Source organism: Pseudomonas oplopanacis (assembly GCF_057128725.1).
The window spans coordinates 1-115,343 of record NZ_JBSKHV010000002.1 but is presented as its reverse complement, the minus strand read 5'-3'; the positions used below and the strand labels follow the sequence as shown (position 1 = coordinate 115,343).

Sequence of the window (115,343 nt, the reverse complement as noted above, 5' to 3'; positions counted from 1 at the left end):
GGCTACCAAGTCGCCTGGAGAGCGCTTCCCGACCGCACGGAAAGGCTTTCGATTGAACCCGAAATGCAGAAGAAGCCAAAACTCAAAACAGGGATATGAAGCGATGACTTTGATTTTTGGATGCGGCCTCGCCAGATCAATTGCTCGCTCAAAGCACAAATGCGTATCGCGATCCAAGGCACAAAACACCTTGTCGAATCCTTTCTGACGGGCGATAGCCGTTTTTACAATGCCACTTGGGTGCGTGATGCCACAGTGGGCAATTTCCACTTGAGCATTTGCGCGAAAATGAAATGCGGCCTCTTCCAAGTATCGTTTTCCTGACTTGCTGTCTTCACAGAGAATCAGCACTTTGGGTTGAGGCTTGAACCGGGGTGCCTTTCGATCAAACAGCCGTATCGAACGCGCCATGATCAACCCCGCCTTATCAACGGTAATCCGCGATAACGGCCTTCAAAGTAGCGCTTCTCGACATCCTCCCCTTCTCGTCCTGCAAAATCGTGAACCGAATAAAGACGGGTTGCACCGTTGGCGTCGCGCTCGGTGATCCAGAACTGATCGCGCCGAAGTGTTCTGGCGTTCATTAGATGAGTGTCATGGGTAGTAAAGATCAGTTGAGTATCCAGCCCACTGTCCAAGTGTTTCTCAATCAGGTCATCAACGATTGAAGGGTGAAGGCTGCTGTCCAACTCATCGACAGAAAGAATCCCGCTCCCATCGGCGTGATTGATCATGAACCAGGGCAGCCAGAACCCGATCAAGTTTTTTGTACCCCCGGACTCCTCTGAAAAATCGAATTCGGCTTTTCCTAAAAGGCTCGTATGCGTCAGGGTGACTTTGTCTTTTTGGGCCGCCGCAAAGAACTCTTTCAGCGTGAGTTTTTTTGCAGGAACAGACTCTGCGTCTTCGATGTTGAGGTGGATAGCGGACACAGGGATATCCACGTCCTTTAGAAAATCTCGCAAATTGCCGGTGTGATCCGACGCAATCTTCAGAAATCTTATGGACGCGGCTGACAGCCCTATGAAGTTGTTCTGCTCGATCACGAGCAAACCGGTTTGAAACCAGCTAAACGGCCCCCGCAACTGGGTCAGCTCTTCGCTACTGTTCGCTATCGCCTGCGAAATAAACAATGTTTTGGGGCTCGTCAGACGCCGCCACGCATTGTGGACTTCTTTACCACCCTCAAGGTGCGCTCCAAAAACATACTGCTCACCCTCCTCCGCAAAACGACGCTGATACAGCAGCACTTCCTTGCCTTTGGGGTATGAAACCAGTTGTTCCTCGATAATCCGCTGAGCAGTCAGGCGCAGAACAAACCGATATCGGAGCCCGCGTTGAATGAAGTTGTACTCAAAACAACTGGGTTCATGTTGGAGTTGCGGGTCAAAGCGAAAGGGCGAAACCGGTAGCGGTTCATCATTTGATGACGGTAATGCTGTGAGCAACTGTCCGATGATCCCCATCGCCCGAATGAGCGAAGATTTACCAGACGCATTCGGCCCATAGATCGCTGCCACCTTCAATAAATCCGGCAGTTTTTCTCCACTTACCGGCGGCGCGAACAGGTTGCGCTTTTTGCTCAAGCGCGGCGTCGCAGCCATGGACAGGGTTTGCTTGTCGCGGAAGGAGCGATAGTTGGAAACAGAGAATTCGATCAACATGTAGCAAACCTGCAGTTCATGGCTGAAAGCAGAAAACCTATAGGAAAAACCATGGGTTCGGAGCTGCCTCACTGCACTTCATGCAAAAACAGGAAAGTCCTACAGATCGAGCCTTCCGACCAAGACACCAATTCCTACAGCGCGCGTCGCCAGAGCGGGCTTGGCGCAGCCAGCGCCTGAAAGATAGGCTTCTTCCCGGCTGCGTAATCAGCAGCCCGGTGTCGAAGCCGGAACAAAATCAATACGGCGCAACCGCGCTCACCTGAGTGGCGGCTCCCTTTTCAACTTGGAGTCGAAAAATGCATCCGTCCGAAATCCATCCTCATTTCACCCCAACTGTCTTCACCCGTCACAACCGCTTTCTTCACTCTTTCATGCACGCCAATCAAGCCTGGTTCTGCGTTCAAGACCTCGGTCGCCTGATGGGCCGCCCTCTGGATCAACGCCTCACCCTGAAGCTCGATCCCGATCAGCGCCAACAGGTCTTGTTGCTGAGGAACGGCAAAACCATCGAATCGTTAATGGTTAGCGAATCTGGAATGTATGCCCTGCTGGTGCATCATTTCGTCCCGGAAAACAGAAACCTGCGCCAATGGCTAAGTAACGAAGTCATACCTACGTTGCGCGAGTCGGAAGCGACTGTGGATAACATTCCAAGCCTGAGTTCATTGCAGTGGGCAGGTATCTCGGTGCCGCTACTGCATTGGCAGCATCAAGCCTGGATCAAATGGCGGGACATGCCTGACCTGATGCAAGTACAACGACCTTTCAAGATCATTGGCACTTGCAGTTGAAGGCAGGGTAAAAAATAAAAAAAGGGGCGGACTTCAGAGTCCGCCCTTTTGGTTGGAGTAGACCTATGAGCAACCCGCAGCCATGAGCAGCCAAATCGTCATCGAAGTGATTCCAAGTGATAGCGCCTTTGCAGAAGACTATCTGCAACGAACCCTCGAGAAAAGAAACGTCGTGGCTCGCCGCCAAGCAATCCACGAAGGCATTATCGACGCCAATGCAGGCAAGCTGACCAGTTTGGTCACCGTAAAAACCAAATGGCTTTCACGGTAACCATCTCCGCTCAAAACCGCGAAACAGTCCGCATCGCATCCACCAGATACCGCATCGCAATCCGGTCGCTCTCCGACAGCTCTCGATACCGTTCCAGTAACTTCATTTCATCCGGGCTGAGCCGGCGCCTTCGACGGCCGCTTGCCAGGCAAGGAAGGATTCCTAACATTTCGGTGATGCCTTGTACTTTTGTCATCGACGATGTCCTTTTATACGTTCGAGAAAACTTCAAAAACCGCATAGCCCTCTCCTTTTTGTTTGTCGCCGGCCTTAAGGGCTGAAGCCGGTCATAAGCACAGAATAGGAACATTCCCGGCGCTGAAAAGCGGTTTTTAGAGTAATTAGTCAAAAAAAGCAGAAATGCCCTATAAATCAGAAGGCGCTGTCAGAAAAATGAACCGAAATGTCTTGTTTCATTGCCGCGCAGCCAATGTGCTACCAATCAATTTTTGTCTGCAACCGAACGGTTTAAGCTATTTGGCATCTGTTTAAGGTCCGTTGCGTTTGGTCGAAGGCATGTCCGAACCGTAATTTTTGATCCAGTACGTGCCAGGAACGGCGCGGGATTGCTCACGACAGGTTGTACTTATGCATCGCAGGAATTTGCTCAAAGCGTCCATGGCCATCGCGGCCTACACCGGTTTGTCGGCCACCGGCCTGCTGGCCAGCCGTGCCTGGGCGGGTAACGGTACGGCGGATGGCGAGGCTCAGGCGTTCGATTTTGAAGCGCTGAAGATTCAGGCCAAGCAGCTCGCCGGCAATCGTTATCAGGACACCAAACAGGTGCTGCCACCGACGCTGGCGACCATGACGCCGCAGAACTTCAATGCGATCCGCTACGACGCGAATCACTCGCTGTGGAAGGATTTGAACGGTCAACTGGACGTGCAGTTTTTCCACGTCGGCATGGGGTTCAAGCAGCCGGTGCGCATGTACAGCGTCGATCCCAAGACGCGTCAGGCGCGAGAGGTGCATTTCCGCCCTTCCCTTTTCAACTATGAAAAAACCACGGTCGACACCAAACAGCTCACGGGCGACCTGGGGTTTTCCGGGTTCAAGCTGTTCAAGGCCCCGGAGCTGGACCGCCATGACGTGTTGTCTTTCCTCGGCGCGAGTTACTTCCGTGCGGTAGACGCGACCGGCCAGTACGGTCTGTCGGCGCGCGGGCTGGCGATTGATACGTATGCCAAGAAGCGCGAGGAGTTTCCGGACTTCACCAAGTTCTGGTTCGAAACGCCGGACAAGGACAGCACCCGTTTCGTGGTCTACGCCCTGCTGGATTCGCCGAGCGCGACCGGGGCTTACCGTTTCGACATCGATTGCCAGGCCAGTCAGGTGGTCATGGCCGTCGATGCCCACGTCAACGCGCGTACCGCCATTGAGCAACTGGGCATTGCGCCGATGACCAGCATGTTCAGCTGCGGCACCCATGAGCGGCGCATGTGCGACACCATTCACCCGCAAATCCACGACTCGGATCGTCTGGCGATGTGGCGCGGCAATGGCGAGTGGATCTGCCGCCCGCTGAACAACCCCGCGACCCTGCAATTCAATGCCTTCGCCGACACCGATCCGAAAGGTTTCGGCCTGGTGCAGACCGACCATGAGTTCGCCAGTTATCAGGACACCGTCGATTGGTACAGCAAGCGTCCGAGCCTGTGGGTCGAACCGACAACGGCGTGGGGCGAAGGCTCTATCGATCTGCTGGAAATTCCTACAACCGGCGAGACGCTGGATAACATCGTTGCGTTCTGGACCCCGAAAAAACCGGTCGCGGCCGGTGACTCCCTGAATTACGGCTACAAGCTCTACTGGAGCGCACTGCCACCGGTCGGCACGCCGCTGGCGCGGGTCAATGCGACCCGTTCGGGCATGGGCGGCTTCACCGAAGGCTGGGCGCCAGGCGAGCATTACCCGGAAGTCTGGGCGCGACGCTTTGCGGTGGACTTCACCGGTGGAGGTCTGGATCGCTTGCCGGAAGGCGCAGGGATCGAGCCTGTGGTGACGTGTTCGAACGGTCAGGTGAAGGATTTCAATGTGTTGGTGCTGGACGACATCAAGGGTTATCGCATTACCTTTGACTGGTACCCGACCAATGACAGCGTGGCGCCGGTGGAGCTTCGGTTGTTCATCCGGACCAATGACCGGACGTTGAGTGAGACCTGGTTGTATCAGTACTTTCCGCCGGCGCCGGATAAGCGTAAGTACACCTGAGAGTAATAGGTTGTCTGGGCTGGCCCATTCGCGAGCAGGCTCGCTCCCACACTTGATTTTGTGTACGACGCAAAACCAATGTGGGAGCGAGCCTGCTCGCGAAGGCGACCTGACAGATACAAAAATGCCAGCACAGAAACACAAAAGCCCCGATCACACCGATCGGGGCTTTTTGTTTTCCCAGCCTCCCTCAGTCACGCAAATCCGACTCATGTATCGGCTGGTCCCGGTGCGTCGCCCGCTGATATTGCGCAGGCCAAATGGCCTTGCGCCCGCCCAGATCATCATCGGCATGCAGCGGCCAATACGGATCGCGCAACAGCTCTCGTGCCAGGAAGATGATGTCCGCCTGGCACGTGCGCAAGATGTGTTCAGCCTGGGCCGGCTCGGTAATCATGCCGACCGTGCCGGTGGCAATGCCCGACTCCTTGCGCACGCGCTCGGCGAAACGGGTTTGATAACCGGGGCCTGTCGGGATTTCGGCATTGGCTGCCGTCCCGCCTGAAGAAACGTCAATCAGGTCCACGCCCAGCGCTTTGAGGCGTCGCGCCAGTTCCACGGTTTCATCCGGGTTCCAGCCGTCCTCCACCCAATCGGTCGCCGATACCCGCACGAACAGCGGCAGCTCTTCAGGCCATACCGCACGCACCGCTTCCGTGACTTGCAGTACCAGCCGGATGCGGTTCTCAAACGAACCGCCGTATTGATCGCGCCGCTGATTGCTCAGGGGCGACAGAAATTGATGCAACAGGTAACCGTGGGCGGCGTGGATTTCGACCACTTTGAATCCGGCGGTCAATGCACGCTGGGCAGCGGCGACAAAAGCCTGGATGACCTCGGCGATCTCGCTTTCCTCGAGTTGCCTTGGGTGCGTGTGTTGCGGGTCGAAAGCAATGGTCGACGGGCCTACCGGCACCCAGCCGCCGTCTTCGGGTTTGACGCTGCCATGTTTGCCGAGCCACGGCCGATGAGTGCTGGCCTTACGCCCGGCGTGGGCCAACTGGATGCCGGCCACAGCGCCCTGAGCAGCGATGAAGCGAGTAATGCGTTGCAGGGGTTCGATCTGTTCGTCAGTCCACAGGCCAAGGTCCTGAGCGGTGATGCGGCCGTCGGCGGTGACTGCCGTGGCTTCGGTAAACACCAGGCCGGCGCCGCCGACCGCACGACTGCCAAGATGGACAAGGTGCCAGTCATTGGCCAGCCCATCAACGCTGGAGTACTGGCACATCGGGGAGACGGCGATACGGTTGAGCAGGGTCAATTGACGCAGGGTATAGGGTTCAAGCAGCAGACTCATGGGGCACCTCTCGAATCAGTGGGCAGGCTCCAGGGTTCTGTTTGAAAGTCGACGAGTGACAGGAAAAAGGTGAAGCACCCGCCCCCGCGGGCAAAAAATTCGACAAGACGTCACAAGGATAATCAAGCAGTGCTTAGAGCCTAGTCGACATCGGGGGATGAGGGAGGGTTCCTGGGATATTTGGCGTCAGGGATATCGCCTTCGCGAGCAGGCTCGCTCCCACAGGGTCCGCGCAATTTCTGTGGGAGCGAGCCTGCTCGCGAAGGGGTCAACGGGGTTCGATGTGGGCAATCATCAGCTGCACGGTCTCGTTACCGCGAAACTCGTTGAGGTCGAGTTTGTAGGCCAGCTCCACCCACTTGATGGTCGGGTTCGGCCAGATATCACGGTCGATACCGAACGCAATGCCGTCGAGTTTCACCGAACCGCATTCGCTTTTCAGTACCACTTTCAGGTGGCGTTCACCGACGACGCGCTGCTCAACCAGTTGGAACACACCATGGAACAGCGGCTCCGGGAAGTGCTGCCCCCAAGGACCGGCATGGCGCAGGGCGCGGGCCAGTTCGAGGTGAAACTCCTCGACCGCCAGCGTGCCGTCCGACAGAAGACGCCCGGTCAGGTCTTCTTCACGCAATTGCCGGCGCACTTCCGCATCGAAGGCCTCGGCAAACAGCGGAAAATTCGCTTCCGGCAACGTCAGCCCTGCCGCCATGGCGTGGCCGCCGTATTTGCTGATCAGGTTGGGATGTTGCGCCGCCACCACGCTCAATGCATCGCGAATGTGGAAACCCTGAACCGAACGCCCCGAGCCCTTGAGCAAGCCATCGCCGGCATCGGCAAAGGCGATGGTCGGGCGGAAATAGCGCTCTTTCATCCGCGAAGCGAGGATACCGATAACACCCTGGTGCCACTCGGGATCGAACAGGCACAAACCGAACGGCATCGACTCGACCGGCAAATCCTTCAGTTGCGCCAGCGCTTCACGCTGCATGCCCTGTTCGATGGATTTGCGGTCCTGGTTCATGCCGTCGAGTTGCACGGCCATTTCCCGCGCCAGCCCCGCGTCGTCAGTGAGCAGGCATTCGATGCCCAGGCTCATGTCGTCCAGCCGCCCCGCCGCGTTAAGGCGCGGGCCGACAATGAAACCCAGATCGGTAGAGGTGATGCGCGCCGGCTCACGTTTGGCGACTTCGAGAATCGCCTTGATCCCCGGCCGCGCGCGCCCGGCACGAATTCGTTCAAGACCTTGATGGACCAGAATCCGGTTGTTGGCATCCAGCGGCACCACATCGGCAACGCTACCCAGCGCCACCAGGTCCAGCAATTCACCAATGTTTGGTTGCGGCTTGTTCTCGTACCAGCCGAGACTGCGTAGACGCGCACGAAGCGCCATCAATACATAGAAAATAACGCCGACACCGGCCAATGCCTTGCTTGGGAAATCGCACCCTGGCTGGTTCGGATTGACGATGGCGTCGGCCAGCGGCAGTTCATCGCCGGGCAAGTGGTGGTCGGTGACCAACACGTTGAGGCCGGCCTTTTTCGCCGCTGCCACGCCTTCGACACTGGAAATACCGTTGTCCACGGTGATCAGCAATTGCGGCGTACGGGTCAATGCGACTTCGACGATTTCCGGGGTCAGGCCGTAGCCGTACTCAAACCGGTTTGGCACCAGGTAGTCGACGTGAGCCGCGCCCAGCAGGCGCAAGCCCAACACGCCCACGGTACTGGCCGTTGCGCCATCGGCGTCAAAGTCGCCGACGATCAGAATGCGCTGACGCTGTTCCAGCGCCGTCACCAGCAAATCCACGGCGGCATCGATGCCTTTGAGCTGCTGGAACGGAATCAGCCGCGCAAGGCTCTTGTCCAGTTCAGCCTCGCTCAGCACGCCCCGCGCCGCGTACAGGCGGGTCAGCAGTGGCGGCAGATCACCGAGGAATGGCAGGGTGTCGGGCAACAGGCGAGGTTCGATGCGCATGGGGTGACGGAAGCTTCTCTTGAATACGTGGGATTAGTCTGTTGCCAGCGCAGGATTAGCCGCGCTCACCTTGTAGCCATTGCAACTGGACTTCGTGCTGACCACGGTCGTCGGTGACGAAAATCGTCCCTTCGCTGATCATCACGTCCCACTTGATTACCCGTGGCATGTCTTTGGCCAGGGTTTCCAGGATTTCCTGAGGCACGGCAGCGATGTGCACGTTTTTCAGGTTTTTGATGGCCGGGATCACTTTGGTTTCCCAGACGCGCAAGCTGCCGTAGGCCAGCAGGCTGGTGCGTTCAGTGCGACGCGAGCACCAGGTCAGGCGATCGGCGTCTGGCTGGCCGACTTCGATCCAGTGCAGGACGCGGTCGTCCAGACTCTTTTCCCACAGGGCAGGTTCATCCACGTCTGACAGACCACGACCGAATGACAGCTGCTCGTTGTACCAGAAGGCGTAGGCCAACAGCCGCACGGTCATGCGCTCTTCGGTTTCCGAAGGGTGACGGGCGATGGTCTGCTTCACGCTCTCGTAAATGCTGCGGTCGAGGTCGGTGAGGTTCAGTTCAAACTTGTAGGTCGTGGACGGCTGGGCCATGAACGGGCTTCTTGATACGAGGAAAGGCGGCAAGTCTAACCGATGCTGTAGGCAATCATCGAACAGAAGGCGATTCTGCTTGGTCGTCTGACGTTCGGCTATGTTAAAACGCTGTATTCGCTCAACCTTTGTCCTACAGGATCCCGCATGCCACTCACCGGAAAACCGCTCTCAGGCCTGAAAGTCATTGAATTGGGTACGCTGATCGCCGGGCCGTTTGCCTCGCGCATTTGCGGTGAGTTTGGCGCTGAAGTGATCAAGATCGAATCCCCCAACGGTGGCGACCCGTTGCGCAAATGGCGAAAACTGTACGAAGGCACCTCGCTGTGGTGGTTCGTCCAGGCGCGCAACAAAAAGTCGCTGACCCTGAACCTGAAACACCCGGACGGTCTGGCGATTCTGAAAAAACTGCTCGGTGAAGCGGACATCCTGATCGAGAACTTTCGCCCTGGGGTGCTGGAAAAACTCGGCCTGGGCTGGGACGTCCTGCACGCGTTGAACCCGAAACTGGTGATGGTGCGTCTCTCCGGTTTTGGTCAGACCGGGCCGATGAAAGACCAGCCAGGTTTCGGCGCGGTCGGTGAGTCCATGGGCGGCCTGCGCTACATCACCGGTTTCGAGGACCGCCCGCCGGTGCGCACCGGGATTTCCATCGGTGACTCGATTGCCGCGCTCTGGGGTGTCATTGGCGCGCTGATGGCCCTGCGTCATCGTGAAGTGAACGGCGGACTTGGCCAAGTGGTCGACGTGGCACTGTATGAAGCGATCTTCGCCATGATGGAAAGCATGGTGCCGGAGTTCGATGTATTTGGTTTCATTCGCGAACGCACCGGCAACATCATGCCGGGCATCACGCCCTCCTCGATCCACACCAGCGCCGATGGCAAACATGTGCAAATCGGCGCCAATGGTGATGCGATTTTCAAACGGTTCATGCTGATCATCGGCCGCGAAGACCTGGCCAATGACCCGGTGCTGGCCAGTAACGACGGACGTGACAGCCGCCGAGACGAGATCTATGGCGTGATCGATCGCTGGGTCAATTCACTGCCGCTGGACACGGTCATCGAACGGCTGAATCAGGCCGACGTGCCGGCCAGCCGGATCTTCAGTGCCGAAGACATGTTCAGCGATCCGCAATACCTGGCCCGGGAAATGTTCCTGCAGGCCAAGCTGCCGGACGGTAAAGATTTCAAGATGCCGGGCATTGTGCCGAAACTCTCAGAGACACCCGGAAGTTCGGAATGGGTCGGGCCGCAACTTGGCGAGCACAACGCACAGGTACTCCAGGAACTTGGCTATGACGCGTTGCAGATCGCACAACTGCACAAAGACGGAGCCATCTAAGCTGAGGTGGATGCTCGCCTCGCCCGTCACACACAGCCTGCCGTACGGCGTACGGGAACTGTGCGCGTTGCTGGCGACATTCCTGCTGGTCGGTCTGGCGCCATCAGCGATGGCGCAAAACAAGGAAACCCTCCTCTGGTTGATGCGCGACCTTCCGCCCCTGACGATTTTCGAAGGCCCGAAAAAGGGTCAGGGGGTCATCGATCAACTCATGCCCCTGTTGATCACCAGCATGCCGCAATACGAACACACGGTAATGCGGGTCAATCGCGCTCGCGCTCTCCAAATGCTCCACGAGCCTTCCCTCACCTGCGATGCGGCGCTGAACTGGAGCAAGGAGCGCGAAGGCTGGATCGCGTTTTCCATACCGGTTTTTCGAGCCATGAGTAACGGCCTTGCGATACGAAGGATTGACCATGAGGTGCTGGCGCCCTTCATCCAGGACGGTGAAGTGGACCTGGCCGCCCTGCTGGCCAGCGGTCACGAAAAACTGGGGATTGTTGCAGAGCGCAACTACGGCGAGTACCTCGATGCGCTGCTCAAACAGGCGCCAGCCGATGCGCTGACGCTGCATTACGGCAATGATGCCTTGGGCAGCCTGTTGCAAATGCAGCGCCTGGGGCGCTTGCGAGTGCTACTGGGCTACCGTTCGGAAATCCGCTACCAGGCCCAACAGCAAGGGATCGCGGAGGATGAGTTGCAGTTCTATCCGATACGCGGCACCGGCAAATACCTGTCCGGTTATATCGGCTGTACCGACACCCCCAAGGGCCGGCAGGCAATCGTCGAGATCAATCAGCTGTTGCGCAAACTGCCACGCGATCACCTGAGCGAGGCGTATGCCGCCTGGCTCGACCCGGAAAGTCGCGGCGCCTACCTGGAAGACTCCAGGGCATTTTTCGAGCATCAGGCCGAGCACTGAGAAATCGCAGGCAAAAAGAAACCCCGAGAAGTGGGGAGACGACTCGGGGTTAAACGTGGCCTACATAAAGACCAGTAGCAGCAAGCTACAAGCACCGGAGCACAATGCTTGATCCTGCTGTTACAAGGTCTGACTGACCGATGCGCAGGAAGGTTCCCACAACATTCACTTCAATTTCTGCGAGCCAGCATTTTCTCCTGGGCCGCATTGCGCAACGCCGCGATGACACAGGGCTCCAGCCGTCCTTCGGCAATCAGCACGTCGCGGTGCAACCCGTCGACGACATCGGTCAAAAGACGCTTGTCGGTCAACTGAGCCTGATTGAAGGCGTGTTCCACCACGATCGCGCCGGTTGCATTCTTCAGCGTCACCAGGCATTCGCCATGGGCACCCGACGGGGTCAGCGTGACCTGATACGGGCTCAGCGCCTCACCGAGCAATAGACTGATACTTTCCATCTCGATCACCACTCAATAGTCCGAAAACAAAGTGCCTGGGGCGTGCTCACAGTTAATGACCACTGGCCCGAGAAGAAAGTTCTGGATTCCAGGTGCAGGCGCGTCGGCGCCTCTGGTTGATTGAGCATGCACGCCAAAGATGACAGGGAAAAAACAGCCGTATCACTCGCCCCGCCGCCGATCCAGATCCGTCCAGCCTCCGAGTAGACCGCGCAGTTGGCCATCGCCACTGTAGAACGGCACCGTCCACTGATAGATATCCCTGACACCGTTCTTGAACTCCAATTGACGCTCAATGAACCGGGGCTTGCGCGTGCTCAATTGGCTGATGAACTCTGCATGCAAGCGCTCTGCCGTCGCTTTGGGCAAGAGATCGAGTTCGATCAACTGTCGCCCCTGAATCTGGTCGAAACGGGTCGCCAGACTCTCTTCATAACTTTTGTTGCACATGATCAAACGCCCTTGCAGATCACGCACAAACACCGGATCGGGCATGGCCTCCATCAAGGCACGCTGGAAGGCGAGTTGATCGTTGAGGTTTTTCTGGTCGTTCAGGTGTTGCTGGTTCAAGCCGGCGAGGCGTCGGTTCCAGAGCAATGAAAGCAGACCGAAAAGACCGACAACAACCACGCCCCAACACCCCCAATGGGTAAGCCGCTGCCAGAGGGAGGGCGTCTTCATTGATCCGATTCCGCTAAGCCACTTCAAGCGAATGGCCCGCAACTCGGCAGGAGGAAAGGCCTCAAGCGCCTTGTTGAGGATGCTCAGCAATGGCGACTGACCTTTGCGTACCACCAGATGATCGGCCTCCCATTTACCCTCCACGGCACGCCCGACCTTGAGTCGTCCCAGCGGATAAAGTTGCGCGCCGATTTCATTTTCGATGGTGGCAAAGGCTTCACCACTTTCAACCAGCGCCCTGGCTTCGGCATAGGTTTTGACCGAGCGCAGTTCGATCGCCGGGTAGTCGTGGCGAATCGTACCTTCGAGTGCATGCCGGGTCGGCAACACCAGGACTTTTTTCGACAACTGCTCGAGGGACTGCACCAGAGGCTCTTCTGCCCGCCCGACGAACACCCAGCCAGCACCACCGAATGCATGACTGAAATCCAGAAAGACTTTGCGTTCGTCGTTCATCGCCAGTGTCGTGCTCATGTCCGCCGCGGCGCTTTCCAGACGCCCGAGCATCTGATCAGTGGAAAACGATTCTTCGTGAACAAACTTCAAGCCCGTCATGGCACTGATGCGATTGAGCAGATCGTTGTTCAAGCCATTCCATTGGCCGTGCTCATCCTTGAACAGATACAACGGGTACTGCACCGATGCAACGATGACTTGCGGATGCTCGGCAATCCACCGCAACTCCTCTGCGTCGAATTTGATCGCCACATCGACAACCGCCTCTTTCGCCTCGGAATTCACCCATTGCGCTGCCAGCGCCGCTTGGCTAAAGCCCATGACGCTGACTAAAAACATCCAGCACACGGCTGGTCCGAGCCTTATGAAAAACTGCATTACCACTTCCTTCGCGATCAACTCGCCCGTCCTTCATGGGGCGAAAACGCAACAAGTGTGGCACGCAGAAATGAGAAAGCCCGTCAGGAGACGGGCTTCAAAATGTGACAGCTTTTACCGGTTACAACGGCTTGCCACGGTTGCCATGCTGACTGACAAAGGCCTGCACGGCTTTCAGGTCGTTTGGCAACACGGTGCAACGCTCATCTCTCTCAAACAAATCAGAAAGATGTGTAGGGAGTTCAAGCGCTTTTCCTACACCGGCTTTCTGCACGGCATCCGGGAATTTGACCGGATGGGCCGTGCCAAGGATCACCATTGGAATGTCCAGGCTGCGACGGCACTCGCGCGCAGCCTTCACGCCGATGGCCGTGTGCGGGTCCAGCAGCTCGCCGGTTTGCTCGTACACTTCAGCGATGGTTTCGCAGGTTTGTGCGTCATCCACGGCCAGGGAATCGAACAGCTTGCGGGCTTCGGTCCAGCGTTCCTGTTCGACGCTGAAACCGCCACCCTGCTTGAAGCTGTCCATCAGCCCGGCAATCGCTGCGCCGTTGCGACCGTGCAGGTCGAACAGCAGGCGTTCGAAGTTCGACGAGACCATGATGTCCATCGACGGCGACAGCGTGGCGTGCAGGGTTTCCTTGACGTACTGGTTGCCGCTCATGAAGCGGTGCAGGATGTCGTTGCGGTTGGTGGCGACGATCAACTGGTTGATCGGCAGGCCCATGTTGCGCGCCAGGTAACCGGCGAAGATGTCGCCGAAGTTGCCGGTCGGCACCGAGAACGACACCGAGCGCGCCGGGCCACCCAATTGCAGCGAGGCGTGGAAGTAGTAAACGATCTGGGCCATGATCCGCGCCCAGTTGATCGAGTTCACCGCGACCAGGCGCGTGCCCTTGAGGAAGCTCTGGTCGGCGAAGCTCGCCTTGACCATTTCCTGGCAGTCATCGAAGTTGCCTTCGATGGCGATGTTGTGGATGTTCTCGCCGAAGATGGTCGTCATCTGGCGACGCTGCACTTCGGACACACGGTTGTGCGGGTGCAGGATGAAGATGTCGACGTTTTCGCAGTGCTTGCAGCCTTCGATGGCGGCCGAACCGGTGTCGCCGGAAGTAGCGCCGACAATCACCACGCGCTCACCGCGCTTTTCCAGCACGTAGTCGAGCAAACGACCGAGCAGTTGCAGGGCGAAGTCTTTAAACGCCAGGGTCGGGCCATGGAACAGCTCCAGCACCCATTCGTTGCCGTTCAGCTGACGCAACGGTGCCACGGCGTTGTGAGAAAATACACCGTAGGTTTCTTCGAGGATTTTTTTGAAATCGGCGTCAGGAATGCTGCCGGTAACGAACGGGCGCATCACCCGGAAAGCCAGTTCGTGATACGGCAGGCCGGCCCACGAAGCGATTTCTTCCTGGGTGAAACGTGGCAGGTTTTCCGGGACGTACAGACCGCCGTCGGTGGCGAGACCGGCCAGCAGGACGTCTTCGAAATTCAGGGCCGGTGCCTGGCCGCGGGTACTGATATAACGCATGACTGGCTCCAATAGACAGTGTTCGCAAACCCGGGCCCGCACGCAGGCCCGGTGAACGATAACGGCTTAGTTCAGGTGCTCGACGCGGATCCGTACAACCGGACCGACCACACCGGTCAACGCTTCAAGGGCAGCAATCGCGTCGTTCATGTGCTGTTCCAGCACACGGTGCGTCAGCAGGATCATTGGCACCAGACCGTCATGCTCTTCCACTTCTTTCTGCATGATCGATTCGATGTTGATGCCGCGCTCCGACAGGATGCTCGCCACCTGGGCCAACACGCCCGGATGGTCCTTGGCCTGAATGCGCAGGTAGTAGGCGCTTTCGCAGGCTTCGATCGGCAGGATCGGGTGCGCCGACAGCGAATCCGGCTGGAAGGCCAGGTGCGGTACGCGGTTTTCCGGGTCGGAGGTCATGGCGCGAACCACGTCCACCAGGTCGGCGATCACCGACGAAGCGGTTGGCTCCATGCCAGCGCCAGCGCCGTAGAACAGCGTCGAACCGGCCGCATCGCCGTTGACCATGACGGCGTTCATCACGCCGTTGACGTTGGCAATCAGGCGATCGGCCGGAATCAGCGTCGGGTGCACGCGCAACTCGATACCGGCGGCTGTGCTGCGAGCCACGCCGAGGTGCTTGATGCGGTAGCCCAGCGCTTCGGCGTAGTTCACGTCAGCGGTGGTCAGCTTGGTGATGCCTTCGGTGTAAGCCTTGTCGAACTGCAGCGGGATACCGAACGCGATGGACGCCAGGATCGTCAGCTTGTGAGCCGCGTCGATGCCTTCAACGTCGAAGGTCGGATCGGCTTCGGCGTAGCCCAGGGCTTGCGCCTCGGCCAGCACGTCTTCGAAGGTGCGACCTTTCTCACGCATTTCGGTGAGGATGAAGTTGCCGGTGCCGTTGATGATGCCAGCGACCCAGTTGATGCGGTTGGCGGACAGGCCTTCACGGATCGCCTTGATCACCGGAATGCCACCGGCCACAGCCGCTTCGAACGCCACGATCACGCCTTTCTCGCGAGCCTTGGCGAAAATTTCATTACCGTGAACGGCAATCAATGCCTTGTTCGCGGTGACCACATGCTTGCCATTCTCGATGGCCTTGAGTACCAGCTCGCGGGCAACGGTGTAGCCGCCCATCAGCTCTATAACGATGTCGATCTCAGGGTTCGTGGCCACTTCGAAGACATCGTTGGTAATCGCAATACCGGTCGTCTGGAACTGAGGCTTTGGCGTGCGCATGGCAATTTGTGCCACTTCGATTCCACGCCCGGCACGACGAGCAATTTCCTCGGCGTTGCGCTGAAGTACGTTGAAGGTACCGCCACCGACGGTTCCTAACCCACAGATGCCTACTTTGACCGGTTTCACTGTGAACTCCCCATAAAACGGCCGACTCAAGGTCGGCCGTGAAAACAACCGCGTGCTCGCGGTTCTCTATTAATGGCCCGGCGATGACGCTGCCGGACCACGATCGTCAATGGCTGACCGTGACGATGCGAATTTACTTCGCGCCCAGTGCCAGTTTGGCGACTTGTGGCGCAGGCTGGTAGCCCGGAATGACCTGACCGTCGGCCAAAACGATGGCCGGTGTGCCGTTCACGCCGATCGACTGACCGAGGGCAAATTGTTTGGAAACCGGGTTATCGCATTTGGCGGCCTTGATTTCCTTGCCATCGACCATTTTGTCCATGGCCGCTTTCTTGTCTTTGGAGCACCAGACCGCTTGCAGCTGCTCGTCACCCGGCGAGCCCAGGCCCTGGCGCGGGAACGCAACGTAGCGCACTTCGATGCCGCGCTTGTTCAGCTCAGGCACTTCGGCGTGCAGTTTGTGGCAGTACGGGCAGGTGGTGTCGGTGAACACGGTGATGTGCGATTTGGTTTCGCCAATGGCCGGGTAGACCACGGTTTCCGCAACCGGGATCGCGTTGACCAGTTTGGACACGCCCAGGCGTTCGGTCTTCTCGGTCAGGTTGACCGGTTTGCCGTCCTTGAGCTGGAACATGTAGCCCTGAACCACATATTGGCCGTCGGCGCTGGCGTAGAGCACACGGCTGCCTTGCAGTTTGACTTCGTACAGGCCAGGCAGCGGACTGGCGGAGATGCTTTCTACCGGTACTTCGAGCTGGAGGTTTTCCAGGCTTTTACGAATGGCTTTGTCGGCCGCGTCATCGGCGACGGCAAAGGTGCTGACCAACGCAATGGCGGCGGCGGCGAAAATCTGGGTCAGACGCATGAGAACTCCTGAAGGCGGACAAATGGGACGATCAGAACGCCCGTGCCGAAACACCGGGTCATAACCGCCCATCGTACAAACCGGCAAAGCCTACCACATAAGGTCGTTGTGGCCGAATGGAGCTGACACAAGACATTGTGGCGAGGGAGCTTGCTCCCGCTGGGCTACGAAGCGGCCCTAAAATTCTAGGAACGGCGAAGATTTTGTGAGTGCTGCGCACTCAAGCGGGAGCAAGCTCCCTCGCCACAAGTGCCATTCATCCATGAATACTCATCAACCGCGCGGATGGTGTTTGGCGTGCAGGTCTTGCAAGCGCGCCCGGGCGACGTGGGTGTAGATCTGGGTGGTGGACAAATCGCTGTGGCCGAGCAGCATTTGCACCACACGCAGGTCGGCGCCGTGGTTGAGCAGGTGCGTGGCGAAGGCGTGGCGCAAGGTGTGCGGCGACAGCGACTTGCCGATTCCGGCGACCTTCGCCTGGTGCTTGATGCGGTGCCAGAACGTCTGGCGGGTCATCTGCTCGCCGCGCTGACTGGGAAACAACACATCGCTGGGACGACCACTGAGCAGTTCGCCACGGGCATCACGCATGTAGCGTTCAACCCAGACAATCGCCTCCTCTCCCATCGGTACCAGTCGCTCCTTGCTGCCCTTGCCCATCACCCGAAGCACGCCCTGGCGCAGGTTGACTTGCTCCAGCGTCAGGCTGATCAGCTCCGTCACTCGCAAGCCACAGGCGTAAAGCACTTCGAGCATGGCGCGATCACGCTGGCCGATGGCTTCGCTCAAGTCCGGCGCCTTGAGCAAGGCTTCGACGTCGGATTCCGATAGGGATTTAGGCAACGGCCTACCCAACTGAGGCATGTCGACGCGCAAGGTCGGGTCGACGGCAATCAACTTTTCCCGCAGCAAATAGCGATAAAAGCCACGCACGCCCGAGAGAAATCGCGCGGTGGAACGGGGTTTGTAGTTCTGCTCCAGGCGCCAGGCCAGGTGATCGAGGATCAACTCGCGGCCGGCATTGACCAACTCCAGGCCCTTCTCCTGCAGCCAGCCGTTGAACAGGGCCAGGTCACTGCGATAGGCATCGCGGGTGTTGTCGGAAAGACCTTTCTCCAGCCACAGGGCGTCGAGGAACTGGTCTATCAGGGGATGATCGATAGCAGGCATGATCGCTCTAGACACGCAGTCTTGAGACGGCGTGCGAAAAAAGGGTGAACGGAATAAATGGCCGCTAGTCTTTCATAGCCGGCTACTTCAAGGAACAGGAGCTTCAATGAACGAACAGCAGATTCTGTTGGCGATTGGCGGTATCGGCGCAGCGGCGTTGGGTTGTCAGTGGCTGGCGTGGCGCCTGAAATTGCCGGCGATTCTTTTCCTGCTGCTGACCGGCATTCTGGTGGGGCCGATTCTGGGCTGGCTCGACCCGCAAGCCATGTTCGGGCCGCTGCTGATGCCACTGGTATCGCTGGCGGTGGCACTGATCCTGTTTGAAGGCAGCTTGACGCTGCATCTGTCGGAATGGCGCGAGATTGGTAGCGTGGTGCATCGACTGGTCACCATCGGCGCGCTCTCGACCTGGGTGGTCATCGCCGTCGCGACCCATTACCTGCTGGGTTTCGACTGGTTGCTCGCCATCCTCTTCGGCAGCCTGACGCTGGTGACCGGCCCTACTGTGATCGTGCCGATGTTGCGCGTGGTGCGGCCGAAAGCCTCGATCGCCAACATCCTGCGCTGGGAAGGCATCGTCATCGACCCGATTGGCGCCCTGCTCGCCGTGGTGGTCTACAGCTTCATCATCGCCAGTGCGGCGGGTGAAGGCTTGAGCCACAGCCTGCTGACCTTCGGCGGCGTGATTCTGTGCGGCAGCGTGTTCGGGGTTGCCGGCGGCTGGGTGCTCGGCATGATTATTCGGCGCCAGTGGCTGCCGGAGTACCTGCACAACCTGGCCGCGTTGGCTGCGGTTCTGAGCATTTTTATCGCCGCCAACGAAGTAATGCATGAGTCCGGCCTGCTGGCCGTGACCTTGATGGGTATGTGGCTGGCCAACATGAAAGGCGTGGATGTGCGACATATCCTGCACTTCAAGGAAAACCTCAGCGTGCTCCTCATTTCGGGGCTGTTCATCTTGCTGGCGGCGCGCCTCGATCTGAACGCCATGATCGGCCTCGGGCCGCTGGTGCTGATCCTGCTGCTGATCATTCAGTTTATCGCCCGCCCCTTGAACGTGATGCTCTCCACCCTGGGCTCGAATTTGAGCTGGCGCGAACGGGCGCTGCTGTCGTGGATAGCGCCGCGCGGGATCGTTGCAGCGGCCGTGTCAGCGATTTTCGCGATTCGCCTGCACGAGGCCGGTCACCAAAGCGCCTTGCTGCTGGTGCCGCTGACGTTTGCCGTGATCATTGGCACCGTGGTGCTGCAAAGTGCAACGGCTCGGCCCTTGGCGCGGTTGTTGAAAGTGGCTGAGCCGGCGCCCAGCGGTTTCCTGATCGTCGGGGCCAACGCTCCGGCGCGAACCTTGGGCAAAGCCTTGCAGCAACTGGGCAGTCGAGTGCTCCTGACAGACTCGAGTTGGGAAAATATTCGGGCGGCGCGCATGGACGGATTGCCGACGTACTTCGGTAATCCAGCGTCGCAGCATGCAGATGCGCACCTGGACCTGGTCGGGCTGGGGCATTTGCTGACACTGTCGCCGTCCGGCGAACTGAACACACTGGCATCGATGCGCTTTCGTCATGACTTTGGTCATCAACGCTTGTTCGGGCTGGCCAGCGGCCAGGAGAGCCGACGCACCGACAAGCATCGCGCCAGCCATGAGCATCGCGGGCGTTTGCTGGGCAATGAGGAGTTAACTTACGTCAAGCTGGCCAATCAACTGCATCAGGGGGCGCAGTTGTACAGCACGCACCTGACCGATGGATTTGGCTGGGAAGATTATCAGGCGTTGCATGGTGAGCGGGCGACGTTGTTGTTTGCTCGCGATGACAGCGGCTGGGTGCATGTGGTGACGCCGGACAGCGCGGTCAGGCCTTCGGCAGGGTGGACGGTGTTGGCGTTGATTCAGCCTGAAGATAGCGCCGCGGCGTAAATCGCAGACAACAAAAAAGCAGCCCGAAGGCTGCTTTTTTCTGCATCGGAAGCTGGACTTAAGCCAGTTTTTCCTTGATGCGAGCTGCTTTACCGGACAGGTCACGCAGGTAGTACAGCTTGGCTTTACGTACGTCACCGCGACGTTTAACGGCCATGCTGTCGATTTGCGGGCTGTAGGTCTGGAAAGTACGCTCTACGCCAACACCGTTGGAGATTTTACGAACGGTGAATGCACTGTTTACGCCGCGGTTACGCTTGGCGATAACAACACCTTCGAACGCTTGCAGACGCGAACGGTCGCCTTCCTTCACTTTCACCTGAACGACAATAGTGTCGCCCGGGGCAAAGGTAGGGATCTCTTTGGTCATCTGCTCTGCTTCGAGTGCAAGGATGATTTTGTTAGTCATGCTGTGCTCCTAAGGTAAATCGTCGGATTTACCATCGATACGTTGTTAACTATCGTCCCGCTCGCGGATGTATTCCTCGAGCAGCTTCTTCTCTTCTCCAGAAAGCGAGCGGCTTTCCAGAAGATCGGCGCGTCGTTCAAAGGTCCTACCAAGGGACTGCTGTAAACGCCAACGCCGGATATGCGCGTGATTGCCACTTAGCAACACGTCGGGAACACGCTGATCCGCATACACCTCCGGTCGGGTGTAGTGCGGGCAATCCAGCAAACCATCCGTAAAGGAATCTTCCTCGGCGGAGTCCGCATGCCCTAAAGCTCCAGGCAGCAGTCGTGTAACCGCATCGATCAGGACCATCGCCGGCAGCTCGCCGCCAGACAGTACATAGTCGCCAATCGACCACTCTTCATCGACATAAGCTTCAATAAATCGCTCGTCAATGCCTTCATAGCGGCCGGCAATCAGGATCAATGCATCCAGATTCGCCAACTCGCGCACCGCCGACTGAGTCAGTTGACGGCCTTGGGGGGACAGGTAAATTACCTTCGCCGCCTCCCCGGCTGCTGCCTTGGCCTGAACCAGAGCATCTTCCAGGGGCTTGATCTTCATCACCATGCCCGGACCACCGCCAAATGGGCGATCATCCACAGTGTGATGTCGATCCGTCGTGTAGTCTCGCGGGTTCCAACAGGTGAGCTGCAAGAGCCCCTGTTTCACCGCCCGACTGGTGATGCCGTACTCGCTGATGGCGGAGAACATCTCGGGAAACAAACTGATCACTTCTACGCGCAAGTTAGCCACGCTTAGAAGTCCGCATCCCATTCCACCTTCATCTCGCCTGCGGCAAGGTCGACGGCCAACACGCATTGCTCCGTATAGGGCAACAGGCGTTCGCGATCATCCAGGCTGCCAGCGCAAGGCTTGACCACCATTACATCATTGGCGCCGGTTTCCAGAAGATGATCGATTTTCCCGAGCAATTGCCCGAGTTGATCAATAACCTTCAGACCTTCCAGCTGGTACCAGTAGTACTCGCCGTCGGTCAATTCAGGGAACAGATTGCGCGGCACACAGATCTCGTAACCGGCCAGAAGACGAGCTTCTTCACGATCATCAAGACCCTTGAGCTTCGCGACCAGGAACTTGTCGTTCCCACGTCCGCTGACCAGCTCGACCTGTTTCACATTGCCTTCGCGCTTGAGCGTCCAGGTTTTGTACTGCAACAGGTTTTCTGTCGGATCAGTAAAGGAATACACCTTCACTTCGCCGCGAACGCCATGGACCGAATAAATTTTGCCAATAACGATCAAATCATCAGCAACAGCTGGCGTCGCGTTCATATTGCTCAGGCCGCAGCCTTAGCCGAGTCCTTCAACAACTGAGCAACACGCTCAGAAGGTTGTGCACCAACGCTCAGCCAGTAGGCTACGCGCTCTTGGTTCACGGACAGACGGACTTCTTGACCACGAGCAACAGGGTTGAAGAAACCAACCTGTTCCTTGTGCGAACCGTCGCGCGGGTTGCGGCTGTCGGTTACGGTCAAGTGGTAAAACGGGCGCTTTTTGGAGCCGCCAAGGGCAAGACGGATTGTTAGCATGTGAACATCGTTCCTGTAGTCGGTGCTGCAAATCTAAAGGCACAGCGGGCATAGGTGCCCGAAAGGCCGCATATTCTAAGGAATATCCGGACTTTTGCAAATGTCTTTTTCCGGCGGCCTATCGGACGCCATCCAGATTTGCTATAGAGCCGTCGTTAAAAACGGCCAGTCAGCTCCCGCCAAGTGCGGGTTTGCTGGAGATCCCACTTCCGTGTGGGGTTGCGCAAGAGCAAGCCCTTGCGCGAATTCTTTACATTTTAGGCATGCCGCCGCCGGGCAACATACCGCCCATGCCGCGCATCATTTTGGCCATTCCGCCTTTCGCGGAAAATTTCTTCATCATCTTCTGCATCTGCTTGTGTTGCTTGATCAAGCGACCAATGTCCTGCACTTGAGTGCCGGAACCCATGGCAATCCGGCGCTTGCGCGAACCGCTGATCATCTCAGGGTCGCGGCGCTCGGCCGGGGTCATGGAGTTGATGATGGCTTCCATCTGCTTGAATTGCTTTTCTGCCGCGCCCTGGGCATTGCCCATCTGCGCCAGGTTCACGCCGCCGATGTTCGGCAGTTTGTCCATGAGGCCGCCGAGGCCGCCCATGTTCTTCATTTGTTGCAACTGATCGCGGAAGTCTTCGAGGTCGAACCCCTTGCCCTTCTTCAGTTTCTTGGCCAGTTTGTCGGCCTTGTCCTTGTCCAGGGTCGCTTCGGCCTGTTCGATCAGGCTGAGCACGTCGCCCATGCCGAGGATGCGCGAAGCGATACGCTCAGGGTGGAACGGATCGAGCGCGTCGCTCTTCTCGCCCATACCGATGAACTTGATCGGTTTGCCGGTGATGGCGCGAACCGACAGCGCGGCACCGCCCCGGGCATCGCCGTCGACCTTGGTCAGGATCACGCCGGTCAGCGGCAATGCATCACCAAACGCCTTGGCGGTGTTGGCAGCATCCTGGCCGGTCATGGCGTCAACCACGAACAGGGTTTCGACCGGGTTGATCGCGGCGTGCAGCGCCTTGATCTCGCCCATCATCTCTTCGTCGATGTGCAGACGACCGGCGGTGTCGACGATGACCACGTCGATGAATTTCAGTTTTGCTTCTTTAATAGCCGCTTGCGCGATGTCGACCGGTTTCTGGCTCAGGTCGGACGGGAAGAAGGTCACACCGACTTCACCGGCAAGCATTTCCAGCTGTTTGATCGCCGCTGGACGGTAAACGTCCGCGGACACGACCATGACCGACTTCTTCTTGCGCTCTTTAAGGAAGCGCGCCAGCTTGCCGGCGGTGGTGGTTTTACCCGCGCCCTGCAAACCGGCCATCAGGATCACGGCAGGTGGAACGGCGCTCAGGTTCAGGTCTTCGTTGGCCGCGCCCATCAGGCTTTCGAGCTCGGCCTGGACGATCTTCACAAAGGCCTGGCCCGGCGTCAGGCTGCGCGACACCTCGGTGCCGACAGCGCGTTCCTTGACCGAATTGACGAAGTCTTTGACCACTGGCAAGGCGACGTCGGCTTCGAGCAACGCCATGCGCACTTCGCGCAGGGTGTCTTTGATGTTGTCCTCGGTCAGCTTGGCCTTGCCGGTGACATGGCGCAGCGTCTGCGAGAGACGGTCGGTTAAGTTTTCAAACATTGCGCGATCCTTTCAGGCCCTGTGTAGACCGGGATAATGGCGGCCCAGACCGGAATAAACATGTGCTCGGCGAGCCTGCGGCGTGGGCAGGTCGCGGATTATAGCGAAGACTGCGTCTGGCGGACACCTCACACTTTCGTGCGGCGGGGGTTCTATGCCAAACTCAGCGCCTTTCGGGCTTGCCTAACAGGATTTATGCTCCCCTTGTCACCCAGTTTGCTTACCACCCTCGCCGCCGCCTGCTTATATGCCGCTGCGACTCTTTATCAGGGCTCTCGTCTGGCCACCGGCGCCAAGGCGAACAAGCGCCTGCTGGTCACGCTCGGCGTGCTGGCCGTACTGGCCCACAGCGCCAGCCTGCTCACCCACCTTCTGACGCCGATCGGCCTGGGCCTGGACTTTTTCAGCGCCGCCAGCCTGATTGCCGCGGCGGTCATCGCATTGACCCTGCTGGCCTGCTCGCGGATCCCGGTGGAAAACCTGCTCGTATTGCTGTTCCCGCTGGGGGCCGCGACCGTGTTGCTGGCGCAGTTCGCGCCGGCCGGCACTGTGCAGGTCATCGACGAAGAACCGGGCATCCTCGCCCATATACTCTTGTCGATCCTCGCTTACGGCATGTTCACCATCGCGGTGTTCCAGGCGTTGCTGCTGCTGGTTCAAGACCACCAGCTCAAGCACAAGCATCCGTCAGGACTGATCAAGAACTTCCCGCCGCTGCAAACCATGGAAAGCCTGTTGTTCGGTTTCCTGTGGGCCGGCTGGACCCTGCTATCGTTGTCATTGATCTCCGGCTGGCTGTTTGTCGACAACCTGTTCGCCCAGCATCTGGTGCATAAAACCTTGCTGGCGTGCCTGGCCTGGATTGTCTTCAGCGTGCTGCTATGGGGCCGTAACCGCCTCGGCTGGCGTGGACACAAGGCGATTCGCTGGACCCTCGCCGGTTTCTGCCTGCTGATGTTGGCGTATTTCGGCAGCAAGCTGGTTCGTGAATACATCCTGCATATCTGACGAGCGGCATTAATGGACGACTTGCCCATAGGGCCGATGCTCGCGGTATTGGCCCTGCTGATTTTATGGTCGGGGCTGTTTACCGCCATCGAAGTGGCACAACAGCATTTGCTGGCCCAGCGCACCGCCTCGCGTTCGAGCGACAAACCGGTGGCGAAGCTGAGCTTTCCGCTCAACAGCCTGATCTTCTGCAATACCCTGTGTCGCGCGCTGGTCATGGTGATCAGCACCTTGCTGGCGATTTTCACTTGGTCGGCCAATGGTCCGTGGGCTGCCTGCATTGGCGCTGGCGCCGCACTGCTGATATTCGCCGACTACCTGCCGCGCACCTTCGCCACTCGCTACCCTGACGCCGTGCTGAACCTGGGCAACACGTTGCTCGGTGTTCCTCTGAAAATCATCTACCCGGCCGCCTGGCTGCTCAACGCCATCAGCCAGTTGCTGATGCGACCGTTCGCCCGCAAAGTCAAAGTGGTACAGCAGAGCGAAGACGAGCTCCCAGGGGATCGGCACGACGATCACGACCACGGTGCCTGCCGCCCGCACCCGCTGTCCGGCATCCACGCGCTGGACAACATCACGGTTAACGACATTCTGGTGCCGCGCAGTGACGTCGACGGCATCAACCTCGACGATCCAATTGAAGAAATCATCGAGCAACTGCGCCACAACAAACGCACGCGCCTGCCGGTCTTCCACAGCGACATCAACCAGGTCGAAGCGGTGCTCAATACCCGGCACATCCGTCATTTGCTGCCCGATGCCAGCCTGACCATGGAAGCGCTGATGGCGGCCAGCCACGACCCTTATTTCGTCCCGGAAAGCACTCCGCTGCAGCTACAGCTGCTGAATTTCCACAAGCAGCAACGGCGCTTGGGCATGGTGGTCGACGAATACGGCGAAGTGCTTGGCATCGTCACCCTGGAAGACATTCTGGAAGAAATCGTCGGCGAGTTCGAAAGCCAGCACAACCTGCACAACCCACACATCCATCCCCAGGCCGACGGGCGTCTGGTGATCGATGGTGCGGCGTCGATTCGCGATCTGAACAAGAGCCTGGGCTGGCATCTCCCTAGCGACGGTCCGAAAACCCTTAACGGGTTGGTGACCGAGGCCCTGGAGACCATTCCGGACAGCGCGGTATGCCTGAAGATCGGTCGCTACCGGCTGGAGATTCTGGAAACCGAAGATAACCGCGTCACGCGGGTGCTGATCTGGCATACCAGCTCGGTGCCAGCCGTCATCTAAAGCCGACACATTACCCTGTGGCGAGCCCCTTGTTGAATCGTCAGGCGCCTTCCTATAATCGGGGCGCTTACCCAAGCCACGCCCCACCCCAGTGCTACCCGCACGCCGCATCAAAACCCACATCCCTGGGTGTTCGACCATAATAATTCGCTCCACTGGGGCACATGACTGTCAGGGATAACCGCATGACGACCAGCACGACTTATACCGAAACCACGCCTGCGCAACCGACGAACTCTGCCACCCGGGTGGCCACCGCGAGCTTCATCGGCACCGCCATCGAGTTTTACGACTTCTACGTCTATGCCACTGCGGCTGCGCTGGTGATCGGGCCGGTGTTCTTTCCGCAGACCTCCGGCACCGCGCAAATGCTGTCGGCGTTCCTCACCTTCGGCATCGCCTTTCTTGCGCGACCACTGGGTTCAGCGCTATTCGGCCATTTCGGTGACCGTATCGGGCGCAAATCTACCCTTGTGGCCTCGCTGCTGCTGATGGGCGTCTGCACCACGTTGATCGGTGTGTTGCCGGGTTACGACAGCATTGGCGCCTGGGCGCCGATCCTGCTGTGTGTGCTGCGCTTTGGCCAGGGCCTGGGACTGGGCGGTGAATGGGGCGGTGCGGCGTTGCTGGCGACCGAGAATGCGCCCAAGGGCAAACGTGCCTGGTTCGGCATGTTCCCGCAGCTTGGCCCTTCGATTGGTTTTCTGGCAGCAAACGGGCTGTTCCTGACCCTGGCCATGACCCTGAATGACGAACAATTCCGCTCGTGGGGCTGGCGGATCCCCTTCCTGCTCAGCGCCGTTCTGGTGATGGTCGGGTTGTACGTGCGCCTCAAGCTCCACGAAACCCCGGTGTTCGCCAATGCCATGGCCCGTCAGGAGCGGGTGAAAATCCCGCTGGTCGAGCTGTTCAGCCAATACTGGGCACCGATGCTGCTGGGCGCCGGGTCGATGGTGGTGTGCTACGCACTGTTCTACATCTCGACGGTGTTTTCGCTGAGTTATGGGGTGTCGACCCTCGGCTATACCCGTGAAACCTTCCTCGCCCTGTTGTGCTTCGCCGTGCTGTTCATGGCCGCAGCAACGCCGCTGTCGGCATGGGCCAGCGACCGTTACGGGCGCAAACCGGTGCTGATCATCGGTGGCGTGCTGGCGATTCTGTCCGGATTCTTGATGGAACCGCTGCTGACTCACGGCTCAACTTGGGGTGTGGCGCTGTTTCTGTGCATCGAACTGTTTCTGATGGGCGTGACGTTTGCGCCGATGGGCGCGTTGCTGCCGGAGCTGTTCCCGACTCACGTTCGCTATACCGGTGCGTCGGCGGCCTACAACCTCGGTGGGATCGTCGGTGCCTCGGCGGCGCCGTTCTTTGCGCAGAAACTGGTGGCGATGGGTGGTTTGAGTTATGTCGGAGGGTATGTGTCGGGGGCGGCGGTGCTGAGCTTGATTGCGGTGCTGTGCTTGAAGGAGACACGGCATAACGATTTGAATCGAGTCGCCTGAAGAAAAAGCTTCGCGAGCAGGCTCGCTCCCACATGGATCACACCGAACCTGTGGGAGCGAGCCTGCTCGCGAATGCCGCGCCTCGGTTTACAGCTCGACGACAACAGCCTGCGCAGCGCGGGTCGCTTTAGCCCGAGCCAATTCAATCGACTCATCCCGCGCCAACGCCACACCCATCCGGCGCTGGCCATTCACTTCAGGCTTGCCGAACAGACGCAACGCCGTGTCCGGCTCACTCAATGCCGCACCCAGGTTAGCGAAAGCAGTCTGGGTCGACTGCCCTTCCACCAGAATCACCGCCGAAGCCGAAGGCCCGAACTGACGGATCAACGGGATCGGCAGGCCCAGAATCGCCCGCGCGTGCAGCGCGAATTGCGACAGGTCCTGGGAAATCAGGGTCACCAGGCCGGTGTCATGCGGACGCGGCGAAACTTCGCTGAACCACACCTGATCCCCTTTGATGAACAACTCGACGCCAAACAGACCACGACCACCCAAGGCTTCGGTCACGGCTTTGGCCACGCGCTCGGACTCAGCCAGGGCAACCGGGCTCATGGCTTGCGGCTGCCACGATTCCTGATAGTCGCCCTTCTCCTGACGGTGACCGACCGGCGCGCAGAATGTGGTGCCACCGACGTGACGCACGGTCAGCAGGGTGATTTCGTAGTCAAAGTCGATGAACCCTTCGACGATCACGCGACCTTTGCCGGCGCGACCGCCTTCTTGCGCGTAGTCCCACGCGGTCTTGACGTCATCGGCGCTGCGCAACAGGCTCTGGCCCTTGCCCGACGAACTCATCACGGGCTTGACCACGCACGGGAAGCCGAGGTCTTCAACGGCTTTGCTGTAGTCCTCGAAGGTATCGGCGAAGTGGTACGGCGACGTCGGCAGGTCCAGCTCTTCGGCGGCCAGGCGACGGATGCCTTCGCGGTTCATGGTCAGCTGTGCAGCACGTGCGGTCGGGATCACGGTGAAGCCTTCGGCTTCCAGTTCGACCAGCGTGGCGGTGGCAATGGCTTCGATTTCCGGCACGATGAAGTGCGGCTTCTCGGCTTCGATCACTGCACGCAGGGCGGCGCCGTCGAGCATGTTGATCACGTGGCTGCGATGGGCAACTTGCATGGCCGGCGCGTTGGCGTAACGGTCGACGGCAATCACTTCAACGCCCAGGCGTTGCAGCTCGATCACCACTTCCTTGCCCAACTCACCACAGCCACACAGCAATACGCGGGTCGCGGTTGGCGACAATGGAGTTCCGATACGGGTCATCTCAGGTCCTCAAGAAGCGGATCATCGAGGGATGCAACGCCTGGCGCGCTTCCCATGGGGAGAAAGCGCGGCATTTTACATGAACCGCAGGGTTTGGCTTCAGCTGACGACGGCCTGTTTGCGCAAGCGCCAGGCCATGATCAGCCACACGGCGGTCACGCCAGCGAACTTCGAGCCCATGGCGGTGAGGATCACGCCTGGGGTGAAGGCGTCGATCATGCCGAAGAAGATGAAGGTATCGAGGGGAATGCTCAGCGCCGAACTTATCCACAGGCGATCGTGCAGCGGACGCTTGGTGATGCTGAACACCAGCCAGTCGATGCATTCGGACACCGCGAACGCTGTGGCGCTGGCCAACGCTATGGACGGATCGGAAGTGACGTAGGACAGCACCAGCGCGGCCAGCATCGCGGCGATGGCGCCGTGGCCGAAGCGGGTTTGCACCATGTCGCGGAGCACGAACACCAACCCGCCCCAGGCCGACCAGATAATGTCAAGGTGTGGGGCGGTGGAAAAGGCGTAGTTGATCAGCACGACGCTGCTGATGTAAGCGATCAGGAAGAGCATGGGGCGTGGGGATACCTGTCAATTTGGCGCACAGGTTACTTCAGGAGACAGGATGGACCAAGCGCGGAGGTGGCAGCGAAGGCCTCTTCGCGAGCAGGCTCGCTCCCACAGGGGACCGCGTTCTAACAGAAAGAATGCGACTCAATGTGGGAGCGAGCCTGCTCGCGAAGGCCGCACCTCATTTATCCGATTTTGTTCCAATCATCCAGAGCAACCCGCTGGATTTCGCTCGTTCATGACACAACCCCAACACCGCGCGGCGCTCGTCGTTGGTCATCCGGCTCCAGCGGGTGATCTCTTCCACCGTGCGCTGACATCCGGTGCAAATATCATCGTCATCCAGTGCGCAAATATTCACGCAGGGCGAGAGCACTGGCCGTTCTGTGGCGCTCATTCTTCCTGCTCGACCAGATCGCGGGCGTAGCGCTGCGAGTTATGCACATAGTGAGCGGCGCTGGCTTCGAGCATCTTTTTTTGCGGTTCGGTCAATTCCCGCACCACTTTGCCCGGCGAACCCATGACCAGCGAACCGTCGGGAATTTCCTTGCCTTCGCCGATCAGCGAATTGGCGCCGATGATGCAGTTCTTGCCGATCTTCGCGCCGTTCAAAATCACTGCATTAATACCGATCAAGCTGTAGTCGCCCACGGTGCAGCCATGCAGCATGGCGTTGTGGCCGATGGTCACGCCGGTGCCGATGGTCAGCGGGAAGCCCATGTCGGTGTGCATCACCGTGCCGTCCTGAACGTTGCTGTTCTTGCCGATCAGGATCAGTTCGTTGTCGCCGCGCAGCACGGCGTTGAACCAGACGTTGGCGCCCTCTTCCAGTTTGACCTTGCCCACCAGCACGGCATTGGGTGCGACCCAGCTCTGCGGATGGGTTTCGACGCGGGCGTCGCCCAGGCGATATTTCATCTTGTTGTCCTCAAGGCCAGGCAGGCTCGGTTCACGCCATACGAACGATGGCTTCAGGTGTTGATAAAACTCTTGGGCGGTTGATGCAGGCTGATTTTGGCGTCATAGAGCAGGTTGATCAACTCGACGATCATAATCGCCGTCAGGCCCCAGATCTTGTATTCGCCATAACGATAGCTCGGCACGTACCAGCTACGGCCCTGGTAATCGATACGATGGGTGTGTTCGCGGGGGTCTTTGCGGAAGAATTCGAGCGGCACGCTGAAGACCGCTGCGATCTCGGCATCGTTGGCCCGGTACTCGACGAAGTCCGGGATCACGCCGACATAGGGCGTGACCTTGATGCCGTGCAGGGAGATCAGCGGGCTGAGCGGGCCGATGACTTCGACCAGCCCCGGCGGCAGGCCGATTTCTTCTTCGGCTTCACGTAGCGCAGTGAAAATCAGGTCGGGGTCTTCGGGGTCTCGGCGACCGCCGGGGAAGGCGACTTCACCGCCATGGGTCGAGAGCCCGCTGGCGCGCAGGGTCAGCACCAGTTCCGGTTCATCGCTGCGAGTGATGGGGACCAGGACCGCGGCTTCGGGGAAACGTTTATCGGTTTCCAGCGTTGTCGGCGTGTGGTTGCTTACCCGATGAAGTAGCTCGTCCAGCATGAGTGCTCTCGATCTGTGCCTTACCCTGCATCATGCACCAATCGAACGGACCGCCCAACCCCATAAACACGGCATGTCGCTAAACGACAACTTGCCGACTGACACCGCCGCACGCCAAGATAGGCGCAGCATTCAGGAACCCAAGCATGAAATTTTGCAGTCAGTGCGGCAACCCGGTGATCCAGCGCATTCCCGAAGGCGATTCGCGCCTGCGGTTTGTCTGTGACAGCTGCGATACGATTCATTACCAGAACCCCAATATCGTCGCCGGCTGTGTCGCGACCTGGGGTTCGAAAGTGTTGCTGTGTCGACGCGCCATCGAGCCACGGCGCGGTTACTGGACCTTGCCGGCCGGTTTCATGGAAAACGGTGAAACCATCGAGCAGGCGGCCATTCGCGAGACTGCCGAAGAAGCCTGCGCCCGGGTACGCAACCTGAGCATCTATACGCTGATCGACGTACCGCACATCAGTCAGGTGCATGTGTTCTTTCGCGCGGAGCTTGCGGACCTGGACTTTTCAGCCGGCCCAGAGAGCCTGGAAGTGCAGCTTTTCGAAGAAGCCGACATCCCTTGGTCCGACCTGGCTTTCCGCACCGTGGGCCGTACCTTAGAATGCTTCTTCGCTGACCGGCGGGCCGAGGATTACCCTGTGCGGTCCGAGTCGATCCCGCCGCTTGCTCAGCCTGCCATCACTTAAAACATCTATAACTAAAATAGCCGACACCTCTAGGGATATCGTTTCAATGCGCTGGTTGCTTGCCGTGTTCTGCTTGTCGTTCGTCGCAATGTCGCAGGCTTCCGTCGTGGAAACCGTGAACGGCAAAGCCATCGAAAAAGTCCTGATTCTCAAGTCCGCCCATCAATTGCAATTGATCAATGACGGCAAGCCGCTCAAGACTTATCGCATCTCCCTGGGCAAACACCCCAAGGGGCCGAAGCTGATGGAGGGCGATAAACGCACGCCTGAAGGTTTCTATTGGGTGGACTGGCGCAAGGTCAGCGATCGCTTCAACCTGGCCATGCACATCTCCTACCCGAACATCAGCGACTCCGCCCGTTCGCGGCGTGAAGGTGTCGATCCCGGTGGCATGATCATGATCCACGGCACTCCGGACACGGAAGACACCCCTGAAGACCTGTTCCACACCCTGGACTGGACCGACGGCTGCATCGCCATGCGCAACATGGACATGCGCGAAGTCTGGAACCTGGTGCCGGACGGCACGATGATCGAAATCCGCCCGTAACGTCCACCCCCTCGCCACAAACGGCGACCTTCGGTCGCCAGCAAAAAAATAATTTCAAAAGATCGCAGCCTGTGACAACGCCTGCCGGGGTGATACCAATTCCCCGCGCAAGCGTCACCACGGACTGCGATCTTTGCGTTCAAAACCGCCATCGTTAATACCACTTCAACCCACCCGCCTATAAGTCCGCCAATCAGGACAGGCTTTCCTACGCCCACAACAAAGCACTGGCATTGACATGGTATTTAAGTGGTATTAGTTTTCATCGCACAACCGGGCGACAACAATCCTACATCCGCATCGGACCAAACCTACATGAATGACCTCCGGGCCTTACGCCCCGACGACACCCAACCCACGCCGTTGTACCTGCAACTGGCGCGCAATCTGGAAGCGGCCATCCATGCCGGCCAGTGGAAAGCCGAACAGGCCATGCCGTCGGAACGCAGCCTCAGCGAAATGCTCGGCATTTCCCGCGTCACCGCACGCAAGGCGCTGGAAGTGCTGTTCGAGCAAGGTCTGATCCGCCGCAATCAAGGTTCCGGCACCTTCATTACCCCACGCCTGGAACAACCGCTGTCGCGGCTCTCGGGTTTCAGCGAAATGCTCCGGCTCAAGGGCTTCGTTCCCGGTTCGCAATGGCTGGAACGGGAAATCACCCCGCCGACCCACGAAGAACTGATTCGCCTGAGCCTCTCGCCCAACGACAAGGTCGCGCGGCTCAAACGCCTGCGTAAAGCCGACGACACCGTGATGGCGATCGAGATGAGCACCCTGCCTGCCTCGATCATTCCAAAGCCGCAAGCCGTGGGCGACTCCCTCTACGAATTCCTCGACGGTATCGGCAAACCGGTCGTGCGCGCGCTGCAACACATCCAGGCGATCAACGCCTCGGATGAATTTGCCGCCCTGGTCGGCATCGCCCCCGGCACCGCCATGTTGCTGATGACCCGGGTCGGTTATCTGGAAGACAACACGCCCATCGAAGTCACCGACACCTATTGCCGCAACGACTACTACGACTTTGTTGCAGAGCTTCGCCGCTAAGCGCCAGGAAAACGATCATGACCGAAGACAACATCCTCACCGCCCACGGCTGGATTCGCGGCCGGCTGATTCACGAACACGGCAAAGTCGTGTCGATCGAAGGCGTGCCATGCGATCCGGCGGACAATGACTTGCCTTATCTGCTTCCGGGTTTCATCGACCTGCACGTCCACGGCGGCGGCGGCAAAGACATCATGGAAGGCGCAACAGCCTTCGAGACCATCACCCGAACCCACGTGCGCTTCGGCACCACGTCGCTGCTGGCGACCACCATGACCGCGCCGAGCGAAGAGATTTCCAGCGTACTCAAAGCGATCGGCGAGTTCTGCGAGACGCGCCCGACAGGCAGCGCCCGGGTACTCGGCGTGCACCTAGAAGGCCCGTACATCAACCCTGGCAAACTCGGCGCACAACCGAACTTCGCCCACACCGCGTTGATGGCCGAAGTCGAAGAGTATCTGGCGCTGGCGCCGATCCGCGTGATCACCATCGCCCCGGAAATCGCCGGCCATGACGCTTTGATCCGCGCCCTCAGCGCTCGCGGCGTACGCATGCAGATCGGCCATACGCTCGGCAGCTACGAGGAAGGCGTCGCAGCGCTGGCGGCGGGTGCGAGCAGTTTCACTCACCTCTACAACGCCATGAGCCCGCTGCATCATCGCGAGCCGGGCATCGTCGGCGCAGCACTGGCCCACGCCAAATATGCCGAGCTGATTCCGGACCTGTTGCACGTACACCCCGGCGCCATCCGCGTGGCCCTGCGCTCGATTCCGTGCCTGTATTGCGTGACCGACTCCACCGCCGCCGCCGGCATGCCCGACGGTGAATACAAGCTCGGCAGCCACACCGTGACCAAATGCCTGGGCGGCGTGCGCCTGCCCGACGGCACCCTCGCCGGCAGCACCCTGACCATGGACCAGGCGTTGCGCAATCTGGTGAAGATCGGTTTGCCGATTGCCGAGGCCTCGCAACGTCTTTCGCAATTCCCCGCCGATTACCTCGGCCTTGAAGAACGCGGCCGCCTCACACCGGGCAGCTGGGCCGACTGCGTGCGGCTGGATCGCTCACTCACACTGACCGCCGTCATGGTCGAAGGAGAAGACATTGACTTCAAAAATGCTTGAAGAGGCGCTGTCCTCGTTCGAGGCCGTGCAGGCCCAATTGCAACAGCTCGACCCGCAGATGCTCGAGATTGCCGGACGCCTGCGTCGTCAACCACCGCAAGTGGCGATGACCGTCGCCCGTGGCAGCTCCGACCACGCCGCCAGTTACTTCGCCTACCTGACCATGCAACTGCTGGGCATTCCGGTGGCGTCGTTGCCGATGTCGGTGGTGACCATGCAGCAAGCGCCGTTAAAAGTCAGCGGTCAGGTGGCGTTTGCCTTCTCGCAGTCCGGGCAAAGTCCTGATCTGGTGAACAGCCTGCGCCTGTTGCGCAAGCGTGGTGCCCTGAGCATTTCCATGGTCAATGCCGAAGGCTCGCCACTGGAGGCAGCGTGTGAATTCAGCCTGCCCTTGTTGGCCGGCACCGAAAGCAGCGTCGCCGCGACCAAGAGTTTTATCGCCACGCTCAGCGCCAGCGCTCGTCTGATCGCGCACTGGAAAGACGATGTAGAAATGCTCGAAGCCGGCAACGCCCTGCCGGACGGTCTGCGTGACGCCGCGCAGCAGGATTGGAGCGTGGCCATCGACGCCCTGCGCGATTGCCAACGCCTGATGGTGATCGGTCGCGGCGCCGGGTTCGCCATCGCCCAGGAAGCGGCGCTGAAATTCAAGGAGACCTCGGCGATTCAGGCGGAAGCGTTCAGCAGCGCCGAAGTCCGCCACGGCCCGATGGCCTTGATCGACGAACACTATCCGCTGCTGATCTTCGCCCCACGCGGTGCCGAACAGGCCGGTTTGTTGAGCCTCGCCGCCGACATGCGCCAACGTGGCGCCCGCGTATTGCTGGCCGCGCCCGATGACATCGCCGAACGCGACCTCACCCTGACCCGCGCCGAACACCCGGCCCTTGATCCGATCCTGGCGATCCAGAGTTTCTACGTCATGGCCGCCGGTTTGGCGGTTGCCCGCGGCATGGACCCGGACCAGCCGCGTCATTTGAGCAAAGTCACCCGAACCCATTGATCCAAACCGTCGTTTTATTCATGAGACCGAGCCATGCATAACAACAATAAAGAGCTGACCCTCAGCGCCCCGCTCAGCGGCCCGGTGCTCACGCTCGCCAAGGTCCCGGACCCGGTGTTCGCCAGCGGCGCAATGGGCGACGGGATCGCCATCGATCCCCTGAACGACACCCTTCATGCCCCTTGCGCCGGCGTCGTCGTGCACGTCGCCCGAACCGGGCATGCGATTACCTTGCGTGCCGATAACGGCGCCGAACTGTTGCTGCACCTGGGCCTCGACACGGTCGAGTTGCAGGGCGAAGGCTTCTCGATGCTGGTCAAGGAAGGCGCGCGGGTCAGCAATGGCCAGCCGCTGTTGCGCTATGACCTGGACAAGGTTGCGCAGCAGTGCAAAAGCCTGGTCAGCCTGATGATCCTGACCAACAGCCAGGAATTTCAGGCACGGCCAATCACCCTCAAATCGGTGAAGGTCGGCGAGCCGTTGTTGCACATTATTCGCCGGCAGTCCTGCGGTGCGATGGTCGAAACCGACGCCTCGGGCATCGAAGTGAACGGGCATGTCCAGGTCGCCTTTCGCGGCGGTTTACATGCGCGCCCTGCGGCGCTGATTCGTCAGACCGCGCAAGGTTTCAAGAGCAAATCGCAGCTGCATTTCGGCGGTAAATCGGCGACCTGTGACAGCTTGATCGGGCTGATGGGCCTGGCGATCGGCGAGCAGGATGAAGTGCAAGTCAGTTGCCAGGGCGCAGATGCCGAAGCGGCGTTGCAAGCCTTGTTGACCGCGCTGGCCACCGCCCTGGCCGAAGACAACCACGCCGCCGCGCCAACGCCGATCGCCCAACGCAATCGTCCCGCCGAAGCCGGTGTGCTACACGGTGTTTGCGCCGCGCCCGGTCTGGTCGGTGGGCCACTGTTTCGATTGAGCGTCATCAGCCTGCCGGTTGATGCAGGTAATCATGATCCCGAGCAACAACGGCATGCGCTCGATACCGCGCTGACCCTCGTGCGTAGCGAAATCGAGCACACCCTGGCCCAGGCCAAAAAGCACAAGCACACCGACGAAGAAGCGATTTTTGCAGCGCACCTCGCGCTGCTTGAAGATCCGGCACTGCTGGACGCGGCGAATACCTCCATCGACCAAGGCATCGCCGCGACCCACGCCTGGAGCCAGTCAATCGACGCCCAGTGCGAAGTTCTGCAGCAACTCGGCAGCCCGTTGCTGGCCGAGCGCGCCAATGATCTGCGCGACCTCAAACAACGCGTGTTGCGCGCCTTGCTCGGTGAGGCCTGGCATTACGACGTGCCGGCGGGTGCCATTGTCGCGGCGCACGAACTGACCCCGTCCGACCTGTTGCAACTCAGCCAGCAAGGCGTCGCCGGGTTGTGCATGGCCGAGGGTGGTGCGACCTCCCACGTGGCGATTCTTGCGCGCGGCAAAGGCTTGCCTTGCATGGTTGCACTGGGCTCGGCGCTGCTGAATCTGGAGCAAGGCCAATCGGTGGTGCTGGACGCTGACGGGGGTCGTCTCGAACTGGTACCGACCACTGAACGCTTGGCCGATGTGCATCAGGCGCAACTCGATCATCAGCAGCGCCGCGCGCTTCAACAGTCTCAAGCGCACACCCGCGCACTGACGCTCGACGGTGTGCATATCGAGGTGGCAGCCAATGTCGCGTCCAGCGCCGAAGCGGCCGATGCGCTGGCCAATGGCGCCGACGGTGTCGGCCTGCTGCGTACCGAGTTTCTGTTCGTGGATCGCAATACCGCGCCGGATGAACAGGAACAGCGCCTCGCCTATCAAGCCGTGCTCGATGCGATGGGCGACAAATCGGTGATCATCCGCACCATCGACGTCGGCGGCGACAAGCAACTCGACTACTTGCCCCTGCCGGTCGAGGCCAATCCGGTGCTTGGCTTGCGCGGCATTCGTCTGGCTCAAGTGCGTCCGGAATTGCTCGATCAGCAACTGCGCGCACTGCTGCATGTTCACCCGATATCGCGCTGCCGAATTCTGTTGCCAATGGTCACCGAGGTCGACGAGCTGCTGCACATTCGCAAGCGCCTTGAGGCGTTGTGTTCTGAACTCGGCGTGAGTGAACGCCCGGAGCTTGGGGTGATGATCGAAGTCCCGGCCGCAGCATTAATGGCCGAGCACTTGGCCGAACATGCGGATTTCCTGTCCATCGGCACTAACGACTTGTCGCAATACACCTTGGCCATGGACCGCGACCACGCGGGCCTCGCTTCACGCGTCGACGCCCTGCACCCGGCGCTGCTGCGCTTGATCGCACAGACCTGCGCGGGTGCGGCGGTGCATAACCGTTGGGTTGGCGTCTGCGGCGCGCTCGCCTCCGACCCGCTGGCGACGCCGGTGTTGATCGGCCTGGGGGTCAGCGAATTGTCGGTGAGCCCGGTGCAAATCGGCGAAATCAAAGACCGCGTGCGCCACCTCGACGCCGCCGAATGCCGACGCATCAGCCACGACCTGCTCAAACTGAGCAGCGCTGCGGCCGTGCGTCACGCCTGTCACCAGCAATGGCCTCTGAGCTGAAAACAACAACTCTCAAACAATAAGAGCACAGGGAGATTCGCCATGTACCAACACTTCATCGAAGGCCTGCAGCGCCTCGGGCGCGCATTGATGCTGCCGATCGCAATCCTGCCGATTGCCGGATTGCTGCTGCGCCTCGGCGACACTGACCTGCTGAACATCGCGATCATTCACGACGCCGGCCAAGTGATCTTCGCCAACCTGGCAATGATCTTCGCCATCGGCATCGCGGTCGGTTTCGCCAAGGACAACAACGGCACCGCAGGCCTGGCCGGGGTGATTGGTTACCTGGTGATGATCTCCACCCTCAAGGTGCTGGATGCGAGCATCAACATGGGCATGCTCGCCGGGATCGTCAGCGGCTTGATGGCCGGCGCGCTGTACAACCGCTTCAAGGACATCAAGTTGCCGGAGTACCTGGCGTTCTTCGGTGGCCGGCGCTTTGTGCCCATCGTCACCGGGTTTGCCGCCGTCGGCCTGGGCGTGATCTTCGGGTTGATCTGGCCACCGATCCAGCAAGGCATTAACAGCTTCGGCGCCTTGATGATGGAAAGCGGCAGCTTCGGCGCTTTCGTCTTCGGCGTGTTCAACCGTTTGCTGATCGTCACCGGCCTGCATCACATCCTCAATAACATGGCGTGGTTCGTCTTCGGCAACTTCACCGACCCGACTACGGGCACCATGGTCACCGGCGACCTGTCACGCTACTTCGCCGGCGACCCGAAGGGCGGCCAGTTCATGACCGGCATGTTCCCGATGATGATCTTCGGTCTCCCCGCCGCCTGCCTGGCGATGTACCGCAACGCCCTGCCGGAGCGGCGTAAGGTTATGGGCGGGATCTTCCTGTCGATGGCCCTGACGTCGTTTTTGACCGGCGTGACCGAGCCGATCGAATTCGCCTTCATGTTCCTCGCGCCGTTTCTGTATTTGCTGCATGCGCTGTTGACGGGGTTGTCGATGGCAATCACCAATGCGCTGAACATTCACCTTGGGTTCACCTTCTCCGGTGGTTTCATCGACATGATTCTCGGCTGGGGCCGATCCACCAATGGCTGGTTGGTGATTCCGGTGGGGCTGGCGTATGCGGTGATCTACTACGTGGTGTTTGATTTCTGTATCCGCCGTTTCAACCTCAAGACGCCAGGACGCGAAGAGATGCCTGCCGGCGAGAAAGTCGTGGTCGCTGAAAACGAACGGGCCGGGGCATATATCAAGGCCTTGGGCGGTGCGCACAACTTGATCACCGTTGGGGCCTGCACCACGCGGTTGCGGTTGGACATGGTGGATCGCAACAAAGCCAACGATGCCGAGTTGAAAGCGCTGGGGGCGATGGCGGTAGTGCGTCCAGGTAAAGGCGGGAGTTTGCAGGTGGTGGTTGGGCCGATGGCGGACAGCATTGCTGATGAAATTCGCTTGGCGATGCCGGCGTTGGGGCGTGCGATTGTGTCCTCTCCTCCTGCTGTTATCGATGCGCCGGCACCTGCGGCGGTGGCCGCTCCGGAAGCGCAGCAATGGCTGGATGCGTTGGGGGGCGGCGAGAATGTGCTGCAGATGGACTGCATCGCCATGACACGGATTCGGCTGCAACTGGCGGATGGCAAATCGCTGTCGGAGTGTGATTTGAAGGTGCTGGGGTGTCAGGGTGTCAGTCAGCTGGAAGGTGGCGTTTGGCACCTGCTGATTGGTGACAAGGCATCGAGCTTGAGTGATGCGCTGGAGGTGTTGGTGAATCGAAGTGAGGTGAGTGCCAAGGTCTGAATCTCTGGCGCCTGTCAGTCCGTCATCGCGAGCGAGCTTGTTCGCGATGAGGCACTAAATAACACCTTGGACTCAACGCCCGCAGGTCATGACCGGTCCTGCGGGCTTTTTCATTTCAACTACCCCAGCGGATCGGGATGCGACCCCCACGCTGCTCCGCCTCGTAATGCCGAGTCTGGAATGGCATAAGAGCTTGAGCCTTCAGGCCGAGGCCTTCATTCAGCCCCCAGGAAACGGCAAGTACATCACGGCGCCTACGAAGGGGTACGACTGCATAGGGCGCGTCCCCTTGCCTGGCAGTCGAGTACGCAAAAAGCTCAAGAGCATTGAGGGTTTCGGACACGCGGCTATCGGACACGCACGAAAAACGAGTAAACCGTTCGAGTAAATAGCCTGCACGCCGAACTTCTACCTCATCAGTGTGGCAGTTCAGAAAAGCAGTTACTTCACTCTCAAGATTCAAATTGGAGTACCAAACAGCTTTGGCAGCGCTGACCAGCGCAGCGTCATCTGCTTGATTCAAAGGTTTTTTGACCAAGGTGTCCAAGGCGGATGAGAGGACGTGGCCGCTATGGGGCGTCGCCATCTGTAGTCTCCAGGTAATATTGAGTAATTGCGTCCGGCGATTCCATCTTTGAACCTCAAGTGGATTGAAGTGTTTGTGATGGACAAAGGTTGGACGTGGCACTTCCGACGGACAACCTGAAAAAATTGTCGGATATTTCCTCGAGCGATGTAGCCGTTACAGCGCCGCACCGCAGCTCCCACAGGGAATTTTTACACCTGCAAGAGATTGGTCGGCTTTCAGGCCGCCTTCGCTGGCAAGCCAGCTCCTACAGTAGATCGCCGTACAGCCCTTGCTTTTCACCACTCAACAGGCCGAGCGTTAGCTCGCCGGCAGCTCTTGATCTTGATTCACCCGCCCCCTCGGGAGGCTGAGTGGAGGTGTTCATCCGGGGAGTGGCGCGCAGCGCCGTTCGACGCAGTCGAACACGCTGCATGTAGGTCGTAGCGAAGCAGACCGGAGGGCAGTGTCCCCGGATGGATACCGGAGCGAAGGAACGCCGAGCTTTAGCGAGGGGCCGGACGCTCGGGGCGAGCCTTTTTTTGCTTACTTTTTTTTGGCGTTTGAAAAAAAGTGAGTCGCCGTAAGGGCGAAACCCTAAGTGGCCGTTACCGCAGAAATGGATATGTACTCAGTCAACAACAGCATGGTCGGCCCGAAGGCCGTCATCGCAGGCAACAAAAAACCCGCTGAACGCAAATTCAGCGGGTTTCTCATTTCAGCAGTCAGGAAGATCAGAAGTCTTCCAACCGCCACACTTCATAAGCCGGCGTCTCGTAGGGATGGCTCTCTTTCAAAGCCACCACCACCGCGCGAATCAACTCATCGCTGACCACCAGCTCAACCTTCCATTCCTCAACCTGCTCAACCTGCCCCGCCTCACCAATAAACGGCTGACTGCCATCCAACGGGCGAAACTGGCCAAGGCCGAGCACTTGCCACGCGCAATGGTCGTAAGCGCCGATCCGTCCGCCACCGGCGGCAAAAACGGCACTCTTGACCTGTTCCACATGACTGGCCGGAACAAAAAAACTCAGCTTGTACACGACGCTTAGTTCACCCACACGCGAGCGTTACGGAACATACGCATCCAAGGTGCGTCTTCGTTCCAGTCTTCCGAACGCCACGAGTTCTGCACGGCGCGGAACACGCGCTCCGGGTGCGGCATCATGATCGTTACGCGACCGTCGCGGCTGGTCAAACCGGTGATCCCGCGTGGCGAGCCGTTCGGATTGGCCGGGTATTTTTCGGTGACCTTGCCATGGTTGTCGACGAAACGCATCGCCACGCAACCCGACAGATCGGCTTCCAGCAACGCTTCTTCGCTGGCGAACTCGGCATGACCTTCACCGTGAGCGATGGCGATTGGCATGCGCGAACCGGCCATGCCCTGCAGGAAGATCGAGTTCGACTCCTGGACCTGAACCATCGCCACGCGCGCTTCGAACTGCTCGGAGCGGTTGCGTACGAAGTGCGGCCAGAACTCGCTGCCCGGGATCAGCTCGTGCAGGTTGGACATCATCTGGCAACCGTTGCACACGCCGAGGGTGAAGCTGTCGTTACGTTCGAAGAAGCCCTGGAACGCATCGCGAGCGCGGCTGTTGAACAGCGCGGACTTGGCCCAGCCTTCGCCGGCACCGAGCACGTCGCCGTAGGAGAAACCGCCGCAAGCGACCATGCCCTTGAAGTCGTTCAGGTCGACACGGCCGGCCAGAATGTCGCTCATGTGCACGTCGATCGCGTTGAAACCGGCGCGGTCGAACGCGGCCGCCATTTCCACCTGACCGTTGACGCCCTGCTCACGCAGTACGGCAACCTGTGGGCGAATGCCTTTCTTGATGTAAGGCGCGGCGACGTCCTGGTTGACGTCGTAGCTCAGCTTGACGCTCAGGCCCGGGTTGTCTTCTTCCAGCAGCACGTCGAACTCTTGTTCGGCGCAGTCGGCGTTATCACGCAGACGCTGGATCTGGTAGCTGGTTTCAGCCCACTGACGCTGCAGCAGACGACGCTGACCTTCGAACACGGTTTCGCCGTTGAAGGTGATGTTGATCTGGCCGTTGTTCATCGGCTGACCGATCACCGACACGCAGTCACCCAGACCGGCTGCGCTGAACTGCGCGAGGATGTCCGGGGTGGCGTCCTGACGAACCTGGATCACCGCACCCAGTTCTTCGTTGAACAGGATCGCGGCGATGTCAGCGGAGGTTTCCGCCAGGCCGTCGAGGTTCAGGCTCAGACCGCAGTGACCGGCGAAGGCCATTTCCACCACGCTGGTCAGCAGACCACCGTCGGAACGGTCGTGGTACGCCAGCAAGTGACCGTCGGCATTCAGGCCCTGGATCACCGCGAAGAAGGCCTTGAGGTCTTCGGAATCGTCAACGTCCGGCGCTTGCGAGCCGAGCTTGCCGTGCACCTGGGCCAGGATCGAGGCGCCCATGCGGTTCTGGCCACGGCCCAGATCAATCAGGATCAGGTCGGTGGTGCCTTTGTTCATGCGCAGTTCCGGGGTCAGGGTCTGACGGATGTCAGCCACTGGCGCGAAACCGGTCACGATCAGGGACATCGGCGAAGTGACTGTCTTGTCGACGCCATCGTCGCTCCAGCGCGTGGCCATGGACATGGAGTCCTTGCCCACCGGAATGGTGATACCCAGCTCAGGGCACAGTTCCATACCGACCGCTTTCACGGTGTCGTACAGACGCGCGTCTTCACCCGGGTGACCGGCAGCGGACATCCAGTTCGCCGACAGTTTGATGTCGGAGATCTTGTTGATGCGCGAAGCCGCGATGTTGGTCAGGGTTTCGCCGATGGCCATGCGGCCCGACGCCGGAGCGTCCAGCAGTGCCAGCGGAGTACGCTCGCCCATGGCCATGGCTTCACCGGTGTAGACGTCGAAACTGGTGGCGGTGACGGCAACGTCGGCCACCGGAACCTGCCACGGGCCGACCATTTGGTCACGGGCCACGAGGCCGGTGATGGTACGGTCGCCGATGGTGATCAGGAAGCTTTTGCTCGCCACAGCCGGGTGATGCAGCACGCGTTCTACGCAGTCTGCAATCTCCAGCGTCGACGGATCGAAGTCGTCGCCCAGTTCGTTTTCACGAACGGCCGAACGGTGCATGCGCGGGGCTTTGCCCAGCAACACTTCGAGTGGCATGTCCACCGGGCTGTTGCCGAAGTGACTGTCGGTGACGGTCAGTTGCGGCTCGGCAGTGGCTTCGCCGACTACGGCGAACGGGCAGCGCTCGCGCTCGCAGATCGCCTGGAAGCGTTCGAAGTCGGCCGGGCCGACCGCCAGAACGTAGCGTTCCTGGGATTCGTTACTCCAGATTTCGTGCGGGGCCATGCCCGGCTCGTCGTTTGGAATGTTGCGCAATTCGAAGCGGCCACCGCGGTTGCCGTCGTTGACCAGTTCCGGGAAGGCGTTGGACAGACCGCCCGCGCCGACGTCGTGGATGAAGCTGATCGGGTTTTTGTCACCCAACTGCCAGCAACGGTCGATGACTTCCTGGCAGCGACGTTCCATCTCAGGGTTTTCGCGTTGTACGGAAGCGAAGTCCAGGTCAGCCGAGCTGGTACCGGTGGCCATGGAGGAAGCCGCGCCGCCGCCCAGGCCGATCAACATCGCCGGGCCGCCGAGCACGATCAGCTTGGAGCCAACGGTGATCTCGCCTTTCTGTACGTGTTCGGCACGGATGTTACCCATGCCGCCGGCCAGCATGATCGGCTTGTGGTAACCACGAACTTCGTCGCCACGCGGGGTGGTGATCGACTGTTCGAAGGTACGGAAGTAACCGGTCAGGGCCGGACGACCGAATTCGTTGTTGAACGCGGCGCCACCCAGTGGGCCTTCGATCATGATGTCCAGCGCGGTGACGATGCGCTCAGGCTTGCCGTACGGCACTTCCCACGGCTGTTCGAAGCCCGGGATTTGCAGGTTGGACACGGTGAAACCGGTCAGGCCAGCCTTCGGCTTGGCGCCACGGCCGGTCGCGCCTTCGTCACGAATCTCACCGCCACTGCCGGTGGATGCGCCCGGGAACGGGGCAATCGCAGTCGGGTGGTTGTGGGTTTCGACTTTCATCAGGATATGCACCGGTTCCTGCACCGCGCCGTACTGACGGGTTTCAGGGTCCGGGAAGAAACGGCCGGCGACGTTGCCGACGATGACCGAGGCGTTGTCCTTATAAGCCGACAGAACGCCTTCGCTGTGCATCACGTAGGTGTTCTTGATCATGCCGAACAGGCTTTTTTCCTGGCTCTGGCCGTCGATATCCCAACTGGCGTTGAAGATCTTGTGGCGGCAGTGCTCGGAGTTCGCCTGGGCGAACATCATCAGTTCGATGTCGTGCGGGTTGCGCTTCAAGCCGACGAAGGCGTTGACCAGGTAGTCGATTTCGTCTTCGGCCAAGGCCAGGCCCAGCTCGGTGTTGGCTTTTTCCAGCGCGCCGCGGCCGCCACCCAGCACGTCGATCGCGGTCAGCGGCTTCGGTTCGGCGTGGCTGAACAGGCCGGCGGCCTGCTCGAGGTTGGCCAGAACGATTTGCGTCATGCGGTCGTGCAAGGTGTCGCAGATCAGCTGTGCTTCGGCATCGCTGAACTGACCGGCTACATAGAACGCGATGCCGCGTTCCAGGCGCTGGATCTTGCTCAGGCCGCAGTTGCGAGCGATGTCGCTGGCTTTACTGGACCACGGCGAGATGGTGCCGAAACGCGGCAACACCAGGAACAGACGACCGGTCGGCTCTTGTACCGGAACACTAGGGCCGTACTTCAGAAGGCGCGCGAGCACCTGCTGTTCGTCGCCGGTCAGGACGCCGGTAACTTCGGCGAAGTGAGCGAATTCAGCATACAGGCCGCTGACAGCCGGGACCTTCTGGCTCAGTTGCTCAAGAAGTTTGCTGTGGCGAAAGGCAGAAAGGGCAGGAGCGCCGCGCAGGATCAACATCTTCGGGACAGCCTCGGGAGGGGTGTGCTTTGAGGCCGTGCATTCTAGCCTAAACCGCCCGCGACATCACCCGAAACGGTACAGGCGGCAACACCTGCGTGTCGGGCCGGGGATCCGGGCCTGAGAATGGCGCTCAAAAAGGGTTATTTTTTCTGTCACAAAATCCTGTTCGGGCCCATTCCTGCGGGCTCCGGAGCGGTTTTCAATTGCCTAGCAGACAAGCCCTTCTCTGTCGAGATATGGCGGTCGTGGTCCTTTGCGTATACTGCGCAGATGTTTTCCCCAACGGCTTTGCGTCCGCGGTACGCCAAATGGCTGATCGCAACCGGACTCTTCCTGGTGCTCAGTGGCTGTGTTGATAAACCCAACACGCTGGAGCGCGTAAAGGAGGATGGCGTGCTGCGGGTGGTTACCCGAAACAGCCCCGCCACCTACTTTCAGGATCGCAACGGTGAAACCGGCTTCGAATACGAGCTGGTGAAGCGCTTCGCCGATGATCTGGGGGTGGAGCTCAAGATCGAGACCGCGGACAACCTCGACGACCTGTTCAATCAGGTGGGCAAGCCTAACGGCCCGGTGCTGGCGGCTGCCGGCCTGGTCAGCAGCGAGGCACGCAAAAAGCAGGTGCGGTTTTCCCATTCCTACCTGGAAGTCACCCCACAGATCATCTACCGCAACGGCCAGTCACGGCCGACCGACGCGGGCGACCTGGTCGGCAAGAAGATCATGGTGCTCAAGGGCAGCACCCACGCCGAACAGCTCGCGGAGCTGAAAAAGAAATACCCCGGCATTGAATACGAAGAATCCGACGCGGTTGAAGTCGTCGACCTGCTGCGCATGGTCGATGAAGGCCAGATCGACCTGACGCTGGTCGACTCCAACGAAGTCGCGATGAACCAGGTGTACTTCACCAACATCCGGGTCGCCTTTGACCTCGGCGACGCCAGCAACCAGAGTTGGGCCGTGGCCGCCGGCGAAGACAACAGCCTGCTCAACGAAATCAACGCCTACCTCGACAAGGTGCAAAAAAACGGCACCCTGCAGCGCCTCAAGGATCGCTACTACGGGCATGTCGACGTCCTCGGCTACATGGGCGCCACCACGTTCGCCCAGCATTTGCAGCAGCGGCTGCCCAAGTACGAACAGCACTTCAAGGCGTATGCCAAGAAGGAACAGGTCGACTGGCGCCTGCTGGCCGCCATCGGTTATCAGGAGTCATTGTGGCAACCGGCGGTCACGTCCAAGACCGGAGTGCGCGGCCTGATGATGCTGACCCAGAACACCGCGCAAGCCATGGGCGTGTCCAACCGACTTGACCCCAAGCAGAGCATCATGGGCGGCGCCAAGTACCTGGCCTATATGAAGGATCAACTGGATGAGTCGATCCAGGAGCCGGACCGCACCTGGTTTGCCCTGGCGGCTTACAACGTTGGCAGCGGTCACCTGGATGACGCGCGCAAACTGGCGGCGAAGGAAGGGCTGAACCCGGACAAGTGGCTGGACGTGAAGAAAATCCTGCCGCGCCTGTCCGAGAAAAAGTGGTACAGCAAGACGCGCTATGGCTACGCCCGAGGCGGCGAGCCGGTGCACTTCGTGGCGAACATCCGTCGTTACTACGACATCCTGACGTGGGTCACGCAGCCGCAGCTTGAAGGTGACCAGGTGGCCGAAGGCAATCTGCATGTGCCGGGGATCGACAAGACCAAGCCGGCCCAAGAGCCTGCGCCGCTCTAACCCTGACAACACAAATCAAATGTGGGAGTGGGCCTGCTCGCTCCCACATTTTGTTTTGCGTATGGGTTTTAGGCTTTTGCGGCGGCCAGGATCAGCGCTTTCATTTCCGACACCGCTGACTTGAAGCCAACAAACAACGCATGCGCCACCAGTGCGTGACCGATGTTCAGCTCATTGATGCCTTTGATCGCCGCCACGGCTTCTACGTTGTGGTAGTGCAGACCGTGCCCGGCGTTGACGATCAACCCCTGAGCCAGGCCAAACGCCACACCATCGGCCACGCGCTTGAGTTCTTCAGCCACGTCAGTCGGTGTTTCTGCATCGGCGTAACGCCCGGTGTGCAGTTCAATCGCGGGCGCGCCAACGCGACGGGAGGCTTCAATCTGGCGCTCATCAGCGTCGATGAACAGCGACACTTCGCAGCCAATTTTCGATAAGCGATCCACCGCGGCTTTGATCCGTGCTTCCTGCCCCGCTACGTCCAGCCCACCTTCAGTAGTCAGTTCCTGGCGGGTTTCCGGGACCAGGCAGATGTGCGCCGGGCGAATGTGCTCGGCGAACAGCATCATTTCTTCGGTGACGCCCATCTCGAAGTTCATGCGGGTTTGCAGCACGTCCTTCAGCACAAGAACGTCGCGCTCCTGGATATGCCGGCGGTCTTCGCGCAAATGCACGGTGATGCCGTCAGCGCCCGCCTCTTCCGCGTCCAGTGCAGCCTTGACCGGATCCGGATAGCGAGTGCCCCGGGCCTGACGCAGGGTGGCAACGTGGTCGATGTTCACGCCAAGAAGAATGCGATTGCTGGTGGTCACGGAAGCGCTCCTGAATTTAAAGATTCGGCGCACAGCATACGGGGAGACTACGGCTTGCGAAACAGCTCGCGGCTGACTAAAGGACGACCGCCCAGATGTACCGCCAATGCCTGGCGCATCAGACGCTTGGCGGCGGACAGCGCACCGGGCGCGGTCCAGTCGGCATCGGCCATGGCCAACAGTTCGGTGCCATTGAACAAACCGGGTTGCAGCAGATAGACCTGCTCCAGCCCCGCATCCACCTGCAAACGGTAGAGACCGTCCGGGGCGATGGGCTCGCCGTGGATGTCCGTGGTCAGTGCAAAGCCGTAGCCGAGGTCGTCGAGCAAGCGCCATTCGAACGAGCGCAACAACGGCTCCAGCGGACGACCCTCGGCCAGCGCGAGCAGGGTAGCAGCGTAGTGATCGAATACCCCGGGATGAGGGTCTTCGGAAGGCAATAGACGGATCAACAGTTCATTGAGGTAGAGGCCGCTGAACAACGCCTCACCGCTGAGCCAGGTGGAGACGCCGGCACTTTCCATGCGCCCGACGTTCTTCAGCTCGCCACGTCCGCGAAACTCGACTTCCAGCGGCACGAACGGCCGCGCCAACGTCCCCGCCTTGCCCCGCGCACTGCGCAACACCGCCCGCAGCCGACCTTGCGGCGTGAGGAAATCCACCAGCGCACTGTTTTCGCGGTAGGCGCGGGAGTGGAGGACGTAGGCGGGTTGGCCGATGGGTGGGGTTTGGGACATGGAAGTCAGGGTACTCAATGGCAGCGCGCAGTCTTGCAAACAACCCAAAACAATGTGGGAGCGAGCCTGCTCGCGAAAGCGGTGTGACAGTCAACATCAATGCTGAATGTTACATCCTCTTCGCGAGCAGGCTCGCTCCCACAGGGGATCTTCAATGTATCTGGAACCGGGTTTACAGGTCGCCGTAACCCAGCGAACGCAACGCGCGCTCGTCATCGGACCAGCCGCCTTTCACTTTCACCCAGAGGTTGAGCATGATCTTGGAGTCGAACAGCAGCTCCATGTCCTTGCGCGCCTCGGTGCCGATGCGCTTGATGCGTTCGCCCTTGTCGCCAATGATGATTTTCTTCTGGCCATCACGCTCAACGAGGATCAAGGCATGAATGTGCAGGGTTTTGCCCTGCTGCTTGAACTCTTCGATTTCCACGGTGATCTGGTACGGCAGCTCGGCGCCCATCTGGCGCATGATTTTCTCGCGCACCAGTTCGGCGGCGAGGAAGCGGCTGCTGCGGTCAGTGATCTGGTCTTCCGGGAAGAAGTGATCGTTTTCCGGCAGGTAACCGGCGATCACACGCTCCAGCGCTTCGAGGTTGTGCCCGTGCTGGGCCGAGATCGGCATGATCTGTGCGTTCGGCAGCTGCTCCTGCAACCAGCTCAGGTGCGGCATCAGCTCGGCTTTGTCTTCGATGCGGTCAGTCTTGTTCAGTGCCACGATCAGCGGGCCGGTCACGTACTGGACGCGCTCGAGAACCATCTGGTCTTCGTCGGTCCACTTGGTGCGGTCAACCACGAAGATCACCACGTCGACGTCTTTCAACGCCGCCGAAGCAGTCTTGTTCATGTAGCGGTTCAGGGCCTTTTCGCCGCCCTTGTGCATGCCCGGGGTGTCGACGTAGATCGCCTGCACGGCGCCTTCGGTCTTGATGCCCAGCATGTTGTGGCGGGTAGTTTGCGGCTTGCGCGAGGTGATCGCCAGCTTCTGACCCAGGATGTGGTTCAGCAGCGTGGACTTGCCCACGTTGGGACGGCCGACGATGGCAACATAGCCACAGCGAGTTGCGTTTGTATCAGTCATTGCCATTCTCCACACCCAGGGCAATCAGTGCTGCGGCGGCCGCTACCTGTTCGGCAATACGACGACTCACACCCTGACCTCGGCTTTTTTCATTCAGTAAGGTGATTTCACATTCGACGAAGAACGTCCGGCAATGCGGCTCACCCTGGATATCCACCACTTCGTAACGTGGCAGCTCACAACCACGCGATTGCAGGAATTCCTGCAGGCGGGTTTTTGGATCTTTGTTAGTGTCGACCAGCGTCAGGCCTTCGAACTCACCGGCCAGCCAGGCCAATACACGCTCGCGCGCCATGTCCATGCCGGCGTCGAGGTAGATCGCACCAATCAGCGCTTCCAGGGCGTCGGCCAGAATCGACTCGCGACGGAAGCCGCCGCTTTTCAGTTCACCGGAACCCAGGCGCAGGTAGTCGCCCAGATCGAAACCGCGAGCCAGTACGGCCAGCGTCTCACCTTTCACCAAGCGTGCGCGCAAACGCGACAACTGGCCTTCGCGGGCCAGCGGGAAGCGATCGAACAGCGCCTCGCCAGCGACGAAGTTAAGGATGGCATCACCGAGGAATTCCAGGCGTTCGTTGTTACGCCCGGCAAAGCTGCGGTGAGTCAGGGCCAGAACCATCAGTTCCTGGTCCTTGAAGGTGTAGCCGAGCTGACGCTCTAGACGACTTAAGGAGACGCTCACGGTTTACCCACGCTGAGTTCGTGGTTGGATTCCACCGCCATCGCCGTGATACGGCGCAGGCCTGGGACAATTAACGCTGTGTTCAAAAATAACGTCCTGAATATCATTGGCTTCATGCTGCCGGGGCCGATTGTGCCGACTCCAGAAAAGCATTCGGCGCTGTGTTCAACAGCGCCGTGTGTGATTACTTGATCAGGCCAACCCGCGAGAAATTCGGCAGGTGACTGAGTTTGGGTTCCGGCCAGCTCATCCAGACTGCGAAGGCCTTGCCGACGATATTCTTGTCGGGAACCATGCCCAGCAGATCCTTGGGAATGCTTGGATCATCCCAGTAGCGACTGTCGTTGGAGTTGTCGCGGTTGTCGCCCATCATGAAATAGTGCCCGGCGGGCACGGTCCACGAATGGTCCGGCGTGGCGCGATAACGGCTCATTTCCTTGCGGATCAGGTGCTCGGCAACGCCGAGTTTTTCCTTGTAGAGCTCAGCGCTGCCCAGCGTGCCCGGCTCGGAGCCGACCAGTTGCTCGGCAATCGACTCACCGTTGACGAACAGGCGCTTGTCGGCAGTGTAGCGAATCGTGTCGCCCGGCAGGCCCACTACACGCTTGATGTAGTTGACGTTCGGATCGCTCGGGTAACGGAACACCATCACATCGCCGCGCTGCGGATCACCGACTTCGATGACTTTCTTGTCGATCACCGGCAGGCGGATCCCGTAAGAAAATTTGTTCACCAGAATGAAGTCGCCGACGTCCAGGGTCGGTTTCATCGAACCGGACGGAATCTGGAACGGTTCCACCAGGAACGAACGCAGGACCAGCACGATGAACAACACCGGGAAGAACGACTTGCCGTATTCGACCAGCAGCGGCTCTTTGTTCAGCTTCTCGACCACCACCCCGTCAGGCTGGCTGACGCGGCCCTGATAGGAGGCAATGGCAGCACGCCGACGCGGCGCCAGGAAAACCAGATCGAGCAACGCCAACAGGCCGCAGACGAACACGGCGATGACCAGCAACAGCGGGAAATTTAGTGACATAGGACCTAACTATCCAACCTGAGCACTGCAAGGAAGGCTTCTTGTGGAATTTCCACGTTGCCGACTTGCTTCATGCGTTTTTTACCGGCCTTTTGCTTTTCAAGCAGTTTCTTCTTACGGCTAACGTCACCGCCGTAGCATTTGGCCAATACGTTCTTTCTGAGTGCCTTGACGGAGGTTCGCGCAATGATCTGCCCGCCAATGGCGGCCTGGATCGCGACGTCGAACATCTGGCGCGGAATCAGTTCTTTCATCTTCTCGGTCAACTGGCGACCTTTGTAGTGCGCGTTATCCTTGTGCACGATCAGCGCCAGGGCGTCGACCTTGTCACCGTTGATCAGCACATCCAGTTTCACCAGACTAGCCGATTGATAACGATCGAAATGGTAATCCAGCGAAGCATAACCACGGCTGGTCGATTTCAGACGATCGAAGAAGTCCAGGACCACTTCGTTCATCGGCAAATCGTAGGTCACCTGGACCTGGGAGCCGAGGAACAACATGTCGTGTTGCACGCCACGCTTTTCGATGCACAGGGTAATGACGTTGCCCAGGTGCTCTTGCGGCACAAGAATATTGGCCCGCACGATCGGCTCACGCATGTCTTCGATCGAGGACAGGTCCGGAAGCTTCGACGGGTTATCGACGTAAATCGTTTCGCCGGTTTTCAGCAACAGCTCGAAAATTACCGTCGGCGCCGTGGTGATCAGGTCCAGGTCATACTCGCGCTCAAGGCGCTCCTGGATGATTTCCATGTGCAGCATGCCGAGGAACCCGCAACGGAAGCCGAAGCCCAGGGCGTCGGAGCTTTCCGGGGTGTACTGCAGGGACGAGTCGTTGAGCGTGAGCTTTTGCAGGGCTTCACGGAAATCTTCAAAGTCGTCGGAACTGACCGGGAACAGGCCGGCGTAAACCTGCGGCTGAATGCGTTTGAAACCTGGCAGCACGTCGACGTCTGGCGTCGAGTTCAAGGTCAGGGTGTCACCCACTGGCGCACCGTGAATGTCCTTGATGCTGGCAATGATGAAGCCCACTTCACCGGCCTTCAGGTCAGCGGTAGGGGTGTGTTTCGGGTTGAAGACACCAACGCTGTCCACCAGGTGGATCTTGCCGGTGGATTTGACCAGGATCTTGTCGCCCTTCTTCACACGACCCTGACGCACGCGTACCAGGGAAACAACGCCCAGGTAGTTATCGAACCACGAATCGATGATCAACGCTTGCAGCGGATCTTCGTAGTTGCCGGTCGGCGGAGGAATAGTGGCGACCAGGCGCTCGAGCACTTCGTCGACGCCCAGACCGGTCTTGGCCGAGCACTCGACCGCATCGGTGGCATCGATGCCGATGATTTTTTCGATTTCTTCTTTGACGCGGTCCGGATCGGCCTGCGGCAGGTCGATCTTGTTCAGGACCGGCATGACTTCCAGGCCCTGTTCGATCGCCGTGTAGCAGTTGGCAACCGACTGCGCTTCAACGCCCTGGCCGGCATCGACCACCAGCAACGCACCTTCACAGGCCGCCAGCGACCGGCTGACTTCATAGGTGAAGTCAACGTGGCCTGGGGTGTCAATGAAGTTCAACTGGTACTTGATGCCATCGCGAGCGGTGTAATAAAGGGTGACGCTATGGGCCTTGATGGTGATCCCGCGTTCACGCTCCAGGTCCATGGAGTCCAGCACCTGGGCTTCCATTTCGCGCTCGGCAAGGCCGCCGCACATCTGGATGAATCGATCAGCCAGCGTCGACTTGCCATGGTCAATGTGGGCGATGATGGAGAAATTGCGGATATGACTCAAATCACTCACGGATCAACACTCAAAAAGGCTGCAGGCATAGCCCGCCGAAAAATAGCCGGGAATTGTACCTGATCCACGGCGCAAGCGTCACGTTCGCAGGTCAGACGGCACGTACAAAAACGCCCCGGTCTTGCGACAGGGGCGTTTCAGATGGCGACGGGGTCAGGAAAAACCCTCGATCAACCGGCCCGGCGCAACAGCCAGACGCCGGCCAGGGCACAGACACCGGCCGGAATCAGCACCGCAAACAGCGGTGAGAAACCGAACACCAGGCTCGATGGCCCCAGCAGATCCTGGACGATACGGAAGGTGAAGCCCACCAGAACGCCGGTGAACACACGCTGGCCGAGGGTCACCGAACGCAGAGGACCAAAGATGAAGGAAATCGCCATCAGCACCAGCGCCGCCGTCACCAGTGGCTGCAACACCTTGACCCAAAACGCCAGCCAGTAACGGCCATTGCTCAGGCCTTGATCTGCCAGATAGTGGATGTAACCCCACAATCCGCTGATCGACAGCGACTCTGGCGACATCACCACGGTGTCCAGCAACTGCGGGCTCAGGGCAATATCCCAGCGCTCGACGGGGGTGGTGACCACTTCGGTGCTCTTGTCGTGGAACACCGTCGTCGTGACGTCGCTGAGTTGCCAATGATCCTTGTCGAATTCACCACGCTTGGCGAAGCTTGCCGACAACATGTGCCGTTCTTTATCGAAGCGATAACGAGTTACGCCGTACAGAACACCGTTGGGTTGCACGGAGTTGACGTGAATGAACTCGTCACCCTGGCGGTGCCACAAGCCGTGTTTGGCGCTTTGCGCATCACCGCTGCCCTGGGCCAGCGAGCGATTGGCCTGCGCCGTGACTTCGGTGGCCGGCGCAACGTATTCGCCAATCACGACACCCACGACCATCAGGATCAGCATCGGCTTCATGACCGCCCAGACGATCCGGCCGATCGACACGCCCGCGGCGCGCATGATGGTCAGCTCACTGTTGCTGGCCAGACTGCCGAGGCCAATCAGGCATCCAATCAGTGCCGCCATTGGCAACATGTCGTAAAGACGACGCGGGGCCGTCAGCAAGACGTAACTGAAAGCATCCATCAGCGTATAGGTATCGCTGACCTCACCCATCTCGTCGATGAAGGCAAACAGCGTCGCCAGACCGAGAATAATCCCCAGTACCGCGAGGATGGCCATGAACACGCTGCTACCGATGTAGCGATCGAGCTTAACCACGAGCCACCTCCAGCGCGCTGCGGCGACTCGCCATCTTCAAGCGCATCGGCTCCCAGTAAAGCAACCCGAGACCAATGAACAGGAACAACCCGTGAACCCACCACAACCCCAGGGCATGTGGAATCTTGCCCTTGTCCAGAGCGCCGCGGGCGGCAATCAGGATGGTCAGGTAAGCCATATAAAGAAGAATCGCCGGCAGCAGCTTGAGGAAACGTCCTTGGCGCGGGTTGACCCGTGACAACGGCACCGCCATCAGGGTCACGATGAACACCAGCAGCGGCAGGGACAGACGCCATTGCAGCTCGGCGCGTGAACGTGGGTCTTCGTTATCGAGCAAGGAACGGGTGCTCATTGCATCACGGTCGGTCACTTCGTCACTGACGTCCGGCTTTGGCAGCAATACCCCGTACTCGTCGTACTTGATCGCGCGATAGTCGGCCTGCCCCGGATTACCGTCATAGCGATAACCGTTGTCGAGAATCAGGTAGCGGTTGCCGTCCGGGCGGATTTCCTGGCGACCCTTCTCGGCCACCAGCACGGAAATACCGCGATCCTTCTGGTCAGAGTTGGTGTTCTTTTGCGAAATGAACACACCCGCCAAATTGACGCGATCATCAGTCAACTGCTCGGTATAGGTCACCCGGGTCCCGTCACGCAACGCCTGGAAGCGACCCGGCTCGAGGGTATCGAACTCGGTCAGGGCATCCTGTTTGTTCAGCAGCAGCTGGAACTGATTGGCACCTTGTGGCGCCAGGCTCAGGCTCAGCCAGGCCACAACCAGCGCAACCAGCGTGGCCGGAAACAGGGTAATGACAAACAGGCGCTGCTGGCTCATGCCGGTGGCCGACAGCACGGTCATCTCGCTTTCGAGGTACAGGCGACCGTACGCCAGCAGGATCCCGAGAAACAGGCCCAGCGGCAGGATCAGCTGCAGGAAGCCCGGCAGGCGGAAGCCCATGATCAGGAACAGCGAGCCCGGATCCAGCAGGCCCGAGGCCGCCTGGGCGAGGTATTTGATGAAGCGCCCGCTCATGATGATGACCAGCAGCACGGCGCTGACGGCGCTCAAGGTCAACAGGACTTCGCGGGACAGATAACGGAAGACAATCAAACCAGACACTCCAGGGTTGTCAGGCTAAGGCGGCCAAACAAGCAAACGTATCAGACAGCCCGCAGGGCAGAGCCGCCGAAAAAGATGGCGCATTATCCTGTGATTGAGTGCGCCTGTCACTGCGCATGCTCAAGCTGGCGCTCAATGCGTTGAAGATCGTACAACCGAGGGTTGTCAGGCGCAGGGAGCGAGGTTCAAACTGCGGCCTTTGTCGCGGGCCGTGACCTGCGTCTTTTCATCTATATAAGCAAGCGTCTGTGCGTCGCCGTTTTGCCCGCGCACGTTGACCATTATTCAGGGACCCGGACATGGAACTGGTTGTAAAAAGCGTTAGCCCAGAAACGTTGAAGACCGCCACGCTGGTTGTCGCCGTCGGTGAAGGCCGCAAGCTCGGTGCCGTCGCCAAACAGCTGGACGAACTGAGTGGCGGTGCGATCAGCGCTGTTCTCAAGCGCGGCGACCTCGCTGGCAAAGTCGGCCAGAGCCTGTTGCTGCACAGCCTGCCGAACCTCAAGGCTGACCGCGTTCTGCTGGTCGGCGTGGGCAAGGACGAAGAACTGGGCGACCGCCCGTTCCGCAAAATCATTGCCGGCGTCCTCAACACCCTGAAAGGCCTGGGCGGCACTGACGCCGTGCTGGCTCTGGACGAAATCGTGGTCAAGGGCCGCGACAGCTACGGCAAGACCCGCCTGCTGGCTGAAACCCTGGTGGACGGCGAATACACCTTCGACCAGTTCAAGAGCCAGAAAGCCGAACCTCGCGCCCTGAAGAAAGTCACCCTGCTGACCATCAAGGCTGCACAGGCTGAAGTCGAGCGCGCCGTGGCCCACGCCACCGCTATCGCCAACGGCATGGCCTTCACCCGTAACCTGGGCAACCTGCCGCCGAACATCTGCCACCCGACGTTCCTCGGCGAGCAAGCCAAGAACCTCGGCAAAGAATTCAAAACACTGAAAGTTGAAGTCCTTGATGAGAAGAAGATCAAGGAACTGGGAATGGGTTCGTTCTATGCCGTGGGCCAGGGCAGCGCCCAGCCTCCGCGCCTGATCGTCATGCAATACAACGGCGGCAAGAAATCCGAGAAGCCGTACGCCCTGGTCGGCAAAGGCATCACCTTTGACACCGGCGGCATCAGCTTGAAGCCGGGCCTGGGCATGGATGAAATGAAGTACGACATGGGCGGCGCTGCCAGCGTGTTCGGCACCCTGCGTGCCGTGCTTGAGCTGAAACTGCCGATCAACCTGGTGTGCATCCTGGCTTGCGCCGAGAACATGCCGAGCGGCAACGCTTCGCGCCCTGGCGACATCGTCACCACCATGAGCGGCCAGACCGTGGAAATCCTCAACACTGACGCCGAAGGCCGTCTGGTGCTGTGCGATGCCCTGACCTACTCCGAGCGCTTCAAGCCGCAAGCCGTGATCGACATCGCGACCCTGACCGGCGCTTGCGTCGTTGCCTTGGGCGCTCACACCTCGGGCCTGCTGGGTAACAACGACGAACTGATCGGCCAACTGTTGAGCGCCGGCAAGACAGCTGACGACCGCGCCTGGCAATTGCCGCTGTTCGATGAGTACCAGGAGCAGCTGGATAGCCCGTTCGCCGACATCGCCAACATTGGCGGGCCGAAAGCCGGGACCATCACCGCTGCCTGCTTCCTGTCGCGCTTCACCAAGAACCTGAACTGGGCGCACCTGGACATCGCCGGCACCGCATGGACCAGTGGCGGCAAGGACAAGGGCGCCACTGGCCGTCCGGTTCCATTGCTGACCCAATACCTGCTGGACCGCGCCAAAGCCTGAAACCGTTGACCCGGGGCGGCGCTGCTTTCGGGCTGCGCCGTGCCTGGCTCAGGAACTGCAATGACCAAAGTCGACTTCTATATCCTGCCCAGCGCCGATCCTTCGGCACGGCTGGATTTCGCCTGCAAGCTCACCGAAAAAGCCTGGCGCATGGGCCACCGCATTTACCTGCATTGCAGCGATGCCGCTCAGCGTGAGGATCTCGATGCCCGTTTGTGGGCCTTCAAGGGCGAAAGCTTCGTCCCTCATGGTCCTGCTGAAAGTGAACCGGACGGTTTGATTGTGCTGGGGCTCGGTGATGACTGCGGTCAGCACCAGGATCTGCTGGTCAATCTCGACCTGAAAGTGCCGGTATTCGCCAACAAATTCGCCCGCGTGGCGGAAGTGGTGGTGGAAGATCCGACGATTCGAGCGGCTGCGCGGGAGAGTTTCCGTTTCTACCGCGAACAGGGCTATCCTCTGCAAGACCACCGTTTACAGCGACTCTGAGCATTCCGATGGACACTCCGAAACCGCAGCAAAAGTCCGCGCACCTGCTGGACGACCTTGAGTCGATCCGCCAATTGCTCGGCGATGACAACCTGCAACCACCGCTACTGACCGACACGGTCATTGACGGTGATCAGGAACAGATTCCCATGTTGTTCGACTCGGTAGGCGCCACGCCTGAAGCCGTCGAACCGCCCCCCGCCCCCGCCGCCCAACCGGTAGCTGTCGCCAGCAAAGGCCCGGACGCCCTGCTGCATCTGGACAGCGAACTGCGCGCCGCAGCGATGCTGATCATGCAAGACGTGATCGACGACTTCGCCCCGCACATCGAAACCGAGATCAAACGTCGACTGGATGCGCGGATGGAACGGCTTCTCAGCCAATACGAGTAACCCCCCCCGCCCCTGTGTAAGGGCTTCTGTGGCGAGGGAGCTTGCTCCCGCCCGGCTGCGAAGCAGTCGCAATACCTGAAATTGCGGTGTGCCTGACGATATTGGGGCCGCTTCGCGCCCCAGCGGGAGCAAGCTCCCTCGCCACAGACCGCTTCACATTTGTTCTGCACCACGATTGATACAGCGCCCTGTCCGCACCTGCTCGCCCTACGCCCCATGCCCCGCTATACTTGCCGGCTTTTCCTGAATAAATGCCAATAGGGTCCCGCCGCGCATGGATAAGACCTACCAGCCGCACGCCATTGAAGCTTCCTGGTACAACACCTGGGAGTCAGAGAACTACTTCGCCCCGCAAGGCGCGGGCGAGTCCTACACCATCATGATCCCGCCGCCGAACGTCACCGGCAGCCTGCACATGGGTCACGGTTTCAACAACGCGATCATGGACGCCCTGATCCGTTTCCGCCGCATGCAGGGTCGCAACACCCTGTGGCAGCCGGGCACCGACCACGCCGGTATCGCCACGCAGATGCTGGTGGAGCGTCAGCTCGAAGCCAAAGGCCAGAGCCGCCACGACCTGGGCCGTGAGAAGTTTCTCGAGAAAATCTGGGAATGGAAGGATGAGTCCGGCGGCAACATCAGCCGTCAAATCCGTCGCCTCGGCTCGTCCGTAGACTGGAGCCGTGAGCGCTTCACCATGGATGACGGCCTCTCGGAATCGGTGAAAGAAGCCTTTGTGCGCCTGCATGAAGACGGCCTGATCTACCGCGGCAAGCGCCTGGTCAACTGGGACACCAAGCTGCACACGGCGATTTCCGACCTTGAAGTGGAAAACCACGACGAGAAAGGTTTCCTGTGGAACCTGAAATACCCGCTGGCCGACGGCGTCAAAACCGCGGAAGGCAATGACTACCTGATCGTCGCGACCACTCGCCCGGAAACCATGCTCGGCGACTCCGCCGTCGCGGTTAACCCGAACGACGAACGCTACAAAGCCCTGATCGGCAAATTTGTCGAGCTGCCGCTGGTCGGCCGCCGCATCCCGATCATCGCCGACGATTACTGCGACCCTGAATTCGGCACCGGCTGCGTGAAAATCACCCCGGCCCACGATTTCAACGACTACGAAGTCGGCAAGCGCCACAACCTGCCGCTGCTGAACATCTTCGACAAGAATGCGGCCGTACTGCCGGCCTGCCAGGTGTTCAACCTCGACGGCACGCTGAACGAAAGCATCGACGGCAAGATTCCGGCCGAATACGCCGGCCTCGACCGTTTCGAAGCCCGCAAGCAAATCGTTGCTGCATTCGACGCCGCCGGCCTGCTGGTCAGCGTCAACGATCACGCGCTGAAAGTGCCGAAAGGCGACCGTTCCGGCACGATCATCGAGCCGTGGCTGACCGACCAGTGGTACGTGTCGACCAAGCCGTTGGCCGAGCCAGCGATTGCTGCCGTTGAAGATGGCCGCATCCAGTTCGTGCCAAAGCAATACGAAAACATGTACTTCTCGTGGATGCGCGACATCCAGGATTGGTGCATCAGCCGTCAGCTGTGGTGGGGCCACCGGATTCCGGCCTGGTACGACGAGTCGGGCAAAGTCTACGTCGGTCGCGACGAAGCCGAAGTGCGCGCCAAGAACAATCTCGGTCCGGACATTGCGCTGCAACAGGACAACGACGTTCTCGACACCTGGTTCAGTTCGGGCCTGTGGACCTTCTCCACGCTCGGCTGGCCTGAGCAGACCGAATTCCTGAAGAAATTCCATTCCACCGACGTGCTGGTAACCGGTTTCGACATCATTTTCTTCTGGGTTGCCCGGATGATCATGCTCACCATGCATTTGGTGAAGAACGAAGACGGAACGCCGCAGGTTCCGTTCAAGACCGTTTATGTGCACGGCCTGGTGCGTGATGGCCAAGGCCAGAAGATGTCCAAGTCCAAGGGCAACGTCTTGGACCCGCTGGACATCATCGACGGTATCGAGCTGGAAGAGCTGGTGCAGAAACGCACCTCCGGCCTGATGCAGCCAAAACTGGCGAAGAAGATCGAGAAGCAGACCCGCGACGAGTTCGCCGACGGTATCGCCAGTTATGGCACCGACGCCCTGCGTTTCACCTTCTGCTCGCTGGCGTCCACCGGTCGTGACATCAAGTTCGACATGGGCCGCGTTGAAGGCTATCGCAACTTCTGCAACAAGATCTGGAACGCCGCGCGTTACGTTCTGGACAAAGGCGAAGACTGCGGCCAGAACGGCGAAGCCTACGAACTGTCCCTGGCGGATCGCTGGATCATCTCGCAGCTGCAACGCACCGAAGCTGAAGTGACCCGTCAACTCGACCAGTTCCGTTTCGACCTGGCGGCGCAAGCGCTGTACGAGTTCATCTGGAACCAGTACTGCGACTGGTACCTGGAACTGTCCAAGCCTGTGCTGTGGGACGAAAATGCCCCGGTCGAACGTCAGCGCGGCACCCGCCGTACGCTGGTGCGCGTCCTGGAAGTGGCGTTGCGTCTGGCGCATCCGTTCATGCCGTTCATCACTGAAGAAATCTGGCAGCGCATCGCGCCGCTGGCCGGCATTCAGGGCAAGACGATCATGCTGCAACCTTGGCCAGTGGCCAATGAAGAGCGCATCGATCCGGCCGCCGAAGACGATATCGAATGGCTCAAGGAACTGATGCTCGGCACGCGTAACATCCGTGGCGAAATGAATATTGGTCCTGGCAAGCCGCTGCCGATCTACCTGAAGAACGTCAGCGCTGAAGACCAGCGCCGTCTCACCGAGAACGAAGCCCTGCTGAAGAAGCTGGCTCGCCTCGAATCGATCACTGTATTGGCTGCCGGCGAAGAAGCACCGCTGTCTGCCACCGCACTGGTCGGCGAGATGGAAGTGCTGGTGCCGATGGCTGGCCTGATCGACAAGGACGCCGAACTGGCGCGTCTGGACAAGGAAATCCTGCGCTTGCAGGGCGAAGTCCAGCGCGTGGGCGGCAAGCTGTCCAACGCGGGTTTCGTCGACAAGGCTCCGGCTGAAGTCATCGAGAAAGAGCGCGCCAAACTGGCTGAAGCTGAACAGGCTTTGGGCAAGTTGGCTGAGCAACATGCGCGGATTGCCAGTCTGTAACGGCACATCGCAATGAAAAAGGGAGGCCCGCAACGGCCTCCCTTTTTTGTGCTTTCCATATTCTCCCGGCACCCCCCTGTGGGAGCGAGCCTGCTCGCGAAGAGGCCGTGTCAGTCGCATCCATGCTGAATGGCAAACCGCTTTCGCGAGCAGGCTCACTCCTACAGGGGGAATGTGGTGTTTGTCACAATTGGGTTCACAACGGCTGGATGTGGGACAATACCCGCCACTTTTAGCCATACCCGAATCGACAACGCCCATGAACGCCCCCCGCACACCAAGACCTGCGCGTAAAAAGCCTGACACCGCCACCCCGGCCAAAACCGTGGAACCGCGTGAAAAGGCCAGCCTGCACCCGCGCAACCGCCACCAGGGTCGTTACGACTTCCCGGCACTGATCAAAACCACGCCGGAACTGGCGAAGTTCGTGATCATCAACCCGTACGGCAAGGAAAGCATCGACTTCGCCAGCCCCGACGCGGTGCGTGTGTTCAACCGGGCGTTGCTCAAGTCGTTCTACGGCATCGCGCATTGGGACATCCCGGCCGATTACCTTTGCCCACCGGTTCCGGGGCGTGCCGACTACGTGCACTTCCTCGCTGACCTGTTGGCCAGCGTCAATGACGGCGAAATCCCTCGCGGCGCGCCGGTCAAGGTGCTCGACATTGGCATGGGCGCCAACTGCGTCTATCCGCTGATCGGCTACAGCGACTACCGCTGGCACTTCCTCGGTTCGGAAATCGACCCGACGGCCGTCGCCGCCGCCAAAGCCATCGTGCAGTCCAACGGTCTGAACAAAGCCATCCAGTTGCGCCAGCAAAGCAATCCCAAGCACATCCTGCTGGGCTTGCTGGAGCCGGGTGAACGCTTTGACCTGACCATGTGCAACCCGCCGTTCCACGCCTCGATGGACGAAGCGACCAAGAGCAGCGAGCGCAAATGGCGTGCCCTGGGTCGTGCCGACCCTAAACGTAAATTGCCGGTGCTGAACTTCGGAGGTCAATCGGCTGAGCTGTGGTGTGAAGGCGGCGAAGCGCGGTTTGTGACGCAATTGATCGCCGAAAGTGCGAGCTTCCAGCACAAAGTGCTGTGGTTCAGCACCTTGGTCTCGAAGGCCTCGAACTTGCCTGCGATCCAGACTGCGCTGAAAAAAGCCGGTGTGCTGGAAAGCCAGGTGGTGGAAATGTCCCAGGGTCAGAAGCAGAGCCGCTTCGTTGCCTGGACCTTCCAGACCAAATCCGAGCAGCAGGTCTGGCGCGAGCGCTGGGTTAAAAAAAGCTGAGTAACTGACCACCGCAGATCAACTGTGGGAGCGAGCCTGCTCGCGAAGAGGGTGTGTCAGTCGACATAGATTTCGCCTGACACACCGCTTTCGCGAGCAGGCGCGCTCCCACATTGGTTTTGCGGTATTGCCGGCAAATCGCAGACACAAAAAAACCGTGCCCGGATTGCTCCGGAGCACGGTTTTTTTTAACAAGTCTTACTTGTTAACAGCGTCGGTCAGGCCTTTGGCCACAACCAGCTTGATAACTTTCTTGGCAGCGATTTCGATGGCAGCGCCAGTCGAAGGGTTACGGCCAGTACGGGCAGGACGCTCAGTCACTTTCAGTTTGCCGATACCTGGCAGAGTGATTTCGCCGCCGTTTTCCAGCTGATCAGCCACGATTTGGCCCAGTTGGTCCAGAGCGTTACGCGCGGTGGTTTTTGGCGCGTCGATAGCTTCAGCGATGTCGGCGATCAGTTGGTCTTTAGTAAGAGCCATGTAGTGTTCCTTCCCTATCAAATTCATATGGATTGCAGAGTGCAGTGTCAGCCATCGAGCCCGATCTTCTGGATCTGGCACCCTCGGCCAATAACCACTGGATCGGGGTTATAGATACCGAAATCAGGGTTTGGTTCGACCTGACAAATGCTGAATGCACGCTTAACGCAGTGACTTCGCGTAAGACGGGGCAAAACTAGCACAGAGACGGGGAAATATCCGCCTCTTGCTACCCATTTGGTCAGCTTTATTGCTCTAAAACGGGAAAAAAACGCATAAGCGCCGCCGGTCGCCCCGGATTTGCCCTTCATGCCGCGCCAAAACCAGTGGTTGCGGTACACTTGGCACTTTTTCGGGGAGCACGCCCTCCTCTCTTCAATCAGCCGAGAAGCCCATGCCGATCCGTCATTGCATCGTCCACCTGATCGACAAAAAACCCGACGGCACACCTGCAGTTCTTCACGCCCGTGACTCTGAGCTCGCCGAGTCGAGCGCGATCGAGAACATGCTTGCCGACCTCAACGAGAGCTATAACGCCAAACAAGGCAAGGCCTGGGGTTTCTTCCATGCCGAATCCGGCGCGCACCCGTTCAGCGGCTGGCTGAAGGAATACTTCGAGGGTGGCAAGGACTTCACGGCGTTTAGCCGGGTGGCGGTGGAACATCTGCAAAAGCTGATGGAAGAGTCGAACCTCTCGGTGGGCGGCCACGTGCTGTTTGCGCATTACCAGCAGGGTATGACCGATTACCTGGCGATCGCGCTGCTGCACCACAGTGAAGGCGTTGCAGTGACCGATCAGCTGGACGTGACCCCGTCCCGCCATCTGGACCTGGGCCAATTGCACCTGGCCGCGCGGATCAACGTGTCCGAGTGGCAGAACAACAAACAGTCCAAGCAATACATTTCGTTCATCAAAGGCAAGAACGGGAAAAAGGTTTCGGAGTATTTCCGCGACTTCATCGGCTGCCAGGAAGGCGTCGACGGCCCGGGCGAAACCCGCACCCTGCTCAAGGCCTTCAGTGACTTCGTGGAAAGCGAAGATTTGCCGGAAGAGTCCGCCCGTGAAAAGACCAAGACCCTGGTCGATTACGCCAGCAGCCAGGCCAAGCTCGGCGAGCCGATGGGCCTGGAAGAACTCTCGGAGCTGATCGACGAAGAACGCCCGAAAGCGTTCTACGATCACATCCGCAACAAGGATTACGGCCTGTCCCCGGAGATTCCGGCAGACAAACGCACCCTGAATCAATTCCGTCGCTTCACCGGTCGTGCGGAAGGCCTGTCAATCAGCTTTGAAGCGCACCTGTTGGGCTCGAAGATCGAGTACGACGAAGAAGCCGGCACGCTGATCATCAAGGGCTTGCCGACTCAGTTGACCGACCAGCTCAAGCGACGCAACTGATGCTGAATGGCATTCTCAAGAAATTCCTGCTGATCCTGCTGGTGGTTGTGGTTTATCAGAACTGGGGCAAGATCGAACGGGTGTTCAACCCTTCGCAAGTGGTGTCGGAGCAGACGCAGGCCAAGGCCACCGTCGTGCTCTATGCGACCGACTGGTGCGGCTACTGCAAATTGACTCGGCGTTTTCTCGACCAGAAAGGTATTCCATACAAGGAATTCGATATCGAGAAAGATGCCGAGGCGCGTACGGCGTATGAGGCGCTGGGTGGCGGCGGGATTCCGATCATCGACGTGAACGGGACACTGATTCGCGGGTATGACCCGGACGCAATCCTCGCGGCCCTCAAATAACTTGTTCAATCTCTGTGGCGAGGGAGCTTGCTCCCGCTGGACTGCGTAGCAGTCCCAAACTAACGCCAACTTTGTGAGTGCTGCGCACTCAAGCGGGAGCAAGCTCCCTCGCCACAGTTGTAAGCAGAATCCCGGGTTACTTCGCTTCGATCCGAAACCCGAAGCGCGGAAAGTGCACATGCACCACGCCGCCACGTTCGTCTTCACGGCGCAGGATCAATTCTTCGCTGCCTGCAAACAGCAACTCACCCTCCACCGGATCAACGCCGTAATCGATGGCCGCGACCTTAACCAGCTGGCCAGGCTCAAACCCGTTCGGTTCTTCGAACTGCTCATCCGGCAAAGCAGCTGGCGTGGCATTGCGCGCTACTTCCAGCGCCTCCAAAGACGTCATCTCGCTGGACGCACCATGCCCAAAGCCCATCACTCGCCCGAACCAGGCCGACACAGCCGGATAAGCATCAACCAGCGGTGAAGTCACAGGAGTTGCCTTGAGGAACCACAGCGAATGGGCCAGGGCAAAATCGGCAATCGACGGCTCGCCGAACAGAAAGTCGCCCTGCTCGCGCTGCAGCTGTTGCTCCAGTCGCGTCATGATTGTCGGCCATTGATGTTTGGCCTGCTCGGCGGACAACCTGGAAGCGCTGCCACCGCTGAACAACCCGGCGCGGTCGGCGAGGAAGGCCTTGATCGCTTCCGGCGGCAATTTGCCGAAGCGCACCGCTACCGATTCCGGCTGGAAGACCAGGCTGACCGCATGCTGGAACACCACCGAATCAGCCCAGGCCGCAAAGGTCGCGGCAATCATTTCCTGGCCTTCCGGGAAAAACGCCGGCAAGGCTTTTTCCTGCTCCAGGCGGCGAGCGATCAGCGAGGTATCGCAATAGATATCCGCGCCGATCTGCAACACCGGCGTCCGGCGGTAGCCACCGGTCAGCGCAGTCAGATCGGGTTTTGGCATCACCGGCGAGATGTGCACCGAGCGCCAGGACAGCCCCTTGAAGCCCAATAGCAGTCGGGCCTTTTCGGCAAAAGGGGACGTCGGGTAATGATGCAGAATTAACTCGGACATGCTCGGCTCCGCCGCACGGATAAGGAATCCGCAGCTTAGCGCGCAATCGACAAGCGGCCTACAGATCTGCCTGATGGGCACTTATCAGTCAGGTTGATAAGCCCGCAGCGGCACTCGCGACCAGGCACTCCTTGGCGCTTTTCCTGAGTTTTTTGATCAGCCGTTCCTGCCGCAGCGCTTCGCTTTTATCGCGACAGACTTCTGTGTAGACGAGCGCCACGGCCGGGCTGGAGAGAAAAAACCGCGCACCCTTGCCGCTTTGGTGCGTAGCAAAGCGCCGCACGGGGTCGTCGCTGATGCCGCAGTAAAGCGAACCATTGGCCGCGCGAACGAGGTAGACGAACCAGGGTTTGCTGACGGGCAGCACCGGTTCGGCGGCAATGTCGGAAGATTCGCTCAGGGTGCTCACGTGACGATCATGGCTTGTAGGAAACAAGCCGCGATCTTATCAGCGACTGGCCTGGAATGCCTTCAGCCCCTTGAGGGCTTGAGCACGAACGGCGTTTCTGACCAGAGGCGTCCACCCCAGAATCAGCCCTTTGAAACCCAGCGCCTGCCGCGACCAGGCCCACAGGTCGAAACTGTCGTGGTGCTCGCAGATCTTGCCATCGCGAAACACGAAGCGTGCCTGAATGTCGTTGACCACAATGTTACCGGTCTGGCTGAACAGATACGTCGCGACCCAGTGCGCACCGCCCGTGCGCTCGTCAGCGCGCACGTTGTCGAAAGTCAGGGAAAAGTCCTTGGCCCGAGTGGTGAGCATGCGCCACATGTCGCCGGCGTCGCGACCGCGCAATTCGCCGAACGCCGGATCACTGAACACCACGTCGTCGGTGTAACAGGCGCTCATGGCCTCGGCATCCAGACGCTGGAAAGCCTGGTAGAACCGGGTGATCAATGTGCTGTGGACTTCACTCATGGGCAGACTCCCTGTGTTTGCAAATTAGCTTCGTAATATTCCCTGCACGATAGTCTGCAACGACGCGAAACACTATCGGCATTCGTGGGCCGAATACCGACAGTGTGAGGGGGCATCAGACTTTTTCGCTGTCGACCTGGACGTACAGCGAACGTCCGGCGCCGAGGCCGGCAACGATTGCACCCAGGCCAATGACCCCGAAGATCCAGCCCAGCGCCGTCCAGCCGCCGGTCCAGTCATGCACGATACCCACCGCGAACGGCCCCATCGATGCCAGGGTGTAACCGAACCCCTGGGCCATGCTCGACAGGTTGGCCGCGACGTGCGAGTCCCGCGAGCGCAGCACGATCAGGGTCAACGCCAGGCTGAAGGTAGCGCCCTGCCCCAGGCCGAGCAGAATCGCCCAGCCCCACAGGCCTTCGATCGGTGCGTAGAGACAGCCGAACAGACCGCCGAGGGTCATCAGCATTACCACCACAATGGCCAGTCGCTGATCCTTGCCGCGTGTCGCCAGCCAAGGCGCCGCGAGAGAACTGGCCAACTGGACGATCACCGATCCTGACAGCACCAGACCAGCCTGGGTCGGTGTCAGCCCGCGACCGATCAGAATCGACGGCAACCAGCCGAATACGATGTACGCCAGCGACGATTGCAGGCCCATGTACAACGTCACTTGCCAGGCCAGCGGATCGCGCAGCAGTCCGCGAACCCGATACGCAACGTTATGCGCACCATGTTTCTGGCCACCCACCTGCGGCAGCCAGAAGATCGCCGCGACCAGCGCCGGCAGCACCCAGAAGCCCAGGCCCATGGCCCAGCTCTGGTCGAAATGCTCACTCAGCGGCACGGTGGCGCCGGCGGCCATTGCGGCCCCGAGACACAACGCCATGGTGTAGACACCGGTCATGGTCCCGGCCTGTTTCGGGAAGTCGCGCTTGACGATGCCCGGTAACAACACACCGATCACACCGATGCTCGCACCCGCCAGCACGCTGCCGGCAAACAAGCCGATCTCGCCGAATGAACTGCGCAAAATGATCCCGCCCGCCAGTGTCAGCAGAATCCCCAACACCACTCGCTCGGCGCCAAAACGTCGTGCCAGCACGGGTGCCAGTGGCGCGAACAGGCCGAGGCAGAGCACCGGCAATGTCGTCAGCAAACCGGCCTGGGCCGCCGACAAACCAAGAGTCTTCGAAACCTCGCTGAGCATGGGCGCCATGCTCGACAGCGCCGGACGCAGGTTCAACGCCACCAGGATCAGTCCCAGTAACAACAGCCATGGTCGGCGCAGCAGCGGATGGCTCTGCTGGACCTGTTCGTCATCGGCCTCGGCGTCAATCAGCAACTCTTCGAGCTCCGCCGTGCGCTTGGATTGCGTGAGATTACTATCGCTGCTGGACATGGATTTCTCGGTTTCAAGGTTCATTGATCAACTGCCTCGACAGGGCTTTGGCCCGTTCCGGGTCGCGTTGCTCGACGGCAGCCAGCAGTTCGATGTGCAGGTCGAACACTTCCTGGCGCCGCGGGGTGATGTTCAAGGTCTGGCGCAATTGCGCGCCGATGACGCTGGAGAAATAGCGATACAACTCGCTCAGTGTCGGATTGTGCGCGGCGTCCACCAGACGGCGGTGGAACACCAGGTCGCAGGCGATGTAGCTGTCGAGATCGCCGTGGTAGTGGCTGCCGCTGACACCCAACGCTTCGCGCAAGGCCACCAGGTCTTCGTCTGTCCGGCGCAGTGCCGCGAGGCCGATGGCTTCGACTTCAAGGATGTGCCGCGTCTCACGGGCCTGCTCGTGGGAGCAGCGGGACAGCGCTTTCATGGTGTCCAGCGGATCGATCACCGCCCGCAGGAAGCTGCCGTCTCCCTGGCGGATTTCGATCAAGCCTGAAAATGCCAACACGCGCATGGCTTCACGCACGGTATTGCGGCTGATGCCCAGCTCGGTCGCCAGCTCCGGTTCGGTGGGTAGACGTTGGCCGACGACCCAGACGCCTTGCGTGATACGAAGGCGTAGCTGGTCAAGCGCTTGGTCGACCAAGGATCGCTTGGTCAATGGAGAAATGTCTGACATGTAATTCGCCCTTTCATCCAATCATAGGATGAATTTTCTGACATGTTAGTCAGCTTAGCCGAACAAGACAACGGATTCGCCGCAAACCTGTAGGCGCCGGCTTGCTGGCGATCGCGATCGTGCCGACACATTCGGAACTGAACTTTGGCAACGCTTCTCACTATTGCGCACTAGCCTTTTGTTTCTTTCAAAACACAGGAGGGCAATGGAATGCCAGATCTTCCCCATGCCAATCGCTTGCGCGCCGGCCGCTATTCCCAAACCGGCCAAATCTATCTGCTGACGACTGTCACCTGGAATCGCACCCCGTTTTTTACTGACTGGCGGGCAGGACGTCTGGTGGTTGACCACTTTCGTCAGGCGCATACCGAAGAATGGGTCGACTCCCTCGCTTGGGTGGTGATGCCCGACCATTTTCATTGGCTGGTAGAACTGAAGGACAACTCGTTGTCGGCGTTGATGCTGGCAACCAAATCGCGCAGCGCGCGGGCGGTAAACGCGCGGCTGAAGCGCAGAGGGATGGTATGGCAGAGAGGTTTCCACGACCGTGCGATTCGCCGTGAAGAGGATCTGCGAGCGGTCGCCAGATACATCGTTGCCAATCCATTGCGTGCGGGGCTTGTCACACGCGTGCACGATTACCCATTGTGGGATGCCAAATGGCTATAGCCGGAATACTCGGTGGCGGCTGTTATGCCGCCATCGCCAGCAAGCCGGCTCCTACAGGTTTGGCAGTTAGCAGTTGGAGCATTTCATCAGCCAAAAATAAACCCGGAACACGGTCCGGGTTTATTTCACTGCCTGGTTTCGATCAATGCAGAATCTGGCTCAGGAACATCTTGGTCCGTTCATTCTGCGGGTTATCGAAGAAGTCGTTCGGCGCGGCCTGTTCGACGATTTCACCCTTGTCCATGAAGATCACGCGGTTGGCCACGGTACGGGCGAAGCCCATTTCGTGGGTTACGCAGAGCATGGTCATGCCGTCTTCAGCCAGGCCGATCATGGTGTCCAATACCTCTTTCACCATCTCGGGGTCGAGTGCCGAAGTCGGTTCGTCGAACAACATGATTTTCGGTTTCATGCACAGCGCGCGGGCAATCGCCACACGCTGTTGCTGACCACCGGACAGTTGCCCCGGGAATTTATGCGCCTGCTCCGGAATGCGTACGCGCTCCAGGTAATGCATGGCGATTTCCTCGGCCTGGCGCTTGGGCATTTTGCGTACCCACATTGGCGCCAGGGTGCAGTTCTGCAGAATGGTCAGGTGCGGAAACAGATTGAAGTGCTGGAACACCATGCCGACTTCACGGCGCACCGTTTCGATCTGCTTGAGGTCGTTGGTCAGCTCCACGCCATCGACGACGATGCGGCCCTGCTGGTGTTCTTCCAGTCGGTTGAGGCAACGGATGGTGGTCGACTTGCCGGAACCCGACGGGCCGCACAACACGATACGCTCGCCCTGTTTCACGTTCAGGTTGATGTCTTTCAACACGTGAAACTGGCCGTACCACTTGTTCACGCCCTGCATCTGAATAATGCCTTCAGGGCTCACTGTCTTTTTGATTGCTTCGCTCATTACAGAACTTCCCAAATTAGGTAGCGACTTAGCGCTTGTGCCCAGTGTCGAGCTTGCGTTCCAGATGCATGGAATAGCGCGACATACCAAAACAGAAAATCCAGAACACCAGGGCCGCGAACACATAACCTTCAGTGGCCATGCCCAGCCATTTCGGGTCGGCGGCGGCTTGTTTGACGCTGTTGAGCAGGTCGAACAGGCCGATGATGATCACCAGGCTGGTGTCCTTGAACAGCGCAATGAAGGTGTTGACGATGCCGGGGATGACCAGCTTCAGGGCTTGCGGCAGGATCACCAGGCCCATGCTGCGCCAGTAGCCGAGGCCCATCGCGGCAGCCGCTTCGTACTGACCTTTTGGAATCGCTTGCAGACCGCCGCGCACCACTTCGGCGACGTAGGCCGACTGGAACAGGATCACGCCGATCAGTGCCCGCAGCAGCTTGTCGAAGCTCATGCCTTCCGGCAGGAACAACGGCAGCATTACCGACGACATGAACAGCACCGTGATCAACGGCACGCCGCGCCAGAATTCGATGAAGGTCACGCAGACCACACGAATCGCCGGCATGTTCGAACGACGTCCCAGCGCCAGGACGATACCCAGCGGCAAAGCACCAGCGATACCGACGGTAGCGATCACCAGGGTCAGCATCAAGCCGCCCCATTGGCTGGTCGCCACCTGGGTCAGGCCGAAGATGCCACCGTGCAACAGGAAGTAGGCAATGATCGGGTACAGCACCAGGAAGCTCAGGCCATACACCGCTTTACGGTGAAAGCGCGAAATGAACAACGGTGCGATACCGATGACCGCCAGCCACACGGTCAGGTCGACGCGCCAGCGCAGTTCCGGTGGGTAGTAGCCGTACATGAACTGGCCGAAGCGCTGTTGGATGAACACCCAGCAGGCGCCCTCCTTCGTGCAGTCGGCGCGCGTGGTGCCGACCCAGTTGGCGTCCAGGATTGCCCAATGCAGGATCGGCGGCACCACCAGGTAAATCAGATAGAACGCGAACAGGGTCAGCAGGGTATTGAGCCAGCTGGAGAACATGTTCGCGCGCATCCATGCAATCACACCGATGCTACTGCTCGGTGGAGGCATGTCAGGTTTGAAAGTATGAGTACTCATGCGCTATTCCTTACCGCTCGATCAGCGCAATGCGCTTGTTGTACCAGTTCATCAGCAGGGAAATGCTGATACTGATCGCCAGGTACACGCTCATGGTGATCGCAATCACCTCGATCGCCTGTCCGGTCTGGTTCAGCACCGTACCGGCAAACAACGACACCATTTCCGGGTAACCGATACCGGCCGCCAGCGAGGAGTTCTTCGCCAGGTTCAGGTATTGGCTGGTGAGCGGTGGAATGATCACGCGCAGGGCTTGCGGGATGATCACCTTGCGCAGGGTCGGACCGTTGCGCAACCCGAGCGAGTGCGCCGCTTCGGTCTGGCCGTGGCTGACCGACTTGATGCCCGAACGCACGATCTCGGCGATGAACGCCGCGGTGTATACGGTCAGGGCCAGGGTCAATGCCAGCAGTTCCGGGATCAGTACCCAGCCACCGACGAAGTTGAAGCCCTTGAGCTCTGGCAACTCCCAGTGCAGGGGCGCGCCGAAGATCAAGGCGCACAGCGCCGGGATCACCAGGAACAGCGCCAGGCCAACCCAGAACTTGTGGAACGGGACGCCGGTCTCTTCGAAGCGCTTGGTGGCCCAGCGGCTCATCAGCACGATGGCGACAATGGCCACGACAATGCTCGCCACAAACGGCCAGAACCCGTCCGCCGCCAACGCGGCCGGCATGTTCAGGCCACGGCTGCTGACGAAGAAGGTGTCGCCGAAGTTATGGCTGTTGCGCGGCCCCGGCATGGTCAGGAACACCGCGAAGTACCAGAACAGGATTTGCAGCAGCGGCGGAATGTTGCGGAAGACTTCCACATAAACAGTCGCCAGCTTGGCGATGATCCAGTTCTTCGACAGTCGTGACACGCCGACGATGAACCCGAGGATCGTCGCCAGGATCACGCCGATGAACGTCACCAGCAGCGTGTTGAGCAGGCCGATGACAAACACCCGGGCATAACTGTCCGATTCGGTGTAGTCGATCAGGTGTTGAGCGATGCCGAAACCGGCACTGCGCTCCAGGAAACTGAAGCCGGAAGTAATACCCCGGTGTTGCAGGTTGGTCTGGGTGTTATCGAACAGATACCAGCCCATCGAGACCACCGCCACAATGGTGATGATCTGAAACAGCCACGCACGCACTTTGGGATCGCTGAGGCTGAGCCTCTGCTTTGGTGCGCCGATTGAATTTTGCATGAAGTGCCCCGGATGTAATGGAACAGAACATCACCCGGTGGTTGGCCCACCGGGTGATAGAACCATCAGCGCACTGGTGGTGCGTATTGAATGCCGCCGTTGGTCCACAGGGCGTTCATGCCACGGTCGATTTCCAGCGGAGTGCTCTTGCCGAGGTTTTTCTCGAAGACTTCACCGTAGTTGCCGACCTGGCTGACGATCTTGACGACCCAGTCCTTCGGCAGTTTCAGGTCCTTGCCGTACTCACCATCAGCGCCGAGCAGACGGGCAACGTCAGGGTTTTTAGTCGACTTGGCTTGTTCAACCACGTTTTTGGAAGTCACGCCTGCTTCTTCGGCGTTGAGCATGGCGTAGCCAACCCAACGAACGATGGCCAGCCACTCGTCGTCGCCGTTACGCACGACTGGACCCAGAGGTTCTTTGGAAATGGTTTCCGGCAGAACCACGTAGTCTTTCGGCGAAGCCAGCTTGCTGCGCTGTGCGTAGAGCTGGGATTTGTCAGAGGTCAACACGTCGCAACGACCGGATTCCAGCGACTTGGCGCTTTCATCGGAGGTGTCGAAAGTGATCGGGGTGTACTTCAGGTTGTTGGCACGGAAGTAGTCGGACACGTTCAGCTCGGTAGTGGTACCGGCTTGAATGCAGATGGTTGCACCGTCCAGTTCCTTGGCACTTTTCACGCCCAGCTTGCTGTTGGCCAGGAAGCCCACGCCGTCGTAGTAAGTGATGAAGCCAGGAAACTTCAGGCCCATGCCCGCGTCACGGGAACTGGTCATGGTGGAGTTGCGCGACAGCATGTCGATTTCGCCGGACTGCAGAGCGGTGAAACGCTCCTTGGCATTCAACTGGCTGAATTTGACTTTGTTTGCATCGCCAAACACTGCAGCAGCCACGGCGCGGCAGTAGTCAGCATCGATACCCACAATCTTGCCAGTGGAGTCTGGAACCGAGAAGCCCGGCAGACCATCACTGACACCGCACTGTACGAAACCTTTCTTCTGCACTGCATCCAGGGTTGCACCCGCCTGAGCGAACCCACTGATACCGAGTACTGCGGCTGCAGTCACGATAGCCAGGGTGGATTTCAACATCTTCATTCAAACCTCCAGTTTTGCTCTTGTTGTGTCGGAGCTTGAGTCCTGCCGCACCCTTTTGAGGCGTAATCGACCCGAGTTGGCTTTTTTTGGGGTCAACCGACGTAGGACCTGCGCTATGAGTCTAGTAGGAGAAAATCCACATCATGGATAACTCACTTCTCACCAATCGGCCGAACGGGCTGTAGCCCTTTCACGTTCGCGAAGCCCGTAGCGGCCACTGGCGAACATCCATCACCGGATTCTTTGCTATCCCGCCGTCAGCAGTACACTGATAGTGTTACCGCAGGGGGCGAGATGGGTTGCACCGCTTTCCCATAGCAAAGCCCGTACCAGACCGCTCGCTGAACCGATTGCGCGACAGGTCAATAGCAAAACTTGTAGCCTTGCGACATCTTCTTAACTGATCAACCTGAAGCGCACTGGGATCTCGCACCCAATCAGAGCGCACGCACAACAATGGAGCAGCCATGACCGAGCCCCTTATTCTTGAACCCGTAAAGCCCGTAGACGCTTGCGTTATCTGGCTGCACGGCTTGGGCGCCGACCGCTACGACTTCCTGCCGGTGGCCGAAGCCCTGCAGGAAAGCCTGTTGACCACGCGCTTCGTCCTGCCCCAGGCACCGACCTGCGCCGTCACCATTAATGGTGGCTACGAAATGCCGAGCTGGTACGACATATTGGCCATGAGCCCGGCGCGCGCGATCAACCGCGAGCAGCTGGAGGAGTCAGCGCAACGGATCATTAAATTGATCGAAGTGCAGCGAGCCGTTGGAATAGACGCCTCGCGGATTTTTCTCGCAGGCTTTTCACAGGGCGGCGCCGTGGTGTTACACACCGCTTTCCTGAAGTGGCAGGGGGCGCTGGGTGGCGTACTTGCCCTCTCCACCTACGCGCCGACGTTCAGCGATGAACTCGAGCTTTCCGCCAGCCAGCAGCGTATTCCCGTGCTGTCTTTGCACGGCCAGTACGATGACGTGGTGCAAAACGCCATGGGCCGCTCTGCGTATGAGCATTTAAAGCAGCGTGGTGTCACCGTGACATGGCAGGAATACCCAATGGGCCACGAAGTGTTACCCGAAGAAATTCGCGATATCGGCACCTGGCTCGCCGAGCGCTTGCGTTAAAAGCCTTCCTTTGATCATCCCGCTACGCCGCGCCCGTTTCTTGCATTACACTGGCCGGCGTACATTCCTTAACCAATTGATGAGATGACCGTGCTCAAAGCACTCAAAAAGATGTTCGGTAAAAGCGAGGCTGAGCCGCTCGCCGCAGTCGCCAGCGCTCCGTCTCACATCCCCAGCCACCGCACCGACGGTCATCAGCCTGGCCGGACCGCTGCCGTAGCGGCACCGAAACACGAGCCCGTGACCACACCGGCCGCCCCTCCTGTCGAGGTCATCGCAGCGGAACAACCGCTCAGCGAAGCCCCGAAACCTGCAAAACCGCGTCGTGAACCGAAGCCAAAAGCGCCGGTTATTCCCTGGAAACTCGAAGACTTCGTCGTCGAACCCCTGGAAGGCAAAACCCGCTTCCACGATTTCAAACTCGCCCCCGAACTGATGCACGCCATCCAGGACCTGGGCTTTCCGTACTGCACGCCGATCCAGGCGCAAGTGCTGGGCTTCACCCTCGCGGGCAAAGACGCCATCGGTCGCGCCCAGACCGGCACCGGCAAAACGGCCGCGTTCCTGATTTCGATCATCACCCAACTGCTGGAAACCCCGCCGCCGAAAGAGCGCTACATGGGTGAACCGCGGGCGCTGATCATCGCGCCAACCCGCGAACTGGTGGTGCAGATCGCCAAGGACGCGGCCGACCTGACCAAGTACACCGGCCTCAACGTCATGACGTTTGTCGGCGGCATGGACTTCGACAAGCAGCTCAAGCACCTCGAAGCCCGTCACTGCGACATCCTCGTGGCCACCCCGGGCCGCCTGCTCGACTTCAACCAGCGCGGCGATGTGCACCTGGACATGGTCGAAGTGATGGTACTGGACGAAGCTGACCGGATGCTCGACATGGGTTTCATCCCACAAGTGCGTCAGATCATTCGCCAGACGCCACCGAAGAACGAGCGTCAGACGCTGCTGTTCTCCGCGACCTTCACCGAAGACGTGATGAACCTCGCCAAGCAATGGACCACCGAACCGTCGATCGTCGAGATCGAGTCGCAGAACGTGGCCAGCGAAAACGTCGAGCAGCACATCTACGCCGTTGCCGGTGCCGACAAATACAAACTGCTCTACAACCTGGTCAACGACAACGGTTGGGAGCGGGTGATGGTGTTTGCCAACCGCAAGGATGAAGTGCGCCGCATCGAAGAACGCCTGGTGCGCGATGGCGTCAACGCCGCGCAACTGTCCGGAGATGTACCGCAGCACAAACGCATCAAGACCCTGGAAGGTTTCCGCGAGGGCAAGATTCGCGTGCTGGTCGCCACCGATGTCGCCGGTCGCGGCATTCACATCGACGGCATCAGCCACGTGATCAACTTCACCCTGCCGGAAGTTCCGGACGACTACGTACACCGTATCGGTCGTACCGGTCGCGCCGGTGCCGATGGCGTGTCCATCAGCTTTGCCGGTGAAGACGACTCCTACCAGCTACCGTCCATTGAGGCGTTGCTGGGCCGCAAGATCAGCTGTGAAACACCTCCGACGCATCTACTGCGGGCGGTTGAGCGCAAACGCCCGTAACCGGGAAGTTGCAGAAAGAGGCGCAGCCGGGAACGGACTGCGCTTTTTTTCGCCTCGCTTTTTTACAAGCGCTTGCCCAACACAACTAAAAGTCCATAATGGACAAATTAGTTTACTTGCAGCTTCCGGAGCCGACCATGTCCAGTACGCCTTACGTGATCACCCAGCCTCAGGCCCGCGAACTACTGGCGAAGGTCGACGTCCCGCAGATCCTGCGCAAGCTGTTCCGCGACTTGGCGGCCGGCCAAGCCGTACAACCGGCGCAGCAACTGGTTGAATTCCCTCAGGGTGCCGGCGATTTCATCAATTACCTCGGCGTGCTGGCGCAGGACGGTGTCTACGGGGTCAAGACCTCGCCTTACATCGTGCGCGAACAGGGCCCGCTGGTGACGGCCTGGACGTTGCTGATGTCGATGCAAACCGGGCAGCCGTTGTTGCTGTGCGATGCCGGTGAGTTGACCACCGCCCGCACGGCGGCAACCACCGCTGTCGCTGTCGACGCACTGGCGCCTTTAAAGGCGCAGCGTCTGGCGATCATCGGCAGCGGCAAAGTCGCCCAGGCGCACTTGCACTACGTCAAAGGCCTGCGTGACTGGCAAAGCATCAGCCTCTACTCGCCGAGCCTGAGCGACAAAAATCCCGAAGTATTGGCGCAGCTCCAATGTCTCGACCCGCGCCTGACCATCGCCGACAATCGCGAAGCGGCGATTCAGGACGCCGACGTGATCATGCTGTGCACATCGTCCGCAAGCCCGGTGATCGACCCGGCTATCTTGAGCAAACCGGCGCTGATCACCTCCATCAGCACCAACGCCCCGCGCGCCCACGAAGTGCCGCCGCAGAGCCTCAATGACATGCAGGTGTTCTGCGATTATCGTCTGACCACTCCGGGCTCGGCGGGCGAAATGCTGATTGCCGGCGAGCAGCATGGTTGGGACACGGGCTTGATAGTCGGCGACCTGCCCGACCTGCTGAGCGGCAAGGTACAACGCCCCGACTACAACCGGACCGTGTTCTTCCGCTCCATCGGCCTGGGCCTGGAAGACATCGCGCTGGCCAATGCCATTTACCAACTGCAGAACTAACAACTGAACTCCCGTGGGAGCGAGCCTGCTCGCGAAGGCGTCGGGTCAGTCGACATCAATGTTGAATGATTAACCGCATTCGCGAGCAGGCTCGCTCCCACAGGGATCGCCACAATTTCGGCATTTGCGCCCCACAGGAGACGTTCATGAGCCAAGCAGATTTCATCATCATCGGCGGCGGGATTGCCGGGGCATCCACCGGTTTCTGGCTGTCGCACCAGGCCAAGGTGATTGTGCTCGAACGCGAATCCCATCCGGCCTATCACTCCACCGGACGTTCCGCCGCGCTGTACACCGCCGCCTACGGCACTCCCCAGGTTCGCGCGTTGACCCAGGCCAGTCGCGACTTCTTCGACGCGCCGCCTGCCGGCTTCTGCGAACACCCGCTACTGACACCACGTGGCGAGATGACCGTGGACTTCACCGGCGACCCGGCTGAACTGAACAATCAATACCTCAGCGCCAAAGCCACGGTGCCAGAGATGCAACTGCTCAGCGCCGATGAAGCCTGCGCGCGCCTGCCGATCCTGCGCCGGGAAAAAGTCCATGGCGCGATCTACGACCCGACCGCCAGCGACATCGACACCGATGCCCTGCACCAGGGTTACTTGCGCGGCATCCGACGCAACAAAGGCGAGGTCATTACCGACACCGAAGTGCTAAGCCTGACCCGCGATGCCGACGGTGTGTGGCAAGTCATCACCAACGGCCAGACCTTCAGCGCCCCCGTCATCATCAACGCCGCCGGTGCCTGGGCTGACAAAATCGGCGCGCTGGCCGGCGCCCGGCCGCTGGGCCTGCAACCGAAACGGCGGGCGGCCTTCATCTTCGCCGGGCCCGAGGGCGTGGACATCCACCATTGGCCGATGCTGGTCAGCCTCGACGAGTCCTTCTACATGAAGCCCGACGCGGGGATGTTCCTCGGTTCGCCGGCCAACGCCGACCCGGTGGAACCGCACGACGTACAGCCGGAAGAACTGGACATCGCCATGGGCATCTATCAGATCGAAGAGGCCACCACCCTGACCATTCGCCGCCCGACCCGCACGTGGGCCGGTTTGCGCAGCTTTGTCAGCGATGGCGATTTACTGTCCGGCTTCGATCTGCAGGTCCCGGGCCTGTTCTGGGTAGCGGCACAGGGCGGCTATGGCATCCAGACGTCGCCAGCCATGGGCCAGGCCAGCGCAGCGCTGGTACGCAGAGAATGCTTGCCCGAGCAGCTCACGCGTTTCGGTCTGGACGCCGACATGCTCTCCCTCGCTCGCCTCGGCTGATCGCCTGTTCAGGTGACGTGTCGCCACGATTGCGGCAAACTTCCAGCGCCCGTTTTTACAGGGCGCTGACGCTGCCTGGAGCTCCACTGTATGAACGCACCTGAAAAAGACCCGGCGCTGGACAATTACCGAGCGATCGCCGATGCCATCGCCACGCTGTTCTTTCCTCATGCCGAGGTGGTGCTGCACGACCTGCGCACGCAGAAGATCGACTACATCGCCAATAACCTGTCAAAACGGGAAATCGGCGATGACGCGGCGCTGGAGGACATGCTCAGCGACGATGTCAGCGAAACCAACATTGGGCCGTACGAAAAGCTCAATTGGGACGGTCAGAAGATTCGCAGCTTGAGCACCGTATTGCGTGATGGCGAAGGTCATCCGCTGGCGGTGTTGTGCGTCAACCTGAACATCTCGCTGTTCGAGAATGCCAAGGCGGCGCTCGACCTGTTCCTGTCGCCGAGCAAGCTGATCCCGCAACCGGATTCACTGTTTCGAGATGACTGGCAGGAGCGGATCAACACCTTCCTGCACGCCTGGCTGCGTGAGCGCCAGTTGAGCCTGAACCTGCTGACACGCGACCATAAACGCGAACTGGTGCTGGCGCTGCACGCCGAAGGCGCTTTCAAGGGCAAGAGCGCGTCGAACTATGTGGCCAATGTGCTGAACATGGGCCGGGCGACGGTTTACAAGCATTTGAAGGAATTGAAGGGCTAAGATCTGAGGTTTGTGTTGTTTGATCCGGCCTCTTCGCGAGCAGGCTCGCTCCCACACTGAATCTGCGCCATATGGAGATCAAATGTGGGAGCGAGCCTGCTCGCGAAAGCGGTTTTTCAGTCGCCGTAGATATCGGACTTGAAGTACTTGTCCGAAATCTTCTGATATTCGCCACTCGCCCGAATGCCATCAATCGCCGCGTTCAGTTCACTGACCAATTCAGTGTTGCCCTTGCGCACCGCAATCCCCGCGCCCTCGCCCACGTATTTCGGGTCCTTCAATTCAGGCCCGACAAACGCGTATCCCTTGCCACGCGGCATCGACAGGAAGTCGCTCAACGGGATGGTGTCGGCAAAAATCGCATCAAGGCGACCGGCTGCCAGGTCCATGTAGATTTCTTCGTTGTTGCCGTAGCGCTTGACGTTGATGCCCTTCGGTTCGAACACCTCGGTGGCGTAACGGTCGGTGGTGGTCGCGCGCTGCACACCAACGGTCTTGCCTTTGAGGCTGGCGTATTGGTCATCGACCACCGCGCCGTCCTTCATCACCAGGCGCGAGGACGTGAAGTAATACTTGTGGGTGAAATCCACCGACTTCTTGCGGTCTTCATTGATGGTCATGGACGACAGCGCCATGTCGATTTTCTTCACTTTCAGGGAAGGAATCAGACCGTCGAATTCGCCTTCGACCCATACACACTCGACCTTCATTTGTGCGCACAACGCATTGCCGATGTCGTAGTCGAAACCGACAATCTTGCCCTCGTCGGTTTTCGAGGCGAACGGCGGGTAGGCAGCTTCGATGCCGATTCGCAGGGCTTTCTCGGCGGCAAACACACTGGTGCACGCCAACAGGCTCAGGGCCAGACCGGTGATGAGGGGGAATTTCTTCATGTTCGTTCTCTCGCGGGTTGTTGTTGGTTTGGCAAGACAGAAGAAAGAGCAGAAACGGGGGGACGCCTTTTTTGTACTTATAATTCCATACTGGACTTTTATGTATTAATCGTCAATCGGGCAAGCGGGATCATGCCTGGCCAATGGTCGGGTGGTGAGTCAGGGCGCTATTGGATGAAGCGAATGGCCCCTTCGCGAGCAGGCTCGCTCCCACAGGGATTTTCGTCATACACAAATTTTGTGTTCATGAAGATCAACTGTGGGAGCGAGCCTGCTCGCGAAGACTGGCTAGAGAACTCCGCAGGAACTACTTCTTCCAGCGATCCGCCGCCGCATGATCGCTGTCACGCCCCTCAACCCAGCGCGGGCCGTCACTGGTGTTTTCCTTCTTCCAGAACGGCGCACGGGTTTTCAGGTAGTCCATGACGAAGGCACAGGCATCGAACGCTGCCTGGCGGTGGGCGCTGGCGGCGCCGACGAAGACGATCGGCTCGCCCGGTTCCAGGGCACCGATGCGGTGCAGCACTTCCAGCTTCAACAGCGGCCAGCGCTGCTCGGCCTCGAGGGCAATCTTGCCGAGGGCTTTTTCGGTCATGCCCGGGTAGTGCTCAAGAAACATCCCGGCCACATCGAGTCCGTCATTGAAGTCGCGCACGTAGCCGACAAAACTCACCACCGCGCCCACGCCGACATTGGCAGCGTGCATGGCGTTGACTTCAGCACCCGGATCGAACGCCATGGACTGCACGCGAATCGCCATGGATCAGCCCCCGGTCACGGTCGGAAAGAATGCCACTTCATCGCCATCGCTCACCGGCTCGTCGAGTTGGCAAAGGTCTTCGTTGCGCGCGCACATCAGGTTCTGCTCGCTCAACACCTCGGCACCGTCACGCTGAGCCAGCAGCGCACGCACGTCGTCGACCGTGGCGAAATCGCCTTCAACCTTGACCGAGTCCACGCCGAGCGCTTCACGGTAACGCGCGAAAAACTTCACGATAACGTTCATGGCTGATCCGCCTGGAAATGCCCGCTCTTGCCGCCGACCTTCTCCAACAGGCGCACGCTTTCGATGGTCATGCCGCGATCAACGGCCTTGCACATGTCGTAGATGGTCAATGCCGCGACGCTGGCAGCGGTCAGCGCTTCCATCTCGACGCCGGTCTGCCCGGACAACTTGCAGCGCGCGACGATGCGCACGGTGTCGTCGCCTTCGGCACTGAGCTCGACTTTGACGCCGGTCAACATCAACGGATGGCACAGGGGAATCAGATCGCTGGTTTTCTTCGCCGCCTGAATGCCGGCGATACGCGCCACGGCGAACACATCACCCTTGGGGTGACCGCCGCTGACGATCATCTGCAACGTTTCGGGCAACATGCGCACCAGCGCTTGGGCCGTCGCTTCACGGAACGTCACGGCTTTTTCAGTGACGTCGACCATGTTGGCGCGACCTTGGGAATCGAGATGAGTCAGCACAGGGTTACTCCTGATCAGGAGCGTCGATTGTAAACCTGCGGGTCAATTTTCCGCACCCTAGATTATCGGCTCACCACTCCTACAGGGAGATGTGTGTTGGGCATAAAAAACCGGGCGACCTTTGGGGCCGCCCGGTTTGGGTTGAGCAGTTACAAATGCGATTCGGCGTATTCGGCCAGAATCGAACGAGGCACCCCTTGCAGGGTGATGTGCACACCGTTGGGGAAGTCTTTGAAGCGTTCGGTCAGGTACGTCAGCCCGGAACTGGTCGCGGACAGGTATGGGGTGTCGATCTGCGCCAGGTTACCCAGGCACACCACTTTGGAACCGGCGCCGGCACGGGTGATGATGGTTTTCATCTGGTGCGGTGTCAGGTTCTGGCATTCATCGATCAAAATCAGGCTCTGCTGGAAGCTGCGACCCCGGATGTAGTTGAGGGATTTGAACTGCAACGGCACTTTGCTGAGGATGTAGTCGACGCTGCCATGGGTGTTTTCGTCATCCATGTGCAAGGCTTCGAGGTTGTCGGTGATGGCGCCCAGCCAAGGCTCCATTTTTTCTGCCTCGGTGCCAGGCAGGAAGCCGATCTCCTGGTCCAGGCCCTGCACGCTACGGGTCGCGATGATCCGGCGATAACGTTTGCTGACCATGGTCTGCTCGATCGCCGCCGCCAGGGCCAGGATGGTTTTACCGGAACCTGCTGCCCCGGTCAGGTTGACCAGGTGGATATCCGGATCGAGCAAGGCGTACAGCGCCAGGCTTTGATAGATGTCACGCGGTTTCAGGCCCCAGGCTTCCTGGTGCAACAGGGGTTCCTGGTGCAGGTCGAGAATCAGCAGCTTGTCTTCTTCGATCTCCTTGATCCAGCCGACAAAACCCTGTTCATCGATGATGAACTCATTGATATGCACAGCCGGCAGGTTGTCGATCAGCTGCACCTGGTGCCAGGTGCGACCGTGGTCTTGACGGGTTTCGACATTCTTCACACGATCCCAGAAGGAGCCGTCCATGTTGTGGTAGCCGTTAGGCAGTAACGAAACGTCGTCTACCAGTTGGTCGGTGCTGTAGTCCTCGGCCGCGATCCCGCACGCCCGGGCCTTGAGGCGCATGTTGATGTCTTTGGTGACCAGCACGACGGGCAACTTGGGCTCGCGCGCGTGCAGATCAATCAGTTGATTGATGATGATGTTGTCGTTCAGGTGTTCGGGAAGAATGATGTTCGGTTCGGTGCGTTTGCTCATCAGAATTGACAGCAAACCCTTGGGCCCACTTTTGCCACGCTGGATCGGCACACCCAGCTCTACATCTTCAGGACTGGCATCGCCCAGCGTCTTGTCGATCAGGCGAATGGCTTGACGGCATTCCGCAGCCACGCTGTGATGCCCGCTCTTGAGCTTGTCGAGCTCTTCAAGGACGGTCATCGGGATGGCAACGTGGTGTTCTTCGAAGTTGAGCAGCGCGTTTGGATCGTGAATCAATACGTTGGTATCGAGTACATAAAGGATTGGCTGGTTGGAAGAAGAGCTACGTCCGTGATCATCCATACTCGGTCACCTTTGTGGGAGCCAGTAGACGCAATACCTTGGCGGTGCTGCGCCTCGAAGTGGCCGCCGAATCTCACCTGCGGAGAATCAAGTGACTGCAAAACAAACGGGTCTTGGAAGACGCCACCTGTGTTGCAGGTTTCGGCGGTCTGTCTTCGTAATACTCCAAAACGTGTGACAGAAAAAAGTACTTTGACGTTTTTTTGAAGTTTATTTTTCAGAATGACCAATAGCACTTGGCGGACTGCCACTACCCCGTTAAAGTCGGAAGTCCGCCTGCATCGAAATTCCTCTCAAAAACGCCCCAAACCCAATGTTTACGGGGTTTGTGCCAAGCAGCGCGTTTCAGCGAAAACCGTCCTGACAGTCCTCCCAACCGATCCCGCTTTGCGCCGTTTGCGTAATCAGCCAGGGCATCGCCGTTTTTAACGCGTCCTGCTTCACATTGAAATTGATCACGCCATGGCGCCACAGCAGCATCAGCGTCAGCACGCGTTGCGCGCTCGGGTTGCCCTTGAGCTTGCCCGCCCCGTCCTGCGCATCGATGTTCCATAACGCCACCTGCAAACCCTGGGCATTAAAGAAGCCTTCGGCATCGGAGCGGCGCTGGCCATCGGGAGGACGAAACAGCGGCACGTAGTTCTCCGGCAATTTGCTTTTGACCAGTTCGACGCTGCGTCGCACCGAGTCCTGCCAGTCCTGCCAGTGGCTGTGGGAGCGGAACTCCCAGCCCTGTACGCCGATGCATTGCTGCGAGTACATCGCTTGCAGGCTGGCCACCGAGTCAGCAGCCAGGCGCGCCTGAATGTCCTTGCCGAGAACAAAGAACGTGCCGCTCATGTTCGACTTGCGCAGGTACTCGGCGGCCCAACCGGTGTTGTCCGGCGCGACGTTGGCGGCGCTGTCGAAGGTCAGCAAAAAAAGCCGGTCATGCATGGCATCGCCAGTGTGTTCATAGTCGCCAAAACGATCGACTTCGCTGCTGGTCTGTGGAAACAGGGCGGCCTTGCGCAGTTGCTCGTCCAGGTACTGCGCGTGGAACAACCGGCTCGGTTCGGCCCACTTGATGTAGTAGCTGTCGTCGCTGACCAGGAACTTGGCCGCTTGCCCGCGCAACGTCTCCATGTCTTCGACCAGGAAACAGAAAGACGCATCCTGATCGCAGCTTTGCTGGGCAAAGTTGTAGTTGGTCAACAAACGCTGCCACAGACGCTGGCGCAGTTGGTTGACCGCTTCCAGATTGATTTTTCGCAACCCCAGGCGTTGAGCCAGTGCGGGTTCATCCAGCGATTCGCTGGCCAGAAGCACCCGCGCGAACATGAGGATTTCGGCCCGCGACGCCACGTCGAACAGGGTCGGGCTGCTGAGCTTCTCAGGCCAGGTGCTGCGATCCAGCGTCGCCAGATCACCGGGCGCCGCCAGGGCGCCAAAGCTCAATAGCCAGGCCGAGAATAGAAAAACGATACGCAATGGGATGTCTCCATAACAAAACCCGCGGCGCACTATAGCCGATCCCGCACTAGCGCCACGACCTACTGTGGGAGCGAGCCTGCTCGCGAATGCGGTGCGTCAGGCAACATAGATGTTGAATGTGCCGCCCTCTTCGCGAGCAGGCTCGCTCCCACAGGTATTCGGATTGCCACCGATCATCACCTATCGCCTTGATAGCTGGAGTCATCCGCCGCTACCCCCTAGAATCGCGCCCACGATTAAAGGAGACGACTTCATGCTGATGGTGATTTCCCCCGCCAAGACCCTCGATTACGAAACACCGCCGGCGACCCAGCGCTTTACCCAGCCGCAGTACCTCGATCATTCCCAAGAGCTGATCATGCAGCTGCGCGACCTGACGCCGGCGCAAATCAGCGAACTGATGCACGTCTCGGACAAGATCGGTGGCCTCAACGCCGCGCGTTTCGGCAGCTGGACACCCGCGTTCACCCCGGAAAACGCCAAGCAGGCGCTGCTGGCCTTCAAGGGCGACGTCTATACCGGTCTCAACGCACAAACCTTCAGCGAAGCCGATTTCGATTACGCCCAGCAGCACCTGCGCATGTTGTCCGGCCTGTATGGCCTGCTGCGCCCGCTGGACCTGATGCAACCGTATCGCCTGGAGATGGGCACCAAGCTGGCGAATGCCCGTGGCAAAGACCTGTATGCCTTCTGGGGTACGCGCATCAGCGAATGGCTGAACGAAGCGCTGGCCGATCAAGGCGATGACGTGCTGCTGAACCTGGCGTCCAACGAGTACTTCACGGCCGTCAAACGCAACGCCTTGAACGCGCGCATCATCAATACCGACTTCAAGGACCTGAAGAACGGCCAGTACAAGATCATCAGTTTCTACGCGAAAAAAGCCCGCGGCATGATGAGTCGCTTCGTCATCGAAGAGCGCATCAACAACCCAGTCGACCTCAAGCAATTTGACGTTCAGGGTTACCGCTACAGCGCCGAACAGTCCAAACCGGACAACCTGGTTTTCCTGCGCGATCACGCCCCCGAATAAAAGCACCAACCCGGCGCACGACTCTTTTAATCCTCGTCGTGCGCCGGCGCCCGTTCGTCGAACAATCCCGCCCCATATCGTCGACTTATTGACGCCAATAAAACATCACCAAATTTTCTAACTTTTGTTTCACTCGACTTCGGTGTTTTTTTTCAGTAGTGGCACTGAAAATTTTTATCGGTAGTGGCATAAAACTATCGAACTCGGTTAGCCCCCTATGTATCAAGGGTGAAACAGCAAGTGCCATCAGTTTGAAAGTAGTGCCATCTTTCTTAATATTTCAAGAAATTTCAGATTTCGCGATGGGCGGACTGGAACTATGTCCAAATGCGTAGTTCATACCACCGGTAACGATTATCAACGTGCTTGTACGAGATAACTTACGCAGACAAGCCATTCACATAGCGAAGTTGTCACATTAACTTCCGAACATGAGTCGCTTATTTGGGCAACACACGAAGGACAGGAGATACGCATCATTAATATCCCCTACAAGGCCAAGGCAGCGCCCCTATAAACGTGCTCTCCCGAGCACCCAACCGCTTGATTTACAGGCTTATCGCCTGGCATTGAGCGCGCAAGATCCTTGCACAAGCGTCCTCAGGCCAGAGGACCGGCTGCATAACAGGGCACGTCATAATAATAAGGCCTAGTTGCGCACATCTTGAGTGCACTTATTTAGACACTCGGAACTTAGTATGCCTGCACACGGCATTGTGGCGCCTGTAAGCCGCACTTTCGAGTGCACTATGACCGCTAAACACCTTTAACTCCGGCCATCTTATGGCTAGTGAAAACAGTCTTGATAACAGAGAGGTAATTGCGATGCGCATCAGCATATTTGGTTTGGGTTATGTCGGCGCTGTCTGTGCCGGTTGCCTGTCTGCACGGGGCCATGACGTCGTTGGCGTCGATGTTGCCAAAGACAAAATCGATATGATCAATGCCGGCAAATCGCCGATCGTTGAACCGGGCCTGGGCGAACTTCTGCGCAAGGGCATCGATACCGGCAAACTGCGTGGCACGACCAACTTCGCCGAGGCGATTCGTGACACCGACCTGTCGATGATCTGCGTCGGTACGCCCAGCAAGAAAAACGGCGACCTGGAACTGAACTACATCGAAGCCGTGTGCCGCGAAATCGGTTTTGTCCTGCGTGACAAGACCACCCGCCACACCATCGTGGTTCGCAGCACCGTGCTGCCGGGCACCGTGGCCAATGTAGTGATCCCGATCCTCGAAGATTGCTCCGGCAAGAAAGCCGGCGTCGACTTCGGCGTTGCAGTGAACCCTGAGTTCTTGCGTGAAAGCACCGCGATCGCCGACTACGACCTGCCACCAATGACCGTCATCGGCGAGTTCGACAAGGCATCGGGCGACGTTCTGCAATCGCTGTACGAAGAACTCGACGCACCGATCATCCGCAAGGACATCGCCGTTGCCGAGATGATCAAGTACACCTGCAACGTGTGGCACGCCACCAAGGTCACCTTCGCCAACGAAATCGGCAACATCGCCAAGGCCGTCGGCGTCGATGGTCGTGAAGTGATGGAAGTGGTCTGCCAGGACAAAACCCTGAACCTGTCCCAGTACTACATGCGCCCAGGCTTCGCGTTCGGCGGCTCTTGCCTGCCAAAAGACGTGCGTGCCCTGACCTACCGCGCAGGTTCCCTGGACGTGGAAGCACCGCTGCTGAACTCGCTGATGCGCAGCAACGAATCCCAGGTGCAGAACGCCTTCGACATCGTTTCCAGCCACGACAAACGCAAAGTCGCCCTGCTGGGCCTGAGCTTCAAGGCCGGCACCGACGACCTGCGCGAAAGCCCGCTGGTGGATCTGGCCGAAATGCTGATCGGCAAGGGTTACGACCTGAGCATCTACGACAGCAACGTCGAATACGCCCGTGTTCACGGTGCGAACAAGGATTACATCGAGTCGAAAATCCCTCACGTCTCGTCCTTGCTCAACTCCGACTTCGACGACGTGATCAACAACTCCGACGTGATCATCCTCGGCAACCGTGACGAGAAATTCCGCGCCCTGGCGCAGAACGCCCCGCACGGCAAGCAAGTGGTCGACCTGGTGGGCTTCATGACCAAAGCCACCAGCGTTTCGGGCCGCACCGAAGGCATCTGCTGGTAATACGGAATCCCGTCTCTGACACCGCGCTTTCGCGGATGAAACACCTGTAGGAGCCCGCCTTGCCGACGATGACGGACTTGAGATCGCCATCGCCGGCAAGCCGGGCTCCTACAGGGGCGCGGGGCTTGCAACTGACTTTAGGATTCCGATTATGCACAGGCTAAAGCACGGCCTACTTCAGGCCGCCGGTTGGCTGTTTTACCTAAGTTTATTGATGGGCATCGCCATGGCGTTGCCTGCGTCCACGTTCGACTCCGAGTCGAAGGACTTCATTTTCCTGATCGGCTTCATCGGGATCTGGCGTTACTCGATGGGTGCCACGCACTTTCTGCGCGGCATGCTGTTCCTGTACGTGGTCTACCCGCACCTGCGGCGCAAAGTGCGCAAGCTGGGCAAAGCGGCAGACCCGTCCCATGTATTTTTGATGGTCACCAGTTTCCGTATCGACGCGCTGACCACCGCGCAGGTCTACGCCTCGGTGATTCGTGAAGCGATCGACTGCGGCCTGCCGACCACCATGGTCTGCTCCATCGTGGAAATGTCCGATGAGAAGCTGGTGAAGAGCCTCTGGTCGCGGATGAATCCGCCGGACCGGGTCAAGCTCGACTTCGTGCGCATCCCCGGCACCGGCAAGCGCGACGGCCTGGCCTACGGTTTCCGCGCCATCTCCCGCCACTTGCCGGACGACCGCGCCGTGGTCGCCGTGATCGATGGCGACACCGTGCTCGGCGAAGGCACAGTGCGCAAGACCGTGCCGTGGTTCCAGCTGTTCGGCAACGTCGGCGGCCTGACCACCAACGAGTTCTGCGAAGTGCGCGGCGGCTACATCATGAGCGAATGGCACAAGCTGCGTTTCGCCCAGCGTCACATCAACATGTGCTCGATGGCCCTGTCCAAGCGCGTATTGACCATGACCGGGCGCATGTCGGTGTTCCGTGCCACGGTCGTCACCAACCCGGAATTCATTGCCGACGTGGAAAGCGACTCGCTGCAACACTGGCGCCTGGGTCGTTTCAAGTTCCTGACCGGCGACGACAAGTCGAGCTGGTTCAGCCTGATGCGCCTGGGTTACGACACCTTCTACGTGCCTGACGCCGCGATCAACACCGTCGAGCATCCGCCGGAAAAGAGCTTCATCAAGGCCAGTCGCAAGCTGATGTTCCGCTGGTACGGCAACAACCTGCGCCAGAACTCCCGCGCCCTGGGCCTGGGGATGAAGCGCCTCGGCCTGTTCACCTCGGTGGTGCTGTTCGATCAGCGCGTGTCGATGTGGACCTCGTTGCTGGGCCTGACGGTCGCGCTGATTGCCAGCTTCAAATACGGCACCGCGTTCATCCTGGTTTACCTGCTGTGGATCGGCATTACCCGCCTGATCCTGACCTTGATGCTGTCCCTTTCCGGTCACCGGATCGGCCCGGCCTACCCGGCGATTCTCTATTACAACCAGATCGTCGGCGCGCTGGTGAAGATCTACGTGTTCTTCCGCCTCGATCAACAGTCCTGGACTCGCCAGCCCACTTCTCTGACCCGTGATCTCGCCAGCTTTCAACGTTGGTTCAACACCTGGTCGTCTCGGACCATGACCTTCTCCGCCGGCAGCATTTTTGTCGCCGTGCTGCTGATGATGGTCTGACCCGCCCCTATTGAATTAACAAGGAAATCGCCCCTATGAATACCGCCGTCAACGCCAACGTAGTGCATGAATCCGAAGCCCAGCGCCAACACGCCCGAGTGAAAATCCCGGCCAAGCTGCGTTTCTTCGGTCCGGACCGGACGCCGGTGGAAGCCCGTGTGATCGACCTTTCCGCTGGCGGCCTGGCGTTCAACGCCGGTCAGCTGCCGCTGAAGATCGGAGATGTGTACAAGGCTCGCCTGCAATTCGTCATCGACAACCTCGGCCTGGCCATGGACGTGGAGCTGCAGGTTCGCTCCTTCGACCGCCAGACCGGCCGTGCCGGTTGCCAGTTCCAGAACCTCGAACCGCAAGACATTTCGACCCTGCGTCACCTGATCACCTCTCACCTGGCCGGCGACATCGTCAGCATGGGTGAAGTGCTGGCGACCCTGCAGCGCGACAACTTCACCAAGGCGCGCAAGGTCAAGGACGGCGGTCACGGCATGAGCGCATTCGGTCGCCTGCGTGCAGTGACCTTCAGCCTGGGGATTTTCATCGTCGGCGTCGCCGCATTCGGTTTCGTTTTCAAATCGGTGTACGGCATGTACTTCGTCAGCCACGCACAGGCCGGCCTGGTCAGCGTGCCGGGCATGAACATCACCATGCCGCGCGACGGCACCGTGCAGAGCCTGATCAAGGCTGACGGCGTGGCTGCCAAAGGCGCCCCGCTCGCCACGTTCAGCACCAGCATGCTCGACGTGCTCAAAGGGCATCTGGACGACAACCAACTGCAACCAGCCAAGGTTGAAGAACTGTTCGGCAAGCAAATGACCGGCACCCTGACCTCGCCGTGCGATTGCACCGTGGCCCAACAAATGGTCGCCAACGGTCAGTACGCCAGCAAGGGCGACGTGATCTTCCAGCTGGTGCCGCGTAACAGCGAAGCCAACGTCGAAGCGCGCTTCTCCTATCGCCAGTTCCGCGACGTGCGTCCAGGTACTCCGGTCAGCTTCCAGATCGCCGGCGAAGACAAAACCCGCACCGGCAAGATCGTCAGCAGCACCAGCCTGAAAAGCGCCGACCTGTCGTCCGATATCCGCGTGCTGATCCAGCCTGACGAAGCCCTGGACAGCAGCCTCGCCGGTCGCCCGGTGGAAGTGAACAGCGATCGTGGCCCGAACCTGAACTGGCTGATCGACAAAGCCATGGCCGCCGGTCTTTAAGTCGAGGACATGCCCGTGACCATCACAAAAATCTCGAACACACCGCAGTCCCTGTGGGAGCGAGCCTGCTCGCGAAAGGGGTCGCGCGGTCTGTCTGAAACACCGCAAAGTCCGCTTCGCGAGCAGGCTCACTCCTACATGGGATCTCTGTGTGCTGTGGCATTGGCAGTCAGCCTGGCCGGTTGCGCCGGCCTGCCCGACCAGCGTCTGGCCAACGAAGCCCTCAAGCGCGGCGACACCGCGCTCGCGCAGCAGAACTACAAGCAACTGGCCGACCTCGGCTACAGCGAGGCTCAAGTGGGCCTGGCCGATATTCAGGTCGACAGCCGTGACCCGGCGCAGATCAAGCAGGCCGAGGCGACTTACCGCGCCGCGGCCGACGTCTCGCCGCGGGCGCAGGCTCGCCTCGGTCGCCTGCTGGTGGCCAAGCCGGGTTCTACCGAAGCCGAACAGCACGAAGCCGAAGGCCTGTTGAAAAAAGCCTCGGCCAATGGTGAAGGCAACACGCTGATCCCGCTGGCCATGCTGTACCTGCAATACCCGCACAGTTTCCCGAACATCGATGCGCAGAAGCAGATCAGCCAATGGCGCGCCGAAGGCAAACCGGAAGCGGGTCTGGCGCAAGTGTTGCTCTATCGCACCCAAGGCACTTACGACCAGCACCTGGACGAAGTCGCCAGCATCTGCAAAGCCGCGCTGAACACCACCGACATCTGCTACGTCGAACTGGCCACGGTTTATCAGAAACAGGCCAAGCCCGAGCAACAAGCCGAGCTGATCAAACAGATGCAAGCCGCACACGCTCGCGGCACCGTTTCCGCGCAGCGGGTCGACAGCGTCGCCCGTGTACTCGCGGACCCGACCCTGGGCAAGACCGACGAGAAAACCGCGCAGTCGCTGCTCGAACCTATCGCTCCGGGCTACCCGGCGTCGTGGGTCACCCTCGCGCAATTGATCTACGACTTCCCAGAACTGGGTGACGTCGACCAAATGATGAAGTACCTGGACAACGGTCGCGCCGCCGACCAGCCGCGCGCCGAACTGTTGCTGGGCAAGCTCTACTACGAAGGCAAAATGGTCCCGGCCGACGCCAAGGTCGCCGAAGAACATTTCCAGAAAGCCGTCGGCCGCGAAGTCGCCGCCGATTACTACCTCGGCCAGATCTACCGCCGCGGCTACCTGGGCAAAGTCTATTCGCAGAAAGCCCTGGATCACCTGCTGACCGCTGCGCGCAACGGCCAGAACAGCGCCGACTTCGCCATCGCCCAGCTGTTTTCCCAAGGCAAGGGCACCAAGCCCAACCCGCTTAACGCTTACGTCTTCAGCCAGTTGGCCAAGGCTCAAGACACCCCGCAAGCCACCGAGCTTGCGCAAACACTCGAAGCACAACTGCCGCCTGCCCAGCTCGCCGAGGCCCAACGCCTGTTGAAACAAGAACAGGCCGTTCGTGGGTCCTTGAGCCAGAACACGCTGGAACTGCATGCCCTGCAAGAAGAAGACGGCGAGGAATCCCTATGAAGTTGAATCCATTCATGAAGGCCGGCATCGGCCTCACGTTCGCGCTGATCTGGTCTTGCCCGACACTGGCCGCGATCACTGAAACCAAAAACTTCGGCCTCGAAGTGAAAGTCACCGGCCAGTCCGAAGACGACAGCGACCTCGGCACCCAGAGCGGCGGCGACGTCAACGGCGTCGGTCTCGACCTGCGTCCATGGGTCTACGGCGAAAGCGGCGCGTGGAGCGCCTACGCCATGGGCCAGGCCGTGACCGCCACCGACATCATCGAGACGGACACCTTGCAAGGCACTGCCAGCGATGGCACCACGCCGACCACCAACGATGATCGCAAGACCAAGAAAAACTACCTGGCGATGCGCGAATTCTGGGTCGGCTACAGCGGCCTCACGCCGTATCCGGGCGAGATGCTCAAGTTCGGTCGTCAACGCCTGCACAACGCTGACGGCCAATGGCGCGACACCAACATCGAAGCCCTGAACTGGACCTTCGACACCACCCTGTTGCGCGCCAACATGGGTGTCGCCGAACGCTTCAGCGAGTACCGCACCGACCTCACGGAGCTGGCTCCAAAAGACAAGGATCGCCTGCACGTCTACGCCGATGCGGAGTATCAGTGGACACCGGGCAACTGGGCGGGCGTTCGCGCTCATCACACCCACGATGACGGCAAGCTCGACTACCCGGAACCGGGCGTAGCCGCCGATTCGCTGGACAAAAAACAGAACGGCGACATCACCTGGCTGGGCCTGACCGCCGACAGCGACGCCTATAACTGGCGCAACACCAACACTGTCAATTACTGGGGCAGCATCACCGGCATGAGCGGCGACACCGACACGGTCAACCCGCTGAACGCCAATGGCACGCCTCCGACCGAAGCCAAACGCGGTCAAGACCTCAACGGCTGGGCCACGGATGTCGGTGTGCGTCTGCGCCTCGATCCGCAATGGCAAGTGGGTGCAGCCTATGCCCGCGCCAGTGCCGAGTACGAACAGAACGGCCTGGAAAGCAACCGCTCGAACTACACCGGTACTCGCTCGCGGGTTCACCGTTTCGGCGAAGCCTTCCGCGGTGAAATGCAGAACATGCAGACCGCGACCCTGTTCGGTTCGTGGATGCTCAACGACGAATACGACGCCAGCGTGATCTACCACAAATTCTGGCGCGTCGACGGCAACAAGCCGATCGGCAGCAACGGTATCAATGCGGTCGAGAACAACACCGATGACCCAACCGGCGCGATTCTCTCCACCACGTCCCTGCCGCTGAACGATGGCGAAAAAGACCTCGGTCAGGAGATGGACCTGGTCGTCACCAAGTACTTCAAGCAAGGCCTGTTGCCGGCGGCATTGAGCCAGTCGATCGACGAGCCTTCGGCCCTCGTGCGTTTCCGTGGTGGTGTGTTCAAGCCGGGTGATGCGTACGGCAAGGAAGTCGATTCGTACATGCACCGCGCATTCATCGACGTGATCTGGCGCTTCTGATGCGAACCGCGAAGGGAGTGCCCGACATGAACAATTCGAAGCGAGGTTCGATCTCCTTGCTGGCCGGCGCGATGCTGCTGGCCAGCGCGGCTGCCTTCGCCAATGTGGAACCGGTCGTGCCCGTACAGAAAGGGCAACCGGCGACCCTTGCCAAAGGTTTGCAACAGGCCAAGACCTACACCGTCAGCAGCGCACCGACCGCGCCTCTGGAGCTGGCCAAGCCAAAACTGCCAGACCTGTCCGGCTACACCGCCGAAGCCATCGCCGCAAAAATCGTGCGGACCAAGGCCGGCAAGATCAGCGTACGCCGGATGATGCAGGAAGACGCCCTGAAGGACTTCATCGGCGGCGACAACAAGATGGCCGAGTGGGTGGTGCGTCAGCACGGTATCCCGCAGGCAATCTTCGTTGACGACGGCTACATGAACCTCAAGGACCTGGCGAAGAAACTGCCCAAGCAGTACTTCAGCGAAACCTCGCCGGGCGTGTTCCTGGCGAAGTTGCCGATCGTGGTCGGCCGTCACGGCATCCTCGAAATCGACAAACAGACTCAGGAATTGCGCCTGTCCCAAGAAGCCGGTTCGTTCCTGGTCAACGACGGCCAGCTGTTTGTGCGTGACACCAAAATCACCGGCTGGCGCGAGAAGGACAACGGCCCGGCGACGTTCACCTCGCCGAAGGAATTCCGTCCGTTCCTGCTGTCCTGGGGTGGCACCGAGACCTACATCGCCAACAGCAAGATCGCCAGTTTCGGCTACGCCAACAGTAAGTCCTACGGCGTGAGTATTTCCCAGTACACGCCGAACATGGCCAAGGTCTTGAAGCGCCCTGAACCGACCGGCTGGATCGTCGGCTCCGAGTTCTCGGACATGTGGTACGGCTTCTACTGCTACGAAACCCGCGACTTCGTGGTCAAGGGCAACACCTACAAAGACAACATCGTCTACGGCATCGACCCGCATGACCGTTCGCACCGTTTGATCATTGCCGACAACACCGTCTACGGGACCAAGAAGAAGCACGGGATCATTATTTCCCGTGAGGTCAACGACAGCTTCATCTTCAACAACCGCAGCTACGACAACAAGTTGTCGGGCCTGGTGATCGACCGTAACAGCGTGAACAACCTGATCGCGTACAACGAGATCTACAAGAACCACACCGACGGCATCACCCTCTACGAGAGTGCCGACAACCTGATCTACGGCAACAAGGTGATCAGCAACAAACGCCACGGCATTCGTATTCGTAACAGCGTGAACATCCGCCTCTACGAAAACCTGTCCATGGCCAACGGCCTGACCGGCGTCTACGGCCACATCAAGGACCTGAGCGACACCGACCGCGACATCAAGCTCGACCCGTTCGACGCCGAAGTCTCGCTGATCGTGGTCGGCGGTGAACTGGCCGGCAACGGCAGTGGCCCGCTGTCCATCGACTCGCCGCTGAGCGTCGAGCTGTATCGCGTGTCCATGCTCGCCCCGACCAAATCCAGCGGCATCAGCTTCAGCGGGATTCTCGGCGAGCGTCAGGATGAAATTCTCGACTTGCTGGTGCGCCAGCAGAAAGCCGTGCTGATCGACCCTGTCGAACGCCAGACCGAAATGCGGGACTGAGGATAATTTTATGCACCCACACTTGATCAAATTACTCAGCCTGTCGGCCCTGACCGCCGGCATTCTCGCGGCCAGCGGCGGTGTTCGCGCCGATGAAGCCCAGGCACCAAAATTCACGGCTGATCCGTGCTGCAACCTGTGCCCCGAAGCCCATGACGCGAAGAATTACACCACGCGTTATCAACAAAACTTCACCACCCTGGTGCAGGCTCAGGGCGACTGGCTGTTCCGTACGCAAGAAGACTTGCGCACCGAATTCGACACCACCCCCGCCGGCTACAAACGCATGAAAGAGCTGCACGATGCGTTCAAGAGCAAAGGCGTTGAACTGGTCGTCGTCTACCAGCCGACCCGTGGCCTGGTGAACCGCAACAAGCTCAACCCGGAAGAAAAAGCCAAGTACGATTTCGACAAGGCACTGAAGAACTACAAGACCATGCTCGGGCGTTTCGCCGCCATGGGTTACGTCGTACCGGACCTGTCGCCGCTGACCAACGAGTCACTGCCCGACACCCTGCCCGCCCACGACTTCTACTTCCGCGGCGACCAACACTGGACACCGTATGGTGCCCAGCGCACCGCGAAAATCGTCGCGGAAAAGGTCAAGCAGATTCCGGCGTTTGCCGGCATTGCGAAGCGTGAATTCGAGACCCACAGGTCGGGTCGCATGGGCAAGACCGGAACATTGCACAACATGGCCGGTCAACTCTGTGGCACCAGCTACGCGATCCAGTACATGGATCAATTCACCACCGAGCCCAAGGGCGAAGCCGCCGACGGCGATCTGTTCAGCGACGCCGGCAATCCGGAGATCACCCTGGTAGGCACGAGCCACAGTGGCAAGAACTACAACTTCGCCGGTTTCCTCGAAGAGGCCATCGGCGCCGACATCCTCAACGTGGCGTTCCCCGGCGGTGGCCTGGAAGGTTCGATGCTGCAGTACCTGGGCAGCGAAGAATTCCAGACCAAGCCACCAAAGATCCTGATCTGGGAGTTCTCGCCGCTCTATCGCCTCGACCAGGAAACCATCTACCGCCAGATGATGGCGTTGCTGGACAACGGTTGCGAAGGCAAGGATGCACAGATGTCCGGCAGCACCACGCTGAAACCGGGCAAGAACGAATTGATGGTCAACAGCAAAAACCTGGACCTGCAAAACAGCAGCCACCAGGTCGACATCCGCTTCGCCGATCCGTCGGTGAAAACCCTGCACGCCACCCTCTGGTACATGAACGGTCGCCACGAGGACATCAAGATCGATAAACCGGAAACCTCCGACACCGACGGGCGTTTCGCCTTTGAGTTGCGCACGGACGAAGACTGGGCCTCGCAGAATCTGCTGGCCGTCGAAGTCCAGGGCCCTGAAGCAGGTGCCGCGCCGCAAAAAGTCGAAGCGAAAATCTGCAAACGCAACGTGTTCCCGAGTGCTGAGCAGCGAACTGCTCAGGCCGGGCAATGAGGTCTGCCATGCGAAACCGAACGTTGAAAAACCTGCTCGCGCCATCGTTGCTGACCCTGGCGATGTTCGCCGGTGCCACCCAGGCCGCCGCACCACTGCGCCCGCCACAGGGTTACTTCGCGCCGATCGAAAAAGTCAAAACCGGCGACAGCAGCGAAGGCTGTGATGCGATGCCGACACCGTACACCGGCTCGCTGCAATTTCGCAGCAAATACGAAGGCTCCGACAAGGCCCGTTCGACCCTGAACGTGCAATCGGAAAAAGCCTTCCGCGACAGCACCGCCGACATCACCAAGATCGAACGCGGCACCAGCAAGCGCGTGATGCAATTCATGCGTGATGGTCGCCCGGAACAACTCGAATGCACGCTGACCTGGCTGACCGCCTGGGCCAAGGCCGATGCGTTGATGTCCAAGGACTTTAACCACACCGGCAAGTCCATGCGCAAATGGGCGCTGGGCAGCATGGCTTCGTCGTATATCCGCCTGAAGTTCTCCGACTCGCATCCGCTGGCCAACCATCAGCAAGAGTCGCAGTTGATCGAAGCCTGGTTCAGCAAAATGGCCGATCAGGTGGTCAGCGACTGGGACAACCTGCCGCTTGAGCAAACCAACAATCACTCGTATTGGGCTGCCTGGTCGGTGATGGCCACGTCGGTCGCGACCAACCGCCGCGACCTGTTTGACTGGGCCGTGAAGGAATACAAGGTCGGCGCCAACCAGGTCGACGCGCAGGGTTTCCTGCCGAACGAACTCAAGCGCCAGCAACGCGCCCTCGCCTACCACAACTACGCCCTGCCGCCTCTGGCGATGATCGCCAGTTTCGCTCAGGTCAACGGTGTGGACTTGCGCCAGGAAAACAACGGTGCGCTGAAACGCCTGGGTGATCAGGTGCTGGCCGGGATTAAAGACCCGGACATCTTCGAGAAGAAGAACGGCAAGGAACAGGACATGACCGATCTCAAGATCGACTCGAAATTCGCCTGGCTCGAACCGTTCTGCACGCTCTACACCTGCGCGCCGGATGTGCTGCAACAGAAACACAAAATGCAGCCGTTCAAGACCTTCCGCCTCGGTGGGGATTTGACCAAGGTCTTCGACCCGGCCAATGAAAAAGGCAACAAGGGTTCCTAAGACAGATGCAATCCCCTGTGGGAGCGAGCCTGCTCGCGAATGCGGTCTGACATTCACTAAAGATGTCGACTGAAACACCGCTTTCGCGAGCAGGCTCGCTCCCACAGTGAAGTGATGTTGCCCCCCAGGTTTTCGGTGGGGGGTTTGGGGGGGCCGTTGGCCCTTGACTGTTGGTTAAACATGGAGAGATCGGGATGGTATTTTCATCCAATGTGTTCCTGTTTCTGTTCTTGCCGATCTTTCTCGGCTTGTACTACTTGAGCGGAATACGCTATCGCAACCTGCTGCTGCTGATCGCCAGCTACGTGTTCTATGCCTGGTGGCGCGTGGACTTCCTCGCGCTGTTCGCCGCCGTCACGCTGTGGAACTACTGGATCGGCCTCAAAGTCGGTGCCGCAGGCGTTCGCACCAAACCGGCCCAGCGCTGGCTGCTGCTCGGCGTCGCCGTCGACCTGTGCATCCTGGGCTACTTCAAGTACGCCAACTTCGGCGTCGACAGCATCAACGCGATGATGACCTCGGTCGGTCTGTCGCCGTTCATCCTGACCCACGTGCTGTTGCCGATCGGGATCTCGTTCTACATCTTCGAGTCCATCAGCTACATCATCGACGTCTATCGTGGTGATACCCCGGCGACTCGCAACCTGATCGACTTTGCGGCGTTCGTGGCGATTTTCCCGCACCTGATTGCCGGCCCGGTGTTGCGTTTCCGCGACCTCGCCGACCAGTTCAACAACCGCACCCACACCCTGGATAAATTCTCCGAGGGCTGCACGCGGTTCATGCAGGGTTTCATCAAGAAAGTCTTCATCGCCGACACCCTCGCCGTCGTCGCCGACCACTGCTTCGCCCTGCAAAACCCGACCACGGGCGATGCCTGGCTCGGCGCACTGGCCTATACCGCGCAACTGTATTTCGACTTCTCCGGCTACAGCGACATGGCCATCGGCCTGGGCTTGATGATGGGTTTCCGCTTCATGGAAAACTTCAAGCAGCCGTACATCAGCCAGTCGATCACCGAGTTCTGGCGTCGCTGGCACATCAGTCTTTCCACCTGGCTGCGTGACTACCTGTACATCACGCTGGGCGGTAACCGCAAAGGCACGCTGATGACCTATCGCAACCTGTTCCTGACCATGCTGCTCGGTGGTCTGTGGCACGGCGCGAACATCACCTACATCGTCTGGGGTGCGTGGCACGGCATGTGGCTGGCGATTGAAAAAGCGCTGGGCCTGAACACCTCGCCGCGCAGCATCAACCCGATCCGCTGGGCACTGACGTTCCTGCTGGTGGTGATGGGCTGGGTGATTTTCCGCTCGGAAAACCTGCACGTCGCCGGCCGTATGTACGGCGCGATGTTCAGCTTCAACGAATGGTCGTTGTCGGAACTCAACCAGGCCAGCCTCACCGGCCTGCAAGTGGCAACCCTGGTGGTGGCTTACGTGACGCTGGCGTTCTTCGGCATCCGTGATTTCTACACCAACCGTCCGCCAGAGAAGACCAAGCCTGCCGTCAACGTCGAGACCGATGGTCCTGCTGGCGCAACCCCAGGAATGATCAAAGCCGTACCGGGCGACAACCCGGCCAGCATCCATCAACCGGGCTACACCGTCGGCGTCGAAGCCACCGTGCAACCGGCCTACTGGACCGCTGACTGGTCGCGTTACGTGATGCGCGCCCTGGTGCTGCTGCTGTTCATTGCTTCGATTTTCAAACTCTCGGCGCAAAGCTTCTCGCCGTTCCTTTACTTCCAGTTCTGAGGGATCTGACCATGACCCGCCCATTACGCATCTTCTACATCGCCCTGTTCCTGCTGACGCTGTTGGCACTGGGCCTGTGGTCCACGCGCAGCTTCTTCGGCTTCAGCACCAACGCCGAGGCGACGGTGCTCAACGGCCGCTGGACCAAAGCCGTGGAGACGCACTACGACGACGAGTTTCCGATCAAGCGCCTGGGCACCAACCTCTGGGCCGCGCTGGATTTCAAACTGTTTAACGAAGGTCGTCCGGGCGTCGTGCTCGGCCGCGATCAGTGGCTCTACAGCGATGAAGAGTTCAACCCGATCGTCAACGAAGAGCTGAACCTGCAAGGCAACTACGCGCTGGTCGAAGGCGTGCGCCAGACCTTGAAAGAGCAAGGCGTGCAATTGGTGATGGCGATCGTGCCGGCCAAGACCCGCCTGTACCCGGAACACCTGGGTGAGGTGAAGCCTTCGAGCATTCACGCCAACCTCTATCAGGACTTCCACGCCCGTGTCGCGGCCGACAAGATCCTCGCCCCCGACCTGCTCGGCCCGCTGCAAAAAGCCAAGCAGAACGGTCAGCAAGTGTTCCTGCGCACCGACACCCACTGGACCCCGGAAGGTGCACAAGTCGCCGCCGAGACCCTGGCGAAAACCATTGCCGACAAACTGCCGCTGAGCGGCGAGCCGCAAAACTTCGTCACTGAACCCGCGGAAAAAGTCACGCACAAGGGCGACCTGCGCCTGTTCCTGCCGCTGGACCCGCTGTTCGAAAACCTGATGCCGGCGCAAGAGCCGCTGCAGAAGCGCAACACCGTGGCGGCTGGCGATCAGCCTGCCGGTGACGACGCCTTGTTCGCCAACACCGAAGTGCCGGTGGCCCTGATCGGCACCAGCTACAGCGCCAACCCGAACTGGAACTTCGTCGGCGCACTGAAACAAGCGCTGCGCAGCGACGTGGTCAATTACGCCGAAGACGGCCACGGCCCGATCCTGCCGATGCTCAGCTACCTGAAAAGCGATGCTTTCAAGAACAGCCCGCCACAAGTGCTGATCTGGGAGTTTCCTGAACGATATCTGCCTGTGAACAACGAAATCGGCGACGCCGACCCGCAGTGGGTCGCAGAGCTCAAAGAAGCCGGCGCCCGCCAACAAAACGTAGCCGCAAACACTAAATCCGAGACGCCCGACCGGGCGCAAAACTGAAAGAGAGGTACACCATGACTTTCACTACTACTCCTCGCCGTCTCGCCAAGACTTTCGCTTTGGCCGCGACCTTCAGCGTGCTGTCGATGAACGCCTTCGCCGGTGGCGACGCCGCGCTCTACGGCCCGACCGCACCAAAAGGCTCGAGCTTCGTACGGGTCTACAACGCTGGTAACGCAGAAGTCAGCGCCACCGTCGGCACCACCAGCCTGAGCGACGTCGCACCGCTGTCCAGCACCGACTTCAGCTTCATGCCGGGCGGTGACTACAGCGCCAAGGTCGGCAGCCAGTCCCTGCCGGTGAAACTGGCCGGTGACCACTACTACACCCTGGTCAACAACGCTTCCGGCGCGCCGCAACTGATCGAAGAACCGCCGTTCAAGAACAAGCAAAAGTCCCTGGTGCGTCTGCAAAACCTGAGCGACAAGGCCCTGACCCTGAAGACCGCTGACGGCAAGACTGACGTGGTGCCAAGCGTGGCCGCCAAGGGCCGTGGCGAGCGTGAGATCAACCCGGTGAAGGTCAGCCTGGCGTTGTTTGAAGGCGACAAAAAAGTCGGCGACGTCAAACCGGTTGCCCTGGAACGCGGTGAAGCGGCCGTGCTGTACGTCACCGGCAACGGCAGCAGCCTGTCGCCAGTCTGGGTAAAACGCCCCGTCTCGACGCGCTAATCAATTTGCCTGACTGACTCGGTTCCCTTGTGGGAGCGAGCCTGCTCGCGAAAGCGGTCTGACATCCATCATTGATGTCGACTGATACGCCGCCTTCGCGAGCAGGCTCGCTCCCACATTGAATCGCCGTCTCAGTCCGGACACGGAATAAGAACAAGAGTGAAACGACAGAACGTTCGTAGCTCTAACCAATCGATTTTAAAGGAGTAACAACATGATTCCGGTGATCTTGTCAGGTGGTAGCGGCTCACGTCTTTGGCCGCTTTCGCGTAAACAGTTTCCCAAGCAATTCCTTGCCCTGACCGGCGAACATACGCTGTTCCAGCAAACCCTGGAACGCCTGGTGTTCGAAGGCATGGACACCCCGATTGTGGTGTGCAACAAGGACCACCGCTTCATCGTCAACGAGCAGTTGAGCAACCGCAAACTCGAAGCCCAGCGCATCCTGATGGAACCGTTCGGTCGCAACACCGCGCCGGCCGTGGCCCTGACCGCGATGATGCTGGTCAATGAAGGTCGCGACGAGTTGATGCTGGTGCTGCCGGCCGACCACGTGCTGGAAGACCAGAAAGCCCTGCAACGCGCCTTGGCACTGGCCACCGTGGCGGCAGAAAACGGCGAAATGGTGCTGTTCGGCGTGCCGGCGACCAAACCGGAAACCGGTTATGGCTACATCAAGTCGACCAATGATTCGCTGCTGCCCGAAGGCGTCAGCCGCGTCTCGCATTTTGTCGAGAAACCGGACGTCAAACGTGCCACCGAATATGTCGAGTCCGGTGGTTATTTCTGGAACAGCGGCATGTTCCTGTTCCGCGCCAGCCGCTTCCTCGAAGAACTGAAAAAGCACGACCCGGACATCTACGACACCTGTCTGTTGACCCTCGAACGCAGCGAGCAAGATGCCGACACCATCACCTTCGACGAAGCCACCTTCGCCTGCTGCCCGGACAACTCCATCGACTACGCAGTGATGGAAAAAACCCAGCGCGCCTGCGTCGTGCCGCTGACTGCGGGCTGGAGCGATGTCGGTTGCTGGGCGTCGCTGTGGGAAGTGAATGAAAAAGACGCCAACGGCAACGTCACCAAAGGCGATGTGGTGATTCAGGACAGCAAGAACTGCATGATCCACGGCAACGGCAAACTGGTGTCGGTGATCGGCCTGGAAAACATCGTGGTGGTCGAAACCAAGGACGCCATGATGATTGCGCACAAGGACTCGGTCCAAGGCGTGAAACAGATGGTCAACACCCTCAACGAGCAGGGTCGCAGCGAAACCCAGAACCACTGCGAAGTCTATCGTCCGTGGGGTTCCTACGACTCGGTGGACATGGGCGGCCGTTTCCAGGTCAAGCACATTTCGGTCAAACCGGGCGCGTGCCTGTCGCTGCAAATGCACCACCACCGCGCCGAACACTGGATCGTGGTCAGCGGCACCGCTGAAGTGACCTGCGATGAGAATGTGTTCCTGCTCTGCGAAAACCAGTCGACCTACATCCCGATCGCGTCGGTCCACCGTCTGCGCAACCCGGGCAAGATTCCACTCGAGATCATCGAAGTGCAATCGGGCAGCTACCTGGGTGAAGACGATATCGAGCGCTTTGAAGATATCTACGGTCGGTCGACACCGGTCGAGCGCGGCGTGTCGGTGAAAACCATCGCGCAGTAAGCGTTCAGCAAAATGAAAGCCCCCGTCCAGCCCGCTGCGTCCCCTATCCGTAGCGGGTTGGGCGGGGGCTTTTTTAGCTGTAGGCGATCATGCTGCCTTCTTACCAACAGATGGCGTTGTTGTTTTCTTGTGCCACGTTTTAACTTTCATCGTGCCAGGAATTTTGATCTCGAGGCTTCCACCAAACGCATGATCAATACTATTAAGTAATGATTTCGAATCCATTCTTCCCACTTGCACCGCAGAAATCCCTGAGTTACCCAACAGCAGCGCCTTCAAATCTTTCAACCGCCCCTTAACCATTGGAACGGTTGCCAGATTCGCGGAATGCTTTGGGTCCAATACATCAGGAGAGGCAAAAAAATCGACATCATTGAAACCTGGGCCCAGCGCTTCCTCCAGCGCCCTGTCATCCCCTAGATCGTATTCGGCGAAGTGGGTCATTGATTGAAGAAATTTACGTTCGTTGACTTCACCATCCACGGCCAGGAGAAAAAAGGTAAAGGCGCTGTTGCCTGCCTTCGTCCAGTCTTTCTCGTTTGTGTTGCCACCCTTTCCACCCAACGTTTTCACCTTTTTATGGACCAGCGAAAAGTTTGACGCTATCTCCATGAAGGGTGGCGTATCCCCTTGACTGCCAGAAACGGTGTAGTGCCTCAAAGTGAAACGCTTGGTGCTGGTTTTTTCGAGCATTCCGGCAGATGCCTTGTTTGTTTTAAAAACCAATTTGTTGCCGGTAATATCGGCCATCATTTTGAAAGGAAGCTGTCTATCTATATCGCTGTAACCTTCCTTGTACGTTTCAAAAATACCGGTAGCGGTGGTTAATGACGTTTTCGACTCAGGATCTTCGCCCTGTTCGTCAAAAAACGTCAATGGGTTGTTACGAACCATTCGATAAAGATTGAGCCCGTCGACCTCTCCTGCGGGATCGGGATTAAGCCAGCGCTGCAGCCACGGTATGTAGTACCGAAGACCATAGTAATAAAGCCCTGTAGCATCTCGTTCCTTGCCCGAATAGCGAATGGTTTTGTAATCGACTTCAATCGCATCCGCGCCAGCGAACCACGCGGTCTCGCCGAACGGATAGAAAACTTCCCGGCTGATGATTCGAGCGTCGTCGGCCAGTTCCATGGTGCAGGAGTTCAGGTGATCGGCCAGGGTGTACCGATACTGATCGTTGACGCCGGACGGTGGATCGCTTTCCCAATGCAACACCCGCACCGAATTCAGGCCCGCCTGTGCGGTGATGACTTGCAGCCTCTCACCGGTGCCACTGGCGGTACGCAGTTCCAGCCCCGGTAAATAGCGCACTTCGGCTATCACGGTTCGGGCGTTGGTCTGCAACGCGCGAATTTTTCGCACCCGTTGGCCACCGCCATTGTAGAGATAGGACTCAACGTCATTGCGTCCAGAGTCGCGCACCACCGGGCTGACCGATTGCAATTGGTTACGCAAATCCCACGTCAGGAGTCGCCCCGGATCCAGCTCCAGCAAATTGCCGCTGGCGTCGAATGCTGCGGCGATTTCTTCCTCGGTCGGCGGTTCGTCGTTGCGCCAAGGTAGGCAACGATTGCTGTACGGGGCAGCTTTCAGGTCACGCCCAGGACTTTGCGCACCGACATGTGTCAACTTCAGCAAGTTCCCGCTTTTGTCATAACTGTAGGTTTGCTCGTAGTTGCTGAGCGCCGCTGGATCGCTGCGCCCAACGGATGCCGGTCCTTGGTTGGGCGCACCCGCCTCCCAGCCAGTCGCCGCGATCAGTTGATACAGGCTGTCGTAGGTAAATCGACTGACGGGCTCGATGCGTTGATTGTTGAAAAAACGCACCGCCAACGCCTTGTCTTCGATGCTCAGCACGTTACCCATTTGGTCGTAGTCGTAGAGCAGGTGTTGCAGCAATCCGCTGTGATCGCTGTGCGCCCGGCGCTCTATCAGGCGTCCGTCTTCCGGAGCGTACTTGAGCGTCGTCTGTACGTTGTTACCCGCCACTTCGCGAGTGATCTGTCCTTGGGCGTTGTATTCGATGCCACTCACCAGTGTTTGCCCGGACGGCTTGCCTGCGAGCTTCAAGGCACTGTGGCTTAGTCGGCCATCAAGGGTGTAGCCAAAGGTCTGGCAGTTCTGCCTGGCATCGACCGAGTCCAGCACATTCCCGAGCGGACCGAATCGCCACGTCGAAACAGCTCCATCGCTGGGCTCCAACAATTCATCGCGATCAGCAATCGGCTCTGGCCAATCAGGGGCGACGGCATCCAGAGCGAAGTGTTGAACGTGCGTTGAGCATTGACCTGTGATCGCAAACGCCTCAAACGATACGGTCCCGCCAGGGCCATCCCGTCGAATCAGTTGCCCGAACGGGTTGTGGTCCTGATGACCCTGACCGGGACGACCATATTCCATGCGTTCGGCACAACGTCGTGGCGCGGTGGCGACGTGCTCAAACACCGTCACAGGACGAAGCAGATCGTCGTATTCAATCTCGCGTCGTGTGCCGCGACCGTCCCAGCCTTGCAGCACTTCGCCGGCCAGGCCGAGGAGATTGATCTGCGAGCCGGCATCCACGCTGAGCGTCGAGATGGCAACACCGGACAGTGCATGCACCCTCACGAGGTTGGCGGGCGCCAGCGGGTTTTGTTCCTGTAGCAACCAAAGCCGAGGGTCCCACTGCATGACAGCGTGCCCGGCGGCATTGTGCAGTGTGCGGTTGATGCGTGCCTGAGTCGGCTCGCCTTCAACCTCGCGCCAATAATCAATGGAACGGATCGGCAGCTTTCGCGGGTCGACGACCGACACTGTGGGGGTTTTATCGTGCATGCCGGCGCGTCCCTGTGAGCCAGTGGTCAGCTAATCGCTAATGGCGCTGGCCGGCTACTGTCAGAAATTACAGTTCCGACCAATGGCAACAGCGCTTGATCCACGAATGTCCATTCACGCGGCCCTTCGGTAGGATGGAGGCCATGAGTTCAAGGAGCGTACACACATGTTCATCGGCGTCCTGCTGGTCATCACCTGGCTGATTCTGCTGCTGCGCTACCCGTCCAAGGCGTTTCCCGTGTCTGTGGCGGCCGCCGTCGGTTTGGGCCTGGTGGCCACGTGGGTGGTCTGGCTGGACAACCGCGAGGTCAAGCAACTGGCGCGGCTGGAGTTGCGCATCGCCTACGCGCCCGAGCAGTGCCCGGCGGATCGCCCGTTGCAGCTGAAAATGAACAACGGCAACGACGTGCCGCTGACCGAATTGCGCTGGCGCATCGCGGCGTATGCACCGGGGGACACGGTCAATCTGGCCGACAACCAATACGACGCCCCACGCTATCGTGGCCCCGGCGAGCTGCAGGCCGGCGCCAACTGGGAAGACTGTTTGCCCTTGCCGCCATTGCGCCCAGGCTATCGCCCGCAAACCCTGGAGTTTCGCGCCGAGCGTTTGCAGGGTAGTTTCTCCGATTAATTTAACTCTTACTTTGCACAAGGACCGCGCCATGCCCGTTGCGTTGATTACCGGTTGCTCCAGCGGCATTGGCCGCGCCCTCGCCGACGTGTTCAAAGAGGCCGGCTACGAAGTCTGGGCCAGCGCCCGCAAGGCTGAAGACGTGGCCGCGTTAACCGCCGCCGGTTTCACCGCCGTGCAACTGGACGTCAATGACGGCGCCGCGCTCGAACAGCTGAGCGAACAGATCAATCAGCAACGCGGCGGCCTCGACGTGCTGATCAACAACGCCGGTTATGGCGCGATGGGGCCGCTGCTCGACGGCGGTGTACCGGCCATGCAGCGGCAATTCGAGACCAACGTGTTTGCGATTGTCGGCGTCACCCGCGCGCTGTTCCCGGTGCTGCGTCGCGCCAAAGGATTGGTGGTGAATATTGGCAGCGTTTCAGGGGTTTTGGTCACGCCATTTGCTGGCGCGTATTGCGCGTCAAAAGCGGCCGTTCATGCGTTGAGCGATGCTCTGCGCATGGAACTGGCGCCGTTCGGTATCCGCGTGATGGAAGTCCAGCCAGGCGCCATCGAATCCAGCTTCGCGAAGAATGCCGGCCACGAAGCCGAGCAACTGATCACCGAACAATCGCCATGGTTTCCACTGCGTGAAGGTATTCGTGCACGGGCCAAGGCATCACAGGACAAGCCGACACCGGCCCGGGAATTTGCCGAGGGTTTGCTCAAGGCTGTGCAGCAAAGCAAGCCACCGCGCTTGATTCGATTGGGTAACGGCAGCCGGGCGTTGCCGTTGTTGGCGGGGTTGTTGCCGAAAGGCTTGCTGGAATCGGGGTTGATGAAGCGGTTCGGGTTGCGTGGGCAGCTCTGAGACCGAGTTGACCGCTTCGCGAGCAGGCTCGCTCCCACATTTGAAATGCATTCCACTGTGGGAGCGAGCCTGCTCGCGAAGGCTTCAGAACAAACACTGCAAAAATTCAGGAAACACTATGACCGACTACACCGACTACTTCGACGAAGTCATCCAGGCCCACGTCGCCATCGAACAATGGCTGGCCGAAGAACGAGACGACTCGGAACTCGAACAACTGCTGAGCCGGTTTTCGCCACAGTTCTCCATGGTCTCGCCATTGGGCCGGGTGCTGGATTTCGAGGCGTTGAGCGAACTGTTTCAACTGGCGGGCGGCAAGAAGCTCGGGTTCAGGATCGAGCTCAGCGACTTGCGCGGTGTTGCGCTGTATGACGGCGGCGCGGTGGTGAGTTATCGCGAGCAACAGACCGATGCCACCGGGTTGCATTCGGATCGACGTTCGACCGTGGTGTTTGAGAAAGACGCCGATGGCCGGCTGATCTGGCGGCACTTGCATGAGACGTTTTGCAAGGGTTGACTCGATCGCTCTTTGTGGCGAGGGAGCTTGCTCCCGCTGGGCTGCGAAGTGGTCCCAAAAAGTAGGGGACTGCTGCGCAGTCCAACGGGAGCAAGCTCCCTCGCCACAGGGTTATTCGCCAACTGCTGGGTTAACCACCACCGTGCACGTAATCCCCGCCGCCAACAGCACCCCCTCCGGCACTTCATCAATGTGAATCCGCACCGGCACCCGCTGCGCGAGTCGCACCCAGTTGAACGTCGGGTTCACATCGGCAATGAGTTCGCGACTCTGCGGGTTATCCCGGTCGTAGATGCCACGAGAAATGCTCTCCACATGCCCCTTCAGCACTTCGCCGCTCATCAACTGCATGTCGGCCTTATCGCCCACGCGCACGTGCGGCAACTTGGTTTCTTCGAAGAAGCCATAGACCCAGAACGAGTTCATGTCGACCACGGCCATTTTCGCTTCGCCGATACGCGCATAGTCGCCGCGATGGACGTTGAGGTTTGTCACATACCCGTCCACCGCCGCCCGCACTTCGGTGCGTTTGAGGTTGAGTTCGGCGGCTTCGAGTTGCGCTTGCGCGTGTTGATAATCGGCGAGTGCCGAGTCGGCGATGTTGCTGGCGTCGTCGCGGTTTTCCCGGGAGATCACCAGGTTGTCCATGTCCGCACGGCGGCGGGCGTTGACCTTGCGCATCTCCCACGTGGCCTTGCGTGAGGCGACCAGCGACTGCGCCTGCTTGACCGCGATGCGGTAGTGCTCGGGGTCGATCTGCATCAACAGATCGCCCTTCTTCACTTGCTGGTTGTCGCGCACCGGTACGTCCACCACTTCCCCGGTGACGTCGGCGGCGACGTTGATGATGTCGGCGCGCACCCGGCCGTCGCGGGTCCACGGGGTGTCCATGTAATGCACCCACAGGGTCCGGCCGATCCATAGCGCGAGGGCCAGCACCAACAGGGTGGCGAGCAGGCTGAAAAGCTTTTTCATCAGGGCCTTCTTCAGAATTAGAGAGTCAGTGATAAACAGTCAGCGCCAGCGCGCCGAACAGACAGGTAAACAGGCTCAGGCGCAGCAGCGCCGGGTGCCAGAAAAAGCGGTACAGGTCGAACCCGGACAAGAACCGGTCCAGCGCCCAGGCCAGTGCGGCGGCGATGAAAAACATCAGTGTCATGGTGGGCATGTACACGCCGTGGAAGGCGATTTCACGAGGCATGTTCAAGTCCTTGCGGCGCGGTTTTCGTGTAGGCCGCGAGCGGTGATTGCGGGTCCAGCAACGAGGTGCGAATGAAGTGCAGGTAGCTCTTCACCCGGCGCAGGGCCGAGGTGTCGAAGTGCGGTGCGAAGGGTTCGTCGGTGGCTTGCACGCGGCTGATCGCATGGTCGACCGCGATCAAACTGCGCTCCAGATTGTTCTGGCTCGGTTGCAGGAACAGCCGCACCAGCGAGCGGCCCATCACGCGGATCGCCTGGCGCCACGGCTGCGATTCGGCGTATGCCGGATGCACCGGCAAAATCGCCTGCTCCTTGCGCAACTCGATGATCGCGTGGCCGACTTCCAGCACCACGAACATCCAGCGCAGCAAGTTGCTTTGTACCTGCGGTTGCCCCGCCGCGAGGCCATACGCCTGATGCAGCAAGTCCCGCGTGCGACTCTCAAAACTCGACGCCAAGCCCTTGAGTTTGCCGCTGATCGCGTACACCACTTGCCCGCGCAGGTCCTGCTCCAGACGCCGCCACAGCCAGCGGCTGTTCGGCGGCAGAATGATTGCCCCGGCCGCCGCGCAGACCAACATGCCGAGCACCATGGCGATGTAGTCGTTGATGAAGGCGTAAGGGTTGTAGACCGTGAGGTTGTCCGGCACCGAACCGGTGCTGAAGAAGATCAGCAAGCCAAGACCGACACCGGCGTATTGCGGTCGCGAGGTGAGGAACGAACCGAGCACGATCACCGGCGCGAGCATCACGCACAGCAACGGGAAACCGTCGATCCACGGGAAGATGAAAAACATCTCGACGAAACCGATCAGTGCGCCGAGGAACGTCCCGCAGGCCATCTGAAACGCCATGCGTTTCGGGTTCGGTGTGGCGGCGGAAAGGCCGACAGTGGCGGCGGCAATCAAGGTCATCGTCGCGCCGCTGGGCCATGCGGTCGCCACCCAATAGCTACCGAGCACCACCAGGATGAACGCCGCCCGAATCCCCGACGCCGCCGAGGCCATCCAGTTGGTTTGCGGGGTGAATGGTTCGTCCCATTGCTCGCGCGCATGGCTGTGATCGGCGAGTGAGGCGTGGGTCTGAGCATAGCTGTGCAAGTCGTCGACGAAGCGATAGAGCAACTCGTACGCGGTGTGGAAATCCAGCAGCTCGGCGTCGCTCGGGTTGCTCTCCTGAAAGGTCGCCCGCAAGCGGCGAACCTGCGCCGGCAAGCCTTCTTTATAAGCGCTTAACTCGACGACCAGGCGTGCCGCATCCGCGTCGGTCAGGGCTCGACCGCTGAAACCGTCGAGCACCTCCGCGAGGTCCTGCAAACCCGGTTTGATCGCGGCAACCGCAGGCTCGGCACCGCTGCTGCGCAAGCGTTCGAGCAACTGATGCAAGGCGTTGAAGCGGGTGGTGATGCCCATGAACTCGCTGTTCAAACGATTGAGCCGACCGTTACGCCGACGCATGTGCGGGTCTTCGAACACGGTCACGCTGCGCAAGCCTTCCAGCCCCACCGCCTCAGCGATGAATCGCACGTTGCTGGCTTCAAACGCCTCCCGTTTGCTGCGACCGCGCAAGCCATCAGTGACGAACAAGGCAAACACGCCGAAGCGCTGATACAAGGCGTTGCGCATCGCGGCGCTGGCGGTTTGCGGCAGGATCGCGGCGCTGACCAGCGTCGAGCAGAGAATGCCCAGGGAAATTTCCAGCACCCGCCAGACGGCGGCCATGAACGCGCCGTCCGGGTGCGCCAGCGCAGGTAATCCGACCATCGCGGCGGTGTAACCGGCCAACACAAAACCGTAGGCGCGAAAGTTGCGACACCGCGCGGCACCGGCCGAGCAGATGCCGACCCAGATCGCCAGCGAGCCGAGGAACAGTTCGGTGTTTTGCGCGAACAAGGCAATCAGCGCCACCATCACCGCCGAGCCGGTCAAGGTGCCGAGAAAGCGGTAAAAACTCTTGGCGAACACCTGACCGCTTTGCGGCTGCATGACGATGAACACGGTGATCATCGCCGTGCGCGGTTGCGGCAACTCCAGGCGCATCGCCAGCCACAAGGTCAGGAAGGCGGCGAACACCACCTTGAAGATGTAGACCCAGGTCACGCCGTCGCTGCGCGCCCAATCAAAGAAACCCCGGCGCCATTCAAGGGAGTACAGCCAGCGCAAGGGTGCGGGCAAGGGAGTCATGAAATCGTGCTCATAGTTGAACGACCTGGATCAACCGAAACCCTGTGGTGGAAGGGCTTGTCTGTGGCGAGGGGGCTTGCCCCCGTTCGACTGCGCAGCAGTCGCCGTACAGATGGATGCGGTGTACCTGAGAAAATGCGATGGCAGGTTTTGGGGCCGCTTCGCGACCCAACGGGGGCAAGCCCCCTCGCCACAAATATGGGTATGTCTGATACATCGGGGTCAATTCAAAAGGGCCGGGGTTTTCGGGGCCTGGGTTTGTACGTCGGTCGGCACATCATTCCCCGCACCCAGCCCGCCACCCAGCGCCGTCACCAGTTCCGCATGCGCACTCAGCCGCGCCGCCTGCACCTGCTGCTGCACTTGCTGCTGTTTGAACAACAACGTCTGCGCGTTCAGCACATTGAGGTAGTCGGTGAGCCCGCGCTGATACGCGATCATCGCGATGTCATAGGTCTTCTGCGCCGTGGCCACGGACTCGGTGGCGAAGGCCTGCTGCTTTTCCATCGACTCGCGACGGATCAATTGATCGGAGATGCTTTTCAGCGCATTGACCAGCGTCTGGTTGTACTTGGCCACGGCGATGTCATACCCCGCCGACGCTTCGCCCAACTCCGAGCGCAAACGCCCACCATCGAAAATCGGCAACGAGATGGCCGGGCCGACGCTGTAGTTGAGTTTCTTGCCGGTCAAGAACTCCAGCGCCCCACCGCCCGTGGCCATGTAGCCGAGGCTGCCGACCAGATCGACGTTGGGATAAAAACCAGCGTGGGCGACATCGATGCCGCGTGCTTGCGCCGCCACTTGCCAGCGACTGGCAACCACGTCCGGGCGTTGACCGAGCAATTGCGCGGGCAGCGTCGACGGCAATTTCAACGCCGCGCCCAACGACAGCGTTGGCCGCTGCAACTTCGCGCCCTCCCCCGGACCAAAACCGGCGAGGGCCGCGAGCTGGTTGCGGCTGAGGGCGATTTCCTCGTCCAGCGCATCGATCTGGCGATGGGTTTCCGGCAACGGCGTTTGTGCCTGACTGACTTCAAAGTGCGTGCCGATGCCACCGTTCAGACGCTTCTGCGCGAGGTCGAGAATCTGCTGTTGCTGCTGCAGCGTCGCTTCGACGATGTCGCGCTGGGCGTAATGCAAGGACAGCTCGATGTAGGCGCGCACGATGTTGTTCTGCAATTCGAGCTGCGCCAGGCGCGCTTCGGCGGCACTCATGTGCGCCATGTCGACGGCGCGCTCGGTGGCATTGCTTTCGCGGCCCCAGAGGTCGAGCGCATAGCTGAAGCCCAGCGCGGCGTTGTTATCCCAGGTCGTCGTATTGGCCAACTCGCCCGGTCCGTAGAACTGATCGGTGGGCCAGTTGTGGCGCTTGAGGGTGGATTCGCCATTGATCTGCAGCGACTCGGCGGATTCGGCGATGCCGGCCATGGATTTGGCCTGGCGCACACGCGCCGCCGCCATGGCCATGCTTGGGCTGCCTTGCACGGCAAGGTCGATCCAACGGTTCAATTGCGGGTCGCCATAGGCCTGCCACCATTGAGCGGTGGGCCAGTGCGCGTCCTGCGCAGCGTGTTGAATGGCTGCGTCGGTGGCCAGTGAATCGGCCTCCAGTGCCTTGCCCTGCGGGGCAATACCTGCGGTACCGATGCAGCCACTGATTGCCAGGGTTAAAGCCAAAACACTGAGCGTCTGAAGCGCTCTGCTGATGCGACGCGGCACTGCTGCGATTTCCTGAGGTGGGGGGTGTTTCGGAGATGCGCAATTCTAGGGGCCGGCCGGAACGGCGATAAGCTGGGATTCTTGTGAATCTTTGTTACCGTTAACGCGATAATCCCTTGGTCGGGGTCACCGCCCCAGCAACTTCGTGTCACAATTTGCCATCGCACCCGAGAGCACCCCATGGACACTTTGCAAAACATGCGCGCCTTCAGTTACGTGGCCGAAGCCGGCAGCTTCACCGCCGCCGCCGTGCAACTGGACACCACCACCGCCAACGTTTCGCGCGCGGTCTCCAACCTGGAAGCCCACCTGCAAACCCGCCTGCTCAACCGCACCACCCGCCGCATCGCCCTGACCGAGGCCGGCAAGCGCTACCTGTTGCGCTGCGAGCAGATCCTCGCCTACGTCGAAGAAGCCGAAGCCGAGGCCAGCGACGCCCATGCGCGGCCGGCCGGGCAGCTCAAGGTGCACACCATGACCGGCATCGGTCAGCACTTCGTGATCGACGCCATCGCCCGTTATCGCAAGACGCACCCGGACGTAACCTTCGACCTGACCATGGCCAACCGAGTGCCGGACTTGCTCGACGAGGGCTACGACGTGTCCATCGTGCTGGCCAGCGAACTGCCGGACTCGGGCTTCGTATCTCAGCGGCTGGGCATCACCTACAGCATCGTCTGCGCCTCGCCGGCGTACGTGAAAGCCAACGGTTGCGCGCAAAAGCCCAGCGATTTGCTGAACCACATGTGCCTGCGCCTGGTAAGCCCGGTGATCCCGCTGGAGAAGTGGACTTTCGACGGGCCAGAAGGCCAGGAGATGGTCACCATTAACAGCTCACCGTTTCTGGTGAACTCGGCGGACGCCATGAAAACCGCAATCACCAGCGGCATGGGCGTTGGCGTGCTGCCGGTGTATGCGGCGATCGAAGGCTTGCGCAACGGCTCGCTGGTGCGGGTGATGCCGAACTACCGCTCGCAGGAACTGAACCTGTATGCGATCTACCCTTCGCGGCAATATCTGGACGCGAAGATCAAGACGTGGGTCGAGTACTTGCGCGGCTCGTTGCCAGAGATTCTGGCGGCGCATCAAGCGGAGTTGGCGGCGTATGAATTGAGCGGGAGCCTGGGTGGGGCTCGGCTGGCGAACTGATTCCACGGTCCTACAGACGCGCTGAATTTGGGGAAGGATTCCGACGCGTTCTGTCGGTTGTTGGGTCAGACGGGAAATGGGTAGGCTTTGTGGGTCGCTGCCAAATCAGCGATCAGGTCTGGAAAACCTGGCGAACACTGACCACACCCCATGGCATACTGCGGCGCTTTTTTCTGCTCGCAAATCCTTGTTATGGCGGCTGTGCGCGGGAGACCTTCGGGTCTGCCGGTTTTTGGTGGGTGTACCGGTTTTTCCAGTCCGCGCATGGCTGCCACCCCTTTCGTCTGGAAAACGAAAGTTGGCAGTTCCACTTCACTTGCCAATGAGTAACGCCCGAATGATCAAAGAAACACCGAACCCTCCGGAAACCGACGACGTTTCCCCCTACGAATCCGTCGATTCCAAAAAATTCCACGACGCCGCCGAACGCGCGTTGAATCACTACCTCAACCCCGCCGCGCTGAAATCACCACCCACCCGCAAACCCAGCACCATGTTCATGCTTGCACCGGACCTCAAAGACGAAGACCTGCTGGCCCACACCTGTGAAACCCTGGCCCAGGCCAGCGTCATGGCCGGCGATTTTGCCGCCTACCTGGAAGGCCCGCACCGCAACACCGCCATGGCCATCCAGCAGATCGTCATGCTCGCCGAACTGGCGGCAAACCGGATGATGGACAACCTCGAACTGCCCAAACCCGCGCCACATCGCTAATCCCCCAGTAAACGCCAATCCCTGTGGGAGCGAGCCTGCTCGCGAATGCGATTTAACATTCAACATCAATGTTGTCTGGCATACCGCTTTCGCGAGCAGGCTCGCTCCCACAGTTAGAATGGGTGCATCTGGTAGAGATTGGTCGGCTGTCAGGCCGCCATCGCTGGCAAGCCAGGCTCCTACAATTGATCGGCGTACACCCGCCGCTTCCCACCACTCATCAGGCCGAGCGTTAGCTCGCCTGCAGCTTTTGATCTGCCCGCCCCTTCGGGAGGCTGAGTGGAGGTGTGCATCCGGGGAGTGGCGCGCAGCGCCGTTCGACGCAGTCGAACACGCTGCATGTA

Annotated in this window: 102 protein-coding genes (1 of these 102 running past the window's edge); 48 read left to right on the top strand and 54 right to left on the bottom strand. The window is 59.6% G+C overall.

All coding sequences use genetic code 11. The features are described from left to right. Together ACWKV5_RS04835 and ACWKV5_RS04830 are read right to left on the bottom strand one after the other, a co-directional pair. Positions 1 to 411: the 5' portion of an RloB family protein gene (locus ACWKV5_RS04835; RefSeq protein ID WP_483840401.1), read on the bottom strand. The gene continues 216 nt to the left of window position 1, outside the view; 411 of the gene's 627 nt are visible here — the first part of the coding sequence; its start codon is at positions 409 to 411; the stop codon falls past the left edge of the window. A 2-nt stretch (positions 412 to 413) separates the two neighbouring features. Continuing rightward, on the bottom strand, positions 414 to 1,664 hold the full coding sequence (locus ACWKV5_RS04830) for an AAA family ATPase (RefSeq protein WP_483840400.1): 1,251 nt from the start codon (positions 1,662 to 1,664) through the stop codon (positions 414 to 416). Between the two features lie 299 nt (positions 1,665 to 1,963). On the opposite strand from ACWKV5_RS04830, the gene ACWKV5_RS04825 reads away from it, so the two are divergent. Both ACWKV5_RS04825 and ACWKV5_RS04820 read left to right on the top strand, forming a co-directional pair. Then, positions 1,964 to 2,458 (top strand): BRO-N domain-containing protein, encoded by a 495-nt coding sequence (locus ACWKV5_RS04825; RefSeq protein WP_483840399.1) that lies wholly within the window; start codon positions 1,964 to 1,966, stop codon positions 2,456 to 2,458. An 82-nt stretch (positions 2,459 to 2,540) separates the two neighbouring features. Continuing rightward, positions 2,541 to 2,729, top strand: coding sequence for a hypothetical protein (locus ACWKV5_RS04820; protein ID WP_483840398.1), 189 nt, complete (start codon positions 2,541 to 2,543; stop codon positions 2,727 to 2,729). Positions 2,730 to 2,739: 10 nt separating this feature from the next. Here ACWKV5_RS04820 and ACWKV5_RS04815 read toward each other — a convergent pair whose 3' ends face one another. After that, complete coding sequence (locus ACWKV5_RS04815; RefSeq protein WP_027924920.1) at positions 2,740 to 2,925, bottom strand: hypothetical protein; 186 nt, start codon at positions 2,923 to 2,925, stop codon at positions 2,740 to 2,742. Positions 2,926 to 3,317: 392 nt separating this feature from the next. Here ACWKV5_RS04815 and ACWKV5_RS04810 point away from each other — a divergent pair, with 392 nt between their 5' ends. Next, positions 3,318 to 4,943, top strand: a complete 1,626-nt coding sequence (locus ACWKV5_RS04810) for a glucan biosynthesis protein D (protein WP_123433647.1) — start codon at positions 3,318 to 3,320, stop codon at positions 4,941 to 4,943. Positions 4,944 to 5,133: 190 nt separating this feature from the next. Here the strand turns inward: ACWKV5_RS04810 and ACWKV5_RS04805 are convergent, their stop codons facing one another. From ACWKV5_RS04805 to ACWKV5_RS04795, 3 genes are all read right to left on the bottom strand, one after another. After that, positions 5,134 to 6,240, bottom strand: coding sequence for an NADH:flavin oxidoreductase/NADH oxidase (locus ACWKV5_RS04805; RefSeq protein WP_483840397.1), 1,107 nt, complete (start codon positions 6,238 to 6,240; stop codon positions 5,134 to 5,136). 268 nt (positions 6,241 to 6,508) lie between these two features. After that, entirely contained in the window at positions 6,509 to 8,218 is a 1,710-nt protein-coding gene (gene recJ / locus ACWKV5_RS04800; protein WP_483840396.1) for a single-stranded-DNA-specific exonuclease RecJ, read from the bottom strand. A 55-nt stretch (positions 8,219 to 8,273) separates the two neighbouring features. Beyond that, positions 8,274 to 8,816: a YaeQ family protein gene (locus ACWKV5_RS04795; protein ID WP_483840395.1), complete on the bottom strand. Its 543-nt coding sequence runs from the start codon at positions 8,814 to 8,816 to the stop codon at positions 8,274 to 8,276. A 147-nt stretch (positions 8,817 to 8,963) separates the two neighbouring features. Here ACWKV5_RS04795 and ACWKV5_RS04790 point away from each other — a divergent pair, with 147 nt between their 5' ends. Beyond that, entirely contained in the window at positions 8,964 to 10,163 is a 1,200-nt protein-coding gene (locus ACWKV5_RS04790) for a CaiB/BaiF CoA transferase family protein (RefSeq protein ID WP_483840394.1), read from the top strand. 10 nt (positions 10,164 to 10,173) lie between these two features. Further along, the gene (locus ACWKV5_RS04785; protein ID WP_483840393.1) at positions 10,174 to 11,085 is read left to right on the top strand and encodes a TIGR02285 family protein; all 912 of its coding nucleotides are present in this window, start codon (positions 10,174 to 10,176) and stop codon (positions 11,083 to 11,085) included. A 170-nt stretch (positions 11,086 to 11,255) separates the two neighbouring features. Here the strand turns inward: ACWKV5_RS04785 and ACWKV5_RS04780 are convergent, their stop codons facing one another. The 6 genes from ACWKV5_RS04780 to xerD all read right to left on the bottom strand — a co-directional run bounded on the left by ACWKV5_RS04780 (position 11,256) and on the right by xerD (position 17,995). After that, positions 11,256 to 11,543: a DUF3509 domain-containing protein gene (locus tag ACWKV5_RS04780; RefSeq protein ID WP_483840392.1), complete on the bottom strand. Its 288-nt coding sequence runs from the start codon at positions 11,541 to 11,543 to the stop codon at positions 11,256 to 11,258. 162 nt (positions 11,544 to 11,705) lie between these two features. Next, entirely contained in the window at positions 11,706 to 13,058 is a 1,353-nt protein-coding gene (locus ACWKV5_RS04775; protein ID WP_483840391.1) for a transporter substrate-binding domain-containing protein, read from the bottom strand. A gap of 121 nt (positions 13,059 to 13,179) precedes the next feature. Further along, positions 13,180 to 14,589 carry a threonine synthase gene (gene thrC, locus ACWKV5_RS04770; protein WP_140666495.1) on the bottom strand — a complete coding sequence of 470 codons (1,410 nt, stop codon included), beginning with the start codon at positions 14,587 to 14,589 and terminating at the stop codon, positions 13,180 to 13,182. 66 nt (positions 14,590 to 14,655) lie between these two features. After that, the gene (locus ACWKV5_RS04765; RefSeq protein WP_027924910.1) at positions 14,656 to 15,960 is read right to left on the bottom strand and encodes a homoserine dehydrogenase; all 1,305 of its coding nucleotides are present in this window, start codon (positions 15,958 to 15,960) and stop codon (positions 14,656 to 14,658) included. Positions 15,961 to 16,093: 133 nt separating this feature from the next. After that, positions 16,094 to 16,825: a bifunctional protein-disulfide isomerase/oxidoreductase DsbC gene (dsbC, locus tag ACWKV5_RS04760; protein ID WP_034149004.1), complete on the bottom strand. Its 732-nt coding sequence runs from the start codon at positions 16,823 to 16,825 to the stop codon at positions 16,094 to 16,096. A 273-nt stretch (positions 16,826 to 17,098) separates the two neighbouring features. Beyond that, positions 17,099 to 17,995 (bottom strand): site-specific tyrosine recombinase XerD, encoded by an 897-nt coding sequence (gene xerD, locus ACWKV5_RS04755; protein WP_483840390.1) that lies wholly within the window; start codon positions 17,993 to 17,995, stop codon positions 17,099 to 17,101. A 106-nt stretch (positions 17,996 to 18,101) separates the two neighbouring features. On the opposite strand from xerD, the gene ACWKV5_RS04750 reads away from it, so the two are divergent. Continuing rightward, on the top strand, positions 18,102 to 19,913 hold the full coding sequence (locus tag ACWKV5_RS04750; RefSeq protein WP_483840389.1) for a cation:proton antiporter: 1,812 nt from the start codon (positions 18,102 to 18,104) through the stop codon (positions 19,911 to 19,913). 58 nt (positions 19,914 to 19,971) lie between these two features. Here the strand turns inward: ACWKV5_RS04750 and rplS are convergent, their stop codons facing one another. The 5 genes from rplS to ffh all read right to left on the bottom strand — a co-directional run bounded on the left by rplS (position 19,972) and on the right by ffh (position 23,543). Further along, complete coding sequence (gene rplS, locus ACWKV5_RS04745) at positions 19,972 to 20,322, bottom strand: 50S ribosomal protein L19 (protein WP_003175895.1); 351 nt, start codon at positions 20,320 to 20,322, stop codon at positions 19,972 to 19,974. 45 nt (positions 20,323 to 20,367) lie between these two features. After that, positions 20,368 to 21,141 carry a tRNA (guanosine(37)-N1)-methyltransferase TrmD gene (gene trmD, locus ACWKV5_RS04740; protein ID WP_483840388.1) on the bottom strand — a complete coding sequence of 258 codons (774 nt, stop codon included), beginning with the start codon at positions 21,139 to 21,141 and terminating at the stop codon, positions 20,368 to 20,370. Continuing rightward, entirely contained in the window at positions 21,123 to 21,659 is a 537-nt protein-coding gene (gene rimM, locus ACWKV5_RS04735; protein WP_008014731.1) for a ribosome maturation factor RimM, read from the bottom strand. Before rimM ends, trmD begins: the two co-directional genes overlap by 19 nt. A gap of 5 nt (positions 21,660 to 21,664) precedes the next feature. Beyond that, positions 21,665 to 21,916 (bottom strand): 30S ribosomal protein S16, encoded by a 252-nt coding sequence (rpsP, locus tag ACWKV5_RS04730; protein WP_045059142.1) that lies wholly within the window; start codon positions 21,914 to 21,916, stop codon positions 21,665 to 21,667. Between the two features lie 250 nt (positions 21,917 to 22,166). Next, complete coding sequence (ffh, locus tag ACWKV5_RS04725) at positions 22,167 to 23,543, bottom strand: signal recognition particle protein (RefSeq protein ID WP_027924907.1); 1,377 nt, start codon at positions 23,541 to 23,543, stop codon at positions 22,167 to 22,169. 195 nt (positions 23,544 to 23,738) lie between these two features. Between ffh and ACWKV5_RS04720 the strand changes: the two genes are divergently transcribed. From ACWKV5_RS04720 to ACWKV5_RS04710, 3 genes are all read left to right on the top strand, one after another. Further along, complete coding sequence (locus ACWKV5_RS04720; protein WP_140666509.1) at positions 23,739 to 24,551, top strand: cytochrome C assembly family protein; 813 nt, start codon at positions 23,739 to 23,741, stop codon at positions 24,549 to 24,551. Positions 24,552 to 24,563: 12 nt separating this feature from the next. Then, positions 24,564 to 25,799: a transporter associated domain-containing protein gene (locus tag ACWKV5_RS04715; protein ID WP_483840387.1), complete on the top strand. Its 1,236-nt coding sequence runs from the start codon at positions 24,564 to 24,566 to the stop codon at positions 25,797 to 25,799. Between the two features lie 185 nt (positions 25,800 to 25,984). Next, complete coding sequence (locus ACWKV5_RS04710) at positions 25,985 to 27,301, top strand: MFS transporter (RefSeq protein WP_310263622.1); 1,317 nt, start codon at positions 25,985 to 25,987, stop codon at positions 27,299 to 27,301. Positions 27,302 to 27,388: 87 nt separating this feature from the next. Here the strand turns inward: ACWKV5_RS04710 and purT are convergent, their stop codons facing one another. The 5 genes from purT to ACWKV5_RS04685 all read right to left on the bottom strand — a co-directional run bounded on the left by purT (position 27,389) and on the right by ACWKV5_RS04685 (position 30,705). Beyond that, positions 27,389 to 28,570, bottom strand: a complete 1,182-nt coding sequence (gene purT / locus ACWKV5_RS04705) for a formate-dependent phosphoribosylglycinamide formyltransferase (protein WP_140666515.1) — start codon at positions 28,568 to 28,570, stop codon at positions 27,389 to 27,391. Positions 28,571 to 28,669: 99 nt separating this feature from the next. Next, on the bottom strand, positions 28,670 to 29,137 hold the full coding sequence (locus ACWKV5_RS04700) for a VUT family protein (protein ID WP_310263625.1): 468 nt from the start codon (positions 29,135 to 29,137) through the stop codon (positions 28,670 to 28,672). Positions 29,138 to 29,315: 178 nt separating this feature from the next. After that, positions 29,316 to 29,531, bottom strand: a complete 216-nt coding sequence (locus ACWKV5_RS04695) for a DUF1289 domain-containing protein (RefSeq protein WP_483840386.1) — start codon at positions 29,529 to 29,531, stop codon at positions 29,316 to 29,318. Continuing rightward, positions 29,528 to 30,052, bottom strand: a complete 525-nt coding sequence (locus tag ACWKV5_RS04690) for a gamma carbonic anhydrase family protein (RefSeq protein WP_034154816.1) — start codon at positions 30,050 to 30,052, stop codon at positions 29,528 to 29,530. The genes ACWKV5_RS04695 and ACWKV5_RS04690 overlap by 4 nt, the downstream gene beginning before the upstream one ends. 53 nt (positions 30,053 to 30,105) lie before the next feature. Further along, positions 30,106 to 30,705 carry a CoA pyrophosphatase gene (locus ACWKV5_RS04685; protein WP_483840385.1) on the bottom strand — a complete coding sequence of 200 codons (600 nt, stop codon included), beginning with the start codon at positions 30,703 to 30,705 and terminating at the stop codon, positions 30,106 to 30,108. Between the two features lie 146 nt (positions 30,706 to 30,851). Here ACWKV5_RS04685 and ACWKV5_RS04680 point away from each other — a divergent pair, with 146 nt between their 5' ends. The 7 genes from ACWKV5_RS04680 to nagE all read left to right on the top strand — a co-directional run bounded on the left by ACWKV5_RS04680 (position 30,852) and on the right by nagE (position 39,435). Then, a complete protein-coding gene (locus tag ACWKV5_RS04680; RefSeq protein ID WP_483840384.1) occupies positions 30,852 to 31,403 on the top strand; it encodes an NUDIX hydrolase in 552 nt (183 codons plus the stop codon). Between the two features lie 46 nt (positions 31,404 to 31,449). After that, the gene (locus ACWKV5_RS04675; protein ID WP_483840383.1) at positions 31,450 to 31,953 is read left to right on the top strand and encodes a L,D-transpeptidase family protein; all 504 of its coding nucleotides are present in this window, start codon (positions 31,450 to 31,452) and stop codon (positions 31,951 to 31,953) included. A gap of 315 nt (positions 31,954 to 32,268) precedes the next feature. Next, entirely contained in the window at positions 32,269 to 33,000 is a 732-nt protein-coding gene (locus tag ACWKV5_RS04670; RefSeq protein ID WP_483840382.1) for a GntR family transcriptional regulator, read from the top strand. Positions 33,001 to 33,017: 17 nt separating this feature from the next. Continuing rightward, positions 33,018 to 34,124 carry an N-acetylglucosamine-6-phosphate deacetylase gene (gene nagA, locus ACWKV5_RS04665; protein WP_483840381.1) on the top strand — a complete coding sequence of 369 codons (1,107 nt, stop codon included), beginning with the start codon at positions 33,018 to 33,020 and terminating at the stop codon, positions 34,122 to 34,124. Next, positions 34,105 to 35,127, top strand: a complete 1,023-nt coding sequence (locus ACWKV5_RS04660; protein ID WP_483840380.1) for an SIS domain-containing protein — start codon at positions 34,105 to 34,107, stop codon at positions 35,125 to 35,127. The genes nagA and ACWKV5_RS04660 overlap by 20 nt, the downstream gene beginning before the upstream one ends. A gap of 33 nt (positions 35,128 to 35,160) precedes the next feature. Continuing rightward, positions 35,161 to 37,677 carry a phosphoenolpyruvate--protein phosphotransferase gene (gene ptsP, locus ACWKV5_RS04655; protein ID WP_483840379.1) on the top strand — a complete coding sequence of 839 codons (2,517 nt, stop codon included), beginning with the start codon at positions 35,161 to 35,163 and terminating at the stop codon, positions 37,675 to 37,677. A 42-nt stretch (positions 37,678 to 37,719) separates the two neighbouring features. Next, positions 37,720 to 39,435, top strand: a complete 1,716-nt coding sequence (gene nagE, locus ACWKV5_RS04650) for an N-acetylglucosamine-specific PTS transporter subunit IIBC (RefSeq protein ID WP_483840378.1) — start codon at positions 37,720 to 37,722, stop codon at positions 39,433 to 39,435. Between the two features lie 115 nt (positions 39,436 to 39,550). On the opposite strand, the gene ACWKV5_RS04645 is transcribed toward nagE, so the two are convergent. The 3 genes from ACWKV5_RS04645 to purL all read right to left on the bottom strand — a co-directional run bounded on the left by ACWKV5_RS04645 (position 39,551) and on the right by purL (position 44,948). Then, entirely contained in the window at positions 39,551 to 40,021 is a 471-nt protein-coding gene (locus tag ACWKV5_RS04645) for a hypothetical protein (protein WP_483840377.1), read from the bottom strand. A 713-nt stretch (positions 40,022 to 40,734) separates the two neighbouring features. Then, the gene (locus tag ACWKV5_RS04640; RefSeq protein WP_059181570.1) at positions 40,735 to 41,046 is read right to left on the bottom strand and encodes a YqfO family protein; all 312 of its coding nucleotides are present in this window, start codon (positions 41,044 to 41,046) and stop codon (positions 40,735 to 40,737) included. Positions 41,047 to 41,051: 5 nt separating this feature from the next. Then, positions 41,052 to 44,948, bottom strand: coding sequence for a phosphoribosylformylglycinamidine synthase (gene purL, locus ACWKV5_RS04635; protein WP_483840376.1), 3,897 nt, complete (start codon positions 44,946 to 44,948; stop codon positions 41,052 to 41,054). Positions 44,949 to 45,221: 273 nt separating this feature from the next. Here purL and mltF point away from each other — a divergent pair, with 273 nt between their 5' ends. After that, positions 45,222 to 46,682 (top strand): membrane-bound lytic murein transglycosylase MltF, encoded by a 1,461-nt coding sequence (gene mltF / locus ACWKV5_RS04630; protein WP_483840375.1) that lies wholly within the window; start codon positions 45,222 to 45,224, stop codon positions 46,680 to 46,682. A 68-nt stretch (positions 46,683 to 46,750) separates the two neighbouring features. Here mltF and pdxJ read toward each other — a convergent pair whose 3' ends face one another. The 8 genes from pdxJ to lptF form a co-directional block, all read right to left on the bottom strand. Further along, the gene (gene pdxJ, locus ACWKV5_RS04625; protein ID WP_123433620.1) at positions 46,751 to 47,494 is read right to left on the bottom strand and encodes a pyridoxine 5'-phosphate synthase; all 744 of its coding nucleotides are present in this window, start codon (positions 47,492 to 47,494) and stop codon (positions 46,751 to 46,753) included. A gap of 47 nt (positions 47,495 to 47,541) precedes the next feature. Beyond that, entirely contained in the window at positions 47,542 to 48,231 is a 690-nt protein-coding gene (gene recO / locus ACWKV5_RS04620; RefSeq protein WP_123433619.1) for a DNA repair protein RecO, read from the bottom strand. Positions 48,232 to 48,403: 172 nt separating this feature from the next. Then, positions 48,404 to 49,306, bottom strand: coding sequence for a GTPase Era (gene era / locus ACWKV5_RS04615; RefSeq protein WP_027924886.1), 903 nt, complete (start codon positions 49,304 to 49,306; stop codon positions 48,404 to 48,406). Beyond that, positions 49,299 to 49,988: a ribonuclease III gene (gene rnc / locus ACWKV5_RS04610; protein WP_027924885.1), complete on the bottom strand. Its 690-nt coding sequence runs from the start codon at positions 49,986 to 49,988 to the stop codon at positions 49,299 to 49,301. The genes era and rnc overlap by 8 nt, the downstream gene beginning before the upstream one ends. 184 nt (positions 49,989 to 50,172) lie before the next feature. Then, positions 50,173 to 51,027, bottom strand: a complete 855-nt coding sequence (lepB, locus tag ACWKV5_RS04605; RefSeq protein ID WP_483840374.1) for a signal peptidase I — start codon at positions 51,025 to 51,027, stop codon at positions 50,173 to 50,175. A gap of 5 nt (positions 51,028 to 51,032) precedes the next feature. Continuing rightward, entirely contained in the window at positions 51,033 to 52,832 is a 1,800-nt protein-coding gene (gene lepA, locus ACWKV5_RS04600; protein ID WP_483840373.1) for a translation elongation factor 4, read from the bottom strand. Positions 52,833 to 53,002: 170 nt separating this feature from the next. Further along, positions 53,003 to 54,064, bottom strand: a complete 1,062-nt coding sequence (gene lptG, locus ACWKV5_RS04595; RefSeq protein ID WP_483840372.1) for an LPS export ABC transporter permease LptG — start codon at positions 54,062 to 54,064, stop codon at positions 53,003 to 53,005. Then, positions 54,057 to 55,175: an LPS export ABC transporter permease LptF gene (gene lptF, locus ACWKV5_RS04590; protein WP_483840371.1), complete on the bottom strand. Its 1,119-nt coding sequence runs from the start codon at positions 55,173 to 55,175 to the stop codon at positions 54,057 to 54,059. The genes lptG and lptF overlap by 8 nt, the downstream gene beginning before the upstream one ends. Before the next feature lie 308 nt (positions 55,176 to 55,483). Between lptF and ACWKV5_RS04585 the strand changes: the two genes are divergently transcribed. The 5 genes from ACWKV5_RS04585 to rlmF all read left to right on the top strand — a co-directional run bounded on the left by ACWKV5_RS04585 (position 55,484) and on the right by rlmF (position 62,258). After that, a complete protein-coding gene (locus tag ACWKV5_RS04585) occupies positions 55,484 to 56,974 on the top strand; it encodes a leucyl aminopeptidase (protein WP_483840370.1) in 1,491 nt (496 codons plus the stop codon). A 60-nt stretch (positions 56,975 to 57,034) separates the two neighbouring features. Next, positions 57,035 to 57,463, top strand: coding sequence for a DNA polymerase III subunit chi (locus tag ACWKV5_RS04580; RefSeq protein WP_483840369.1), 429 nt, complete (start codon positions 57,035 to 57,037; stop codon positions 57,461 to 57,463). A gap of 8 nt (positions 57,464 to 57,471) precedes the next feature. Next, a complete protein-coding gene (locus tag ACWKV5_RS04575; protein WP_483840368.1) occupies positions 57,472 to 57,855 on the top strand; it encodes a DNA polymerase III subunit chi in 384 nt (127 codons plus the stop codon). Between the two features lie 274 nt (positions 57,856 to 58,129). After that, a complete protein-coding gene (locus tag ACWKV5_RS04570) occupies positions 58,130 to 60,976 on the top strand; it encodes a valine--tRNA ligase (RefSeq protein ID WP_483840367.1) in 2,847 nt (948 codons plus the stop codon). A gap of 259 nt (positions 60,977 to 61,235) precedes the next feature. Further along, positions 61,236 to 62,258, top strand: a complete 1,023-nt coding sequence (gene rlmF / locus ACWKV5_RS04565) for a 23S rRNA (adenine(1618)-N(6))-methyltransferase RlmF (RefSeq protein ID WP_483840366.1) — start codon at positions 61,236 to 61,238, stop codon at positions 62,256 to 62,258. Positions 62,259 to 62,456: 198 nt separating this feature from the next. Here rlmF and ACWKV5_RS04560 read toward each other — a convergent pair whose 3' ends face one another. Beyond that, positions 62,457 to 62,738 carry an HU family DNA-binding protein gene (locus ACWKV5_RS04560; protein ID WP_007905514.1) on the bottom strand — a complete coding sequence of 94 codons (282 nt, stop codon included), beginning with the start codon at positions 62,736 to 62,738 and terminating at the stop codon, positions 62,457 to 62,459. 394 nt (positions 62,739 to 63,132) lie between these two features. Here ACWKV5_RS04560 and yejK point away from each other — a divergent pair, with 394 nt between their 5' ends. Beyond that, positions 63,133 to 64,137 (top strand): nucleoid-associated protein YejK, encoded by a 1,005-nt coding sequence (gene yejK, locus ACWKV5_RS04555; protein WP_007944833.1) that lies wholly within the window; start codon positions 63,133 to 63,135, stop codon positions 64,135 to 64,137. Further along, entirely contained in the window at positions 64,137 to 64,487 is a 351-nt protein-coding gene (locus tag ACWKV5_RS04550) for a glutaredoxin family protein (RefSeq protein ID WP_483840365.1), read from the top strand. The genes yejK and ACWKV5_RS04550 overlap by 1 nt, the downstream gene beginning before the upstream one ends. A gap of 136 nt (positions 64,488 to 64,623) precedes the next feature. On the opposite strand, the gene ACWKV5_RS04545 is transcribed toward ACWKV5_RS04550, so the two are convergent. The 5 genes from ACWKV5_RS04545 to ACWKV5_RS04525 form a co-directional block, all read right to left on the bottom strand. Next, positions 64,624 to 65,559 (bottom strand): glutathione S-transferase family protein, encoded by a 936-nt coding sequence (locus tag ACWKV5_RS04545; RefSeq protein ID WP_483840364.1) that lies wholly within the window; start codon positions 65,557 to 65,559, stop codon positions 64,624 to 64,626. A gap of 88 nt (positions 65,560 to 65,647) precedes the next feature. Beyond that, positions 65,648 to 65,968, bottom strand: coding sequence for a GIY-YIG nuclease family protein (locus tag ACWKV5_RS04540; protein ID WP_483840363.1), 321 nt, complete (start codon positions 65,966 to 65,968; stop codon positions 65,648 to 65,650). Positions 65,969 to 66,007: 39 nt separating this feature from the next. Next, complete coding sequence (locus ACWKV5_RS04535; RefSeq protein WP_483840362.1) at positions 66,008 to 66,478, bottom strand: nuclear transport factor 2 family protein; 471 nt, start codon at positions 66,476 to 66,478, stop codon at positions 66,008 to 66,010. Positions 66,479 to 66,593: 115 nt separating this feature from the next. Then, entirely contained in the window at positions 66,594 to 67,904 is a 1,311-nt protein-coding gene (locus ACWKV5_RS04530) for a CynX/NimT family MFS transporter (protein ID WP_483840361.1), read from the bottom strand. Next, positions 67,894 to 68,553, bottom strand: coding sequence for a FadR/GntR family transcriptional regulator (locus tag ACWKV5_RS04525; protein WP_483840360.1), 660 nt, complete (start codon positions 68,551 to 68,553; stop codon positions 67,894 to 67,896). The genes ACWKV5_RS04530 and ACWKV5_RS04525 overlap by 11 nt, the downstream gene beginning before the upstream one ends. Before the next feature lie 210 nt (positions 68,554 to 68,763). Between ACWKV5_RS04525 and ACWKV5_RS04520 the strand changes: the two genes are divergently transcribed. Continuing rightward, complete coding sequence (locus ACWKV5_RS04520; RefSeq protein WP_483840359.1) at positions 68,764 to 69,222, top strand: REP-associated tyrosine transposase; 459 nt, start codon at positions 68,764 to 68,766, stop codon at positions 69,220 to 69,222. 142 nt (positions 69,223 to 69,364) lie between these two features. Here the strand turns inward: ACWKV5_RS04520 and ACWKV5_RS04515 are convergent, their stop codons facing one another. The 4 genes from ACWKV5_RS04515 to ACWKV5_RS04500 all read right to left on the bottom strand — a co-directional run bounded on the left by ACWKV5_RS04515 (position 69,365) and on the right by ACWKV5_RS04500 (position 73,544). Continuing rightward, positions 69,365 to 70,129, bottom strand: coding sequence for an amino acid ABC transporter ATP-binding protein (locus tag ACWKV5_RS04515; protein ID WP_123433595.1), 765 nt, complete (start codon positions 70,127 to 70,129; stop codon positions 69,365 to 69,367). 28 nt (positions 70,130 to 70,157) lie between these two features. Further along, a complete protein-coding gene (locus ACWKV5_RS04510) occupies positions 70,158 to 71,255 on the bottom strand; it encodes an amino acid ABC transporter permease (RefSeq protein ID WP_483840358.1) in 1,098 nt (365 codons plus the stop codon). 10 nt (positions 71,256 to 71,265) lie between these two features. Next, complete coding sequence (locus ACWKV5_RS04505) at positions 71,266 to 72,447, bottom strand: amino acid ABC transporter permease (protein ID WP_483840357.1); 1,182 nt, start codon at positions 72,445 to 72,447, stop codon at positions 71,266 to 71,268. 65 nt (positions 72,448 to 72,512) lie between these two features. Further along, positions 72,513 to 73,544 carry an amino acid ABC transporter substrate-binding protein gene (locus ACWKV5_RS04500; RefSeq protein ID WP_123433592.1) on the bottom strand — a complete coding sequence of 344 codons (1,032 nt, stop codon included), beginning with the start codon at positions 73,542 to 73,544 and terminating at the stop codon, positions 72,513 to 72,515. A gap of 467 nt (positions 73,545 to 74,011) precedes the next feature. Here ACWKV5_RS04500 and ACWKV5_RS04495 point away from each other — a divergent pair, with 467 nt between their 5' ends. From ACWKV5_RS04495 to ACWKV5_RS04475, 5 genes are all read left to right on the top strand, one after another. Then, the gene (locus ACWKV5_RS04495; protein WP_483840356.1) at positions 74,012 to 74,668 is read left to right on the top strand and encodes an alpha/beta hydrolase; all 657 of its coding nucleotides are present in this window, start codon (positions 74,012 to 74,014) and stop codon (positions 74,666 to 74,668) included. An 84-nt stretch (positions 74,669 to 74,752) separates the two neighbouring features. Continuing rightward, positions 74,753 to 76,240, top strand: a complete 1,488-nt coding sequence (gene rhlB / locus ACWKV5_RS04490; protein ID WP_483840355.1) for an ATP-dependent RNA helicase RhlB — start codon at positions 74,753 to 74,755, stop codon at positions 76,238 to 76,240. A 137-nt stretch (positions 76,241 to 76,377) separates the two neighbouring features. Beyond that, positions 76,378 to 77,325, top strand: a complete 948-nt coding sequence (locus ACWKV5_RS04485; protein ID WP_483840354.1) for an ornithine cyclodeaminase family protein — start codon at positions 76,378 to 76,380, stop codon at positions 77,323 to 77,325. Positions 77,326 to 77,471: 146 nt separating this feature from the next. Beyond that, positions 77,472 to 78,599: an NAD(P)/FAD-dependent oxidoreductase gene (locus ACWKV5_RS04480; RefSeq protein ID WP_483840353.1), complete on the top strand. Its 1,128-nt coding sequence runs from the start codon at positions 77,472 to 77,474 to the stop codon at positions 78,597 to 78,599. 90 nt (positions 78,600 to 78,689) lie between these two features. After that, positions 78,690 to 79,316, top strand: coding sequence for a helix-turn-helix transcriptional regulator (locus ACWKV5_RS04475; protein ID WP_123433588.1), 627 nt, complete (start codon positions 78,690 to 78,692; stop codon positions 79,314 to 79,316). Between the two features lie 116 nt (positions 79,317 to 79,432). Here the strand turns inward: ACWKV5_RS04475 and ACWKV5_RS04470 are convergent, their stop codons facing one another. The 6 genes from ACWKV5_RS04470 to ACWKV5_RS04445 all read right to left on the bottom strand — a co-directional run bounded on the left by ACWKV5_RS04470 (position 79,433) and on the right by ACWKV5_RS04445 (position 84,699). Further along, positions 79,433 to 80,209: an ABC transporter substrate-binding protein gene (locus ACWKV5_RS04470; RefSeq protein ID WP_483840352.1), complete on the bottom strand. Its 777-nt coding sequence runs from the start codon at positions 80,207 to 80,209 to the stop codon at positions 79,433 to 79,435. Between the two features lie 307 nt (positions 80,210 to 80,516). After that, complete coding sequence (gene moaE, locus ACWKV5_RS04465; RefSeq protein ID WP_483840351.1) at positions 80,517 to 80,969, bottom strand: molybdopterin synthase catalytic subunit MoaE; 453 nt, start codon at positions 80,967 to 80,969, stop codon at positions 80,517 to 80,519. Positions 80,970 to 80,972: 3 nt separating this feature from the next. Further along, positions 80,973 to 81,215 carry a molybdopterin converting factor subunit 1 gene (gene moaD / locus ACWKV5_RS04460; RefSeq protein ID WP_483840350.1) on the bottom strand — a complete coding sequence of 81 codons (243 nt, stop codon included), beginning with the start codon at positions 81,213 to 81,215 and terminating at the stop codon, positions 80,973 to 80,975. Then, positions 81,212 to 81,685 (bottom strand): cyclic pyranopterin monophosphate synthase MoaC, encoded by a 474-nt coding sequence (gene moaC, locus ACWKV5_RS04455; RefSeq protein ID WP_027924850.1) that lies wholly within the window; start codon positions 81,683 to 81,685, stop codon positions 81,212 to 81,214. Before moaC ends, moaD begins: the two co-directional genes overlap by 4 nt. Positions 81,686 to 81,834: 149 nt before the next feature. Further along, positions 81,835 to 83,229 carry a PhoH family protein gene (locus ACWKV5_RS04450; RefSeq protein ID WP_483840349.1) on the bottom strand — a complete coding sequence of 465 codons (1,395 nt, stop codon included), beginning with the start codon at positions 83,227 to 83,229 and terminating at the stop codon, positions 81,835 to 81,837. A 345-nt stretch (positions 83,230 to 83,574) separates the two neighbouring features. Next, entirely contained in the window at positions 83,575 to 84,699 is a 1,125-nt protein-coding gene (locus ACWKV5_RS04445) for a polysaccharide deacetylase family protein (RefSeq protein ID WP_483840348.1), read from the bottom strand. Positions 84,700 to 84,955: 256 nt separating this feature from the next. Here ACWKV5_RS04445 and yaaA point away from each other — a divergent pair, with 256 nt between their 5' ends. The 13 genes from yaaA to ACWKV5_RS04380 all read left to right on the top strand — a co-directional run bounded on the left by yaaA (position 84,956) and on the right by ACWKV5_RS04380 (position 103,209). Then, positions 84,956 to 85,735, top strand: a complete 780-nt coding sequence (yaaA, locus tag ACWKV5_RS04440; protein ID WP_483840347.1) for a peroxide stress protein YaaA — start codon at positions 84,956 to 84,958, stop codon at positions 85,733 to 85,735. An 825-nt stretch (positions 85,736 to 86,560) separates the two neighbouring features. Beyond that, a complete protein-coding gene (locus ACWKV5_RS04435; RefSeq protein WP_007942268.1) occupies positions 86,561 to 87,877 on the top strand; it encodes a nucleotide sugar dehydrogenase in 1,317 nt (438 codons plus the stop codon). A gap of 151 nt (positions 87,878 to 88,028) precedes the next feature. Then, a complete protein-coding gene (alg8, locus tag ACWKV5_RS04430) occupies positions 88,029 to 89,510 on the top strand; it encodes a mannuronan synthase (RefSeq protein WP_483840346.1) in 1,482 nt (493 codons plus the stop codon). A gap of 35 nt (positions 89,511 to 89,545) precedes the next feature. Then, complete coding sequence (locus ACWKV5_RS04425) at positions 89,546 to 90,715, top strand: PilZ domain-containing protein (RefSeq protein ID WP_483840345.1); 1,170 nt, start codon at positions 89,546 to 89,548, stop codon at positions 90,713 to 90,715. 9 nt (positions 90,716 to 90,724) lie between these two features. Continuing rightward, positions 90,725 to 92,233, top strand: coding sequence for an alginate biosynthesis TPR repeat lipoprotein AlgK (gene algK, locus ACWKV5_RS04420; protein WP_483840344.1), 1,509 nt, complete (start codon positions 90,725 to 90,727; stop codon positions 92,231 to 92,233). Beyond that, positions 92,230 to 93,717 (top strand): alginate export family protein, encoded by a 1,488-nt coding sequence (locus tag ACWKV5_RS04415; protein ID WP_483840343.1) that lies wholly within the window; start codon positions 92,230 to 92,232, stop codon positions 93,715 to 93,717. Before algK ends, ACWKV5_RS04415 begins: the two co-directional genes overlap by 4 nt. Positions 93,718 to 93,743: 26 nt before the next feature. After that, positions 93,744 to 95,333, top strand: coding sequence for a mannuronan 5-epimerase AlgG (gene algG, locus ACWKV5_RS04410; RefSeq protein WP_483840342.1), 1,590 nt, complete (start codon positions 93,744 to 93,746; stop codon positions 95,331 to 95,333). A gap of 10 nt (positions 95,334 to 95,343) precedes the next feature. Further along, entirely contained in the window at positions 95,344 to 96,792 is a 1,449-nt protein-coding gene (locus ACWKV5_RS04405) for an alginate O-acetyltransferase (protein ID WP_483840341.1), read from the top strand. Between the two features lie 8 nt (positions 96,793 to 96,800). Next, positions 96,801 to 97,925: a mannuronate-specific alginate lyase gene (locus ACWKV5_RS04400; protein WP_483840340.1), complete on the top strand. Its 1,125-nt coding sequence runs from the start codon at positions 96,801 to 96,803 to the stop codon at positions 97,923 to 97,925. Positions 97,926 to 98,119: 194 nt separating this feature from the next. Then, complete coding sequence (locus ACWKV5_RS04395) at positions 98,120 to 99,685, top strand: MBOAT family O-acyltransferase (RefSeq protein ID WP_483840339.1); 1,566 nt, start codon at positions 98,120 to 98,122, stop codon at positions 99,683 to 99,685. An 11-nt stretch (positions 99,686 to 99,696) separates the two neighbouring features. Further along, entirely contained in the window at positions 99,697 to 100,872 is a 1,176-nt protein-coding gene (locus ACWKV5_RS04390) for an alginate O-acetyltransferase (RefSeq protein WP_483840338.1), read from the top strand. A 14-nt stretch (positions 100,873 to 100,886) separates the two neighbouring features. Further along, positions 100,887 to 101,543, top strand: a complete 657-nt coding sequence (locus tag ACWKV5_RS04385; RefSeq protein WP_483840337.1) for an alginate O-acetyltransferase AlgF — start codon at positions 100,887 to 100,889, stop codon at positions 101,541 to 101,543. 214 nt (positions 101,544 to 101,757) lie between these two features. Next, entirely contained in the window at positions 101,758 to 103,209 is a 1,452-nt protein-coding gene (locus tag ACWKV5_RS04380; protein WP_483840336.1) for a mannose-1-phosphate guanylyltransferase/mannose-6-phosphate isomerase, read from the top strand. A gap of 87 nt (positions 103,210 to 103,296) precedes the next feature. On the opposite strand, the gene ACWKV5_RS04375 is transcribed toward ACWKV5_RS04380, so the two are convergent. Then, positions 103,297 to 106,026: an RHS repeat domain-containing protein gene (locus ACWKV5_RS04375; protein WP_483840335.1), complete on the bottom strand. Its 2,730-nt coding sequence runs from the start codon at positions 106,024 to 106,026 to the stop codon at positions 103,297 to 103,299. Between the two features lie 166 nt (positions 106,027 to 106,192). On the opposite strand from ACWKV5_RS04375, the gene ACWKV5_RS04370 reads away from it, so the two are divergent. The 3 genes from ACWKV5_RS04370 (at position 106,193) to ACWKV5_RS04360 (ending at position 108,030) form a co-directional block, all read left to right on the top strand. After that, positions 106,193 to 106,657, top strand: a complete 465-nt coding sequence (locus tag ACWKV5_RS04370; RefSeq protein WP_483840334.1) for a multidrug transporter — start codon at positions 106,193 to 106,195, stop codon at positions 106,655 to 106,657. 31 nt (positions 106,658 to 106,688) lie between these two features. Then, positions 106,689 to 107,513 carry an SDR family oxidoreductase gene (locus ACWKV5_RS04365; protein ID WP_483840333.1) on the top strand — a complete coding sequence of 275 codons (825 nt, stop codon included), beginning with the start codon at positions 106,689 to 106,691 and terminating at the stop codon, positions 107,511 to 107,513. 118 nt (positions 107,514 to 107,631) lie between these two features. Further along, positions 107,632 to 108,030 carry a DUF4440 domain-containing protein gene (locus ACWKV5_RS04360; RefSeq protein ID WP_483840332.1) on the top strand — a complete coding sequence of 133 codons (399 nt, stop codon included), beginning with the start codon at positions 107,632 to 107,634 and terminating at the stop codon, positions 108,028 to 108,030. A 111-nt stretch (positions 108,031 to 108,141) separates the two neighbouring features. Here the strand turns inward: ACWKV5_RS04360 and ACWKV5_RS04355 are convergent, their stop codons facing one another. From ACWKV5_RS04355 to ACWKV5_RS04340, 4 genes are all read right to left on the bottom strand, one after another. Continuing rightward, the gene (locus ACWKV5_RS04355; RefSeq protein WP_483840331.1) at positions 108,142 to 109,005 is read right to left on the bottom strand and encodes an efflux RND transporter periplasmic adaptor subunit; all 864 of its coding nucleotides are present in this window, start codon (positions 109,003 to 109,005) and stop codon (positions 108,142 to 108,144) included. A 25-nt stretch (positions 109,006 to 109,030) separates the two neighbouring features. Further along, on the bottom strand, positions 109,031 to 109,231 hold the full coding sequence (locus ACWKV5_RS04350; protein WP_008153498.1) for a DUF1656 domain-containing protein: 201 nt from the start codon (positions 109,229 to 109,231) through the stop codon (positions 109,031 to 109,033). Next, positions 109,221 to 111,413 carry an FUSC family protein gene (locus tag ACWKV5_RS04345; RefSeq protein ID WP_483840330.1) on the bottom strand — a complete coding sequence of 731 codons (2,193 nt, stop codon included), beginning with the start codon at positions 111,411 to 111,413 and terminating at the stop codon, positions 109,221 to 109,223. Before ACWKV5_RS04345 ends, ACWKV5_RS04350 begins: the two co-directional genes overlap by 11 nt. A gap of 222 nt (positions 111,414 to 111,635) precedes the next feature. Beyond that, positions 111,636 to 113,135 (bottom strand): efflux transporter outer membrane subunit, encoded by a 1,500-nt coding sequence (locus tag ACWKV5_RS04340; RefSeq protein WP_483840329.1) that lies wholly within the window; start codon positions 113,133 to 113,135, stop codon positions 111,636 to 111,638. Positions 113,136 to 113,315: 180 nt separating this feature from the next. Between ACWKV5_RS04340 and ACWKV5_RS04335 the strand changes: the two genes are divergently transcribed. Then, positions 113,316 to 114,284 carry a LysR family transcriptional regulator gene (locus ACWKV5_RS04335; protein WP_483840328.1) on the top strand — a complete coding sequence of 323 codons (969 nt, stop codon included), beginning with the start codon at positions 113,316 to 113,318 and terminating at the stop codon, positions 114,282 to 114,284. Between the two features lie 337 nt (positions 114,285 to 114,621). Next, positions 114,622 to 114,999 (top strand): DUF6124 family protein, encoded by a 378-nt coding sequence (locus ACWKV5_RS04330; protein WP_123435001.1) that lies wholly within the window; start codon positions 114,622 to 114,624, stop codon positions 114,997 to 114,999. Positions 115,000 to 115,343 lie beyond the last annotated feature (344 nt).

Excerpts from the sequence above, each read along its gene's own strand:
- ACWKV5_RS04815 (WP_027924920.1), bottom strand. The coding sequence starts at position 2,925 with ATGACAAAAGTACAAGGCATCACCGAAATGTTAGGAATCCTTCCTTGC.
- ACWKV5_RS04830 (WP_483840400.1), bottom strand. The coding sequence starts at position 1,664 with ATGTTGATCGAATTCTCTGTTTCCAACTATCGCTCCTTCCGCGACAAG.
- ACWKV5_RS04560 (WP_007905514.1), bottom strand. The coding sequence starts at position 62,738 with ATGGCTCTTACTAAAGACCAACTGATCGCCGACATCGCTGAAGCTATC.
- ACWKV5_RS04435 (WP_007942268.1), top strand. The coding sequence starts at position 86,561 with ATGCGCATCAGCATATTTGGTTTGGGTTATGTCGGCGCTGTCTGTGCC.
- ACWKV5_RS04690 (WP_034154816.1), bottom strand. The coding sequence starts at position 30,052 with ATGAAATATCGCCTGGGCGACGCCCGCGTCGAAACCCATCCGCAGAGC.
- moaE (WP_483840351.1), bottom strand. The coding sequence starts at position 80,969 with ATGGCGATTCGCGTGCAGTCCATGGCGTTCGATCCGGGTGCTGAAGTC.
- rlmF (WP_483840366.1), top strand. The coding sequence starts at position 61,236 with ATGAACGCCCCCCGCACACCAAGACCTGCGCGTAAAAAGCCTGACACC.
- ACWKV5_RS04710 (WP_310263622.1), top strand. The coding sequence starts at position 25,985 with ATGACGACCAGCACGACTTATACCGAAACCACGCCTGCGCAACCGACG.
- xerD (WP_483840390.1), bottom strand. The coding sequence starts at position 17,995 with ATGCCTGCTATCGATCATCCCCTGATAGACCAGTTCCTCGACGCCCTG.
- yejK (WP_007944833.1), top strand. The coding sequence starts at position 63,133 with ATGCCGATCCGTCATTGCATCGTCCACCTGATCGACAAAAAACCCGAC.
- ACWKV5_RS04475 (WP_123433588.1), top strand. The coding sequence starts at position 78,690 with ATGAACGCACCTGAAAAAGACCCGGCGCTGGACAATTACCGAGCGATC.
- ACWKV5_RS04825 (WP_483840399.1), top strand. The coding sequence starts at position 1,964 with ATGCATCCGTCCGAAATCCATCCTCATTTCACCCCAACTGTCTTCACC.
- ACWKV5_RS04550 (WP_483840365.1), top strand. The coding sequence starts at position 64,137 with ATGCTGAATGGCATTCTCAAGAAATTCCTGCTGATCCTGCTGGTGGTT.
- ffh (WP_027924907.1), bottom strand. The coding sequence starts at position 23,543 with ATGTTTGAAAACTTAACCGACCGTCTCTCGCAGACGCTGCGCCATGTC.
- ACWKV5_RS04480 (WP_483840353.1), top strand. The coding sequence starts at position 77,472 with ATGAGCCAAGCAGATTTCATCATCATCGGCGGCGGGATTGCCGGGGCA.
- ACWKV5_RS04355 (WP_483840331.1), bottom strand. The coding sequence starts at position 109,005 with ATGAAAAAGCTTTTCAGCCTGCTCGCCACCCTGTTGGTGCTGGCCCTC.
- ACWKV5_RS04645 (WP_483840377.1), bottom strand. The coding sequence starts at position 40,021 with ATGGCGACGCCCCATAGCGGCCACGTCCTCTCATCCGCCTTGGACACC.
- ACWKV5_RS04715 (WP_483840387.1), top strand. The coding sequence starts at position 24,564 with ATGGACGACTTGCCCATAGGGCCGATGCTCGCGGTATTGGCCCTGCTG.
- ACWKV5_RS04450 (WP_483840349.1), bottom strand. The coding sequence starts at position 83,229 with ATGGATGATCACGGACGTAGCTCTTCTTCCAACCAGCCAATCCTTTAT.
- ACWKV5_RS04370 (WP_483840334.1), top strand. The coding sequence starts at position 106,193 with ATGTTCATCGGCGTCCTGCTGGTCATCACCTGGCTGATTCTGCTGCTG.
- ACWKV5_RS04335 (WP_483840328.1), top strand. The coding sequence starts at position 113,316 with ATGGACACTTTGCAAAACATGCGCGCCTTCAGTTACGTGGCCGAAGCC.
- ACWKV5_RS04700 (WP_310263625.1), bottom strand. The coding sequence starts at position 29,137 with ATGCTCTTCCTGATCGCTTACATCAGCAGCGTCGTGCTGATCAACTAC.
- ACWKV5_RS04535 (WP_483840362.1), bottom strand. The coding sequence starts at position 66,478 with ATGAGTGAAGTCCACAGCACATTGATCACCCGGTTCTACCAGGCTTTC.
- trmD (WP_483840388.1), bottom strand. The coding sequence starts at position 21,141 with ATGGGATGCGGACTTCTAAGCGTGGCTAACTTGCGCGTAGAAGTGATC.
- ACWKV5_RS04580 (WP_483840369.1), top strand. The coding sequence starts at position 57,035 with ATGACCAAAGTCGACTTCTATATCCTGCCCAGCGCCGATCCTTCGGCA.
- ACWKV5_RS04390 (WP_483840338.1), top strand. The coding sequence starts at position 99,697 with ATGACCCGCCCATTACGCATCTTCTACATCGCCCTGTTCCTGCTGACG.
- ACWKV5_RS04670 (WP_483840382.1), top strand. The coding sequence starts at position 32,269 with ATGAATGACCTCCGGGCCTTACGCCCCGACGACACCCAACCCACGCCG.
- ACWKV5_RS04350 (WP_008153498.1), bottom strand. The coding sequence starts at position 109,231 with ATGCCTCGTGAAATCGCCTTCCACGGCGTGTACATGCCCACCATGACA.
- ACWKV5_RS04695 (WP_483840386.1), bottom strand. The coding sequence starts at position 29,531 with ATGAGCGCCACAGAACGGCCAGTGCTCTCGCCCTGCGTGAATATTTGC.
- rimM (WP_008014731.1), bottom strand. The coding sequence starts at position 21,659 with ATGAACGCGACGCCAGCTGTTGCTGATGATTTGATCGTTATTGGCAAA.
- ACWKV5_RS04385 (WP_483840337.1), top strand. The coding sequence starts at position 100,887 with ATGACTTTCACTACTACTCCTCGCCGTCTCGCCAAGACTTTCGCTTTG.
- ACWKV5_RS04810 (WP_123433647.1), top strand. The coding sequence starts at position 3,318 with ATGCATCGCAGGAATTTGCTCAAAGCGTCCATGGCCATCGCGGCCTAC.
- ACWKV5_RS04375 (WP_483840335.1), bottom strand. The coding sequence starts at position 106,026 with ATGCACGATAAAACCCCCACAGTGTCGGTCGTCGACCCGCGAAAGCTG.
- purL (WP_483840376.1), bottom strand. The coding sequence starts at position 44,948 with ATGTTGATCCTGCGCGGCGCTCCTGCCCTTTCTGCCTTTCGCCACAGC.
- ACWKV5_RS04795 (WP_483840395.1), bottom strand. The coding sequence starts at position 8,816 with ATGGCCCAGCCGTCCACGACCTACAAGTTTGAACTGAACCTCACCGAC.
- ACWKV5_RS04345 (WP_483840330.1), bottom strand. The coding sequence starts at position 111,413 with ATGACTCCCTTGCCCGCACCCTTGCGCTGGCTGTACTCCCTTGAATGG.
- ACWKV5_RS04820 (WP_483840398.1), top strand. The coding sequence starts at position 2,541 with ATGAGCAGCCAAATCGTCATCGAAGTGATTCCAAGTGATAGCGCCTTT.
- ACWKV5_RS04805 (WP_483840397.1), bottom strand. The coding sequence starts at position 6,240 with ATGAGTCTGCTGCTTGAACCCTATACCCTGCGTCAATTGACCCTGCTC.
- ACWKV5_RS04520 (WP_483840359.1), top strand. The coding sequence starts at position 68,764 with ATGCCAGATCTTCCCCATGCCAATCGCTTGCGCGCCGGCCGCTATTCC.
- ACWKV5_RS04485 (WP_483840354.1), top strand. The coding sequence starts at position 76,378 with ATGTCCAGTACGCCTTACGTGATCACCCAGCCTCAGGCCCGCGAACTA.
- recJ (WP_483840396.1), bottom strand. The coding sequence starts at position 8,218 with ATGCGCATCGAACCTCGCCTGTTGCCCGACACCCTGCCATTCCTCGGT.
- ACWKV5_RS04525 (WP_483840360.1), bottom strand. The coding sequence starts at position 68,553 with ATGTCAGACATTTCTCCATTGACCAAGCGATCCTTGGTCGACCAAGCG.
- ACWKV5_RS04505 (WP_483840357.1), bottom strand. The coding sequence starts at position 72,447 with ATGCAAAATTCAATCGGCGCACCAAAGCAGAGGCTCAGCCTCAGCGAT.
- thrC (WP_140666495.1), bottom strand. The coding sequence starts at position 14,589 with ATGCGTTATATCAGTACCCGCGGCCAGGCACCGGCCCTGAATTTCGAA.
- ACWKV5_RS04675 (WP_483840383.1), top strand. The coding sequence starts at position 31,450 with ATGCGCTGGTTGCTTGCCGTGTTCTGCTTGTCGTTCGTCGCAATGTCG.
- dsbC (WP_034149004.1), bottom strand. The coding sequence starts at position 16,825 with ATGCGTCTGACCCAGATTTTCGCCGCCGCCGCCATTGCGTTGGTCAGC.
- ACWKV5_RS04545 (WP_483840364.1), bottom strand. The coding sequence starts at position 65,559 with ATGTCCGAGTTAATTCTGCATCATTACCCGACGTCCCCTTTTGCCGAA.
- ACWKV5_RS04395 (WP_483840339.1), top strand. The coding sequence starts at position 98,120 with ATGGTATTTTCATCCAATGTGTTCCTGTTTCTGTTCTTGCCGATCTTT.
- ACWKV5_RS04380 (WP_483840336.1), top strand. The coding sequence starts at position 101,758 with ATGATTCCGGTGATCTTGTCAGGTGGTAGCGGCTCACGTCTTTGGCCG.
- ACWKV5_RS04415 (WP_483840343.1), top strand. The coding sequence starts at position 92,230 with ATGAAGTTGAATCCATTCATGAAGGCCGGCATCGGCCTCACGTTCGCG.
- ACWKV5_RS04780 (WP_483840392.1), bottom strand. The coding sequence starts at position 11,543 with ATGGAAAGTATCAGTCTATTGCTCGGTGAGGCGCTGAGCCCGTATCAG.
- ACWKV5_RS04785 (WP_483840393.1), top strand. The coding sequence starts at position 10,174 with ATGCTCGCCTCGCCCGTCACACACAGCCTGCCGTACGGCGTACGGGAA.
- rhlB (WP_483840355.1), top strand. The coding sequence starts at position 74,753 with ATGACCGTGCTCAAAGCACTCAAAAAGATGTTCGGTAAAAGCGAGGCT.
- yaaA (WP_483840347.1), top strand. The coding sequence starts at position 84,956 with ATGCTGATGGTGATTTCCCCCGCCAAGACCCTCGATTACGAAACACCG.
- ACWKV5_RS04750 (WP_483840389.1), top strand. The coding sequence starts at position 18,102 with ATGAACGAACAGCAGATTCTGTTGGCGATTGGCGGTATCGGCGCAGCG.
- algK (WP_483840344.1), top strand. The coding sequence starts at position 90,725 with ATGCCCGTGACCATCACAAAAATCTCGAACACACCGCAGTCCCTGTGG.
- moaD (WP_483840350.1), bottom strand. The coding sequence starts at position 81,215 with ATGAACGTTATCGTGAAGTTTTTCGCGCGTTACCGTGAAGCGCTCGGC.
- algG (WP_483840342.1), top strand. The coding sequence starts at position 93,744 with ATGAACAATTCGAAGCGAGGTTCGATCTCCTTGCTGGCCGGCGCGATG.
- ACWKV5_RS04400 (WP_483840340.1), top strand. The coding sequence starts at position 96,801 with ATGCGAAACCGAACGTTGAAAAACCTGCTCGCGCCATCGTTGCTGACC.
- ACWKV5_RS04685 (WP_483840385.1), bottom strand. The coding sequence starts at position 30,705 with ATGCTGGACGAGCTACTTCATCGGGTAAGCAACCACACGCCGACAACG.
- alg8 (WP_483840346.1), top strand. The coding sequence starts at position 88,029 with ATGCACAGGCTAAAGCACGGCCTACTTCAGGCCGCCGGTTGGCTGTTT.
- ACWKV5_RS04775 (WP_483840391.1), bottom strand. The coding sequence starts at position 13,058 with ATGCAGTTTTTCATAAGGCTCGGACCAGCCGTGTGCTGGATGTTTTTA.
- ACWKV5_RS04515 (WP_123433595.1), bottom strand. The coding sequence starts at position 70,129 with ATGAGCGAAGCAATCAAAAAGACAGTGAGCCCTGAAGGCATTATTCAG.
- ACWKV5_RS04680 (WP_483840384.1), top strand. The coding sequence starts at position 30,852 with ATGAAATTTTGCAGTCAGTGCGGCAACCCGGTGATCCAGCGCATTCCC.
- ACWKV5_RS04495 (WP_483840356.1), top strand. The coding sequence starts at position 74,012 with ATGACCGAGCCCCTTATTCTTGAACCCGTAAAGCCCGTAGACGCTTGC.
- rpsP (WP_045059142.1), bottom strand. The coding sequence starts at position 21,916 with ATGCTAACAATCCGTCTTGCCCTTGGCGGCTCCAAAAAGCGCCCGTTT.
- ACWKV5_RS04470 (WP_483840352.1), bottom strand. The coding sequence starts at position 80,209 with ATGAAGAAATTCCCCCTCATCACCGGTCTGGCCCTGAGCCTGTTGGCG.
- ACWKV5_RS04425 (WP_483840345.1), top strand. The coding sequence starts at position 89,546 with ATGAATACCGCCGTCAACGCCAACGTAGTGCATGAATCCGAAGCCCAG.
- era (WP_027924886.1), bottom strand. The coding sequence starts at position 49,306 with ATGACTGATACAAACGCAACTCGCTGTGGCTATGTTGCCATCGTCGGC.
- lepB (WP_483840374.1), bottom strand. The coding sequence starts at position 51,027 with ATGTCACTAAATTTCCCGCTGTTGCTGGTCATCGCCGTGTTCGTCTGC.
- nagE (WP_483840378.1), top strand. The coding sequence starts at position 37,720 with ATGTACCAACACTTCATCGAAGGCCTGCAGCGCCTCGGGCGCGCATTG.
- ACWKV5_RS04330 (WP_123435001.1), top strand. The coding sequence starts at position 114,622 with ATGATCAAAGAAACACCGAACCCTCCGGAAACCGACGACGTTTCCCCC.
- ptsP (WP_483840379.1), top strand. The coding sequence starts at position 35,161 with ATGCATAACAACAATAAAGAGCTGACCCTCAGCGCCCCGCTCAGCGGC.
- ACWKV5_RS04365 (WP_483840333.1), top strand. The coding sequence starts at position 106,689 with ATGCCCGTTGCGTTGATTACCGGTTGCTCCAGCGGCATTGGCCGCGCC.
- ACWKV5_RS04500 (WP_123433592.1), bottom strand. The coding sequence starts at position 73,544 with ATGAAGATGTTGAAATCCACCCTGGCTATCGTGACTGCAGCCGCAGTA.
- ACWKV5_RS04570 (WP_483840367.1), top strand. The coding sequence starts at position 58,130 with ATGGATAAGACCTACCAGCCGCACGCCATTGAAGCTTCCTGGTACAAC.
- ACWKV5_RS04530 (WP_483840361.1), bottom strand. The coding sequence starts at position 67,904 with ATGAACCTTGAAACCGAGAAATCCATGTCCAGCAGCGATAGTAATCTC.
- recO (WP_123433619.1), bottom strand. The coding sequence starts at position 48,231 with ATGTCCCAAACCCCACCCATCGGCCAACCCGCCTACGTCCTCCACTCC.
- nagA (WP_483840381.1), top strand. The coding sequence starts at position 33,018 with ATGACCGAAGACAACATCCTCACCGCCCACGGCTGGATTCGCGGCCGG.
- ACWKV5_RS04360 (WP_483840332.1), top strand. The coding sequence starts at position 107,632 with ATGACCGACTACACCGACTACTTCGACGAAGTCATCCAGGCCCACGTC.
- mltF (WP_483840375.1), top strand. The coding sequence starts at position 45,222 with ATGTTTTCCCCAACGGCTTTGCGTCCGCGGTACGCCAAATGGCTGATC.
- ACWKV5_RS04720 (WP_140666509.1), top strand. The coding sequence starts at position 23,739 with ATGCTCCCCTTGTCACCCAGTTTGCTTACCACCCTCGCCGCCGCCTGC.
- ACWKV5_RS04790 (WP_483840394.1), top strand. The coding sequence starts at position 8,964 with ATGCCACTCACCGGAAAACCGCTCTCAGGCCTGAAAGTCATTGAATTG.
- ACWKV5_RS04575 (WP_483840368.1), top strand. The coding sequence starts at position 57,472 with ATGGACACTCCGAAACCGCAGCAAAAGTCCGCGCACCTGCTGGACGAC.
- ACWKV5_RS04585 (WP_483840370.1), top strand. The coding sequence starts at position 55,484 with ATGGAACTGGTTGTAAAAAGCGTTAGCCCAGAAACGTTGAAGACCGCC.
- ACWKV5_RS04510 (WP_483840358.1), bottom strand. The coding sequence starts at position 71,255 with ATGAGTACTCATACTTTCAAACCTGACATGCCTCCACCGAGCAGTAGC.
- rplS (WP_003175895.1), bottom strand. The coding sequence starts at position 20,322 with ATGACTAACAAAATCATCCTTGCACTCGAAGCAGAGCAGATGACCAAA.
- purT (WP_140666515.1), bottom strand. The coding sequence starts at position 28,570 with ATGACCCGTATCGGAACTCCATTGTCGCCAACCGCGACCCGCGTATTG.
- ACWKV5_RS04405 (WP_483840341.1), top strand. The coding sequence starts at position 95,344 with ATGCACCCACACTTGATCAAATTACTCAGCCTGTCGGCCCTGACCGCC.